Origin of the sequence: Burkholderia sp. A2, assembly GCF_001729305.1 — a bacterium.
In the GTDB taxonomy this organism is placed as follows: Bacteria; Pseudomonadota; Gammaproteobacteria; order Burkholderiales; family Burkholderiaceae; genus Burkholderia; species Burkholderia sola.
The window spans coordinates 10,174-124,898 of the sequence record NZ_LZXX01000086.1; the positions used below are offsets into that span (position 1 = coordinate 10,174).

The window sequence follows — 114,725 nt, forward strand, 5'->3', positions numbered from 1 at the left end:
CTTGTTCCGCTTGTTCCGCTGGCGCCGCTTGTTCCGCTGGCGCCGCTTGTTCCGCTGGTGCCGCTGGCGCCGCTAGTACTCGTCCCGATGGTGTTACCTGCCGGCGTCGGCGCCGTGACGTCCCCGCCGCCGCACGCCGCGAGCGCACACGCAGCCGCAATGGCGGCGAGCACAACGTTCGCCTCGATGAAGTGATCTTGCATGGTAGCCCCCGTTCGCTATTGAGCGCGATCACTCCACCAAGCATCTACCGTGCCATTTCCATCGGGCTCCTTCACAGTTTCACAATCGCCTTGCGATGGCGGTCCAGGCCGCGCTGCGGGGCTGCGCGCATCAGATGCGGATCGCGCCGCCCGGCTCGGCCCGTGCAGGCATTCCGATAATGCTGACGTAACGCCGACCCTGCGTTACGTAGCACAAGAAGCGAAAAAAACGACGGCGGCCACCCGTGCACACGCCGCATCCTCGTCACGGCCGCTTCACCAGCTTCACGATCGTCAGTGTGCCGTTGACGTTCTCCACCCGAACCCGGACCTTGTCGCCCACATGCAGCGACTGGATCATCGCCGCGTCGGCGGCCTTGAATGCCATCGTCATCGGCGGCATCCCGATGTTGTCGAGTGCGCCGTGCTTCAGCGTCACGCGCCCGCGCCCGGCGTCGATTTCCTTGACTTCGGCCTCGGTCAGCTTCGCATCCTGCGTCGACATGCTCGCATCGCTTGAACTCATGCCCGACATGTCGCCGGCCGCGAGCGCCGGCATTGCAACGACCGCCATCGCACACGACATGGCGACAGCGCGAAAGCGGATCTTCATCGAGCGTCTCCCGTCGCGCCCGGCGTGTTTCCGCCGCCAGCCGGTGCCGCGCATCACACGATCAACGTCACACCGGCCCACACAATCAGCACGACGCCGAGCGCGCGGCCGATACGATCGCCACCGGGCAGGACCTTTTCCACGAACACGAACAGCGACAACGCGACGATCCACACGACATTCATCACGCCGCCAACGAACAGCAGCGCCATCAGCAACCAGCAGCAGCCCACGCAAACCACGCCGTGTCGCGCACCCAGCAGAAAACTGCCGGCAACGCCCGGACGCCAGTGCGCGACCAGGAACGCCGCCGGCGCACGGCATTGCCGCAAACACGCGCGTTTCAGCGGCGAGAATTGATAGAGCCCGGCCAGCGCCAGCACGATGGCGGAAAGAAGCGCGCTCTTCGACCACAGCATCATCGCGGAGATCAGCCCGGCCGGCTGCAGCAGCGCCTGAAGCAACGCCGCGCCGATCGAGAACGCGAGCCACGTCGTCAGATAGCCGGCCAGCAGCGCCACCGACGTGAACGCCGATCCCGCCGCCCCGTTGCCGTGCTGCCGCAGCACGCGCCGGTACAGCATCACGAGCGGCGCGGCGCCGGGCGTCATCATCGCGATCATCATCACCCACCACATCGCGATCACGGTCGGCAGAGACGGATCCATGCTGCCCATGCCGTCGGCCAGCCGATGCGGAAACAGCGCGACGGTCGTCATCTCCCGTGCCGACATGCCGGTTCCCGCGCCGGTCCACAGATAGAACCAGCACAGGCCGACGAGCGCGGCCATGCCGAGCAGCGTGACGGCGCGCTCGCGCGCGAGCCAGACGTCGAACGGAGTCATGCCGCGGCGCGATGCCGGATCAGCCCGTGGTTGTTCAGATGCAGCCGTGCGAATTGCGCGTAGGTTCCGTCGAGATTCAGCACGATGTTGCCCTGCGAGCGCCCCGTTCCCGAACCGATCTCGGCCAGCTCGTATTCGAAACCGTGCGGCAGGTCGATCCGCACACGGTGCTCGTCTCCCGTCACCGGATTGCGGATGGGGTCGCCGGCGGCGTCGAACACACCGTCCACGTGAATCCGGCCGCGCCGCGCGTCGACATCGACGTCGAAATCGATCGTCGTGAAGATCGGATCGAACGCGTGCTCGAGCGTCGACGCATACACCGAGAACATCGTCGCAAATGGATCGGTATCCTGACCGGTCATGATTTTCAGCACGGCGTCGCGCTGCGCCGGACTCGCGCGCTCGTCGACGATCGGCTGGCACTTGCCCTTCCCTTCGTGAACCGCGCCCGGCCACTGAAACACCACCGCGATCCTGACACCGTCGAGCACCACGTCGCCGTAGTGGCCGCGGTCGATCGAAATCGCCCCCATCGCTTCGCAGTTGCCGTTGGTCGGCAATGCATTGAACTGGCAAGGGCAACCGTATGAGCAATTGCAACTGATCATTTCGGTACCCTGAATCTCCCACGGCGTCATGGCTCCACCTCGCGCTCTGAAACGGACGAACGCTTCGAATCTAGTGCACGCGATCGGGGAAAGCAAAGCGGTAATGACAGCGTGAAAACCGTGGGTTCCGGCCTCACGTAAGACCTTTCAGGATGGGCTCGCGCAGTTGCTCCGGCAACCGTCCACTCACCCCGCTCTCATACGAACAGCGACACGACGATCGCCCACCACACCGCGCCCGCGCCGCACAGAAACACGCGTCGCGCGACGAACATTCGCGATTCGTCGTCGGGCGTTTTCATCGGCGACGTCGCGAGAAACGGCACGCTGGCGAGGCACGCGAAACCGGCCAGCGCCGGCACGATCACGACGTAGTCGCCGAACCGCCAGGGCAATGCTTCGTGCAATCCCCAGTAGCCGAGAGACAGCATGCCGATCGAGAACATCGTCGCCGCGGCCGAGCTGAGCGCGACCACCGATCCTGTGGGAAATTGCACGGGAACCTCCCCTCGCGCAGCGCGCGATGCAACGCCTGTCGCCGGAGATCGGCATGATCTCGTCCGCCCGCAGCGAAATCAGGCGTTCGTTTCGGACTCGCATGCATCGAGCGCGCCGCCTCCACCCGTCAGCGAATGCGCGTTGTCACGGATTGACGGATTCGATCCGGTCGAGCGGTATTTCGTGCCCGTTCAATCGGCCAGCTGCTGCATTACGTTGCTAACCCGGTTTCTTCGTGCCCTGCGCAACGGAAATCCACCCGACCACCGCCGCGGCGACCCAGCAACAGGTGATCATCAGGTCCAGATCCATCCAGCCTTGGAAATTCGTGCTGTTTTCGAAGCTGCAGCGCTGATGGCCCCTGACCCACATGCAGCCGCTGATCAACTGCTGGATGTGCATGTAGATGCTGTACACGGCAACCGCCGACGCGATGACGGCGACCCGCAGGCTTATGCTCTTTTTCATTGACGCTGAAGGCGTGGGATGGTCGTGGGATGGTCTCCCGACGATCTTAAGCCAATGGCAATGCACGACGCAATCGATCCGGTATCGACCGACGGTGTACGCGGCATCGTGCATGCAGCCGGTCGCGCCGCACGGCGAAATTGTCGCAACGGTGTCGTCGCGCTCGATCGACCCGGTCACGCTCAAGAACGTCGAGAAAATCGCTGAAGAACGCCGGCATGCTCGACGGCAATCGCGCATCGGTATTCGTGGAAGTCGATGGGCTCGACGACTCCCTGCCAAAGTACGCGGATAACAATGTCAATGGACGTGTTCGTCGCGCCATGCAACCGGACAAGGTTCAGCACCGACGTCGACGTGCTCGCGATCCCGTACGCCGCCGCGGATCTCGTCGGACCGATCAAGGATAAGCCGATCCGTCTCGACCGCGATGCGCTGGCGCTCGACCCCATGCGGGCGCCTGCTCGTCGTTTCTGCGTTTGGTGACACGCGCGGAAGCGAAGTGCGGGATTCCGGCACGCGACATTCCCGTCGAACGAGGCCCGTCGGCGGCTCGCCGGCGGCCCGCCGGACATGATCGCGGACGCGCTACTCAAGCTGGTGCGGAAGGTGCCGGCCCGGGCGCACGCGTGCGTGAGGGCATCGAGGATTTTCTTGCGGGACGCGGCTGCCTGAGCGTCGAACACGCGCGGCGCCGGTAAAGGCGGAAGAAGTAGAAGAAGAAGCCGCGACGCGGCGGCGCCGCCGGCGACCGAACGAACGGCACAGTGCGCCGTTCATCCGGTTCGTCCGGCCATGGGGCCGGACAGGTGTCGATCGGTGCGCGTTGCTGCGCACCGGTCGTGGCCGCTTAGCGGCGCGGCTGCCCGCTTCGCGGCGGACGCGGGGAATTCGCGTCCTTGTGCCGGAAGTTGATGCGGCCCTTGGTGAGGTCGTACACCGACAGTTCCAGCGTCACGCGATCGCCCGCGAGAATGCGGATGTGGTTCTTGCGCATGCGGCCCGACGCGTACGCGCCGACCACGACGCCGTTTTCCAGCGTGACACGGTATTTGCTGTCCGGCAGCACTTCGTCGACGATTCCGTCCAGTTCCAGCAGTTCTTCTTTTGCCAAACCAATTCCTCCAGACAAGGTGATTGACCGCGGCCGCGGCAACTGCCCGGCACCGCTCCCACAAACGGAACGGCGGCCGGCAGGCAGCCGGGATCGGTTCGTTCAGACGGGCCTCGGGCCTGTCTTGCGATCGGAGCCCGGCGCGTTGCGACGTTCGGGCGGTCGGTGGCTGCGGCGCCAGCGGCGCCGCGCAAGTCGGGACCGCGCCAGCTACGGCATGGCGGCGGTCTGCTCGGGTTGATGCGTTGAAGCGGTGATGCGCTCGCGAAACGGCGTGCGCGTCGCGAGGGCGTTGCGTCGCATGCGGTTCGCGCATGCGATGAGGGAGGCGTCACGACCGATGCATCGCGAATGTCGCGATGCATCGGTCGTGCGCATCGGAACGCACAGGCCGCCGTCATGCGGCGCCCCGCGCGATACTCCATCCGGCATCGGCCGCCGCCTGGCGACCGCTGCCGATGCGGCTTACTGCGGCGTGATGTTCGACGCTTGCAGACCCTTCGGGCCGCGCTTCACTTCGAAGCTGACCTTCTGGCCTTCGGCCAGGGTCTTGAAGCCCGTGCCGCGAATTTCCGAGAAATGGGCGAACAGATCGTCGCCGCCGTTGTCCGGGGAAATGAAACCAAAGCCCTTGGTTTCGTTGAACCACTTGACGGTACCGGTATCCACAAATACTTCCTTAATACAAATAATTGAACATGCGCCCGCGACGGGCACAGAAAGAATCAAAGAGGGAGAGACCAACGACTGCCGCACGGTGTACGGCCAATGATGAGCAATCGAACTTCTTGATGACTTCGGTCTCGGACACTACGCGGTAGCGACCGTTTCGTCAAGTTATTTTGATGCAGCGCACAAGCACGAGCGCTTTGGACACGTTCCATGGCGGAGGTTTTGAGTCGACACAGTCGGTTTGGATGCATCCCCCATTCTTTGCCGACCGCCCGTTTTTACGCGGTTTCCATTCGTATCATCTCCACGAAGCCCGGTATGTCGGTCTACAGCGGCATGGTGACCGGCACGAACGGCTTCCCGAATGCGTTGCACGCGGCATCGACCGGCGATGTGCCGCGCGCCGGAGCAGGATTCGGTACCGGCCGCCAATCGTGGCGGTCGTGTCGAGGCGACCCGCGCCCGGTCAAGCGTCGCGCGAGCCTGTGTGCCGCCCGTCCGACTTCGCGGGACGGCAGCCGCCGCCCCCCCCCCCCGCACGCTAATCGAACGGATTCAGCAACCGAACGCCGGTGCGAGCAAAATCGTCGACGTTGCGCGTGACGACCGTCAGATCGTTGATCAGCGCGGTGGCCGCGATCAGCTTGTCGAGTTCGTGCGTCGGATCGGGCACGCGCAAATGCCCCCACATCTGGCTGGTCTCGATATCGACCGACAGGATGTTCGACGCATAGCCGGACAGGATCATCGCCATCCAGGCCTCGAGCGCCGACGCCTGGCTGTGATCGCCGCGATGACGGATCAGGTCGACACCGCGCCGCAACTCGGCCACCGTCACGACGGACAGATAAAGCGGGCTCGCTTCGGCTTCGGCCTGCGTGAAGAACGCCCGCACGCCGCGGTTGGTTCGCTTGCCCTTCCTGATTTCGCTGATGACGTTCGTATCAATCAAAAACACGCCTGACCTCGCCTGAATCCTGAACACGTTGGAAATCCGCGTCTTCGCCCACCTCCGGCATGCTCATCAGCACTTGCGCGAAGGTGCGCCGCTTCGGCCGGCCCAGCGCTTCGGCCAGAATGGCTCGATGTTCGGCCTCGGCGCTCCTGCCATTGGCCGCGGCCTGCTCGCGCAGGCTTTGAACGATAGTGTCATCCACGTTACGCACCAGAAGATTTGCCATGAGTACCTCCATCCAGTTTTGCTATCAATGATAGCGTCATGAGGGTAAATTGCAAGCATTGCTATCACCTTCATGACCGGACGGACCCCGGGGGTCGGCGTAGACCAGCGGCAGAGAACGGCAGGAATCCGCCCCTCTTCCGCTGCTGGCCCGACGCATCGAACTGCTGTCGCTTAAGGTAAGCCCCAGCGGGACGGTGCGGAAGCCGACCGAATGGCCAGTCGAATGCCATCGATCACGATGAATGTCCGGCCGGGCGAGGAACGGGATTTGCGAGGCGGGCACAGCAGGCGACAAGCATGACGAATACGGGCGCTGCATCGGTTCGCCCCTGAAACATCGTGTTGCACAACGGGCCGCCGCATCGCCCGCGACCGTCGCAATCGTTTGATACCATCGGATCACAAGACCGGCGATCGAAAGCCGTGCGAAGCGCGCAGAAGACCTTGCATCGACGCGGACCGTCCGACCATCCGTGCCTGAAATCCCGATCCAAGACACGAGACGCTCTTCAGTGGACTTTGTTGCGCCCTCGCTGGAAACCCTGTTCTCCCCGACACCCGACAAGCTCTACTTCCCGGCATGCGTTGCGGCCGTGGCGATCATCGCGTGGCTCGTCGCCCGGCACGTGCCGTTCTACCGGTCGGCCGTCGACAAGTCGCTGTCGATGCGCTATCGCAATCTCGACGGTTTCCGCGGCCTGCTGGCCATCTCCGTGGTCTTCCATCACTTCGCGTGCAACCAGGCGTTGCTGTCGACCGGCGTCTGGGGTGCCGGCACCGATTTCCTGCGCAATCTCGGGACGATTCCCGTCGCGATGTTCTTCATGGTCACCGGGCTGTTGTTCTGGGAACGCGCATGCCGAGGCGCGCTCGACGTACGGACCTTCTTCGTCGGACGCGTGCGACGCCTCGCGCCGCTCTATCTGTTTTACGCAGCCGTCATCGTCATCTGCACGCTTTACTGGTTTCCCCGCAACGCCGTCGGCGCACCGACGCAGCTGCTGGCCGACCTGCTCAAGACCGTGTCGCTCGGCTGGTTCGGCGCGTTCCCGATCAACGGAGCGGAGCGGACGCCGTATCTGAGCGGCGTCTGGTGGACTCTCGCCTACGAATGGCGGTTCTACGTCGCCGTTCCGTTTCTCGCATGGTTCGTCGCCACGCGCGCGTGGCGCAAGCTGTTCGCGCTCGCGATCGTCACGGCCTGCGCGGCGCTGTTCGGGCCGCCCGGCGGCATGGCGCTGCTGTTCGCACTCGGCGCGGTGGCCTACGAGGTGTCGCGGCACCCCGCGATCCGCGCGCGGCTCGCGACGAAACCGGCGGCGACCGTCGCGCTGCTGATCCTCGCGATGTCGCCGTCCCCGGCCGAACGCTATTCGATCGAAGGCGCGCTGCCGCTGCTTCCGGTGTTTCTCTGCATCGCCAGCGGGAACACGTTCTACGGCCTGCTCGATACCCGGCCGCTCGCGCTGCTCGGCACCGCCAGTTTCAGCATCTACATGATCCACATGGTGATCGTGTACCTGATCATTCACGCGTTCAACAAATTCGTTTTCCCGATCAATTCGGCCGGCGATTCCGGCATCTGGGCGCTCGCGCTCGCATGCGCGCTGGTCGCCGTCTTGTGTTCGCTGCTGACTTACCGCTACGTCGAGCATCCGTTCATCGCCAAGCGCCACGACGCCCGCCCGGCACGCCGCGCGGCCGAGCCGACGCGCGTGTCCCGCGTCGAGCAGCGTCCCGCCGACGACGAACATGCCCTCGATGCAGTCGGCGAGACCGCTTCCCGATGACCGGCGGAATCGGTACCATCGAGCGCTTGAGGCCCGGCGGGCGCCGCGCCATCGTACGCCGGCGCCTGTCTTTCGTACCACCGATTTCGCCATGTCCCGGGAACCCACACATTCCGCGCTGCTCTGGATCGTCGCCGCCGCATTCTTCATGCAGTCGCTCGATACGACGATCGTCAACACCGCACTGCCGTCGATCGCACAAAGCCTGCATGCGTCGCCGCTCGCGATGCAGCCCGTCGTGGTCGTCTACACGCTGACGATGGCGATGCTCACGCCAGCCTCCGGCTGGCTCGCCGACCGGTTCGGCACGCGCCGCGTATTCTCGGTCGCGATCCTCGTGTTCGTGCTCGCGTCGATCGGCTGCGCCGCGTCGCACACGCTCGGCCAGCTCGTCGTCGCGCGCGCCGTGCAGGGCATCGGCGGCTCGATGCTGCTGCCGATCGGGCGGCTCGCCGTGCTGCGCCGCGTGCCGGGCGAGCAGTACGTCGCGGCGATCGCGTTCGTGTCGATCGCCGGCCAGCTGGGCCCGATCGTCGGGCCGACGCTCGGCGGCTGGCTCACGCAGGCGATTTCGTGGCACTGGGTGTTCATCGTCAACGTGCCGGTCGGCGTGATCGGCTTCATCGCGGTGCAACACTACCTGCCGCACGACCAGGCGACGCAGCCGCCGCCGTTCGACTTCGTGGGCTGTGCGCTGCTGTCCGCCGCGATGATCGCGCTGTCGCTCGCGATCGACCCGCCGATGTCCGCGCATCGCGCCGCGTGGGCGACCGGGCTCGCCGGGCTCGGGCTGGCGAGCGCGCTCGCGTACCTGCCTCACGCGCGACGCCGCACGCAGCCGCTGTTCCGGCTCGGGCTGTTCCGCGAGCCGAACTTCGGCTCGGGGCTGCTCGGCAACCTGCTGTGCCGGATCGGCACGAGTTCGGTGCCGTTCATGCTGCCGCTGCTGATGCAGGTGCAGCTCGGCTATACGCCGCTGCAATCGGGGCTGATGATGCTGCCGGCCGCGATCGCGGGCGTCGTCGCGAAACGCTGGATCGCGCCGCTCGTGAAGCGCTTCGGCTATGCGGCGTTTCTGGTCGTGAATACCGGGATCGTCGGCTGCGCGATCGCGGGGTTCGCGCTGGTGTCGGCGCGGCCCGCGCCGGTGCTGGAAGGCGTGCTTCTGATCGTGTTCGGCGCGGCGAATTCGATGCAGTTCGCCGCGATGAACGGTGTGACGCTCAAGGGGCTGTCCCATGCCGATGCCGGCAGCGGCAACAGCCTGTTCACGATGATGCAGATGCTGGCGATGGGGCTGGGCGTGTCGATCGGCGGCGGGCTCGTCAATCTGTTCGCCGCCGATCGGGGCTCGATGGCGCACGGGTTCATGCTGTCGTTCGCGTGCATGGGCGCGGTGACGCTGCTGTCGTCGGTCGTGTTCCGGCGGATCGATGCGGCCGCGCCGCCGGCCGGTGCGGCGGCGCGGCCTTCCGCGTGATCGCGGCCGTCAGTTCACCTGGCGGCGCTCGACGACGCGCTTGAGCACCCAGCGGATCGACGAACCGTCGGCCGGCGGACGCGCGACGCGGTATTCGTCGACTTCGAGCGTGTACACGTAGCCGGGCTGGTACGCGAACCCTTCGATTCCCGCATACCACAGGCTCCACGGCTCGCTCGGGCTGCTGCGCACCTGCAGGCACTCCATCGGCGCGACGCCCGTGCAGCGCGCGGACTGCGGCGCGACATAGACTGTCTTCGTCACGGGCTTGCCGTCGGCCGGGCGCGCCGCGCTCGACGCGGTGGCAGCGGCGTCGGTCTGGCATCCGGCGACGAGCGTGCTGCCGGCAATGACGGCTGCGCCGAGCAGCGTTCGGATCGTGTGAATCATCTGGTATGCCTCTGCGAGCGTTGGAGGGGCAATTAGACGAACCGCCCGGTGAGAAGGTTCACAAACACCTGACTGAACGTGCTCGACTGCCGTCGTTTATCGGATGTCGCGTGCGAGCCGATACGTTACCGTGTTCCGGTTCCGCCTCGCGCTTCGTCACCGGCGCGACGATCGCCGTCGACGGCGGCTTCACCATATGGTGATCGTGTACCATCGGCGCTTCCCGCTACGCTTTCGTGCGCTGCCTGCGTCCGCCCGGCCACGCCCGCGCGATTCGCGCAGTGCGTTTCCTTCGCATGACCTCATCCGCTTCGCCCGACACTGCACTCCGCCCGCTGCCGATCGATACGCTGACCGTACCGGCCACGCTCGACGGACGCTCAGGCACCAATCGCTCGGGCAGCGCGCACCCGCAGATCGCCGCGACCAACGACCTCGACGCCGTGCGCGCGTGGCTCGCGCGCTTCGTCGATACGCCGACCACGTTCCAGAACTACCGCAAGGAAGCCGAGCGCCTGCTGCTGTGGGCCGTGATCGCATGCGGCAAGCCGCTGTCGTCGCTCACGCACGAGGATCTCGTCGTCTACCGGCAGTTCCTGCTCGCACCCGCGCCGGCCGAGCTATGGTGCGCGAACGGCGGCCGCAAGCATCCGCGCGACGATCCGCGCTGGCGGCCGTTCTACGGTCCGCTGTCGGCAGCCAGCCAGCGGCAGGCGCTGGTGATCCTGAACGTGATGTTCTCGTGGCTCGTGCAGGCCGGCTATCTGGCCGGCAACCCGCTCGCGTTGTCGCGACAGCGGCAGCGCCGGCCCGCGCCGCGCGTCACGCGCCATCTCGGACAGCCGCTGTGGCAATCGGTGAAGGATGCAATCGCCGCGATGCCGCGCGACGATGCCCGCGCATGCTTCCATGCGGACCGCGCGCGGTGGCTCTTCACGCTGCTGTATCTCGGCGGGCTGCGCATTACGGAAGCGGCCGATACGACGATGGGGCAATTCTTCTGCCGGCGCGACGCGAACGGGCACGAGCGCTGGTGGCTCGACGTGACGGGCAAAGGCGGCCGGCAGCGGCTCGTGCCGGCCACCGACGAGATGATGGCCGAACTGTCGCGCTACCGGCGTGCGCACGGCCTGCCCGCGCTGCCGCGCGACGGCGAGCCGACGCCGCTCGTGCTGCCGATCGGCCAGGCGCGCAAGCCCCTCACGCGCGCGGCGCTGCACCGGATCGTGAAGCAGGTGTTCCGGCACGCAGCCGACCGGCTGCGCGCGAATGGCGAAGCCGGCGAGCAGGCGTCGCGCGTGCTCGAACAGGCATCCGCGCACTGGTTGCGCCACAGCGCAGGCTCGCACATGGCCGATGGCCGCGTCGACCTGCGGCTCGTGCGCGACAACCTCGGCCATGTGTCGCTCACGACGACGAGCCAGTATCTTCACGCGGACGACGACTGGCGCCATCGCGAGACGGAGGAGAAGCACCGGATCGGGTGGGACTAGGCTGCGTTGCGCCGCTCAGCGTACGAGGTCGAGCCAGCCGAGGCCGTCGTTGCTGCGGCACTTCGCACGCTCGCTTGCCGCCGGCACGTTGATCTCGCCGCACCGCATGTCGACACGCTTGCGGTGTCAGTACACGGCCACCCAGTGCCCCGGCACCCACGCCCAGTGATTGCCGGCCCACCGGTAGTGCCCCTTCGCCCAGCGATAGCCGGGCGCGGGCGGCGGCGGCGCCACCTCGACGACCGGCGCGGGCTGCGGCGGCCGCACGGGCTCGACCACGCAGGCCGACATCAGTAAAGCACTCGCACTCACCAGCACGGCCAGCGAAACGGATTGGATCTTCATTGTCGATTCTCCCTGTTGTGTAATGGGTTGATCGGGCCGTACACGGCATGCCCCGCGTCACGCGCCCCCGCGAATCAGGCCGCTCATCGGCGGTGTCGGGCCGCTTTCCGCAAATAACGCGGACGCGGTGCGGCGCGGATCGAGCCGCAGGCTGTCGGCGGCCGCGCCCGCGATCAGCGCGTCGAGCGACGCGGTCGGCTTCAGGTCGCGCCCTTCGTACAGGTCGCCCGGCCGCAGTCCCGGCCAGTCGGCGATCACGCGACCACCGGCAACCGCGCCGCCCGCGAGCATCGCGACCGACGCCTGCCCGTGGTCGGTGCCGCCCGTGCCGTTCACCGCGGCCGTGCGGCCGAACTCGGTCGCGACCAGCACCGTGGTCTGCTGCCACGCGGGTCCAAGGCCGTCGCGCAGCGCGGCGAGCATCGTGTCGAGCGCCTTCAACTGATTGGCGAGCCGCGCGTTCTGCGCGCTATGGGTGTCCCAGCCGCCCGTCTCGATCATCGCGATCCGCGGGCCGTCGTCGCGTGCGAGAAACGTCGCGGCGAGCTTGCCGACGCCGGCCGGGTCCTGCCGTGCATGCGCGTCGCCGGCAAGGCCGCGTGCTTCCATCGCGGATTGCCACAACGGGCCGAGCTGCGCGTCGGCTTCGTAGAGCGCCGACACGCGCGTGAGCAGATCGTCCGGCGCGGCCGGCAAACCGGACGGCGCATACGACGCGGCCTGCACCGTGCCGCGCAGCGCGAGCGGCACGGTCGGCGCGAATGCGATTGCGTTGTCGCGCGTCGCCGGCAGCAGCGCGGCCAGCCGGTTCAGCCAGCCGTCCTTTACCTGGTACGGCGCCCGGCCGCCCGTTTCGAGCACGTTCTGGCCGTCGAAATGCGAGCGGTCTCGATACGGCGACGCAATCGCATGGACGAACAGTGCCTGACCGTCGCGGTACAGCTGCGCAGTCCGCACGAGCGACGGATGCAGCGCGAACGTGCCGTCGAGTCGCGTCGCGGCCGCCGTGTCGATCGCGAGCGGGCCGCGCAGCGACGCATACGCGGGCTCCGCATACGGGACGACGATGTTCAGGCCGTCGGCCGCACCGCGCTGGATCACGAACACGAATCGCCGGTCGGTCTCGACGTTCGCGAACGCGATCCGCGGCGCGACGAGGATCGCGCCCGCGCCGGCGGCGGCCACGCGGAGGAATTGTCGGCGGGACAGTGCCATGGTCATCTCCGTTGGAAATCGGGCGACACGAGCAGCAGCGCGAGCGACGTCGTCGCGCTTTCGGCACGCGCGAGCGCGGTCGCGGTCGGCGCGCTCATCGAACCGGCGAGCAGCGTGTTGCCGAGCGTGCGCGGATCGAGCCGGTCGCCCGTACGCGCGGCCAGGCGCTGCGCGATCTCGACGCGGCGTACGAGCGCGTCGGGCGCCGCCCAGCTCGCAGCGACGTCGTCGTAGCCGGCCGGCGAGCCCGGCCGCCACACCGGCTGGCCGAGTTGCGCGAGCAGCGGCGCGGCCTTGAGATCAGCGGTATCGCGCCAGCCGAGCCCGCGCAGCGACGACACGGCCCACTCCCACGGAGTCTTGAACTTGCGGTTGACCGGCGACCACGCGTCGGGCGCGTCGACCAGTGCGCGATAGACGGTCGGCAGGTCACCGCCGCTCGCATCGAATGCGCGCGCGAGCCGGTCGGTCAGCGCGGGCGGCGGCGTATCGGCGACGAAATGACGGGCGAGCTGGAACGCGATGTGCCGGCCCGTCGCCTCCGATCGCGCGAGGTCGTGCAGGACCGCGCGCGCCTGCGCTTCGCCCGGTTGATCGTAGGCGCGGCCCATCACCGTGCGCGTGCCCGGTTCGTGCAGATTCGGGCGAAACACGAATGCGCCGGGCGCCGCATCGCCCGGTTGCGGCCCGCGGCCACCGGCCACGCTCCAGCCGGTCAGTGCACGCGCGAATTCCGTCACGTCGGTTTGCGTATAACCGGTGCGCACGCCGAGCGTATGCAGTTCCATGATTTCGCGGGCAAGATTCTCGTTGAGCCCGCGCTTTGCCGACGGATTGCGTGCCTGCGCACGCAGCGCGGCCGGGCTGTCGGGGCCGACCGAGCGCGCCTGATCGAGGAACACCTGCATCGCGGGATGCTGCTCGACGGCGACGAGCATGTCCTCGAAACGGCCGAGCACGTGCGGGCGGATCGCGTCGCGCTCGAACGCGCCCGCGTACGCGGCCACCTGCCCCTTGTCGACCGATACCGCGAAATGGTTCGCCCAGAAATGCACGAGACGCTCGACGAACGGCGCGGACGTCGTCAGCGCGCTGTTCATGCGCGCGGCGACGGCGCTGCGATACGCGTCGTAGCCGTCGCGGCGGATCGATTGCGCGGTTGCGCGCTTCGCGGCCGGGTCGTCGCTCGTCATCGCGGTGCGGGTGTTCGCGAAGCGCGTGGCGAGCGTGATCGCGTCCGGCTCGCTCGCCCATGCGGCGGGCCGGGCATCGTAGCGGTCGAACTGGGCGAGCAAGCCGGCCTTCGGGTCGGCGGGCGGTGCTTCGTCGGGCCGCGCGCCGAGACCGAAGCGGTTCAGCGCGATCGCGGCCGGCGTGGCGTCGTTCGGGTGGTCCATGACGGGCTCTCTTGCGGTGCGTACTCACGTTCAACGCAAGCACACAGGAAAATCCGTCGCGGGAAGGGAAATATTTTTTGTGATGGGGGAAACGCCGGGCGGAAGTCCCGCAGCGCGGCGGCACGCATCGTCAATGGATAACGACCGCGCGATTCATCGGAACCGGCACGCGCATGACGCGCGGGCAACACGCAGATTGCGTGTCGCCCGCGCGCGGTTTATCCGGCTTACTCGCTCGCCGATGCGTCCGGCTTCTTCTGCAGCCTCGGCGGCAAACGCCAGTTCCCGCTGTGCTGCAACCCGTCGACGAACTTCACGCGCTCGTCGGGCGTCAGCGTCGCCGCGAAATCGACGACGCTGCGCTCGATCTGCGCCCGCATCGCGGTGTCGGCCGCGCGTGTGCGGTCGAGCGCCGCATCGATCGCCGCGCGATCGAGTTGCGGCGCGGCGAGCAGGTCGAGCACGGTGATCCGGCCGTCGCGCCCTTCCCGCGCGAAATCGCGGCCGCTCTTGCGCGCCGCCTTCAGCGCGGCGGCGAACTCGCGCTGCCGCCCGTCGGGCAACTCGTCCGCCGCGAAACGCAACGCGGTGCGCGATGGGGGCGCGCCGGCCGCATGCAGGTCGCGATGGGTCGAGAACCATTGGTATGCGCCGCCGCCGATCGCGCCGAGCATGAACACGTTCAGCACGACCGAGCCGACAAGCGTGAATTTCCAGCCGCGTTCGGTCATTCGTCGGCTCCGTCGATGCTCGGGCCGCCGAACGTCGTCGTCAGGTAGCCCGATTCGTGTTGCGCGATCGGCGCGCTGCCGAGCATCAGCATCGACACGGCCACCGCACCGGCGAGCGCGCCGGCCAGCCCGACGCCCGCGAACGCCGCGCCCGACCACCACACCCGGCCGCGACGTCGCGCGCGTTGCGGCGCCGGCGCCGCCGCCGGCGCGGTCGCGACGATACGCTCGACCAGCGCCGGCGCGGGCGGCGCCACCGTGTCCTGCATCAGCCACGCATCGAGCTCGGCGGCCTCGTCGAGCGCTTCCAGTGCGTCGCGTGGATGCGCGTGCGCCCACGCTTCGGCCGCCGCGCGTTCGGCCTGCGGCCAGCGCCGCGCGTCCGAGCCGTACGCGGCGACGATGGTACGAAATCGTTCGGGTGTCATCGCTTGTCCTCGCTAGGTGGGTCGCCGGCCAGTTGCGCGCGCAGGTTGCGCCGCGCACGGGCGAGCAGGCTTTCCAGCGCATCGACGGTGATGCCCATCAGGTTGGCCGCTTCCACATTCGACATTTCCTGATAGTACTGGAGCACCAGCGCTTCCCGCTGCCTCGACGGCAACGCGGCCAGCGCCTGCCGCACGCGCGCGTCGCGCGAACGCAGCTCCGCGTGCACGGCCGGCTCCGGCTGCGTGTCGGGCACGTCGGGCAGCGTATCGACGGGCTCCTCGCGCCGGCCGCGCAACCGGTCGTAGCACAGGTTCAGCACCACGCGATGCAGCCACGTGTCGAAGCGGGCTTCGCCTTCACGCCAGCGCGGCGCCTGGTTCCAGATTCGCAAGAACGTCTCCTGCGCGACGTCCTCGGCTTCGTTCCGGTCGCCGAGCATGCGCGTCGCCAAAGCGAGCAGCCGCGGCAGCTTGCGCGCGACGAGCACACGCACCGCCGATGCATCGCGCGCACCGACGCGCGCGACGAGTTCCGCGTCCGGATCGCGGTCGCCGCGATCGTTCAACGCCGCCTGCTCCGTCGCGCGGCGCGCGGGCGCCGCCCTGTCACGGCAGAGGGACCCGCCGCCCGGCTGAAGCTCATCGTCGTGCTCTCCTTGCATGCGTCGGACCATCGCCGGACGGCGCCGCGCCGACGGCTCCGCCGGTTCGTCAACGCCGCGCGCGTCGCGCCCGGCATCGCACACGGTATCGGCCGTGCCGGTTTCATCGACATCCGGTTCGCGCCGCATGTCGATCCTGTCTGCCGGCCGCGCGACCATCGGCCGGCGCGCTCAATATACGACGATCGGCGCGGGCCGGTAATACACCGGACGGGCCGGCACGACGACGCAGCCGGCCAGCACGATGGCCGCGGCCGCCAGTATGACGATGGTTCGGACAGGCATCGCTTCGGCTCATGATGTTGCATGAAGAATCCGCTGCGCGGTCATCCCTTCGACGCGCGGCGGCGTGCACGTCACGCCCAGTGGCCCGGCACCCAGCGCCAGGCCGGGCCGCGCGCCGCCCAATGCCCGGGCACCCAGTGGTAACCGACCCGCACCACCTGCCAGTGGCCCGGAATCCATACGTAACGGCCCTGCCGCCAGTGCCAGTGCCCCTGATCCCAGACGTAGCCCGCTCGGGGCGCCGGCATCACTTCGACGCGCGGCGGCGGCGGCGCAAAAGGCGCGACGATGACGGCTTGCGCGAATACGGCGGAGGTCGCGAGCGCCGCCATGCAGCCGGCGGCCCATCGCAATGGAACAGAAAGTTTCATGAAAAACTCCGAAATAACGGCATCGACCGGAAGCGGTCGTTCATGCGTTAAACGGAGCAGGCGGGAGAAATCCGTCGCGACATCGGCGAATAATTTTCGCGGAGGCTGCCCGGCGCCGATGCGGACTGGAGGCGCGCGGCGCGCGACCCTATGTATCGGCCAGCGCGCACGCACGGTTGCGGTACTGTCACAACGCGGCAAAACTGCCCTTCGACAATGCATGCGACCGGGATCCCGCTCGTTTCCGGCCCATGTCCCGGCCGTGCTCGCGCACGGCCGTGCGGCTCTCCTCTCGCGTCCCATCAACGAACACACCGACCATGTCGAACCAGGACACTCTCCCCGATCAGCCGAACGAGCCGGCCGCTTCCGTGTCGCGTCGCGGCTTCCTGAAACTCGCGGGCGTCTCCGGCCTCGCGACCGCCGCCGGCGGGCTCGCGGCCGCCCGCGCCGCTGCGTCGAACCCGGACGGCACGCCCGAACAGGTTCACCTGACGTGGGGCAACGACCCGACGTCCGAAGTCGTGATCTCGTGGGCGTCGCTCGCCCCGGCCATCAATCCGCGCGCGCGCATCGTCGCCGACGGCGAGCCGCCGCGCACCGTACACGGCGTCCAGCGCCTGTACACCGACGGCCTGAACGGCGAGACCGTGTTCGCGTATCACGCGCGCGTGCACGGGCTGAAGCCCGATACGCGCTATCGCTACGAGATCACGGCCGACAACGACAGCCGCGCCGCACAGCCGTTCTCCGCGACTTTCTCGACCGCGCCGCGCGGCCGGGCGCCGTTCCGTTTCACGAGCTACGGCGATCTCGCGACGCCGAACGGCGCGTGGGTGCTGTCGTCGCCGCAGAGCCGCTTCGCGGTGCAGGCCGTCGAGCAGTTCCAGCCGCTGTTTCACCTGCTGAACGGCGACCTCTGCTACGCGAACCTGAACCCCGCGCACCAGCCCGAGGTGTGGCGCGATTTCGGCAACAACAACCAGACGTCGGCCGCGAATCGCCCGTGGATGCCGTGCCCCGGCAATCACGAGATCGAATTCAACAACGGCCCGCAAGGGCTCGACTCGTACCTTGCACGCTATACGCTGCCGGAGAACGGCACGCACTTTCCGGGCCGCTGGTACAGCTTCCGCGTGAGCTCCGTGCTGTTCGTGTCGCTCGACGCCGACGACGTCGTGTATCAGGATGCCGCCGCTTTCGTCGGTGGCCCCGCTCCGCTCGTGCCGGCCGCGAGCACCGGCCGCCCGCCGATCGAGCCCGGCACGTCGTTCTATGTGCGCGGCTACAGCAACGGCGAGCAGACGCGCTGGCTCGAACGCACGCTGCGCCATGCCGCGCACGACGACGACATCGACTGGATCGTCGTGCAGATGCACCAGGACGCGCTCAGTTCGTCGAAGACGGGCAACGGGTCCGACAAGGGCATTCGCGAAGCGTGGCTGCCGCTGTTCGACCGTTACGGCGTCGATCTCGTGCTGTGCGGCCACGATCACGACTACGAGCGCAGCTACCCGGTGCGCGGCTGCAATCACCGCGCGGGCGTCGATGCGAAGACCGGCGAAGTGGTCGAGACGCTGCAGCCGCGCCCGGTCGGCTCGAACGACCCCGACCGCACGACGTTCGACACGAGCCACGGCACGATCCACCTGATCCTCGGCGGCGGCGGCACCAGCGCGCCGCTCGACGTGTACGGCGAAAATCCGTCGACCGGCTTTGCGCAGGCGAAGGTGTTCACGAAACCGAACCGGCCGGTGCCGGGCGGCGCGCCGAACACGTTCGTGCGCCAGCCGGCCGATGCGCTCGAGGATGCGATCTGGTCCGCGCGCCGCGATACGGGCACCGGCTACGGAATCGCGGTGTTCGATCACGATCCGGGCAAGCCGGGCGGCCACACGACGATCACGATGCGCTACTACCATGCGCCGGGCGCCGACCAGCATCCGACCGCGCAATACGCGCTGTTCGAGACGATCGAGCTGAGCAAGAAGCGGCGCGAGCGGTGATCGACGCATCGGGCGCCCGCTGCGACGAGCGCCCGATGCGTGGCCGTCGACGGACGGAACGCGCGGCGCGGGTTGGAGTGCCCGCATCGCACTCCGGCCATGCAGATGCGTTTCGAATACCGCATTCACACGCCCCCCACGGCCGACGCATTCGACGCCATCGCGAATACGCTGCCGCACACCACGCTCTGCCGACGCGGAAAGCGATGCTCGATTCGATCGGACACGCGCTGTCGGGAATCGGTGCACCGTGGCGTATCGGCTCGCGCGACCGAATCGATCGGACACGCCGGTCCGGCTGAATCGCCGCGACGGCTGCGCCCCCGTAAAATGCGCGCTTCCGGCGAAATCTTCTCTTTGTATCGCTGCTCACGATGACGGCACGCGCGAGCCGACCCGAATCATCCGAAATCGAATCAACATGTTGAAACAGGCAGCAAGCATCAAACGCAAGAACAACGCAACGCTCGCCGGGCTCGGCGCGGTGCTGTTATGGGCGTCGGTGGTCGCACTCGTTCGCGGGGTCAGCGAAAGCCTCGGCGCGACCGGCGGCGCGGCGATGATCTATACGGTGGCGTCCGTGCTTCTGCTGTTTTCGATCGGCTTCCCCGACCTGAGCCGGTTCCCGAAAAACTATCTGCTGTGGGGCGGGTTGCTGTTCGTGTCCTACGAGGTGTGCCTGTCGTTGTCGATCGGCTATGCGAGCAACGCCCGCCAAGCGATCGAAGTCGCGATGGTCAACTATCTGTGGCCGAGCCTCACGCTCGTCGCCGCCATCGTGTTCAACAAGCAGCGCGCGAACTTGCTGGTCGTGCCCGGCGTCCTGCTGTCGATGCTCGGCATCTGCCGGGTGCTCGGCGGCGACCAGGGGCTCGATCCGGCGGGCATGCTGCGCAACGTCGCGGACAATCCGCTGAGCTACGGGCTGGCGCTCTTCGGCGCGCTGATCTGGGCCGGCTATTGCACTGTGACCGCGCGCATCGCCGACGGCAAGAACGGCGTGACGCCGTTCTTCATGCTGGTCGCCGCGGTGCTCTGGATCAAGTTCGCGATCGAAGGCGGCGGCGGCATGACGTTCAGTTTGCGCGCGGTCGTGTATCTCGTGCTGGCGGCGTCGGCACTCGGCTTCGGCTATGCGGCCTGGAACACCGGCATCATGCACGGCAACGTGACGGTCATCGTCGGCGCATCGTACTTCACGCCGGTGCTCGCCGCCGCCCTCGCCGCCGCGCTGCTGCACGCGCCGCTGTCGGCCGAATTCTGGCAAGGCGCGTCGATGGTGTGCGGCGGCTCGATCCTGTGCTGGCTCGCGACGCGCGGACGGCGTCGTGACGAGACCGGGCCCGTGCCGGTCGCCAAGGAAGCCAAGGGCAATTGCCACGGGTGACGACGGCAGGTGCCGTCGACACAAAGCCGGATCGCTGCCGGCGATTCCCCGAACCGTCGACCGACGTGCGCTAGCTGCGCGATTCCAGCGCGATCCGCACAGCCAGGCCGGCCAGCACCGTGCCCATCAACCCGCGCTGAACCGCCGCCCAGCGCGGCCGTCCCGCGAGAAAACCCGCGATCGAACCGGCCGCGCACGCGATCAGCGCATTGACGCCGACGCTCACCGCGATCTGCACGCAGCCGAGCGCCAGCGATTGCGCGAGCACACTGCCGTGCCCCGGCACGATGAACTGCGGCAGCAACGACAGATACATCACCGCGATCTTCGGGTTCGCGAGGTTCGTGACGAAACCCATCGCGAACAGCCTCGCGCGGCTGTCGTGCGGCAACTGCCGGACCTGGAATGCGGAGCGCCCGCCCGGCTTCAGCGCCTGCCATGCCAGGTAGGCCAGATACAGCGCGCCGGCGAGGCGCAGCGCATCGTACGCATACGGCACGGTCATCAGCAGCGCGGTGATGCCCACTGCCGCACACACCATGTAGAAGACGAACCCCAGCGCGACACCGCCGAGCGAGACCAGCCCGGCGCGGCGGCCCTGGCAGATCGAGCGCGACACCAGATAGATCATGTTCGGTCCGGGCGTCAGCACCATGCCGAGCGACACGAGTCCGAACGCAAACAGGGTGGGCAAGGCCGGCATGGCACACTCCTTCAGGGCAATGACAACGAGGTCGGAACAATGTATTGCATCTCAACCATCGTCGGCATGAATAACTTGCAAGTGGCTAATGAAGACCATTCATCATGGCTACCGGTCGCTATTTGCCCTTTTTCGCGCGCGTCCGGATCGTCTTTTCCGCCTTCGCGCGTTGCGCATCGACAAGCCGCACGAATTCATCGGCAACCGCATTTCCTGCGATATTCCACGCCAGCCGCACGGAGCGATGCAGCCGTGGCGACAGCGCCAGCACGCGACCGCCGAACGGCGTGTATGTCAGCGTGATGCGCGGCACGATCGATACGCCCATGCCGGCCTCCGCCATCGACAGGATCGTGCGCATCTCGACGACGTTGAACGCGGCTCGAAGCGGCACGCCGCCGCGCGCGAAGTAATCCGCGATCACCGGCCCGCACCCCGCCTTCGAGAAAATGAACGGCGCAACGGCCAGTTGCCTGGCGGTGACGCTCTTGCGGCCCGCGAACAGGTCGTCCGCCGCGACCGCGACGAAATCCTCGTCGAGCAGCGGCAGGTTGTGCGCGAATGTCTTCGTGCCGGCCACCACGCCGACGTCGGCCGTCCCGTCGTCGATCCACCCTTCGACTTCGCTGTCCGTGCCTTCGAGCAGCACCGCCGATACGCCCGGGTGCATGTCCTTCAACGCCTCGAGCGCGGGAACGACGAACGCCAGCGACACGCTCGGCAGCGATGCGACCACCAGCTTCCCTTCGAGCTTGCCGCGCGACAGGCTGAACTGCTGGCGCAGCATCTGCGCTTCCCGCACCACGCTCCGGACATACGGCCACAGGCGTTCGCCTGCCGCGGTCAGGACGACCGGCTGCCGGTCGCGCCAGAGCAACTTGACCTGCGTGATGTCCTCCAGTTCCGTCAGCGCGTGGCTGATCGCGGATTGACTGCGGCTGAGCCGGTCTGCCGCGGCGGTCAGCGAGCCGAGTTCGACCACGGCGGCCAGGGCCTGCAACTGGGCAAGCGTCATCGGATTTCCTCGTTCGGAGATATGTACGCCGCGCATGAGGCGGCCAGTTCTGTTGAATTATATTGAACCGGTTCGACGGTCATGCATCGGGCGCGAGCAGGATCGCGCATGGGTTCTGAAAGCTGCGACGCGTAGTATTCGCAGACCCGGCGTATCGCGCCGACCGACAGCGCGGACGATACGCGACCGGCTTTGCCGCGCGTACGCCGATGTCGACGTCAGCGTCGCCATGTCTTCAGAGGCACGAAATGGAAACCTATGTGTTGCTGGGCTGCGGATTGGGCGTCGGCCTGTTGATCGCGATCTGGGGTATCTGGTCGCTCCGATGACGTGCACCGGCCCCGTCCGCGCGCAAGGACTCCGTATGGAGAAGGACGGGAAACCGTAGTGTCGGCGAACGGTTCCGGTTCGCTCGGTTCGCAGCCCGATCGAGTCCGCCATCGCCTGTCCCGCGGGCCGTCGGCCGCCTCTGCCGCCCAGCGCGTAATCGTCCGACGCCACGCCCTGCTCCATTCCCGAAGACGCGTTAGACTATTCGGATGGAACAATGCCGTTATTGCCAGAGAGTCCGCGATGAATGGGATTGCCACGGCGACGAATGCCGCCGCGCAATTGCCAAGGCGCTGCGCCGGCAGCGTGCGGGCCTGCCGATGGTGCCCGATCGCATTCGCAACGAGTTGCCGTCCGGCGCACCGACCCAGCAAGTGATCGCCGTCCTGTCGCGCCAGCGCCTGCGCGCGCGCCGCGGTAACGAGGAACGCCGCGAGCGCAAGGAAATCGACGACGACGGGGTCTGATCCAGCCGCGCTGTAGCCCTGCGGTTCCGCTGCAAGCTATTCGCCGTGGTTGGCCGGCGACGCGTGCCCCAACGCCGTACGCGATATCCTGCTCCATACTCTCCCGCGATTGCCCGCCATCCTCGCAATACAGCATGGGGACGGATCGCGTTTGCGCTGCATTATTACCCGTAACGCAACGATCTTTCCCTCAAAGTCACGTTTACCCTAGGTGAGCCGGCGCCTACGATGTAATCAACCGCTGACGACGTGGTGTCGAACGCGGAAAGCCAATAAACATCGGAGGTCATCATGAAATCGCTCGTTTCCGCAGTCGTTGCCGCCGTCGCCCTGTCCGCGTCGTTCGGCGCATTCGCACAAAGCACCGTGACCCGCGCCCAGGTGCGCAACGAACTGGTCCAGCTCGAAAACGCCGGCTACAAGCCCAGCCAGGCGAGCCCGCACTATCCGGCCGACATCCAGGCCGCGCAAGCCCGCGTGCACGGCATCGACAACAGCGGCTTCGGTTCGCAACCGGCCGCGACCGTCGAGGGCGGCGTACCGGCCGGCCGGACACACAGCCCGCGCGACTCGGTCTACTTCGGCCACTAAGCGTGCCGCCGCGCGCCTCGCGCGTGCAGCCCGCACCGGCGACGAGCCCGTCCCGCGACGGGCTCGTCGCGTTTTGCCCGGCCGTCAGCCGCCGCCGCCCGACGCGGCGCGGCCGGTCCCGTCGGGTGCGCCGCCGCGGACGAGGTCCTGATAGCGCACGCACACGCTCTGCGCGGACGCCTTCGCCGCATACATCGCCGCGTCGGCCTTGACGAGCAACTCTTCGGCCGATGCGCCGTCCGCAGGAAACTCGCTGACGCCGATGCTCGCGCCGACGGCCATGCGCCCTTCGTCGAACTCCAGCTCCTCGGCCATCACGATCTGGATGCGCGTTGCGACATCGCCGATCACCGCCGGCGACCGCACGTCCGAAATCAGCACGATGAATTCGTCGCCGCCGAGCCGTGCAGCCATGTCGTCGCCGCGCAGCACCCGGCTCAACCGCTTCGCGACCGCGACGAGCGTGCGATCGCCGGCCGAGTGTCCGTGCTGGTCGTTGATCTGCTTGAAGCGGTCGAGATCGACGAACATCACCGCCAGCCCCTCGCGCGCCGCGGCCGCATGCCGGATCGCCGCATCGAGATGCTCCATGAACAGCAGGCGGTTCGGCAGGCCGGTCAGTGGGTCGTGACCGGCGAGATGCGTGAGCTCCTGCTGCTTCGCGCGCAGCATCGCCATCTGCGTGCGTATCTCGACGCGCATGCTGTCGAAACAACGCGCGAGCACGCCGATCTCGTCGGCTCGCGCGACCGGCAGCCGTTCGGCGGCCGAATCGTCGAACACGTGCGTCGCCGCGCGCGCGAGCGCCTGCAACGGCCGCGTGATCGCACGCGCGAACAGGATCGCGAGAATCACCGCCAGCACGCTCGACACGAGCACCATCCTGACGATCCGCTCTCCCAGCATGCCGTCCGGCGCGAGGACGTCGGCCAGCGGGCGGGCCATCCCGAGCACGACGAAGCGGCTGCCCTCGTCGTGCCCGAACGGCGTGCGCACGAACGCGAACATCTGGCCCGGCGCCTGATCGGGCTGCGCGAGCCCATTGAACGTCACGTTCATGCGCCCGCTGTCGAACAGCGCGCGCGTGACGGCAAAACGGTCCTGCATCAGCACGCGCCGGCCGCGATCGAAACCGAACGTCTGTTCCGGATCGGGATGCACGAGAAAATCGCCCCACTCGTTCGCGAGATAGACCGCATAGTCGTCCGGCAGATCGCGTTCGATCCGGTCGAACACCCGGGAGAGTTCGACGTCGACGACGAGCGCGCCGACCGTCTGGCCCGACGCGTCGATCACCGGCGTCCCGACGCGCAGGATCGGCAGCCCTTGCGCCGCATGCGATCCCGTCTCGTGATTGATCACGATCGGCGACAGGTAGATATGGCCGGGCGCCGTCGCGAGCGTATCGAATACGTAGGAAAACTGCCCTTTCTCCTGAAACGCGCTTTCGGGCAGCACGACGATGCCGCGCGCATCGCGATCGACGTGAATGCGTTCGATCCCGAAATGCCCGCTTGCGATCAGGCGGATCTGCAGGTATTCCGCATGATTTCTCATGAAGCTGTAATACACCTGCTCGAGCCGCATGCGTCGCGCGTTGTCCGGATTTTCGCTACCCGCGACGGCCGCGGACGACGGCAACTGTGCGAGCACGAGCGCGTCGTCCGCAACGTCGGCGAGCGCGGTCGTGAAGCGCTGCCCGAGCAGTTGCGTCGACATCAGCAGACTGTGCTGCGCTTCCTGCACCAGCATCGCGCGGTTGGCGCGATACGCGTAGTAGCCGGTCGTGCCGGACGCGATCACGCCGATGCACGCGAACAGCACCGACAGCTTCGACGTGAGCCCGAGCCGGATCATTTTGCGAAGCGCTCCGGCCGATCGCCCGACACGATGCGGCTCCACAGCGACTCGCGGCGCGCGATGTCCTCCACGGGCTGAAGCCACACGAGATGCTGGTGCCCGGTATCCAGGCCGCGCGGCTCGAGCGTGTTCGCGAGCCCCTGACGCTCGGTCAGCAACGTGCCGATCGCCGGTTCGAGCATGTAGTTGATCCACGCGAATGCAAGCTCGGGCCGTCGCGTGCCGCGCGTGACGGCCCAGCAATCGAGCCACGCGAGCGCGCCTTCGTCCGGGATCACGTAGCCGACGTCCGCGCCGGCGCGACGCAACTGCTCGACCTGCTGCGTGCCGTAGTTGCCGAACATCAGCGCCGCGCGATGCTGGACGAACAGCGCGGTCGCTTCCTCGGGCAGCGTGTAGTACGTCAGCAGGTTGCGGCGCAGGTCGATCAGCTTGCGGGCCACGGCAAGCGTCTGCGCGGGCGACAGGCGGAACGGATCGGGATAGCCGAGCGCCAGCGCCGTGAACGAGAAATTGTGCTGCGCGCTGTTGAAGTCGAGCACCTTGCCGCGATAGCGCGGATTCCACAGCTCGCGCATCGAGCGCGGCGCGGCCGGCACCTGCTTGCGGTCGTAGATCAGCCCCATCGACGAATACGTGAACGGGATCGCGTAGGACGCGCCGCCCTGCACAAGGCCGCCGATCGTCGCGAGCTGCTGGAAATTCGGCAATTGCCGCCGCCGGTTCGGGATATGCGACAGGTCGATCGCCGCGAGCAGGTGTTCATGCGCATAGCGCTGGATCTCGGCCGTGTTCGCGGCCAGCACGTCGTACGGCGGCGGTGACGCGCTGTGCATCCGCGTCCACAGCGCCTCGTCGGAATCGACCAGCGTCACTTCGACGCGCACATGAAACTGCGTCTCGAATGCGCTGACGATATCGCTGTCCGCGTAACCGGGCCACGCCAGCACGCGCAGCACGTTGTCGTTGACGGCTTCGGGAGAGACGGCGAAGGCCGGCAGCGCGAGCGCGAGCCAGCCCAGCATCGATATGATGAACAGCGTGCGCACGGCGCCGCGGGCGCGCGCACATGCGCCGATTCCCCTGATCAATCGGACCCCGCGTGAATCGCCCGCCTGCATCCGACTGTCCTTTTTTGAGTCGATGCGATATCCCGCAACGAGACCATAAAACGCAGGGGCACGCAATCGGAACAAGCCGCACATCGCGGATATTCGCGGGCGTCGCGGCAAAACGCACCCCAATTACAGGGGCCTGCGTCGGGGGCACGCCGATACCCGCGCACGGCGCATCGCTCGGCGGGAACCGGAATTTCGCGGGCCATCTCGCGGGCATCTTCATCACGACCTTCACCGGCGTGATGCCGTCGATCACGACCGGCTCGTTCGTGGTACCGCTCGCCGTGGCCGGCGTGCCGTGCGTGCTCGTGGTCGGCAAGGCCGAGCCGTCGCGACCGCAGCAGCGCGGCGCCAGCGGCCAGATTGTCGAGCCGAACGCGCCCTGACGCATCGGGACGGGGCGGCTGACACTCCGCGGCTTTCCTTTTCGGGCCGCGCATCGGACAATGAGCGCCGCCCGTCGGCGCGGCGCCGCTTCGGCCCGCGTACGGCGACGACGCGCTCCGCCCACGCCGATGAAACGCTACGAAACCCTCGCCCACACGATCGCCGACGACATCCGCAACGGCAACCTCGCCGTCGGCACGCGCCTGCCGTCGCTGCGGCAAATCATCGCGCAACATGGCGTAAGCCAGTCGACGGTGTTTCGCGCGTATTACCTGCTCGAACAGTGGGGGCTGATCCGTGCGCGCGAACGCTCCGGCTACTACGTCGCGCCGGGCGCCCAGCCGGCCGCGAGCCCGGCGACGAAACGCCGTGCGAGCCGCGCCGGCGCCACGCGCAAGGTCGACATCAGCAGCCTCGTATTCTCCGTGCTCGATGCGGCCACGCAGCCCGGCATCGTGCCGCTCGGTTCCGCGTTCCCGGCGCCGCAGCTGTTTCCGCTGCCGCGCCTGGCGAAGTCGCTCGCACAGGCCACGCGGCTCGTGAGCCCGTGGAGCACGGTCGTCGACCTGCCGCCCGGCAACGAGGCGCTGCGCCAGCAGATCGCGCGGCGCTATCTCGCGACCGGCATTTCGCAGCCGATCGACGAAATCGTCGTCACGAACGGCGCGCTCGAAGCACTGAACCTGTGCCTGATGGCGGTGACGCGGCCCGGCGACGTCGTCGCCGTCGAAGCACCGGGATTCTATGCGGCGCTGCAGGCAATCGAGCGGCTCGACCTGCGCGCGGTCGAGATTCCCGTCGATCCGCGCACGGGCCTCGATCTCGATGCGCTCGCGAACGCACTCGACCGGCACGACATCCGCGCATGCTGGTTCATGACCAATTTCCAGAATCCGACCGGCGTTACGCTGACCGCCGAAAAAAAGCGTGCGCTCGTCGAATTGCTCGCGGCGCGCAACGTGCCGCTGATCGAGGACGACGTGTACGGCGAACTGCATTTCGGCCCGGACTATCCGCTGCCCGCGCGCGCGTTCGACCGTCACGGCCTCGTGATGCACTGCAGTTCGTTCTCGAAAACGCTCGCGCCCGGGTATCGGATCGGCTGGGCCGCCGCGGGCCGGTTCGCGGAGAAGGTGCAGCGGCTCAAGCTGATGACGACGCTGTCGGCCAGCATTCCCGCGCAGGCCGGCATCGCGAACTATCTAGAACACGGCGGCTACGACCGGCACCTGCGCAAGCTGCGCGGCGCGCTGCACACGCAGCTCGACCGGATGGACGACGCGCTGCGGCGCTGGCTGCCGGCCGGCGTCGAATGGGTGCGGCCCGACGGCGGGTATTTCCTGTGGCTCGCGTTCCCCGACGCGATCGACGCGATGGAGCTGCATCGCCAGGCGATCGCACGCGGCATCAGCTTCGCGCCGGGCCCGCTGTTTTCGGCCGCGCACGGCTTCGAGCGCTGCGTACGCGTGAACTTCGGCCATCCGTGGAGCCGCGACATCGAGCGCGCGATCCGCGTGCTCGGCGAACTGGTCGCGCAGCCGTCGGTCCGCAAGGCAGGCTGATCGCGCAACGCGCGCTGCGCCGGCCACGTCACGGCCATGCAGCCGATCCGTACGCGGGTTACATTGCAGGTCCCGCCGCCCTTCACGACGACTCATGAACCCACTGCCTTATCTCGATCACGACGCGCTGCTGAAACTGACCGCCGAAGCGGCGCACGTCACGCAGCCGTGCACGTGCACGAAGACCTCGCTCGCCGGCTGGACGACCCTGCCGCTGTCGCTGCCGGACGCCCAACTGATCGAAGTGGCCACGCTCATCCCGCCGGGCGAACCCGAGCCGACCTACGCGGAATATCATCCGGCCGGCACGCGCTACGCGTCGGACGACGCGCCGATCGCGCCGCGCCATTTCCCGTACAACCGCTGCACCGTCAGCCGCTGCCGCACGTGCGGCCGCCTGTTCCTGCGCTACCAGGAAGGCGGCGGCTACTTCATCGACCAGCGCATTCGCGCGCTCGATCCGGCGCTCGTCGTCGACGCATGACCTCGGCCACGGGCATGCGCGCATGCCCGGCCCGCGCCGGCGCCCCGCCGGCCATCTGCTGCGCCTTTTTCGTTTCGATCTGCTGCTTGTCCCGCCGCATCGCGTTCCCTACGCTGTCTTCCGTTGCCTGACATCCGTCGCAACGCCTTCCCGCGCCGCGCGCCGTTCGCCGTGGCGCCTCTCGCTATCACGTCATGTATCGATATACCGATTTCGACCGGGCGCTCGTGCACAGCCGCGCCGCCCAGTTCCGCGACCAGCTCGAACGCTGGCAGCAAGGCACGCTCGGCGAGGACGCGTTCAGGCCGCTGCGCCTGCAGAACGGCTGGTACGTGCAGCGCCACGCGCCGATGCTGCGCGTCGCGGTGCCGTACGGCGAGCTGTCGAGCGCGCAGCTTCGCATGCTCGCGCGGATCGCGCGCGACTACGACGTACCCGACGACGCCACCTACCGCGCCGCGTGCGACGCCCAGGCGTTGCTCGGCACGTTGCGCCTGCCGACCCGCAGCGCGCACTTCACGACGCGCACCAACGTGCAGTTCAACTGGATTCCGCTGGCGAAGGCGGCCGACGTGATGGACCTGCTCGCGACCGTCGACATGCACGGCATCCAGACGAGCGGCAATTGCATCCGCAACATTTCGTGCGACGAACGCGCGGGCGTCGCGCCGGACGAGATCGCCGATCCGCGCCCGTTCGCCGAAGTGATGCGCCAGTGGACGACGCTGCACCCCGAATTCGCGTTCCTGCCGCGCAAGTTCAAGATCGCGATCACGGGCGCGACCGAAGATCGCGCGGCGACCGACTGGCACGACGTCGGCCTGAAGCTCGTGCGCGACGACGCGGGCGCGCTCGGCTTTCGCGTGAGCGTGGGCGGCGGGATGGGCCGCACGCCGACGATCGCGACGCTGCTGCGCGCGTTCCTGCCGTGGCAGCACGTGATGAACTACATCGAGGCGATCGTCCGCGTGTACAACCGCTACGGGCGGCGCGACAACAAGTACAAGGCGCGGATCAAGTTCCTCGTGAAGACCGAAGGGCAACGCTACATCGACGACGTCGAGGAAGAGTTCCGCCAGATCGTCGTTCACGACGGCGGCCCGCACACGATCCCGCAGGCCGAATTCGATCGCGTCGCCGCGTCGTTCGTCCCGCCGCGGTTGAAGCCGCGCACGCTCGACCTCGCGGACGCGAACGCGCGCTTGTCCGCGCAGGCGAGCCGTCATCCGGCGTTCGCGCGCTGGCTCGCCCGCAATGTCGCCGATCATCGCGACCCGGCGCTGCGCATCGTCACGCTGTCGTTCAAGCGCCGCCTGCAGGCGCCCGGCGACGCGTCGCCGGACCAGCTCGACGCGCTCGCCGATCTCGCCGACCGCTTCTCGGCCGGCGAGGTGCGCGTCACGCACACGCAGAACGTCGTGCTGCCGTGGGTACACGTCGACGACCTGTTCCTGCTGTGGGAAAACGCTCGCGCAATCGGGCTCGCAAGCGCGAACGTCGGGCTGCTGACCGACATGATCGCGTGCCCGGGCGGCGATTTCTGCGCGCTCGCGAACGCCCGCTCGATTCCGGTTGCCGACGCGATCGCCGAGCGCTTCGACGATCTCGACCTGCTGCACGACATCGGCGACCTCGACCTGCACATCAGCGGCTGCATCAACTCGTGCGGCCATCATCACAGCGGCCATCTCGGCATTCTCGGCGTCGACAAGGATGGCGCGGAGTGGTACCAGGTCACGCTCGGCGGGTCGGACGGCTCGATCGCGAGCGGCCCCGCACGGCCGGGCAAGGTGATCGGCCCGTCGTTTTCGGCGGACGAGATCGTCGACGTCGTCGATGCGATCGTCAACGCGTATCTCGATGCGCGGATCGACGCGAACGGCCGCAGCGAACGATTCATCGACACGGTGCGCCGCGTCGGTACCGAACCGTTCAAGACCGCCGCGAACACCGCGCGTCATCAGGAAGAACCCGCATGAACCACGAAACCGCGAACGCAAGCGCGCGCATCCGCCTGTTGACGCCGGCCGAACATGCCGACGAAACCGAGCAGCACGGCGCGGCGACGCTGACGATCGGCAACGACGAGGAACTGCCGCCGCTCGCCGCGCGCATCGCGCACGCCGAGCGCATCGACCTGCAGTTTCCGTCGTTCACCGACGGCCGCGCATACAGCCAGGCCTACCTGCTGCGCAGGCGCTACGGCTTCGCCGGCGACCTGCGCGCGACCGGCGACGTCCTGGTCGACCAGTTGCTGCTGATGGAACGCACGGGATTTTCGAGCGCGGTGCTCGGCGACGACACCGATCTCGCGGCCGCACGGCGGCAGCTCGACCGGTTTCCGGGCTTCTATCAGCGCGATGCGAGAACGACCCTGCCGCCGCAGGACGCGGCAGCACAGCCCGGAAAATGAAACGGGCGGCTCGCTGGCCGCCCGTACGATGAACCCGGAAGCAAAATCGGCCCGCGCCCGCCGTCAAGCGGGCGCCGCCGGCATTCAGCGCGCCGCCGCCGGCTTGCCGAACCCGCCGAGGATCTTCTTCTCGAGCGCGATGTAATCGCGGCCGAAGTGGTGATCGCCCTGTGTCTTGATCACGTCGGCGCCCGTGTTCGCGAGCGCCGGGCACATCGTGTCCGTCTCTTCCGCGCCATAGAAGCACTGCACGAGCGCGGGCGGCACCTTCGCGATTTCCGGCGCGACCTTCAGCGCCTTGTCGCTCGCGGGCATGCCGAGCCAGCCCGTCACGCGAATCTGGAAATCGGCCGACGGCGCGAAGCCGAGCAGCGACATCACCGCGACCCTGTCGCGCAGGTCGGCCGGCAGCCGGTTGTACGCGAACGGCATCACGTCGGCGCCGAACGAGTAGCCGACCAGCGCCACGCGGTTCGCATGCCAGCGCGCCATGTAGGTGCGCATCACGCGGGCCAGATCGCGACTCACCTGCACGGGCGGCTTCTCGCTCCAGAAGTAACGCAGGGCGTCGATGCCGACCACCGACACGCCGTCGCGCTGCAGCGCCTCGGCGATCGTCTTGTCGAGATCGCGCCAGCCGCCGTCGCCCGAGATCACGATCGCGAGCCGGTCGCTGCCGCCCTTGGCCGGCAGCTCGACGAGCGGCAGATCCGACACGTCGAGCTCGTCGCTGCTGCTGGTGTCGCGCAGGTGCGACGTGACGAGCGACACGAGCTTCGCGGTATCGCCCGCGGCAGCCGTTTCGACGAAACCCGGCATCGCGCGGCGCACGATCGTCGAATCGGGCGGGCACGGCTTGAAGCGCGGATCGAGCTTCGCGGCCGGACCGACCGCGACAACGCCGGCGATCGTGTTCTCCGGCGCCATCGACAGGATCTGCTTCGCGATCGCGCCGCCCTGACCCACGCCCGCGACGATCGGCGTGAAATAGCGCGACGACTGCGCGAGCCGTTCGAGTTGATGGCTGACCGCCTCGGCGTCGCCGTCGAGGTGGTGGCAGGCCTCCTGCTTCGCGGCGAGATTCGCCGCGTAACGCCCAGAATCGACGCCGACCGTCATCGCGCCGGCTTTCGCGAGCGCGTCGGCCGCCTGCTGATCGGCGGCATGCCACCCGGCCTCGCGTGAGAACAGCACGACGAAACCGCGCAGCGGCCCGCTCGGCCTGGTCACGGTCACGGGCCCGTAGCGGCCGCCGGACACGGTTTCGGATTTCACTGCGGCCGGCTGCGCGGCGCACGCGGCGCCGGCCAGCATCATTCCCGCGCAGGCGGCTGCCGCCCGCGCGATTCCCTTCTTCAACATCATGAACGCCGACCTCCAGCCAGCAATGACAGATCCGCGAGCGTGACGAACACGCCGACCGAGCCCGAGGCCGCGAGATAACGCGGCTCCCAGTGCGGTTCGAACTTGCTCTTGAAAGCGCGCAAGCCGCGGAAGTTGTAGAAGCGGCCGCCGAAGCGCCAGACCATCAGCCCGAGCCGGTGGAACGGCGACGGCATCTTCGCCGCGCCCATCCCCGAGAACGGCGCGATGCCCAGGCTCAGCTTGCGGAACCCCGCTTCCTTCAGATGCAGCGCGAGCTGCGTAAACAAATACTCCATCGCGTACGGCGATGCGTCCGGCAGATGGCGCATCACGCCGACCGTCGCCTCGGTGTTGAGGTCGGTCGTCATGAACGTGACGAACGCGATCGGCTTGTCGGCCTGCCGGACCAGCATCACCGACTGCGTCGACAGATAGCCGTCGTGGAACGCGGCCACCGAGAAGCTCTTCTCGCGCGCATCGCGGCTGTCGAGCCAGCCGTCCGAGATGTCGCGCAGCGCCGGCAGCGCGGCCGGCACGTCGCCCGGCGCGATCACCTCGACCGTCAGCGCATCCTTGTCGCCGCGGCGCAGCGCGTAGCGCAGGTGCGACCGGTTCGAGCCCTTCAGGTCGAACTGGTCGAGCGCGATATGCGCTTCCTCGCCCAGCTTCATCAGCGTGAGCCCCGCGTCGAGATACAGCGGCAGCGCGTTCGCGCGCACCTGGTAGAACGCGGCGCGGCCGCTGTGCGCGTGCGCGAGCGCGATGAACTTGCTGATCAGCGCCGGCCACTCTTCACGCGGCCCGACCGGGTCGTGCAGCGCGGCCCACGTGCGGCCGTTCTTCGCGTACATCAGGAACGCGCGGCGCGATTCGGAAAACAGGAACGACTTGTCGCCCATCAGCGCGAGGCCCGCGTCGCTGCACTCCTGCGCGCGGATGATCTGCTCCGCGTCGATCAGGTCCTGCTCCGCGGGTTTCACGAAACGCCCGGGCGCCGGGCGCAGCAGTTGCCACAGCGCGAACAGCGCGACGAACACGCCGGACGCGAGCGTCGCGCGCAGCGCCCGCGGCGCGCGCGCATCGAACGAGAAATGCGACCACAGATCGCGCGTGTACGGCACGTCGCGGAACGCGAAGAACAGCACCCAAACGGCCAGCATCAGCACCATCGCCACCGACACGAACCAGCTGACGGTGAAGCGCTCGGCGAGCAGCGACGAATGACGGTTGAACCGGCGACGGCTGACGAGCAGCAGCACGAGCAGCGTGCCGAGCACGCCGGCCTCGACGAACGCGAGGCCCTTCGCCAGCGACAGCGCGAGGCTCGCGAGCGTCAACGCGAAGGTCATCCACCAGGCGCCGTCGAGCCGGCGCAGCAGCCCGCGCGCGACGAACAGCAGCGCGACGCCGAGCACGCTGCAGATCACCTGCGAGCCTTCGAGCACCCACAGCGGCACGATGTGGCGCAGGATCGCGATCCGGTGCCAGAACGCGGGCGTCGCGCTCGAGATCACCAGCATCCCGCCGACCGCGAACGTCACGAGGCTCAGGAACACCGGCGCGAGCTGCGACACGCGCACGGCCTGCCGCGTCACGAGCCGGCGCCGCAGCGCGCGGCCCTCGAAACCGGCCAGCAGGCCGGCCGACAGCACGAGCGGCACGCCGAAGTAGATCGCGCGATACGCGATCAGCGCGGCAACCATCGCGTGCGCGGGCACTTCGCGACCGAGCGTGAACACCATCGCCGCTTCGAACACGCCGATCCCGCCCGGCGTATGGCCGATCATCCCGAGCAGCAAGGCGGCCGCGTAAACGGTGAGGAAGGTCGGGAAACCGACGGGCGCCGCCGGCAGCAATACCCACAGCGTCAGGCCCGCGGCAGCGACGTCGAGCACCGCGTAGACGACCTGCGCGACGAGATCGCGCCGCGCCGGCACGTCGAACGACAGCCATTTGAAGCGCGTGACGACCGGGCGCGCCGTCTTGCCGCACAGCATGGCCAGCGCGGCAAGCGCGACGAGCAACGCGGCACCCGTCCACGTGAGCACGCCGGGCGCGACGTGCAGCATCGCGGCGAGCGCCTCCGGCACGCAGACCATGCCGACCGCCGTCATCAACACCATCGCGAGCGCCAGCGTGCCGCTCGTGAACACCGTCATCCGGCCGATCTGGGCGGGCGTGACACCCGACACGCCGTACACGCGGGCGCGCACGGCACCGCCCGTCAACGCACCGAAGCCCGTCGCGTTGCCGAGCGCGGAACCGGCGATCGCGCCAATCCACAGCGCGACGCGCGGCACCCTGGCCGCGACATAGCGCAGGCCGACCGCATCGCGGGCGACGAGCGCGAGATAGCTGAGGGCCGTCGCGGCGAGCGACGCGCCCCATTCGCCGGCGGACATGTGACGCAACTGGCGGATCACCGACCGGTAGTCGACGGATTCCGACAAATGCTGGAAAACCACGATCAGCAGCAGGCCGATGCCGAGCGCGAGCAGCGGCGACAGCACGCGTTCGTGGCGGATCAGCGCCCGGGCACGGGCGATCACCGCCTCGGCACGGCCGGGCGAACCAGGGTGGCGGAAAGACATAACGTGTTCAGTGGTGTTGCATAGCGTGTCGCGGCGCGGGTTGCCCGGGCGGCGACCTATCTGGTTGTTCTGCATGGGCGGCCGGCCGAAGACGGGCGGGTGGCGCCTGGATCAGAACTTACGAGTATACGGAACTTATATTACAAAATCTTTCACGTCGCCTTTGTGCCGATTTGTGGTTTCTCGCGCATCGAAACGCATAAAGAAACCGTGCACCCCACGAACGCGAGGTGCGCATCATACCGGCAACGGAGGTCGTTTTTTCATCGGATGAATGACTTGTGATGCATTTGGGTGGAATTTACCGCGCCGAGCCCGGCGGGCGAGGACGAAAACGCGAGGGCGCGGCGCGTTGCGGAATGGCGGCGGGCCGATTCGCTGCGCCCTCCGCGGCGCACCGCCGGTCCGGAAATACGCCGCTGCGCGTTACTTCGCCCGCTCATGCTCCCCCAACCCGATCGCCTTGTAGTCGTAAGTCGGATAGAACTCCGTCCGGTACGCGCCCCAGGCCGTATCCTCGAGCACGCGGTTGACCTCGCGCAGCCGCGACGCCGGCAGCCGCAGCACGACGATCTGCCCGATCCCCATCGCCACCGTCCAGCTCACCACCTCGACGCCCGGCGGCGGAAACGCCTTGTAGAACCCCTGCTTCGCGAGTTGCGCATTCAGCTCCGCAAGCGGGCGCGACTGGTCGTGCTTCAGGAACACGGTCAGCAGCACCGCGTTGTCGGGCGTCGCAGCGGCCGAACCTGCCGGCACCGTCGACGTCTGGCCGATGGCCGGCACGCTGGAAACCGCGGCGGCCGCCAACGCGGCGGCAATCACGAACGTTCGAATCGGAACATGCGGGAAAACGGTCATCACGCAACTCCATGGCTTCGTGGGAGGAGCCGCCATCATGCGCCGTCCGATCCATTGCTGCAGCGAGCGGCCGATGCGGTGACTCGGCGCCCGAGCGGCCGGCGTTCCCGCCCGGAGCGTTCGTGCGCGCCGAGCAGGCGCGCGCACGGGAGCGCCAGCAGTCAACGCGCCAACGAACCGGGCGGACAACCGTCCACCGCTCGCGCGATTCAATACACGTCGCGCATGTAGCGCCGTGCCTTCGAAAGCCGCGCGACGTAGTCGTTCGCGGCTTCGTTCGACATGCCGCCGTGCCGGGCGACGATCGCCTTCAGCGCCGTATCGACGTCCTTCGCCATCCGCGCGGCGTCGCCGCACACATAGAAGTGCGCGCCTTCCTCCAGCCATGCGAACAGCTCGGCGCCCTGCTCGCGCATCCGGTCCTGCACGTAGACCTTGTCGGCCTGGTCGCGCGAAAACGCGAGATCGAGCCGCGTCAGGAAGCCGCTGTCGCGCATCGCATTCAGTTCATCGCCGTAGTAGAAGTCGGTCTGCGCATGCTGCTCGCCGAAGAACAGCCAGTTGCGCCCGCGCGCGCCGCGCGCCTGCCGCTCGTGCAGGAAGCCGCGGAACGGCGCGACGCCGGTGCCCGGCCCGACCATCACGATCGGCACGTCGCCGTTCGCCGGCGGCCGGAAATGCGCGGACTTCTGCACGAACACGGGCACGCGGCCGTCGTCCGCGCGATCGGCGAGGAACGTCGACGCGACGCCTTTGCGCGCACGCCGGCCGTTGTGATAGCGCACGGCCGACACGGTCAGGTGAATCTCGCCCGCGTGCGCGCTCGGGCTCGACGCGATCGAATAGAGGCGCGGCTGCATGCGCTTGAGCATGCCGACCAGCTCCGCGCCCGACAGCTCGACCGGGTATTCGTGCAGCACGTCCGCCAGTTGTTGCCCCCACAACCATTGCTTGAGGTCGGCCTTGCGATCGTCGCCGAGCAGCGACTTCAGCGCGCCGTTCGCGCTGCGCGACGCGATGAAGGCCAGCGTGTCCGGATGCGGGCGCGTGATGTCGAAGTGGCGCGCGAGCGCGTCGCCGAGCCGGATCTCGCCGACGCCCGGCACCGACACGGGCGCATCGGCCTTCAGCGCGGTGACGGACAGCAGCTCGTCGACCAGTTCCGGGCAGTTGGTCGGCCACACGCCGAGCGCGTCGCCGGTTTCGTATTCGAGGTTCGCGCCGTGGGTCGACAGCGACACGTAGCGCGTGTCTTTCGCGGCGCCCGGCCGGTTCAGCCGCAGGTTGGCGACGAGCTTCGACGGCGCCGGATGCGCTTTCGTCGGCAGCAGCCCCGACGGGCTCATCCCGCCGGACGGCACCGCGTGCAGCGCGGCATCGGCCTCCTTGATCCGCGCGACCACGCGCTCGAGCCACTGATCGGCATCGTGCTGGAATTCGACGTCGCAATCGACGCGCGCACACAGGCGCGCCGCGCCGAGTTCCGCGAGCCGCGCGTCGAGCCGGCGGCCGTGGCCGCAGAACTGGTCGTAGTTGCGGTCGCCGAACGCGAGCACCGCGAAATGCACGCCGTCGAGGCGCGCGGCGCTGCCGGCCTGCAATGCGTCCCAGAACTCGCTGCCGTTGTCGGGCGCATCGCCGTCGCCGAACGTGCTCGTCATCAGCAGCACGTATTGCGCACCGGCCAGCGACGCGACCGGATAGTCGGACATGCACGCGGTGCGGATCTCGAAGCCCGCGTTCATCAGCTTGGTCGCGTAATCGTCGGTCAACGATTCGATGTTGCCGGTCTGCGACGCCCACAACAACGTGACCTTCGGGCGCGGGCGCACGATGCGTACGCCGCCGGCCGTGGCGGCGTCGGCCGGCAGCGCGGGCGCGGCACGCTCCGCGGCGTGCGCGGGCAGCGAGCGGCTGAACAGCCCCGCGAGCATGCCGTCGAGCCAGAACCGCACGGGCGGCGTCAACGGCGCGCCGGCCGGCAGCACGGGCACGCTGCCTTCGCGGCGGCCGGCGCTCGCCTTCAACCCGCTGACGAGGCCAGCCACGTACAGCCGCTCGGTGTCGGTCAGCGGCGGCGGCGCGAAATCGGCGACGCCGAGCGCGGCCGCGAAAGTGTCGATGTCTGCCATGTCGGATTCCTGTGAAGCTGCGGCCTGCACCTTCGCCGGCGCGGGGCGCGCGTCGTCGGCGCCTGCATCGGGTTGCTCGGTGTCGGCGGCGGCGTGCGTGAACGCATCGGCTTCGACGCGCGTCAGCGCGACCGCGCAGTATTTCAGTTCGGGTTGCTGCGATTCCGCGTCGATCGCGTCGTTCGTCACCGCGTTGATGCACAGGTCGTCGCCGTACACGTCGTTCCAGTGCATCGGCGCGAAGCAGTTGCCGCGCCGCACGCGGTCCGTCACGACGGCCGGCAGCACCGCGCGGCCGCGTGCCGAACGGATCTCGACGCTGTCCTTCGCGGCGATGCCGAGCGCGCCCGCATCGTCCGGGTGCAGTTCGACGAACGGGCGCGGGTTGAGCTTGTTCAGCATCGCGACCTTGCCCGTCTTCGTCATCGTGTGCCACTGATGCTGCAGCCGCCCGGTGTTCAGCACGATCGGAAACGTGTCGTCGGGCAGCTCGGCCGGATCGACGTGCGGCCGCGCGAAAAAGCGCGCCTTGCCCGACGGCGTCGGGAACGCGATGCGCGGCGCGTCGCTGCCGTCGGCTGCCGTGCGCAGCGGCTGGCTCACGCCGTCGTTCAGGTAGCGGATCGGGTGCCGCTCGCGCGCGGCGCCCGGCGCGACCGGCCACTGCACGGGCCCGTCGCGCAGCGCCGCGTGGCTCGCGCCGCGCAGGTCGTAGCCCGTCGCCGGATTCGAGAAGCGGACGATCTCGTCGAACACGTCGGCCGCCGACGCATAGTCGAACGCATCGCCGAAACCCATCGCGCGCGCGACTTCCGCGATGATGCGCCAGTCGGGCAGCGCGTCACCGGGCGGCGCGACCGCCGCGCGCATCAGCGTCATGTTGCGCTCGGAATTGATCATCACGCCGTCGCCCTCGGCCCACAGCGCGCCGGGCAGCAGGACGTCCGCGTAGCGGTTGGTCTCGGTGTCGAGGAACGCGTCCTGCGCGATCACGAGTTCCGCGGCTTGCAGCCCGGCGATCACGTTGCGCCGGTTCGGCACGGTCGCGACCGGGTTCGTGCAGACGATCCAGCACGCCTTGATGTCGCCCGCCGCCATCCGTTCGAACAGGTCGACCGTGCCGTTGCCGGTGTCCTTGCGCAGCGTGCCGGCCGGCACGCGCCACAGGTTCTCGACGAAGCGGCGGTCGTCGTCGGACGCCACCGAGCGCTGGCCCGGCAGCCCCGGCCCCATGTAGCCCATCTCGCGTCCGCCCATCGCGTTCGGCTGGCCGGTCAGCGAGAACGGCCCGCTGCCCGGGCGGCAGATCGCGCCGGTCGCGAGATGCAGGTTGCAGATCGCGTTGGTGTTCCACACGCCGTGCGTGCTCTGGTTGAGCCCCATCGTCCAGCAGCTCGTCCATTCCTGTGCGTCGCCGATCCACTGCGCGGCCGTGCGAATATCTACTTCGGCCAGCCCCGTGATTTCGGCGACGCGCTCCGGCGTGTAGTCGGCGAGGAACGCGGGCATCGCGTCCCAGCCTTCGGTGTACGTATCGATGAACGCGGTGTCGGTGCGCCCGTTCGCATGCAGCAGGTGCAAGAGCCCGTTCGTCAGCGCGAGATCGGTGCCCGGCCGGATCTGCAGGAACAGGTCGGCCTTGTCGGCGGTGCCGGTGCGGCGCGGATCGACGACGATCAGCTTCGCGCCGGCCTTCACGCGGTCCATCATCCGCAGGAACAGGATCGGGTGACAGTCGGCCATGTTCGCGCCGATCACGAAGAACAGGTTCGCGCGATCGAAATCCTGGTACGACCCGGGCGGGCCGTCCGCGCCGAGCGACTGCTTGTAGCCGGTGCTCGCGCTCGCCATGCACAGGCGCGAATTCGACTCGATGTTGTTGGTGCCGACGAAACCCTTCGCGAGCTTGTTGACGAGATATTGCGCCTCGATCGACATCTGCCCCGACACGTAGAACGACAGCGCATCGGGCCCGTGCGTATCGAGCACCGCGCGCAGCCGCCGCGCGGTCTTGGCGATCGCGTCGCGCGCCGGCAGCGGCACGAGGTCTTCCTCGCGGGCACGGCGCACGAACGCACGATCGAGCCGCCCCGAACGGCGCAGCGCGACGTGCGCGGACGAACCCTTCGTGCAGAGCCGCCCGAAGTTGGTCGGATGGTCGGCGTCGCCGGACACCTTGACGACTTCGCCATCCTCGACGTGCAGCACCATCCCGCAGCCGACGCCGCAGTACGGGCACACGCTCTTGACGGGGGTGGCGGTCATGCGTGCTCCGGGGCGCTCAGGCCGCGACCCACACGAAGCCGTCCTCGACCCGCGACGGATACGCGCTCACCGACTTCTCGGGCGCTTCCAGGCATTCGCCGGTGCGCAGGTCGAAGTGCTGCTTGTACAACGGCGATGCAACGACGACGCGCTCGCCGAGGCTGCCGATCAGCCCGCGCGACATCACGGCGGCCTGCGACACGGGATCGACGTTGTCGATCGCGAACACGCCGCCTTCTTCGGCGTGCGCGACGTGAAACACCGCGATCTGCTCGCCGTTGACGAGCGCACACACGCCGGTGTTCGGCACGATGTCGTCGAGCGGGCACACGCGGGTCCAGGACAGCGGAAGACGATCGTTCATGATGGGCTCCTTTAAAAGACGCGGGTATCGGTCCGGGTCAAACGGTTGCGGGTTCGGCGACGACCGGAATCGCCACGGGCTTGCCGCCCGTGCGCTCGGCGGGCGTCGCGGGCCGGATCTGGCCGCGCGTCTCGACGAACGCGATGGTCGTGTCCGGCGCGTCGCTGTTCACGAAATGCCGGAAGCGCTTGCGCGTTTCCGGATCGGTGACCGCCCGCTTCCATTCGCACTCGTAGGTGTCGACCACGTGCTGCATGTCGGCTTCGAGCTCGGCCCCAATCCCGAGCTTGTCGTGCACGACGACGTCGATCAGGTAGTCGAGGCCGCCTTCGAGGTTGTCGCGCCACACGCTGGTGCGTTGCAGCCGGTCGGCCGTGCGCACGTAGAACATCAGGAAGCGGTCGATGGTGCGGATCAGCGTGTCGCGATCAAGGTCGGACGCGAGCAGTTCCGCGTGGCGCGGCTTCATCCCGCCGTTGCCGCACACGTACAGGTTCCAGCCCTTCTCGGTCGCGATGACGCCGACGTCCTTGCCCTGCGCTTCCGCGCACTCGCGGGTGCAGCCGGACACGCCGAACTTGATCTTGTGCGGCGCGCGCAGCCCCTTGTAGCGATTTTCCAGGTCGATCGCGAGACCGACGGAATCGTCGACGCCGTAGCGACACCACGTCGACCCGACGCACGACTTCACGGTGCGCAGCGCCTTGCCGTATGCGTGCCCCGATTCGAAGCCGGCCGCGATCAGTTCCTCCCAGATCGACGGCAGTTGCTCGACGCGCGCGCCGAACAGGTCGACGCGCTGGCCGCCGGTGATCTTCGTGTACAGGCCGTATTTTTTCGCGACCTGGCCGACCGCGATCAGCCCTTCCGGCGTGACTTCGCCGCCCGGCATGCGCGGCACGACCGAATACGTGCCGTCGCGCTGGATGTTCGCGAGGTAGTAGTCGTTCGAATCCTGCAGGCCCGCGTGCTCCTTCTTCAGCACGAATTCGTTGAAGCACGACGCGAGGATGCCCGCGACGGCCGGCTTGCACACGTCGCAGCCGAGCCCGCGGCCGTGCTTGTGCAGCAGTGCGTCGAACGTCGTGATGCGCTCGACGCGGATCAGGTGGAACAGCTCCTGGCGCGAATGCGGGAAGTGCTCGCACAGATGGTTGTTGACCGCGAGGCCCTGCTTCTTCATCTCGGCCTTCATGATCTGCGTGACGAGCGGCACGCAGCCGCCGCACGACGTGCCGGCGCCCGTGCACGTCTTCAGCGCGCCCAGGCTCGTCGCGCCGTCGGCCACGGCCGCGCAGATCCGCGACTTCGACACGTTGTTGCACGAGCAGATCTGCGCGCCGTCCGGCAGCGCGTCGACGCCGATCGCCGGCTTCGCCGCGCCGTCCGACGACGGCAGGATCAGGAATTCCGGCGACTCGGGCAGCTCGATGCGGTTCAGCATCATCTGCAACAGCGTGCCGTATTCGGCCGCATCGCCGACCATCACCGCGCCGTGCAGGAACTTGCCGCAGTCGGACACCACCAGCTTCTTGTAGACCTGGCGGCGCTCGTCCGCGTACTGGTAGGTGCGGCTGCCGGCCGTCGTGCCGTGCGCGTCGCCGATGCTCGCGACGTCGACGCCCATCAGCTTCAGCTTGGTGCTCATGTCGGCGCCGGCGAACGCGGCGTCCGCCGCTTCGTCCGCGTCGCCCGCGAGCTGCTTCGCGACCACGCGCGCCATCTCGTAGCCGGGCGCGACGAGGCCGTACACCATGCCGTTCCAGGCCGCGCATTCGCCGATCGCGTAGATGTCGGCGTCGCTCGTGCGGCACGCGTCGTCGATCGCGACGCCGCCGCGCGGGCCGATCTCGAGCCCGCACGCGCGGGCCAGTTCGTCCCGGGGCCGGATGCCGGCCGAGAAGACGATCATGTCGGCGTCGAGATGCGAGCCGTCGGCGAACGCCATCCGGTGCGCGCCTTCGTCGCCGTCGACGATCTCGAGCGTGTTCTTGCCGGTATGCACGGTCACGCCGAGCGCCTCGATCTTCGCGCGCAGCATCCGGCCGCCGCCGTCGTCGACCTGCACGGCCATCAGGCGCGGCGCGAATTCGACCACGTGCGTGTCGAGCCCCATGTCGCGCAGCGCCTTCGCGCATTCGAGGCCGAGCAGCCCGCCGCCGATCACGACGCCGCGCTTCGCGTGCGCGCCGCACGCCTGCATCGCTTCGAGATCCTCGATCGTCCGGTACACGAAGCAGCCGGCGCGGTCGCGGCCCGGCACCGGCGGCACGAACGGGCGCGAGCCGGTCGCGAGCACCAGCTTGTCGTACGCGAGTATTTCGCCCGACGCGAGCGTGACCGTACGCGCGGCGCGGTCGATCGATGCGACCGGCGCGTTCAGTCGCAGGTCGAATCGCGGATGACGCTCGAAGAAGCCGGGTTCGACGAGCGACAGGTCGTCCGCCGACTTGCCGGCGAAGAATTCCGACAGATGCACGCGATCGTAGGCCGGGCGCGGCTCCTCGCCGAGCACCGTGACCTGCAGCGCGCCCGCCGCACCGGCTTGCGCCGCGACGCATTCGAGGAGCTTGTGGCCGACCATGCCGTGGCCGATGACGATGAGTTTCATGATGACGGTTCCTTCGGTCGATCAGTTCGCGGCGCCGGCGGCGGCCAGCGCGCGATCGCGCAGCTCGGCTTCGCGCGCCTTGTGTTCTTCGCTGAAGCGCACGGCCATCGCGCACAACGCGGTTGCGGTCACGGCAAGGCCGAGCAGGCTCAGCGTGTGCTGCACGTCGCCGACACCCTTCAGCAGGAAAGCCGCGGCGACCGCGCCGACGTTGCCGCCCGCGCCGACGATCCCCGCGACGCCGCCGAGCGCCTTCCGGTCGATGAACGGCACCAGCGCATACGTCGCGCCGCACGCCATGTGCGTGAAGAGGCCGAAGGTCAGCATCGCGACGAGGGCGATGCCGACGCCTTGCGCATGCGAGAACCAGATCAGCCCGAGCCCTTCGCCGATGATCAGCGCGCACAGCAGCGTCGCGCGCACGTCGAGGCTGCGCCGCGCGGCGATCTTGTCGGACAGCCAGCCGCCGAGCGCGCGGGCGAACAGCGCGAGCAGCCCGAACATCCCGACCGCGAAACCGGCGTCCTTCAGCGACAGCTTGAAGTGATCGACGTAGTACAGCGCGGCGATGTTGTGGATGAACACCTCGACGCCGAAGCACGCGCCGTACGTGACGAACAGCATCCACACGCGGTAGTTGCCGCAGGCCGCGAAGAAGCTCGCCCAGCCACCCTTCTTGCCACTGTCGACCGTCACGCCCTGCCTGCGCAGCACGACGAAATCGCCTTGCGGGCAGTCCTGCGTGAAGCGCCAGTACGCCCACGCCATCACGAGCATCGCCACGCCCGGCACGACCAGCGCGATGCGCCACGACGAATCCTCGCCGAAGCCGAGCATCAGGCCCGCGGCGACGAGCAGCGGCATCAGCGCCTGCGTCGCGCCCGCGCCGGCATTGCCCCAGCCGGCCGTCGTCGCGTTCGCGGTGCCGACCACGTTCGGCGCGAACATCACCGACGTGTGGTACTGCGTGATCACGAAGCCCGCGCCGATCGCGCCGATGCCGAGCCGGCAGATCAGGAACCACAGGTAATCGTGCGTGAACGACACGGCGAACACGGGGATCGCGCCGAGCAGCAGCAGCCCGGCATACACGCGGCGTGGGCCGAAGCGGTCGCACAGCGGGCCGACCAGCAGCCGCACGGCGATCGTCGCGGCCACCGCGGCGATGTTGATGTTCGCGACTTGCGCCGCCGTGAGATGGAATTCGCGCGCGATCAGCGGCATCAGCGGCGCGCACGCGAACCACGCGAAGAAGCATACGAAGAACGCCATCCACGTCAGATGGAACGCGCGCATCGGCGCGGTGCGGAGGCTGAAGAGATCGATACGGGTAGCTTTGTCGGTCATGTCGTCCGCCCAAACGAAAAACGGCGTCCTGCGCACCCGGTCTCGTCGAGACCCGATGCGTAGGACGCCGTTGCCCATGAAGCCCGTTGCCGGGCGCTTCGGTATTCGGTACTGCGGACGGATCGCCATTGACCCGTCCGAACGAGCTAACGCAAGCGACGTGCCATGTCGGCGTCAATCACGCCGCGAGCCCCACCGCACAAGGCGCATCGGGCATCGGGCGCGTCACCGCGATGCGCGGCGCGCTCTCCGTCGCGATGCATCGAGGCACAGATGTGGTGCGCTGCAGCACTGTCGCCGTGCGACATCGCGGTGCGCACGGGCGGCGCGCGATGCACGCCGACGCGGCATGGCGAGTGCTCGCGCATGGCGAGCACATGCACGCTCGCGGCCGTCGCACGGTGCGCCGCGCGACGGCCGCATCGTTGCGCCGCTTGGCCCGGATATTGCTGAACGTTTCATTACACCGGCAACGGCGCCGGTGGGCAGTCTCCGAACCTTGCCCGCCCTTCACGGCGGGCCCGACAGGACAACGGCGTCCCCCCGTGCGCGGCACGGCCGGATGCCCGTGCGTCTCGACCGCCCGCCGCCGCCGCGCAGCAACGCGACATCAGACCGCCGCAGCAATGCGATGCGGCACAGGAACACGACATGACGACAGGTAAAGTCACGCTGCTGGGCGCCGGCCCCGGCGACCCCGATCTCCTTACGCTGAAGGCGGTCAAGGCACTGGCCGCCGCCGACGTGCTGCTGCTCGACGATCTCGTCGCGCCCGGCATCGTCGAACTCGCGCCGCAGGCGCGCGTGATCCGCGTCGGCAAGCGCGGCGGCTGCCGCTCCACGCCGCAGGCGTTCATCGAGAAGCTGATGCGCCGCTACGCGCTGCGCGGCGCGCACGTGGTGCGCGTGAAAGGCGGCGACGCGCTGCTGTTCGGGCGCGCCGGCGAAGAACTCGCGACGCTGCGCGCGGCCGCGATTCCGGTCGAGATCGTCAACGGCATCTCGTCGGGATTCGCCGCCGCCGCGAGCCTCGGCATCTCGCTCACGCACCGCGAGCACTGCCAGGGCGTCACGTTCGTCACCGCGCACCGCCAGGACCATGGCGAACCCGACTGGGCACGGCTTGCGGCGACCGGCACCACGCTCGCGATCTACATGGGGATGAGCCGCGTCGAGCGCATCGCGGCGGGCCTGCTCGCCGCGCTCCCCGCGTCGACGCCGTCGGCGGCCGTGCAATGGGCCGGCACGCCCGACGAGCGCCGCTGGACCGGCACGCTCGGCACGCTCGCGCGCGGCATCGAAGCCGCGCGGCTCGGCAGTCCGGCCGTGATCCTCATCGGCGGCGCGATCGGCGAAGCGGCCGCGCAGGACGCGGACGCAACGACCGACGCGACGCTGGCGCGGGCCGCCTGACATGCGCGGCATCGCGCGGCTTCAGCCGCTCTCCGTCTCCGTCCGCCCCGGCCGCGCGCGCGGCCTGCATGCATCGTGCTCCGGTTGCACCGATACGTCCCTGCCCCGCTTGCCCGCCTCATGAGTTCGTCCGCCCCCGTCCGCCTGCGCGTGCTGCTCGTCACCGATACCGACAAGCCGATCGGCGAGCTCGGCGACGCGCTCGCGCGCCTCGGCTACGAGATGCTGAACGACGTCGCGACGCCCGCGCGCCTGCCGGCGGCCGTCGAGGAGCAACGCCCCGACGTCGTGATCATCGATACCGATTCGCCGTCGCGCGACACGCTCGAGCAGCTCGCGGTCATGCATGCGACCGCACCTCGCCCCGTGCTGATGTTCAGCCACGACGCCGACCAGGAACTGATCCGCGCGGCGGTCGGCGCGGGCGTCAGCGCGTATCTCGTCGAAGGGTTGTCGGCCGAGCGCCTCGCGCCGATTCTCGAAGTTGCGCTCGCGCGCTTCTCGCACGACGATGCGCTGCGTCGCCGGCTGGCCGACGTCGAGCGCGAACTCGAGGAACGCAAGCTGATCGATCGCGCCAAACGCGTGCTGATGGACCAGCGCAAGCTGTCCGAACACGACGCCTATGCGGCGCTGCGCAAGCGCGCGATGGATCAGGGCCTGCGCATCGTCGACATCGCGCGACAATTGCTCGACGCGTCACCCCAGTCATGAGTGCCATGAATACCTCTCTCCCCGCCGCGCCGGAACGCGCGCATCTTCGCCTCGGGTTCGTCGCGCTCAGCGACGCGGCCCCGCTGATCGTCGCGCAGCGCCTGAACCTCGGCGCGCGTCATGGCCTCACGCTGGAATTGAGCCGCCAGCCGTCGTGGGCGGCCGTGCGCGACAAGCTGCTCAGCGGCGAGCTCGACGCCGCGCATGCGCTGTACGGGCTCGTCTGCGGGCTGCAGCTCGGCATCGGCGGCCCGCAGGCCGACATGGCCGCGCTGATGGTGCTGAACCGCAACGGCCAGGCGATCACGTTCTCGCGCGGCCTCGCCGACGCTTACCGCGAAACCGGCAGCGTGCGCGCCGCGTTCGCGACGCTCGGCCGCAAGCCGCTGCTCGCCCAGACCTTCCCGACCGGCACGCACGCGATGTGGCTGAACGCGTGGCTCGCGTCGCACGGCATCGATCCGCTGCGCGACGTGCGCAGCGTCGTGATTCCACCGCCCGAGATGGTCGCGGCGCTCGCGGGCGGCGAGCTCGACGGCTTCTGCGCAGGCGAGCCGTGGCACGCGGTGGCCGAAGCGTGCGGCGCGGGCCGCACCGTCGCCGTCACGAGCGAGATCTGGCCCGATCACCCGGAGAAGGTGCTCGCGACCCGACGCGATTTCGTCTCGCTGTATCCGGCCACCGCTCGTGCGCTGGTCCGCACGCTCGTCGACGCGTGCGCGTGGCTCGACAGCGCCGCGCACCGCCGCGAGGCGGCCGACTGGCTCGCGTCGCCCGACGCGCTCGGCGTGCCGGCCCGCCTGATCGCGCCGCGCCTGCTCGGCGACTACGGCGCGGGGCCGTTCGCGACGCCGCCGCTGCCGATCCGCTTTCACGACGGCGGCGCGGTGAACCGGCCCGACCCGCGCGAGGGCCAGTGGTTCCTGTCGCAATACCGGCGCTGGGGCATGCTCGACGGTTCGCACGACGACGCGGGCATCGCCGCGGCGATCGCGCAGACCGCGTTGTATGATGCCGCGGTCGCCGAAGGCGGCGCAGCGGGTCTGTCGCGGGCATAACGCGTGGCCGTAGCGCGCGCCGCGCAATGCAGCCGGTGCCCGCCGGCGCCACGCAGGCGGCCCGGCCGCTGACCGCCGGCCGCCCGTGCCGCGCATGCGGCACCGCGCTGCGATCCCATCCCCGCTCAGGATCCATGCCGAAACAAACACGCACGCCGCTCGACGTGCTGCTCACCGAAATCCGCGCGTGCCGTGCATGCGAAGCCGACCTGCCGCTCGGCCCGCGCCCGGTCGTGCGCGCGCATCGCCATGCACGCATCCTGATCGTCGGCCAGGCGCCGGGCGCGCGCGTCCACGCGAGCGGCATCCCGTGGGACGACGCGAGCGGCACGCGGCTGCGCGGCTGGCTCGGCGTCGACGCCGAGACCTTCTACGACGACACGCGCTTCGCGATCGTGCCGATGGGTTTCTGCTACCCGGGCCGCGGCGCGAGCGGCGACAACCCGCCGCGCCCCGAATGCGCGCCGCTGTGGCTCGACCGGCTGCTGGCCGAACTGCCGTCGATCCGGCTCACGCTGCTGATCGGCCAGTACGCGCAGCGGCATTTCCTGCGCGACACGCGCAAGGCGACGCTGACCGACACCGTGCAGGCCTGGCGCGACTACGGTCCCGCGATCCTGCCGCTGCCGCATCCGTCGCCGCGCAACCAGGCATGGTTCAAGCACCATCCGTGGTTCGACGCCGAGGTCGTGCCCGAGCTGCGGCGCCGGGTCGCGCCGCTCGCGACAGGCTGACCGCGCAGGCGCGGGGCCGCGCCCGTCCCCGTCGCGCCCGGTTCGCTGTACCATCGCGGCTCAACCGCGTCACGAACAGCACAATCCTTCATGCCCTCCACCGCCCCGCCGCGCCTGTACGGGATGCCCGAACGCAGCGACCGGCTCGATTTCTACATCCGCGACCAGGCGTCGCGCCAGGCGATCACCGAGCCGCACCGGCACGCGTATTTCCAGATCCAGTTCAACCTCGGCGGCGACACCGAGCAGCGCATCGGCGGCGTCACGCGGCCGTTTCCGCGCGGCGCGCTCGCGTTCGTGCTGCCGCACCGCGAGCACCTGATTCCGCATCCGGAAGGCGCGCATTTCGTCGTGATCAACTTCAGCCAGGCGTTCCTGCGCGCCGATCTCGACGTCGATCCGCTCGATCTCGAGGACGTGCCCGCGCACCGCTTCCCCGAACTGACGCCGTTCCGCTTCCAGGAGCACCTCGATTTCATCCTGACCGGCGATACGTACGACGAAGCGCGCCGCCTCGCACTGTGCATGCTCGACGCCGATCGCGCGCGCACGTTCGGCTCGACCACGTTGCTGCGCGGCTACCTGCTCCAGCTGATCGGGCTCGTCTGCACCCAGTACGCGGGCGCGCTCGACAAGCTCGCGCAGCGCGGCGCCCAGCGCGCCGGCCGGCGCGACGCACTGGCCCGCGTGCTGCGCCACGTCCGCGCGAACCTGACCCGCGAGGACCTGACGCTCGCCGCGACCGCCGAAGCCGCGTTTCTCTCCCCGAACTACCTCGCGCACCTGGTGCGCAAGGAAACCGGCAGCACCTTCACCGATCTCGTCACCGAGCGCCGGATCGCGCTCGCGCAGTCGCTGCTCGCCCATACCAGCCGGCGCATCGCGGACATCGCACGCTCGGTCGGCTTCCGCGACGAAGGGTATTTCGCGCGGCGCTTCCGCGCGCGGGTCGGCGTGTCGCCGAAGGCGTACCGCGACGCAAACGCCGCGCTGCCCGCCGCCGACGACGCGCAACCCGCCGACGCGTAGTTTTGTCCCGGTAAAACGCAGTTGCGTCGCATCCGCGCGCGCGCGCGTCGGGTATCGTTGCACGCATGCCGGCCGGCGCGCCGGCCATCCGTCTTCCTACCGAACGAGGCCAATCCGATGTCCGCCTATGTCATCGACGCCGCCGAGCGTCCTTCCGTCGAAGTCGAACAGTCGTCCGCGCGCTTTCCGGTGCGCCGCGTCTTCTGCGTCGGCCGCAACTACGCCGACCACGCCCACGAAATGGGCGCCGACCCCGACCGCGAACCGCCGTTCTTCTTCACGAAGCCGGCCGACGCGATCGTCCCGGCCAGCGGCACCGTCGCCTATCCGCCGCTGACGAACGATCTCCATCATGAAATCGAGCTGGTGGTCGCGATCGGCAAGGACGGCCGGTCGATCGACCCGGCCGACGCGCTGTCGCACGTGTGGGGCTACGGCGTCGGCGTCGACCTCACACGCCGCGACCTGCAGGCCGAAGCGAAGAAGCTGAGCCGGCCGTGGGACTGGGCGAAAGGTTTCGACGCATCGGGCCCGGTGACCGCGCTGCGCGCGGCGACGGCCACCGGCCACCCGGCGACCGGCCGCATCTGGCTCGCGGTCAACGGCGACACGCGCCAGCAAGGCGACCTCGCCGACATGATCTGGGCCGTGCCCGACGTCATCGCGTACGTGTCGCGCTCGGTCGAGCTGAAGGCCGGCGACCTGATCTTCACCGGCACGCCCGCCGGCGTCGGCGCGCTGCAGCCTGGCGATCGCGTGACGGGCGGCGTCGACGGCATCGCGACGTTCGAATTCGTGGTCGGCGCGAAGCCGTAACGCAGTGTGCAGGGCGGCCGCCCGCCGGGCCGCGCGGCGGGCGGGATTCCGATGCCGGTCAGTCGTACCGGCGCAGGAACGCGTCGGCGACGGCCGGCGGATTCAGCGCTTTCGCCGACGCGTTTTCCAGCGCCTCGGCCGCGTCGTCGTCGCTGATCGACACGAACAGCGTGATGGCCGCCCTGTCGTCGCCCGTGCCGAACACGCCGTCGCGATCGAGTAGCCGCAATGCCGCGATCATGTCGGCGTGCAGTTGCCGGGAAAATTCCGCGAATCGCGACCGGACGAACTGCGGGCTCAGCACTTCGTCGGCCAGCCTGCCGCAGATCGCGTTGAACGGCGACGCCTCGGCCGCCGCATACGCCCACTCGGACACGCCCCACACGAACCACGGATCGTCGTCCGCCACCGCCTGTTGCGCGCGGATCCGGCGCAGCCCTTCGACCGAATTGGCGGCCGGCACCACCGTCATCGCGCCGCTGTCGGTGTACAACGCAAACGCATAGAAATGCTCGTCCGGGTGCAACGCCCGCAGCGCCCTGAAGGTCGCCCTCGCGGCGTCGGCAATGTCCCGCTGGAAATCAGAAAAGTCGCTCATCGCATCCTCGTCCAGTCGCCCTTCGCGCTCGCCGGGACGCGCGGCGCGCGGATCATGCGTTGTCTCCCGGCATGCGGCGGATTGTCCGTCATTCGGCCGCGCGCCGGTACCGGGGCGCACCCGCGCTCACCCGGCGTCCTGCGCGTCGAACGCCCGCACGCACACGGCGGCCGCCAGCGCGATCGCCGCCGACAGCAGCATCATCGCGAGCGGCAGGTAGCCTGCGTTGCGCGGGGTCAGCAGCGCGCCTGTCAGCGACGCCAGCGCGGCGCCGCCGCCGATCGTCATCGCGCCGGCCAGCCCCGATGCGCTGCCTGCCAGCTCCGGGCGCACCGACACCGCGCCCGCATGGGCGCCGGGAGTGCTCAGCCCGTTGCCGATGCCGACCAGCACGCACGGCCCGAACCACGCGAGCGCATGCGTCGCGCCGCCGAACGCGAGTGCGAGGCCGATCAGCGGACCCGCACACGCCACGACCCGCCCGCACAGGATCGTCGTGGCCAGCGCGTAGCGGTGCGCAGCCCGCGCGGCCAGCAAGCTGCCGCACACGAAGCCGGCCGTGATCGTCCCCATGTAGAAGCCGATCTCCGCCGGCGCGATGCCGAACAGCGTTTTCGCGGCGAGCGGCGCGCCGGCCAGGAACGCATAGAATGCGCCCGTCGAAAACGCCATGCACAGCGCATAGGCCCAGAAACGGCGCGCATGCAGCAGCGCCGGATACGCTCGAAGCTGCTGCGCGAAGCTCGACGGCCGGCGTATATGGGTTTCGACGAGATCGCGCGCGCACCAGGCGAACAGCGCGATGCCGACTGCGGCCAGCAACCAGAAGCTTGCGCGCCACCCGACTGTCTGCTCGAGCACGCCGCCGAGCGTCGGGCCGAGCATCGGCGCGAACGCGGCGGCCATCGCCGCATAGCCGATCCGGCTCGCCGCGCGCGCACCGCCGCCGGTATCGCGGATCGCCGCCATCGACACCGGATAGACCGACGTGATCGCCGCCTGCATCAGCCGGCAGCCGAGAAACACGCGAATATCGGTCGCCATCGCGCAGCCGAGCGAACCGAGCGCGAATATCGCGACGCTCGTCAGCACGATCGGCCGCCGCCCGAACCGGTCGGACAGCGGCCCCGTCACGCATTCGAGCGACGCGGCCACCGCCGCATAACCGCCGAGCGACAGCGCGACGAGCGCATAGTCGGTGCGCAGGTCGCGCACGATCGCCGGCAGCGACGGCAGGAACAGGCTCAGCGGCAGGACCGACAACGCGCACAGCACAATCAACGTTGCATGCCGCGGCGACGCCGGGTCGGAAGCGGTCGACAGGTTCGATGACAAGCGAATGCCCTCCCGCGCACGGGCCGCACGGCCGTGCGCAACACAAAAAAAAGCCCCCGACCGACTCGGGGGCGCATGGGTGCCGGCGCGGTGCCGCTACCGGACCCTGCGCCTATGAATGACTACGATGAAGCAAGCCGTTTTCATGCCGAATGGCTCCTGAATGCGTGGCGGACCGCCAGCGATATCGGACGATGTTAGGCGGACGCCAGCAGCCGCGTCAACGCCCTACCGCACGCGCACCGAGACGAACTTCCGCGCGTTGTTGCGCTGGATCAGCACGGCGATCACGCTGCCGCCGCTCGCTTCGAGCGTCTGCACGTCGTCCGGCGTCTCGAGCAGCGTGTCGTTGAGTTCCAGCACGACATCGCCGGGCAGGATGCCTGCGCGCGCGGCCGGGCCGTGCACCGCATCCACCATCATCCCGACCGCGAGCCCCGTCGACCGACGCTCGGCGTCGCTCAGCGCGTGCATCGTCAGGCCGAGGCGGTCACCGCGGTCACCGCTGCCACCGGTGTCGCCGGGCTCGCCGGGCTCGCCGGCGGCCCGCCCCAGCCCCGGCCGTCCAGCGGCCTTCGGCGCGGCCGAGCCGACCGTTGCGGCCGCGCTCCCGCCCGCGTCGTCGGCACCGACGATCGTCAGCTTCATCGGCGCACGGTTGCGGATCACGCGCAGCGGCGCCTTCGCGCCGGGCGGCAGCGCGGCGGCCAGATCGTCCAGTTCCGCCGAGCGACCGATGGTCTTGTCGCCCATCTTCACGATCACGTCGCCGGGCTTCAGGCCGGCCGCGGCGGCCGGCGAGCCGGGCGCGACGCCATTGACGAGCGCGCCTGCCGGGCGCGGCAGCCCGAACGCCGCGGCCAGCCCGACACCGACGTCCTGCACCTCCGCGCCGAACGCATTGCCCGACGGCGCGCCCGGCGCGAGCGCCTGAGTCTGCTGTTGCGTCTGCATCTGCGCCTGCTGTTGCGCGCGCAACTGGGCGCGCATCCTTGCCGCGAATGCGATCGGAATGGCGAATGTCGTGCTGGCGTAGCGATCGGTGCCCGTATAGACCTGCACCGCGATGCCGATCACGTCGCCTGCGCGATTGAACACGGGGCCGCCCGAGTTGTCGGGGTTCGGTGCGATGTCGGTCTCGAAGAACGGAAACGCGCTGCCGTCCGCCAAGCGGCGCGACGTCGCGCTGACGATGCCGGCCGTGACCGTGTTGCCCGATCCGTCCGGCGCGCCGATCGTCATCACCGGTTCGCCCGCGCGGACTTTCGACGAATCGCCGACGCGCACGAACGGCAGCTTCGTCGCGTCGACGCGCAGCACGGCGACATCGCTTTGCGGATCGACGGCCAGCACCGTCCCCTTGAATTCGCGGCGGTCGGTGAGCCGCACCGTCACGTCGGTCGCCTCGTCGACCACATGGGCGGACGTGAGGATCAGGCCGTCGGCGCTGACGATGAAACCCGAGCCGCTGCCGGACACCGCACGCGGCGGCGTATCGGGCGCCGGCGTCTGCGCCGCCTGTGCAGGCGCCGCCGCGCCGTGCCGGAAGAACGCGGCAAGCGGATCGTCGGGATCGAGGGCGGCAAAGGCCGGCCCGCCGGTTTGCGGATCGGGCGTGGCGGCCAGGATGGTCACGACCGCCGGGCCGTAGCGCTCGACGATCGCCGGGAAGTCGACCGGCATCGCGTAAGGCGCGGCAGGCGGCCGCGCCTTCATCGCCGGCGGGGCGGCGTGCGGCGCGAGGGTACCGGCAACGGCGGCGGGCGGCGGCAAACATCCGGCAAACACGCCCCCGATCAACGCGGTGCGAAGCACGGCGCGAGCAAGCGTCTGGCAAACCACGGCGCCACCTCCCCCGGCAGCCGCGACGCTCCCCTGCGCGCGACGCGCAGGCGCCCGACAAGCACCGGTACACCCAACCATTTATAGCGCACGCGCCGGTTGGAACATACGAATCGAAACCCGTATGCCGGGAGGCGCCGTGGCGGCAGAGCCGCGACGGCGTTCGTTTCGAACAAAGCGCGCGGTTCGTCAATCCGAATATCCACCACGCAGCGGTGCGCGTGCCGGCGTCATCGTGGCGGTCTGCGGCCAATCGTCAGTCTGTCGCGCATCATCGACAGACAGCACGCAAACCGCGGATGGCCGGTCAGCAGTCCGCATCCGGCGACACGCCGGCGCCCCCTCCGTTCAGTGGCACGACAACACCGCCACCCCGCCGACGCCTTGCGTGTTCGGCAATGCAGCCGTGTAACCGACGGCGACCAGCGACATGCATGCAATGGCAACGAACAAGAATGATGGGCGGAGCGTCATCACGATCGGGCAGCAGGCAGTTGAAATCGCGAAACCATACCATCACGCGTCACCTGCGCCCACCCGCTCCGCGATCGTCGACACCATCCGCAACATCGGCTCGAACGCGTCGGCCGACGTATTGCCGAAACCGAGCACGAGCCCGTTGCCGGCCCGCGCCGTATCGATCGCGAAACCCGACAGCGGAAACGGGCCGATGCCATGCGCGCGCGCCGCATCGACGATCGCGCGATCGCGATAACGCGCCGGCAGCCGCAGCGCGAGATGCAGCCCGCACGGGCCGCCCTCGACCTGATGCGGCACGCTCAGGCTGCTATCGAGCGCGGCGAGCAGCAAACGCCGCCGGTCGCGATACAGCCGGCGCATCCGCCCGAGATGCCGGCCGTACTCGCCCGTCTCGATGAAATCGGCCAGCGCGAGCTGCACATGGCGCGTCCCGCCGCGCAGCATCTCCGGCAGCGCCGGCCGTACCGCGGCCAGCAACGCGTCGGGCAGCACGAGAAACCCGATCCGCAGCGCCGGAAACATCGTCTTGCTGAACGAGCCGAGATAGACGACCGGCGAATCGGGCGCGAGCCCCTGCATCGCGCCGATCGGCTCGCCGGTGTGACGGAATTCGCTGTCGTAGTCGTCCTCGATGATCCACGCGCGATGGCGGCGCGCCGCATCGATCAGCGCGAGCCGGCGCGAGATCGACAGCACGGCGCCGGTCGGGAACTGGTTCGACGGCGTCGTGTAGACGAGGCGCGGCGGCCGCTCGCGCCAGTCGTCCGGTTCCGCGCGCAGTCCTTCCGCGTCGACCGGCATCGGCACGACGTCGAGGTCCGCCGCCTGCATCGCGGTGCGCGCGCCGCGATAGCCGGGCTCCTCGACCCACACCGTATCGCCCGGATTCGTCAGCAACTGCGCGCACAGCGCGATCGCGCCCTGTGCGCCTTCGGTGATCACGATCTGCTCCGGATCGCAGCGCACGCCGCGCGTGACGGCCAGATGGCGCGCGATCGATTCGCGCAACGCAGGCTCGCCGAGCGGATCGCCGTACGCCAGCAGATCGCGGCCGGCACGGCGCAGCGCGCGGTCGATCGCATGCCGCCACGCGTCCACCGGGAAATGCGCCAGCGCGGGCACGCCCGGCCGGAAACCCTCCGATTCGCCGGCGCCGACGAGGCTCGGGCGAATCCGGCCGAGCCGCTGCGCGACGGCCGGCGGCGCCGCACGCCGGCGCGGCGGCGCCGGCCGCGACAGCCCGACGACCCGCGTACCGCGACGATCCGACTGCAGGAAGCCTTCGGCGACGAGCTGCTCGTACACGGCGGCCGTCGTATTGCGCGACACGCCGAGCATTTCGGCGAGCGCACGCGTGCCGGGCAGCCGCGTGCCGGCCGGCATCGCGCCGCCGAGAATCGCGTCGCGCACGCGGCGCAGCAACTGGCGCTGCAGCGAAGGCGCACCCGGCGCGCGCGCCAGCGGCGCATCGAGCGGCAGCAGCGGCGCGTCGCCGGAAGGAAAGGCAGTCGTCATTGGAACATCGCAGCGTGAAAGGCGGGAACGGGACGGACGGCCAGTGGTGCACGGCAAGCGTGCACACGGCTGACGGCCACCCCGCGTGGCGCCATAAATTTGCCATTCCCTGGCGCTTCTCATGGTACCTCGCCGGGACTACGATCGTCTGCATGCCGGCATGTCGCCGGCCGCCAACCGAAGCGAGATCGACCTTGCCCACGCTCACCAACGCTTTCCAGCAGCCCATCGGCCACCCCGTTCCCGACTGGTCCGCGCGTCCGCGCCCCGAGCGCATCGCGCTCGAAGGCCGCTACTGCCGGCTCGAACCGCTCGACGCCGAACGCCATGCGGCCGACCTGTACGCCGCCTACGCGCAGGCGCCCGACGGCAGCGACTGGACCTATCTCGCGCACGGCCCGTACGCGGACGCGTCCAGCTACCGCGACTACGCGCGCGGCGCACAGGCGAGCACCGACCCGCTGCACTACACGGTGATCGACCGCGCCACCGGCCGCGCGGTCGGCACGCTCGCACTGATGCGCATCGATCCGGCCAACGGTGTGATCGAGGTCGGCTCCGTCACGTTCTCGCCGCTGCTCAAGCGCACGCCGGTATCGACGGAAGCGCAGTTCCTGCTGATGAAGTATGCGTTCGACACGCTCGGCTACCGGCGCTACGAATGGAAGTGCGACGACCTGAACGCGCCGTCGCGCAAGGCGGCTGCGCGCCTCGGCTTCCGCTACGAAGGCACGTTCCGGCAGGCGATCGTCTACCGCGGCCGCAATCGCGACACCGCGTGGTTCTCGATCATCGACGGCGAATGGCCGGCCGTCCGCGCCGCGTTCGACGCGTGGCTCGCGCCGGAGAACTTCGACGCCGAAGGCAACCAGCGCCAGTCGCTCACCGCGATCCGCCATGCGCAAGCCGCCGCGCGCGACGCCGCCGGCCGCGCGAACGACGCGACGCGCGTGACGGTGCGCCCGCTCGTCGCCGCCGACGAAGCCGCGTGGCGTCCGCTGTGGCAGGGTTACCAGACGTTCTATGACACCGCGTTGAGCGACGCGGTGTTCGCGACGACCTGGGCCCGCCTGATGGACCCGGACGAGCCGATGTTCGTGCTCGGCGCGTTCGACGCGTCGGGTGCACTGGTCGGGATCGTGCATGCGATCTACCACCGCTCGTGCTGGACCGAAGGGCCGTACTGCTACCTGCAGGACCTGTACACGGCGCCCGACGCGCGCGGGCAAGGCGCGGGCGGCGCGCTGATCGAGGCCGTGTACGAACGGGCCCGCGAAGCCGGCGCGAGCCGCGTGTACTGGCTCACGCACGAGACCAACACGACCGCGCGCGCGTTGTACGACAAGCTCGCCAACAACGCCGGGTTCATCCAGTACCGGCACGACCTGAAGAAATAACGTCGTCGCCGGACAGCCGATGGTCAGCCATGAACATCGGCCGGATGGCGTGCGTCGTCGTCCTCCGGCGCGCGATCGCACGCCGCACCGGCCATACCGGGCACCGATGCCGGGTGGATCATCTCGTCACCGTTGGCCGGCACGGGCCGCCGCACGGGCCGGAACACCGGCTCGCCCGGCTCGATCGTCTGCCCCGAGAGCGCGCAGCGACCAGGCTGCAACGCGACGCGCAGGCGCCAGCGCTGCTCGCCGTAATGACAGCGTCCGCTCTCGACCCATCGCACCAGCAGTGCATCGTCGCCAGCCTCCAGTACCGTGACGAACAGTTGCGGGCGCAACGGCGACGCCGCGGCCGTCGCATGCGCCGGAATCGGCGCACGGCCGATCGTCGCGAGCGGATGCGCGACCATGCCGTCGCGCGACGGCAGCGCGTCCTCTTCGTCGAGCGCGGATGCGGACACGTCGCACGACCGGTCTTCTTCGCAGATCAGGCTTTCCATGGTGTTGAGCATGCTTGACGGACTCCCGTGCAGGTGGACCGACGCAGGCGCCGCCCTCAGCGCCGGCCCATCGGTTCGCGCCGCAGGAGCGGACCGAGCGCCACGCCGGTAGCCGCGCGACGGCGGCATGGCCGCATCGGCCGCGCAGGCGCTTCGGTCATCTTCACCGCCATCGAAGCGGCAGCGTGCAACGGGATGTCTCACGCGCGCGCAATCGGACTGGCGCACATGATACAAATTGAAGTTAACTTCAAGTAAAGGGGTAGCGTGCGCAACGATCCGTTTCGGCGATGGCGGCAATGGCCGGCGCGACACGCGACGACATCCTGGTCTAAGCTGTCGCTTCCCCGACAACACTGCGCACCTACGCATGCCGACCGCCTCCCCCGCCCCGGCCACGCTGTTCCCCCTCGACGACGCCTGGTCCACCTTCCCGCGCCGCAAGGCGGCCGTACGCGCGTTCATCGCCGGATACTGCGCCGCGCGCGACCGGCGCGATGCGCCGCTGCACGACGGCCCGGACGGCCATGTCGTGCAGTTCGACGACGCGATGGGCCGGCCGTTCGAGCATTTCATGATCGAGGGTGCGCCCGTCGCCGGCGCCGGCCCGTTTGCCGTCGGCGCGTGGATCACGCGCTACGGCGCGGCCCCGCTGCCGCCCGCGCTGCACGGCAGGACGCGCCGGCTGACCGACGAGCACTTCATGGTCGCCGATATCGATGAGCTGTCCGGCGACGACGCGCTCGCGCAAACGCTCGCCTGCGACACGCCCGACGCGATCGCCGCCTTCAACGCCAGCGGCGCGTTTCCGCCGTTCCAGCCGAATCCGGCCGCGTTCCTGTTCGCGCACCGCGTCGACGGGCAGATCGCGGCCACCGCGCGCTACGGCTTCGCGTCGCCGCGCGATATCGTCGTCGACCGCGTCGGGACAGCGGACGCCTACCGGCGCCGCGGCCTGGCGACGCAGTTGCTCGCCGCGATCGTCGCGCACGCGCGGCGCCGCGGTGCGCAGCGCGTGTGGCTCATCTCGACCGAAGCCGGCCAGCCGCTGTACCGCGCCGCCGGATTCACGCCGCTCGCGACGGTTGCCGTGGACGAAGTGCTCGCCTGAACGCGGATCGAACCGCGTCCCCCGCCCCGTTCGTCTCGCGATTCGTCTCATTGCGCTGAGACGAACGTCCCGGCGTCTCACTCCACTCGCCGTTTCGCTATCGCAGCAAATTCGACACGCCATTTCTTCCGAATCTTTACGGGACGGCGGAAAGCGACATGGTGCAGCGCGCGTCCCACGCACCGTCCGACCGCCACGCACAGCCCTGATTCACGCTGGCCCCGTTCCTGCATACCGGTCGATCGCGCAATCGCGCGACGGGCGCACCGGCAGCGTTGCCGCGCGCCCGACGACAACCTGACGGAGACAGCAACGTGAGCACACCGGTATCGATCACCCCGCCCAGCATGAAAGCCGCCGTCTGGCATGGCCGCCACGACATCCGCGTCGAACAGGTTCCCGTTCCGGAGCGCCCGCCCGCCGGCTGGGTCACGATTCGCGTGCACTGGTGCGGCATCTGCGGCTCCGACCTGCACGAATACGTCGCCGGGCCGGTGTTCATCCCGGTCGACGCACCGCATCCGCTGACCGGCCTGAAGGGCCAGTGCATCCTCGGCCACGAGTTCAGCGGCGAGATCGCCGAACTCGGCGCGGGCGTGTCGGGCTTCGCGGTCGGCGACCGCGTGACGGCCGACGCGTGCCAGCATTGCGGCACCTGCTGGTACTGCCGGCACGGGCTGTACAACATCTGCGAGAACCTCGCGTTCACCGGGCTGATGAACAACGGTGCGTTCGCCGAATACGTGAACGTGCCGGCCGAACTGCTGTACAAGCTGCCCGACGATTTCCCGACCGAGGCCGGCGCGCTGATCGAACCGCTCGCGGTCGGGCTGCATGCGGTGAAGAAGGCCGGCAACATCGTCGGGCAGACCGTCGTCGTGGTCGGCGCTGGCACGATCGGCCTGTGCACGATCATGTGCGCGAAGGCCGCGGGCGCCGGGCGCGTGATCGCGCTGGAGATGTCGGCCGCGCGCAAGCAGAAGGCGCTGGAGGTCGGCGCGAGCGTCGTGATCGATCCGAAGACGTCCGACGCGATCGCGGAAGTCAGGGCACTGACGGGCGGCTACGGCGCCGACGTGTCGTTCGAGTGCATCGGCCACACGACCACCGCGAAGCTTGCGATCGACGTGATCCGCAAGGCCGGCAAGTCGGTGATGGTCGGCATCTTCGAGGAACCGGCGCCGTTCAACTTCTTCGACATCGTGTCGACCGAGAAGGAAGTGATCGGCTCGCTCGCGTACAACGGCGAATTCGCGGACGTGATCCGCTTCATCGCGGACGGCCGCATCGACGTGCAGCCGCTCATCACCGGCCGCATCGCGCTCGGCGACATCGTCACGCGCGGCTTCGAGGAACTGGTCAACCACAAGGACCGCAACGTGAAGATCATCGTCCAGCCGGCCGTCTCCTGACCGCACGCGCGGCCGCGGCATCGATTCACGCCGCGCCGCGCAGGCTCGCGTACCGCCAACGCATCCCGATCGACGACGTGCCGCGACACGATGCCACGCGACGGCGCGATCGCGCAGGGCGCCACGGCCCTGCCGCCGCATGCGCCGATCGATCCGCCGGCCCCTGCACTCGGGTACGGTGAATCGCTGTCGCGGCAGGCGACACCGCAACCCCGCACGATTCTTCGATATACTGGACCGAACCCTTTTCGGGGCAACCGGGACAACGGCGCCTTTCGCGCGTCCGCCCCGACCTGCGTGGACTAGCGCACCGTGAAACCGCGAGCCGGACTGATTCTCGAACTCTTCGTCAACCTCGTGCTGCCCTGGGTGGCCTATCGGGTCGCGCGTCCGTATTTCGGCGAAACGGGCGCGCTGTACGCGTCGGCGGTTCCGCCGATCATCTGGTCGATCGTCGAATTCATCCGCTCGCGCCGCGTCGACGCGGTAGCGGCCATCGTGCTGCTCGGCATCACGCTGTCGATCGTCGGGATGGCGTTCGGCGGCAGCCCGCGCACGCTGCTGATGCGCGAGTCGATCGGGTCGGGCACGATCGGCATCGTGTTCCTGCTGTCGCTGTTCCGCGAACGCCCGCTGATCTACTATCTGGCCCGCGCCACCGTGGCCCGCGAGATGGACGGCGGCGCCGCGCACTTCGAAGCCGTCTGGGACGCGCAGCCGGGCCTGCGGCAGATGCTGCGGCTGATGACGTTCGTGTGGGGCGCCATCATGACGACCGAGATGCTGCTGCGCTGGTGGATGGTCTTCCACTGGCCGGTCGAACGCGTGCTGGTCGTGTCGCCGGTCATGGGCTACACGGTATTCGGCTGCCTGCTGCTGTGGACGTTCTGGTACCGGCGGCGGATGCGCGTGCGCAACAGCGTCGACATCCCGGGCCGCAGCGGCGTCACCGAAACGGCCGGCCGCTGACACGCGGCTGGCCCGTTGCCCGGCGGCATGTCACGGCGCCTGCTGTATGATGCGCGGCGTCTCGTCCGCCGATCCGTTTCCCGTCATGACCCTTTCGCTCCTTCCGTGTGCCACGATCTGGCTCGCCCTGTTCGCGGCCGCCGCATTCGCGTGGCATCGCCCGCTGCACGGCCTGAGCATCGGCCTCGCCGCGCTCGGCTATGCGGGCGCGCTGGCGTTCGGCCAGCTTGCGCCGATCACGCTGGCACCGTTCGCGCTGCTGATCGCGGCCGGCTGGGGCGTGTTGCCCGGGCGCCCGCTCGCGGTGCGCATCGCCGCGCACCTCGTCTTTGCCGCGCTCGCGATCGCGCTGAGCCTGCACCTGATTCCCGGCTTCCACAATCCGCGCGTGATCGGGCCGATCCGCTTCACGCCGGACGCCGTGCCGTTCACGATGTACCTGAATTTCGACAAGCCGCTCGTCGGCCTGTGGCTCCTGTGGGTACTGCCGTGGGTCGCCCCCGACGTCGCGCTGTCGCGCGCGCTGCGCACCGGCGTCGTGGCGGCCGTCGCAACGGCTGCCGCGTGCCTGGTCGGCGCGCTCGCGTTCGGGATGGTCGGCTGGGCGCCCAAATGGCCGCCGTCCGGCTGGCTGTGGCTCGCGAACAACCTGTTGCTGGTGACGCTCGCCGAGGAAGCGCTGTTCCGCGGCTACGTGCAAGGCGGGCTGACCCGCGTGCTCCATGCCTACTCATGGGGCCCGTGGGTCGCGCTCGCAATCGGCGCGGTGCTGTTCGGCGCCGCGCACGCGGCCGGCGGCTGGCCATGGATCGTGCTCGGCACGGTGGCCGGCATCGGCTACGGGGTCGCGTGGCGGCGCGGCGGCCTGCTCGCCGCCGCGCTCGCGCATGCGGGGCTGAACGTCGTCCACTTCGGCCTGTTCACCTACCCGATGCTCGCCGCCGCGCGCTGATCGCGACGCCGGCACCGGCGCCGCCCGCGCGGCCGCTCAGTTGAAACCGGCCACCGCGTGCGGCACGTACGGGCGTTCGAGCGTGGCGATCTCGTCGTCGGTCAGCTTCAGCGCGAGCGCGCCGAGCGCATCGTCCAGTTGCTGCGGCTTCGAAATGCCGACGATCGGCGCGGTCACGCCGCGCTTTTGCGCGACCCACGCCAGCGCGACCTGCGCCCGCGGCACGTTGCGCGCGGCGGCGATCGCCGCGACGGCCTCGACGACCGCCTTGTCGGCGTCGGCCGTCGCGTCGTACAGCCGCTGGCCGACGTCGTCCTTCTGCTGCCGTTCCGATGATTCGTCCCAGTTGCGCGTCAGGCGCCCGCGTGCGAGCGGGCTCCACGGGATCACCGCGATGCGTTCGTCCTCGCACAGCGGCAGCATTTCGCGCTCCTCTTCGCGATACAGCAGGTTCAGGTGGTTCTGCATGCTGACGAAGCGGGTCCAGCCGTTCTGCTTCGACGTGTGCAGCGCCTTCGCGAACTGCCACGCGAACATCGACGACGCGCCGATATAGCGGGCCTTGCCGGCCTTCACGACGTCGTGCAGCGCCTCGAGCGTCTCCTCGATCGGCGTGCCGTAGTCCCAGCGGTGAATCTGGTAGAGATCGACGTAGTCGGTGCCGAGCCGCTTCAGGCTCTGGTCGATGTCGGTCATGATCGCCTTGCGCGACAGACCCGCGCCGTTCGGCCCGGGCCGCATCCGGTAGAACACCTTCGTCGCGATCACGACGTCGTCGCGCTTCGCGAAATCACGCAGCGCGCGACCGACGATCTCCTCGGACGTGCCGTCCGAATACATGTTCGCGGTATCGAAGAAGTTGACGCCGGCCTCGACCGCCCGCTGGATGATCGGGCGGCTTTCCGCTTCCGGCAGCGTCCACGGGTGCGTGCCGCGCAACGGCTCGCCGAACGTCATGCAGCCCAGCACCAGCTTCGACACGTCCAGCCCGGTCGACCCGAATTTCACGTATTCCATTGCACGCCTCGCCACTCAAGTTGGGGGTTGCGGCCGGATGCGCGCCGCGCATCCGCCAGACGTTGCATGGTATCCCGCACGCCGCGAACGCGTATGACCGCGCGCCGCGCGCAGGCTGCGTGAAAGGTTGAACCTCGAAGGACGAACCGGAAGGCTTCGCTTACTTGGCCTGGTCGGCGATCGGCTGCAGGAACGCGGAGAAGCCGGTCAGCATGATCTGCACGCCGATGCACAGCAGCAGGAACGCCGACACGCGCTTCGCGACCTTGGTCCCTTCGCTGCCGAGGTAGCGCGCAAGCAGCGCGGAGCGGCTGTAGACCTGCCAGATCACGAGCGCGACGAGCACGGACACGGCGATCGACACGATGCTCGACAGCATGAATTCCGACAGCTTGTGCGTGCGATTCGCATTCAGCGCGATCGCGGTCGCGATCGAGCCGGGGCCGACGGTCAGCGGCACCGTCAACGGGAAGAACGCGCGCGTCATGATCGCGTTCGCGTCGATCGGCTTGACCGGCGTGTCGCCGCCGCCCGGCCCGTCCGGTTCGTTCAGCATCTGCCAGCCGGCCACGGCAACCGCGAAGCCGCCGCCGATCCGCAGCGCTTCCATCGAGATCCCGAAGAAATGCAGCACCGGCGTGCCGGCGAAGAACGCGACAATCAGCACGACGAACGCATTGAACGCGACCTTCCGCGCGAGCAAATCCCGTTCGTGCGCGGTGAGCGCCTCGGTTCGTTCGAGAAACAGGAACGCGATGCCGATCGGATTGATGATGCCGATCAGGCCGGTAAAGCCGAACAGGATCTCGGAGACAAGGCGATTGACGATCATCGTGCGAAGCATCGGTCGGGACGGGGCCGGCAGCGCGCCGGGGGGTCACGCATTGTAGTGCAAGCGCTCGCGCCCGAGACGCAAAATGCGGCCGGCCCGGTTCCGCCGTCGATCGTCGTGGACGTTCGTCGCGCAGCCTTATTCGGCGCCCGGCTCCCACGCCGGCGGCCGCTTCGCGAAGAAGGCCGCGAAACCCTCCTTCGCTTCCGGCGTCGCCCGCACGCGGGAGATCGTCTGCGCGGTGAACGCCGCGCGTTCGTCCGACGGCGGGTACTCGCCGATTGCATCGAAAAAGCGCTTGATCTCCATCAGCGCGTGCGGGCCGTTGCGGCCCAGTTCCGCGAGCGTCCGCTCGAGCGCGTCGTCGAGCGCATCGAGCGGCACGGCCTGATGGATCAGGCCGATCGCGACGGCTTCGGCGGCCGCGAGCTGCGTCGCGGTCAACGCAAGCCGGCGCGCCTGGCGCTGGCCGACCGCCTCGACCAGATACGGGCCGATCACGGCCGGCAGAATCCCGAAGCGCGCTTCGCTCACCGAAAAGCGCGCGTGGTCGCTCGCGATCACGATGTCGCACGCCGCGCACAGGCCCACGCCGCCGCCGAACGCGTGGCCCTGCACGCGTGCGACCGTCGGTTTCGGGCATTGCCGGATCGCGCGCATCATCGCGGCGAACCGCTCGGCGTCACGCAGGTTCGCGGCCGCGTCGTTCGCGCTCGCGCGCTGCATCCACTGCAGGTCGGCGCCCGCGCAGAATGCGCGGCCATCCGAACGCAGCACGATCGCGCGTACGTCTTCGCGCCGGCCGAGCGTCGTGAATGCGTCGGTGAGTTCCGCGATCATCGTCTCGTCGAACGCGTTCAGCACGTCGCCGCGCTGCAGCGCGACGGTCGCGATGCCGCGCGCATCGACCGTGACGGCCAGGGTCTTCAATTCATCCATCGAACAGGTTTCCTCGGGTAGAACTGCATACATCGAAATCAGGCAGCCTGGCGGCGATCGATCACGCGTCGCGCCTTCCCGGTCGCGCTCGCGGGAATACCGCCGGCCGCCAGCACCGTCACGCCGGACGACACGCCGACCATCGTCTTGATCCGGTGCTGCAGCTCGCGCGCGAGTGCCGCGCGATCGCCGTCGGTGACGGACGCCGCCGCCTCGGAGCGCAGCTCGACCGCGAGGTCGAGCCGGTCCATGTGACCGTCGCGCGACAGCGTGATCTGGAACTGGCCCGACAACTGCGGCAGCGCGACGACGATCTCCTCGATCTGGCTCGGGAACACGTTCACGCCGCGCACGATCAGCATGTCGTCGGAGCGGCCGGTGATCTTCGCGAGCCGGCGCATCGCGCGCGCGGTCGGCGGCAGCAGCGCGGTGAGGTCGCGCGTGCGGTAGCGGATCACCGGCATCGCCTCCTTCGTCAGCGACGTGAACACGAGCTCGCCCTCACTGCCGTCGGGCAGCACTTCGCCGGTGACGGGATCGATGATCTCCGGATAGAAATGGTCCTCCCAGATCACCGGGCCGTCCTTCGTCTCGACGCATTCGCACGCGACGCCCGGGCCCATCACTTCCGACAGCCCGTAGATGTCGAGCGCGTCGATGCCCACGCGCGTCTCGACTTCGTTGCGCAGCGCCTGCGTCCACGGCTCGGCGCCGAAGATGCCGATCTTCAGCGACGATTCGGCCGGGTCCATCCCCTGCCGCACCATCTCGTCGATCAGGTTCAGCATGTACGACGGCGTGACGAGGATGATCTTCGGCTCGAAATCGCGAATCAGCTGCACCTGCTTCTCGGTCTGCCCGCCGGACATCGGCACGACCATGCAGCCGAGCCGCTCCGCGCCGTAGTGAATCCCGAGACCGCCGGTAAACAGGCCGTAGCCGAACGCGTTGTGCAGCGTATCGCCCGGGCGGCCGCCGGCCGCGCGGATCGAGCGCGCGGTCACGTTCGCCCACGTGTCGATGTCGCGCGCGGTGTAGCCGACCACGGTCGGCTTGCCGGTCGTGCCGCTCGACGCGTGCACGCGCACGACCTGCTCGCGCGGCACCGCGAAGAGGCCGAACGGATAGTTGTCGCGCAGGTCGCTCTTGGTCGAGAACGGGAATTTCGCGAGATCGGCGAGCGACTTCAGATCGTCCGGATGCACACCCGCCGCCTCGAACGTACGCCGATAGTGCGGGACGTTGTCGTACGCGTGGCGCAGCGACCACTTGAGGCGGTCGAGCTGCAGCGCCTGCAGTTCGTCGCGGCTGGCGGTCTCGATCGGCTCGAGGGCGGCGGCGGGATGCGTCGGGTGAGTCATCGGGGTGCTCCTCCAATGGAGTGATGTCGTTGTCGTGTTCGAAGTGACGAAGCGGTCATGACCGGAACGTGCGGCCGGCCGCATGCAGCGCGGCGAGGCGCGGCGACACGCGATAGCGGTCCTCGCCGTAGCTCGCCGCCAGGTTCGACAGCACGCGATGCACGCGGCCGATCCCGATCGCATCGGCCCACGCGAGCGGGCCGCACGGGTAGTTCACGCCCTTCTCCATCGCGAGATCGAGATCGGCCGGCGAGCACACGCCCTGGTTCACCGTGTCGGCCGCCTCGTTCGCGAGCATCGCGACGGTGCGCATCGCGACCATCCCGGGCACATCCGCGACGCCGACGACGCGAAAGCCCGCCTGCTGGAACAGGCCGACCGCGTCCGCGTAAGCGGCGTCGCTGCACTGGAGCGCGCGCGTCAGCGCGACGAGCCCGGCCTGCGCGTAATCGCGCGCGAGGTCGACGAGCACGAGATCCGCCACGCCCGTCTGGGCGGCGCGCGCGGTCGCCGTACGGCCGTCGGTCAGCGCGATCGACGCGCGGCCGGCCACGGCGAGCAGTTCGTCGGCATGCGCGTCGTGGCGCCGCGCGTTCGCGGTGCGTTCGACGAAGCGCGCATGCAGCGCGGCGGCCGGGCCGTCCTGCGCAAACAGCACGACGTCGGCCGGCGCGGTGTGCGCAGGTTCGAGATCGGGAGCGGGCGGCGGCGCGCCGTCCGCATACGAGTAGAACCCGCGCCCGGACTTGCGCCCGAGAAAGCCCGCGTTCACGAGCTCCTGCTGGATCAGCGACGGCGTGTAGCGCGGATCGTTGAAGTACGCGCGGAACACCGACTCGGTCACCGCGAAATTCACGTCGTGACCGATCAGGTCCATCAGCTCGAACGGCCCCATCCGGAACCCGCCGGCTTCGCGCATCACCGCGTCGATCGTGGCCGGCGTGCCGCCCTGCTCGTTCAGCACGCGCAGCGCCTCCGCGTAATACGGCCGCGCGACGCGGTTTACGATGAAGCCCGGCGTCGATTTCGCCATCACCGGTTGCTTGCCCCACGCGGCGGCGGTCGCATGCAGCATCTGCGCGACCTCGGGCGCGGTCGCGAGCCCGCTGACCACCTCGACGAGCGCCATCAGCGGCGCCGGGTTGAAGAAATGCAGGCCGGCGACGCGTTGCGGCACGCGCAGCCCGGCCGCGATCGACGTGATCGAGATCGACGACGTGTTGGTCGCCAGCACACATGCGTCGTCGACATGACGTTCGAGGGTCGCGAAGATCTCGCGCTTCACGTCGAGCCGTTCGGCCGCCGCCTCCACGATCAGCGCGGCGCCCGCGAACTCGGCCAGCGCGCGCACCGCGCGAATTCGGTTGCCGGCCGCGTCGGCCTGCGCCGGTTCGAGCCGGCCCTTCTCCGCGAGCCGCGCGAACTGCGCGCGGATACCGGCCAGCGCCTTGTCGCAGGCCGCTTCGTTCAGGTCGTACAGCAGCACCGGATGGCCGGCCGCGGCCGCGACCTGTGCAATGCCCGCCCCCATCGCGCCGGCGCCGATCACGCCGACGACGGCCGACGGCGCCAGCGCGCCCGAGTTCACCGAATGTGCAGAGAAAACAGCCATCGCTTGCGATCCGTCATGAAGTGGAAATGCGAGCGATTATAAACCGACCGGTCGGTATATTTATGTCAGGGCGAGCCCGAATGTGCGGTGCAAGACACCGTTACGGAAGCTGCAACGACAAAAAATCGGCAGGTCGGGGCACTTTTTGTAAACAGAAAGGTCAATGTAATGATTCGAATATGAGATAGCGACCCCCGATCGCCTGATAAAATTCGACAAATTGCCGGATTCCAGGGGAGACATGTGCCGCGCCATCACCGCCGTCCATCGCTCCCTTTTCGGGGGCGAATCGAGCCCGGCCGGCGCGTCGCCACGTGTTGCTCGTCTCGCTGTCAGCGGGCAACCGCATCGAATCGTTTCATCCCGCGACGGGCTTCGGCCCGCCCGCGCCGTCGCCGCCTCGCGGCAGCGAACCCAGGGCGGCACCGCCGCGTGCCGCCACCCATCGGTTTCATCGTCCTCGTTCGGCGGATAGTACGGCCGGGCTTCGTCAACCCGTGACGGCGCGTCGCGCGCCGCCACTCGCATAAGGAATCCCTCATGCCGCTCTCGTCCAACCAGCTCCCGCGCTGGACCCTCTGGGCCCCGCTTGCCGCGTGGCTGGTACTCGCGCTGTCGCGCGTCGTGCCGGCCGAAGGCCTCGCCATCGCGGTGTTCGCCGCCGCGCTCGCCGGCGCCGTGTTCGCCGCCGTCCACCATGCGGAAGTCGTCGCGCACCGCGTCGGCGAACCGTTCGGCACGCTGGTGCTCGCGGTCGCCGTGACCGTCATCGAGGTCGCGCTGATCGTGTCCGTGATGCTCGGCGCGGGCCCCGAGAAGTCGGGCCTCGCCCGCGACACCGTGTACGCCGCCGTGATGATCATCTGTAACGGCATCGTCGGCATCTGCCTGCTGGTCGGCGCATGGAAGCACGGCGAACAGGATTTCCAGGGGCGCGGCGCGAGCAAGGCGCTCGCGGTGCTTGCGTCGCTGTCGGTGCTGTCGCTCGTGATGCCGAACTACCTGAGCGCCGCACCGGGCCCGTTCTTCTCGAAATCGCAGCTCGCGTTCGCCGGTGTGGCGTCGCTCGTGCTGTACGGCGCGTTCGTGTTCGTGCAGACCGTGCGCCACCGCGACTACTTCCTCGCCGCGCACGACAGCGCGGACGAAGCGGTGCACGCGGCGGCGCCGAGCAACCGCACCGCGATCATCAGCATGGTGCTGCTGTTCGCGAGCCTCGTCGCCGTCGTGCTGCTCGCGAAGCTGCTGTCGCCGGCCGTCGAGCACGCAGTGCTGAAGCTCGGCGCGCCCGAAGCCGCGGTCGGTATCGTGATCGCCGCGCTCGTGCTGCTGCCGGAAGGGCTCGCCGCCGTCACCGCCGCGCGTGCGAACCGCCTGCAGACGAGCATGAACCTCGCGCTCGGTTCGGCGCTCGCGAGCATCGGGCTCACGATCCCGACCGTCGCCGCCGTATTCATCTGGGTCGGCCAGCCGCTCACGCTCGGGATCGGCGCGATGGAAACGGTCCTGCTGGCGCTCACGCTGCTGGTCAGCACGCTCACGCTGAGCCAGGGGCGCACGACGGTGCTGCATGGCGTCGTGCACGTCGCGCTGTTCGCCGCTTATCTGTTCCTGTCGTTCACGCATTGACGTCCCGATGCACGCGGCCGGGCGGATGCTCTCCGCCGGGCCGCGTGCATGCCTTCCAGTCCTTCCCCTCCTTCGCTTCGCGCCGCCGTCACCGGGCCGCAATCGCAAAATGCGTCCGGATCGACAGCGCGTCAAGTCGCGTCATCGCGCCGCGTATCGGTGTGGAATCCGTAGAGCGCAGCTGCGTTGTCGACCAGGATTGCGCGAGCCGTCGCATGGTCGGCCGCGCAATCGCGCAGCCAGCCGAGCAGGCGCGCATCGTCGGGCACCGGCGATGCATTCGGGTGCGGCCAGTTGCTGCCCCACACGCAGCGCGCCGAATGGCCGCGCGCGAGCACGGCGGCAAGACGCGCGACGTCGTCGTAGCCCGGCGCGCCGGATCGCGACGTCTCGTACGGCGCGGACAGCTTCACCCATGCGTGGCCGCGATCGAGCAGGCGTCGCAGTGCGAGGAAGGACGGCGCATCCGGTGCGACGGGCGTCAGGAATTTGCCCGTGTGATCGATCACCACGCGCGCCGGCAGCCGCGATAGCGCGGGTTCGATATCGCACAGCGTGCGACCGTCGAACTGCAGGTCGATATGCCAGTCGAGCGGCGCGATCCGCGCGGCCATCCGCTCCAGATCGCCCCATTGCGCGGTGCCGCCCGCCAGCATCATGAACCGCACGCCGCGCATGCCGGCGACATGCAGACGTTCCAGCTCGGCGTCCGGCACGTCGATCGGCAACGTCGCGACGCCACGCGCCTGCGGGCCGAACGCGGCCAATGCGTCGAGCGTGCAGCGGTTGTCGAAGCCATAGCCGGTCGGCTGCACGACGACCACACGCGTGAGGCCGAGCGCCCGCTGCATGCGCCGATATGCCTCCACCGGCGCATGGGGCGGCCGAAACGTCGCCGTCGGCGCGAGCGGATACGCATCGTCGTAGATATGGATATGGCAATCGCACGCATCCGGGAACCGCATGCTGCCCGCCCCGTCGCGCGTCATTGCAGGCCCTGGCCGACGGATGCGCTCGACCTGCGCCAGCGCGCGAGCCGCGTCGCCTGCGCGGCGTTGATCGCGCCGTTCGGCACACGTCCGTCGAGCAGCGCGGCAAGCTGGTCGACCGTCTCCAGCGCCTGATGTTCGATCGCCGGCAGCGTCAACCCGCCGATGTGCGGGGTCGCGATGACGCGCGGATGCGCGGCAAGCACGGGGGACGGCATCTGGTCCGCCGCGCGACCGACGTCGAGCGCGCAGCCGGCGAGCCGGCCGCCGTCGAGCGCGTCTGCAAGCGCCTGCTCGTCGACGAGTTCGCCGCGCGACGCATTGATGAAATACGCGCCCGGCTTCATCGCGGCGAATGCCGCCGCATCGATCAGGTTCGCGGTGGCCGGCGTGGCCGGCGCAAGACAGACGACGTAATCCGCGTCGCGCAGCAACGTTGCGGAATCGACCTGTTCAAGCGGCGGCGAGTCGACCCGCACGTAAGGATCGCTGACGAGCACGCGCATCCCGAGCGCCGTCGCGATCGGTGCGAGATGACGCGCGATCTGCCCGTAGCCGATCAGGCCGAGCGTGCTGCCGCGCAGCTCGCGTCCCATCCGGGGCACCGGCGGCGCGCCACGATGGTATGCATCCGCGTAACCGCCGATCCCGCGCGCGAGGTCGATCATCGCGCCGACGACCCACTCGGCGACGGCCGGCCCGAAGCCGGGGCTCGCCTGCGTGACCAGTACGCCGAACGCGCTCGCCGCGGCGACGTCGATCGTGCGGATGTCGACCGCGCAACGCAGGAACGCGGCGAGTGCGGGCAGCCCCGCGAACAGTTCGCGAGGCGCGGGGGTCTGCCGGTACGCGATGATCGCGTCGCATCCCCGCGCGGCGGCAATCAGTTCGTCCGTGCCGAGTTCGCGATCGTGCGGGTTGCAGGTGACGTCCGCGAGCGCGCCCAGCGCGCGCAACGCCCTGGCGCCGAAGTAGTGGTCGATCATCCCGGTCGGATGCGTGACGTAGACGCGCGTCATGCGCGACCTCCGCTCGTACCGGCCGCATCCGGCGGCGGCGCCACCGATGCGCGCTCGACGAGCGTCACGTCAGCGAACACGCATTGCCCGGGGGCGGACGGCACGTCGCCCTCCTGCCGCATCACGCGCCGCACCATCTCGCCGGCCATTTCAGTGACCGGCAGTTGCACCGTGGTCAGCGCCGGGCACGAGATCGCCGCCAGGAAATGACCGTCCATCCCGATGACGGACACATCGTCCGGCACCCGCAGCCCGCCGTCGCGCAGCCCGGCCATCAGGCCGAGCGCGAACAGGTCGTTGACCGCGACGATGCCGGTCGGCCGCGCCGGATCGGCCGCGAGCTCGACGCCGAGCGCACGCCCGACGTCGACGATCACCGAGTCGCCGTATTCGTTCGCGGGGCCGCCGTCGAGCACGCGGGCCTGCGTGGCGCCGCCCGCCTCGCTCGCCACGGCGAGAAACCCGCGGATCTTGTCGCTGCGGCTCACGGTGATGCCGGCCACGGTCGCGAACGCGAGCCGCGTATGGCCCGCATCGACGAGGCGGCGCGTCGCGAGCCGCGCGGCCGCCTCGTTGTCGGCCGTCACGTGATCGACCTTCGATTGCTCGCCGGGCGTCGCGCGACGGTCGTAGCTGACGACCGTCATCCCGCGTTCGGCCGCGCGCTCGAGGTGGCTTTCGTCGGCGAGCGACGAGATCACGATCACGCGCCGCACGCCATGCGCGTAGAGATCGTCGAAGAACGACGCCTCCTTTCGCGCATCGCGGTACGTGTTGCCGATCAGCACGCGATGACCATACCGTTCCTGCGCGCAGGCCTCGACCTCACGTGCGATGTAGCCGTACATCGGGTTCGCCATCGACGGCACCAGCAGCCCGACGAGCGGCGTCTGCCCCGTCTTGAGCTGGCGCGCGAGCGTGCTCGGCCGGTACTGCAGCGCATCCATCGCCGCCTTCACGCGTTCGAGCGTTTCCGGCTTCATCTGGTCGGTGCGTCCGTTGAGCACGTTCGAAACCGTGCTGACCGAAACGGCCGCATGACGGGCCACGTCCTGAATCGTACTCATGTCGTCTTGCATGGAACGGGCTACAGGCCGAAATGGGCCGGCAGCCACAACGAAAACGCCGGTGCGAAGATCAGCGCCACGAGGGCAGCGAACAGCACCAGCAGATATTTCACCATCGGCCGGGCCACGCGCCCGACCTCGGTGCCCGTGATCGCGCACGTCGTGAACAGCCCGAGCCCGACCGGCGGCGCGAACAGCCCGAACCCCATCGCCACCACCACGACCGTGCCGAAATGCAGCGGATGGATGCCGAGCTGCAGCGCGATCGGCGCGAGCAGCGGCCCGAAGATGATCAGCGCGGGCGCGCCTTCGAGCACGGCGCCGAACACGATCATCAGCAGCGCCGACAGCAGCAGGAACATCGTCGCGCCGTACTGATGGGCAAACGCCGTCATTGTGCCCGAGACGAGGGCTGGAATCTGCTCGATCGACAGCGCGAACGACACGCTCGACGCCGCGGCCACGATGAACAGGATGCCGCTCGCCATCGACGCGGCGCGCACGAATACGCGGCCGACCGAGCGCCACGTCAGTTCGCGGAACGCGAGCCAGCCCACGACGAGTGCATAGACCACCGCGAACGCGGACACTTCGGTCGACGTCGCGATCCCCGACGTCACGCCCTTGCCGATCATCGCGACCATGACCAGCGCGACGAGCGCGCCGCCCGCGAGCGGCAGCCACGCGCGACGCTCGCCGAATACCTCGGCCACGTCGATCTTGCGCCCGGTGACCACCGTCACGACCGCGAGCGACGCGGCGAGCACGGCCGCCGGCACGATCCCCGCGACGAACAGCCCGGCGATCGAGATGTTCGCGACGAAGCCCATGATGATCATGTTCACGCACGGCGGAATCGTCTCGGCCATCACCGCGCTGCACGCGAGCAGCGCGGCGGTTTCGTTCGGGTCCTGCCGCGCGCGGCGCACGGCCGGCATCACGACGCCGCCCACCGCCGCGATATCGGCCAGTTTCGAGCCCGACACGCCGGAAAAGCAGGCCGTCGCGAAGATCACGATCAGGCCGAGCCCGCCCCGCACGCGTCCGAACATCCGCAGCAGCAGTTCGACGAGCCGCGCCGACATCCCGTTGGACTCCATCAGCAGCCCCGCCAGCACGAAGAACGGTACCGCGAGCAGGACGAAGTGATCGGCCCCGGCCATCACCTGTTGCGAGTAGACGAGCAGCGGCAGCGTCGGATCCGCGAGGAAATACAGCAGCGCCGAAAACGCCAGCACGAACCCGATCGGCACGCCGAGCACCAGCCCGCCGACGAAGCCCGCGACGAGCAGCGTGCCGGGCGCGACCGCATGCGCGGGCCACAGCGCGTTCCAGCCGTATATGGCGGCCGCGAGCGCCGCACAGCACGCGAACGTGCGGATCACCCGGCGGCGCGGCGCGTTCAGCGCATTGGCGAGCGCGAATACCGTCATGAACAGTGCGCCGAACATCATCGGATACCCGTTGATCCAGCCCGGCAAGCCGCCCGTCGTCATCTGGTCGTACGAATCCGCGAGCAACTGGCATGACGACACCAGCAGGTTCAGCGCAACGGCCGCCACGATCCAGTGGCCGACCTGGATCAACGCGCCCTGCCAGCGTGCCGGCAGCAGGCCGCGAAACACGTCGATGCCGACATGCTGGCTGCGCCCGAGCACCGTCGCCGCGCCGAAGAACACCAGCACGATCATCAGCGCGCTCGCCACTTCCTCGGCCCAGTCGACCGGGTCGTGCAGGAAATAGCGGAACACGACCGACACGAACACGACGAGCACGTCGACGGCGAGCACCGCGGCCGACAGGATCTCGATCCCGCGCAGCACCGCATCCAGCACGCGGGCGGCGCGATGCGCCGGCCGGCCTGCGGCGGGCGCCGGCGCGGCGCCCGAGACGGAATGCATGTCCATCGCTCAACCCCGCGCGGCGGCGATCGCCGGAAAGAGCGGCGCGGTGGCCGGATACTGCTTCGCGAACGCCACATACAGGCGGTCGTGCATCGTCTGCCGCAGCGCCGCGCGCTCGCCATCGGCCAGCGGGTGAAACGACATGCCGCGCTGCTTCAGCGCCTGCTCCGCCTGCGCGGCCTTCTGCGCGGCAATCGCGCGCTGCTGCACGGTTGCGTCGGCCACCGCGCGGTCGAAAGCCGGCCGCAGATTGGCCGGAATCCGGTCGAGCGCACGCCGCCCCATCACGACGGTCATCGCCGCGAACACGTGTTGCGATTGCCAGCACGACTTCACGATCTCGTCGAAGCGACTCGCGAGCACCGTGGCGGGATCGTGTTCGAGACCGTCGACGACGCCCGTCTGCACGGCCATGTACAGCTCGCCGAACGGGATCGGCGTCGGCACCGCGCCCATCGCCTTGAAGGTATCCATGAACGCGGGCGTCGGCAGCACGCGCAGCTTCGTCCCCTTCAGCCCGGGCAGCGCCGTCACCGGCTGCTTCGTAAACACGGAGCGCCCGCCGAAATGCGAGCCCCAGGTCAGCACCGAGCATCCCGCGCGCTTTTGCAGCAGCGCGTTCAGGCTCGTGCCGACCGGGCCGTCGAGCGCCTTCGCGACATGCGCGTAGCTGTCGAACAGGTAGCCGAGATCGAGCATCCCGAGCTCCGGTGCGATCGTGGCCCAGATCGACGAACCCGCGATCATCATGTCGATCGCGCCGATCTTGACCTGCTGCACGACATCGCTTTCCTTGCCGAGCTGGCTGTTCGGAAAGTAGTCGACCCGAATCGCATCGCCCACGCTCGCCTTCAGGTTCGCCGCGAGACGCTGGTACCACACGTAGTGCGCGGCGTTCTGGTCGGCCGGCATCGACGACGAGCAGCGCAGCGTGACGACCGGCTGCTGCGCGCGCACGGCTTCCGGCAAGCCGCCAGCGGTCGCGAGCGTAGCGGCGGACAGCGTCTGCAGAAAGCGCCGCCGGGTATAGGTACTCATGAGCCGTCTCCTTTGCGAGTGCGTCTCGCGACGCAACTGTATCGATTTAGTGTATCGATACAGTAATACGACGACCGATGAGAGAAAAATGAGGGTTTCCCCTGTCCAGGATGAAATGACGAGGAGTACGTGGATTTGTTTCTCGCCAGATCCGGATGAAAAATCACTGTTTCTCACGTGTTTCAGCCGTCGGCGAGACGACCGACACCGACGGGCCGAATCATCAGACGACAGACTTTTCGGCGCGCAAGGACGCTCCGCTCATGCAGGCAAGCGCCGCTAAACGCCCGCGTCGTCCGGGCTGCCGGTCAGAAACCGCTCGACCATCGCGTTGAACACCGGCAGCGCCGGATTGTCGTTGTCCGCGCGCCATGCGAGATACAACTCGGCCGCCACGTTCGCGCCCGCCAGCGGCCGGAACACCACGCCGTCCACATGAAGCTCGCGCGCCGACGCGGGCACCAGCGCCGCGCCGAGCCCCGCGCGCACGAGGCCGAGGATCGTATGCGTCTGGCCGACGTAGTGCAGGTAGTTCGGCAGCCGCCCGGCGCCTGCGAACATCCCGGAGATCATGTCGTGGAAATACTTGCCCTCGTTCGGCGAATACGCGATGAACGGCTGCCGGTCGAGCTCGTCGGGGCCGATCTGCGCGTAGGCCGCGAGCGGCGCGCCTTCCGCGACCGCGACGAGCATCGGTTCGCGCTGCACGAGCCGGTATTCGAGCGGCTGGCGCGCGGCGCGCTGGCGGACGAAACCCGCGTCGAGCATCCGCGACGCGAGCGCGTCGATCTGCACGGTCGACACCATTTCGCGCAGTTCGACGTCGACGTCCGGCAACGCATGCGCGGCATGCGCGAGCAGCACCGGGATCATCCGGTACGCACTGACGGCCGTGAAACCGAGCGTGATGCGCCCGGCCCCGCCGTGCGCGACGCGCTGCGCGGCCTGCTCGGCGCGCGCGGAGAATTCGAGGATGTGCCGCGCGTCGCGCAGGAACCGTTCGCCGGCCGCGGTCAGGCTGACCTGCCGGCTGCTGCGCTCGAGCAGCGCGATGCCGAGCGCATGCTCGAGCAACTGGATTTGCCGGCTGAGCGGCGGCTGGGTCATGAAGAGCCGCCTGGCCGCTCGGCCGAAATGCAGTTCCTCGGCAACCGCGACGAAGCAGCGAAGCTGGTGCAGTTCAATCATTCAAATCTTGAATCAATTGATAGTATTTTGATGTTAGACCGATATCGATGCGATTTCTATACTCGGTTCCACCGGATGCGCGGCCCACGTCGCGCACGACGACCGAGACCTTCATGACCATCGATATCCTGCTGACGCAGCCGCTCCCCGACACCATCGACGCCGAACTGTCCGCCCGTTACACCGTGCATCGACTGTATGCGGCCGAGGAGCCGGACGCGCTGCTCGATCGCGTGGCGCCGCGCATTCGCGGCGTCGTGACCGGCGGCGCGAACGGCCTGTCCGCCGCGCTGATGGACCGGCTCGCCGCGCTCGAGATCATCGCGATCAGCGGCATCGGCACCGACGCGGTCGATCTCGACCGCGCGCGGGCGCGCGGCATCCACGTGACGACCACCCCCGACGTGCTGACCGACGACGTCGCCGACATGGCGCTGGGGCTGATCCTGATGACGCTGCGCGACCTCGGCGCCGGCGAGCGGATCGTGCGCGCCGGCCGCTGGGGCAAGACGGCCCAGCCGCTCGCGACGCAGGTCACGGGCAAGCGGCTCGGCATCGTCGGACTCGGCCGCGTCGGGCGCGCGATCGCGCGGCGCGCGCAGGCGTTCCGGATGCCCGTCAGTTACTTCGGCCCGCGCGAGCATCGCGACAGCGGCTATCGCTTCGTGCCCGACCTCGCCGCGCTCGCGCGCGACAGCGACGTGCTCGTGATCGCGGCCTCGGCCGATCACGGCAATGTGCTGGTGACGGCCGACGTGCTCGCCGCGCTCGGCCCGAAAGGATTCCTGATCAATGTCGCGCGCGGCAAGCTGATCGACGAAGCCGCGCTCGTGCGCGCGCTGTCCGACGGCACGATCGCCGGCGCCGGGCTCGACGTGTTCGCGAACGAACCGCACGTGCCGGCCGCGCTGCTCGAACTCGATCGCGTCGTCGTGCAGCCGCACCGCGCGAGCGCCACGCATGAGACGCGGGAGCAAATGGGGCGCATCGTGCTCGCGAACCTCGCCGCGTGCTTCGCGGGCCAGCGCCCGCCGACCAGCGTCACGCGCTGAGCGTGGCGCCAGTCTTCCGTTACAACACCGGATGCCTCCGCACGACGGGGGCCAGGAGACACGCATGTCCAATCGATCCAGCGGCGCTGCGCTCGCCGCATCGCCCGCCGCGTCGCGCACGATCGGCCGCGTCCGTTATGCGGTCCTCGCGCTGATTTTCGCGGTCACCGTCATCAATTATGCGGACCGCGCGACGATGTCGATCGCCGGCACCGGCGTCGCGCACGACCTCGGACTCACGCCCGTCCAACTCGGCATCGTCTTTTCGGCGTTCGCGTGGGCCTATGCGATCGGCCAGGTTCCGGGCGGCTGGCTGCTCGATCGCTTCGGCGCGCGGCGCGTGTACGGTCTGAGCCTGCTGCTGTGGTCGATATTCACGATGTTGCAAGGCACGGTCGGCGGGTTCGCCGTGCACGGCGCGGCCGCGACGCTCGCGCTGTTCGTGATGCGCTTCATGCTCGGTCTCGTCGAGTCGCCGGCGTTTCCGGCCAATTCGCGGATCGTCGCCTGCTGGTTCCCGACGGCCGAACGCGGCACCGCATCCGCGCTGTTCAATTCCGCGCAATACATGGCCGTCGTGCTGTTCACGCCGGCGATGGCGTGGCTCACGCATGCGCTCGGCTGGGAACACGTATTCCTGTGGATGGGGCTGCTCGGCATCGCGCTCGCCGCGCTGTGGTTCGCGTGGTATCGCGAGCCGCATGGCCACCCGCGCATGACCGACGCGGAGCGCGACTACCTGCGCGCCCACGGCGCACTCGTCGATCTTGAAGCGAACCGCATGCGCGAACGGCCGCGCGCGTCGTGGCGCGACGTGTCGCAACTGTTCCGCCACCGGAACCTGTGGGCGATCTACATCGGCCAGTACTGCATCACGGCCCTCACCTACTTCTTCATCACGTGGTTCCCGATCTATCTGATCAAGGGGCGCGGGATGACCATCATGGAAGCCGGCTGGGTCGCCGCGCTGCCGGCGATCTGCGGCTTCACGGGCGGCGTGCTCGGCGGCCTGCTGTCGGACTGGCTGATCCGGCGCGGCATGCATCCGTCACGGGCGCGCAAGACGCCGTTCGTCGCGGGGATGGCGATGGCGACGCTGCTCGTGCTCGCGAACGGCGCATCGTCGAACGCGGTCGTGATCGCGCTGATGACGATCGCGTTCTTCGGCAAGGGACTCGCGGCGGTCGGCTGGGCCGTGCTCGCCGACACGGCGCCGGAAGGCATGGTCGGGCTGAGCGGCGGCGTCTTCAACGGTCTCGGCAATATCGCCGGGATCGTCACGCCGCTCGTGATCGGCTACTTCGTCGCCAGCACGGGTTCGTTCGCCGGCGCGTTATGGTTCGTCGCCGCGCACGGGCTCATCGGCATTGCCGCGTACACGTGGCTCGCGGGCCGCTTCGAGCGGATCCGCATCGCGCCGGCCGCATGAACGCCGCGGCCGTGCGCCGGCGCACCGTTACGCGCGCTGGCGGCCGGCTGGCGCGTGCTCGGTCGTCAGCCGGTCGAGTTCGCGCAGATCGTTCTCCAGCGCGGGCGTGAGCGTCGTGCGCAGGTGATCGAGGAAGGTGCGGATCTTCGCATCGAGATAACGGCGCGTCGCGTAGACGGCATAGACGCTCACCGTCTGCAGCCGGTATTCGGGCAGCACGCGGATCAGCCGCCCTTCGCGGATATCGTCGAGCACCGTATACAGCGCCACGCACGCGATCCCGCGTCCGGCACGCACCGCGACGCACAGCGCATCCGGCACGTTGACCTGGAACGGCGCCGGCTGCAGCGCGTAGACGGTCTCCTCGCCGTCGCTGCGTTCGAGCCGCCATTCGCCGGCCGGCGACGCGGGCGTGTCGAGGCGCAGACACACGTGGTTCGGCAGCTCGTCCGGCGTCTGCGGCGTGCCATGTCGCGCCAGGTATTCGCGCGACGCGACCAGCACGCTGCAACTCGTGCCGCAGGTCTGCGCGACATACCCGGAATCGGGCAACTGCGACGCGGTCACGATCGACACGTCATAGCCCTCTTCGACCAGATTCGGCATCCGCTGCGCGAGCGTCAGCTCGACCGACACGTCGGGGTTGTCCGCCTGGTAGCGCACGATCGACGACACGACATGACTCTGCCCGAGCCCCGTCATCGCATGGATGCGCATCTTGCCGCTCGGCCGCAGCAGCGCGTTGCGCGCCTCCGCGTTCGCGTAGTCGAGTTCCGCGAGGATCGATTTCGCGCGCTCGAAATAGCGCTCGCCGCTTTCGGTCAGGCCGAGGTGGCGGGTCGTGCGATGCAGCAGGCGCGTCTGTACGTGGGCTTCGAGGTTCGAGACCGCGCGCGATACCTGCGCGGTGGTCGCGTCGATTTCCTTCGCGACCGCAGTAAAACTGCCGGCTTCGACAACGCGCACGAACAGGCGCATGTTTTCGAGCATGTCCATTGAATTGGCTTGGGAAGAGTCAGTGGGGAGGCGTCGGCGGTGCTCGCGTCAGAGGGGCAACGGAACGCGGCCGCGAACCACGTCGAATCGATCACCGTGCCGGGGAGGAGGCGGGAGAGCGGGCATCGAGGTCGGGGGTTCTGGCATGACGGGGGAATTGACTGCGCCGAATTGTACGCCGCTGCAGACAAATTTGCGCGGCTATGCGTGCGCAAGCTCTCATTCGATGAAAGGATTTTGCAAGTCGCGTGCGTCGTGCGCGTGCACCGGCGTGATGCGGCGCGGCAATTTGTATCACAACACGATATAATTCGACGCTTGTCGCCGCACCCAGGCGCCGTCCTTTTGACCGCTCATCACCCATGTCGCCAGGCTCCTCCCCGTCGCGCCGCACGCTGCGGCAATGGCTGCACAGCTTCATTCCCCATCCGATGACACTCGGCTGGCGCGAGCGCCTGCGCGCGTGCACCGGCGCGCTCGTGGGGATTGCGACGGTCGGCGTCGCGATGCGGCTGCTGCCCGGCGTGCCGGGCCTCGTGCCGCTGCTCGTCGCGCCGATGGGTGCGTCGGCCGTGCTGCTGTTCGCGGTGCCGGCGAGCCCGCTCGCGCAGCCCTGGTCGATCGTCGGCGGCAACCTCGTCGCGGCGACTGTCGGCGTCGCGTGCGCGCAATGGATCGCCGATCCGATCACGGCCGCCGCGGTCGCGATCGCCTGTGCGATCGGCGGCATGTTCGCGCTGCGCTGCGTGCACCCGCCGTCGGGCGCCGTCGCGCTCACCGCCGTGGTCGGCGGCCCGGCGATTCATTCGCTCGGCTTCGGTTTCGTGCTGCAGCCGATCGCGCTGCAATCGGCGATCCTGCTGTCGGCCGCGCTCCTCTACCACGCGCTGACCGGGCACCGCTACCCGCACGGCGGCGTGCGTCCCGAAGCGAAACCGCAGGCGGGTGCCGCACTCGCGCGCGGCGGCTTCACGCGCGGCGACCTCGATGCGGTACTGAAGCGCCGCAGCGAATGGCTCGATGTCGATCCGGACGATCTCGAAACGCTGCTGCGCGAAACCGAAATGCAGGCTTATACGCGCACGTTCGGCCAGTTGAAGTGCGCCGACCTGATGACGAAGCATGCGATCGAGGTCGCGCCGTCCACGTCGGTCACGGCCGCGCTCACGCTGCTCGACCGCCACCGCGTGAAGGCGCTGCCCGTGGTGGACGGCGAAGGCCGCCTGGCCGGCATCGTCACACGCGCCGACCTCACGCGCCAGTCGCGCCATCCGGCCCCGCTGTGGCAGCGCCTGTGCGCGCGGCTGCCGCAATCGTTCGGCGGCCAGCCCGCGAGCGTCGCGTCCGTGATGACGCGCGACGTCGCGTCGGTGCAGGAAACGATGCCGATCACGGCGCTCGTGCCGCTGTTCACGCATTCGGGCCACCACCATATTCCGGTCGTCGATGCATCACGCCGGCTCGTCGGCATCATTACGCAGACGGATCTCGTCACGAGCCTTTATCAGCGGACCCAAATGCTCGAAGCCGCGTAGCGCGCATCACGCCATGTAGCCGCCGGCTGAACGCAGAATGCAGTCATTCCGCCATATTCCCGCCATTTATATCATGTTGTGATAGATTAACCGCCACCGTAACCGATTACCAGAATGACTTCGATGACCGATACCCGACGCGCACTGACGAAAAGCGATTTCCAGCAACTGTCCGAGTTCCGCTACCAGATGCGCCGCTTCGAGCGCTTTTCCGAACGCGCCGCGCAAAGCGAAGGCGTGACGCCGCTGCAATACCTGCTGCTGCTGCACATCAAGGGCTATCCGCATCGCGAATGGGCGACCATCGGCGAACTCGCGGAGCGCCTGCAGGCGCAGCACCACGGCGTCGTGGCGCTGGTGACGCGCTGCGAAGCGCTCGGGCTCGTGAAGCGCAAGCCGAGCGAAGCCGACCGCCGCCAGGTCGAAGTCCATCTCGAGCCGGCCGGCGAAACGCTGCTTGCCCGTCTCGCGGCCATGCATCGTGCCGAACTGAAGTCGCTCAAGGGCACGTTCCAGGTTCCCCAGATCGATTACTGACCCTCGCCACTCCGATGAACGCACCACACAAACGCGATTTCTCGACCAACGAACGCCTGCCCAGGATCGCATTGCTTGCCGCCGTGATCGGCCTGCTCGGCACGCTCGCCGCGTGCGTGCTGCTGAGCCTGATCCGCCTGTTCACGAACCTGTTCTTCTTCCAGCAACTGTCGTTCGCCGACCATTCGCCCGCGAACAACACGCTCGGCGCATGGGTGATCGCGGTCCCGGTGATCGGCGGGCTGATCGTCGGGTTGATGGCGCGTTTCGGTTCGGAGAAGATCCGCGGCCACGGCATTCCGGAAGCGATCGAGGCGATCCTGTTCGGCAAGAGCCGGATGTCGCCGAAGGTCGCGATCCTCAAGCCGTTGTCGTCCGGCGTCGTGATCGGCAGCGGCGGCCCGTTCGGCGCCGAAGGCCCGATCATCATGACGGGCGGCGCGCTCGGCTCACTGATCGCGCAATGCGTGCACGTGACCGCCGCCGAGCGCAAGACGCTGCTCGTCGCCGGTGCAGCCGCCGGCATGACGGCCGTGTTCGGCACGCCGGTGGCCGCCGTGCTGCTCGCGGTCGAACTGCTGCTGTTCGAATGGCGTCCGCGCAGTTTCCTGCCGGTCGCGCTCGCATGCGCGGTGGCGGGCTTCGCACGCGCGGTGTTCTTCGGCGTCGATCCGCTGTTTCCGCTGACGACGGCCGCGCCGACCTCCGCCGCGCTGCTGTCGTGCCTCGTCGCGGGCCTGCTGTCGGGCATGCTCGCGTGCGGCCTGTCGGCGGCGCTCTACCGCGTCGAAGACGCATTCGCGAAGCTGCCTGTGCACTGGATGTGGTGGCCGGCGCTCGGCGCGATCGTGATCGGCGTCGGCGGCTGGCTCGAACCGCGCGCGCTCGGCGTCGGCTACGATGTGATCGGCGACCTGCTGCACCAGCACATCGCGCTGAAGATCGCGCTCGCGCTGCTGATCGTGAAGGCCGTGATGTGGGTGATCGCGCTCGGCTCGGGCACCTCGGGCGGTGTGCTCGCCCCGCTGCTGATGCTCGGCGCCGGCCTCGGCACCGTGCTGTCGCCGGTGTTGCCGGGCGGCGATCCGGCGCTGTGGCCGCTCGTGTGCATGGCCGCGACGCTCGGCGCGACGCTCGGCGCCCCGCTCGCCGCGATCGTGTTCGCGTTCGGCCTCACGCACGACGCCAATGCGCTGCTGCCGCTGCTTGCGGCGACGCTCGTCGCGCACGGGTTCGCGACCATCGTGATGAAGCGCTCGATCATGACGGAAAAGATCGCCCGCCGCGGTTACCACATCTATCGCGAATACGGCGTCGATCCGCTCGAACGGCATGACGTCGGCGAAGTGATGACGTCGGCCGATCGGCTCGTCGCGATCGACGGCGCAGCGACGCTCGATACCGTCGAAGCGCAATACTTCGGCGCGAAGCAGACGCACCGCGCGTATCCGGTCGTGCAGCACGGCCGCCTGCTCGGCCTCGTCGATCGCACGACGCTCGACGCGCAGCGGGCACAGGCCGGTGCCGACACGCCGATTTCGGATGTGTTCACCAACCGCGCACCGGCCGTCGCGCTGGCGCACGAGACGTGCCGCGTCGTCGCGTCGCGCCTCGCGATGCTCGGCCTCGAACGCCTGCCGGTGGTCGCCGACGAGCAATCGCTGCGCATCACGGGCATCGTGTCTCGCAGCGACCTGATCAAGCCGGCGCTCCAGCACGTCGACGACGAACAGAAGCGCGAGCGCTTCCGTCCGGTCGTCCCGGTCAACCTGCGCGACGTCGGCTCGCGCAAGGCCGGCTGACACAGCCCGCATGCGCGGCGTTCGCCCCGCCCGCGCATCGCGTCCCCGCTGCCTTCCTCGGTTTAAAGTTGGTTAACAGTTCGCTGGACGAAAGTTTGTCATCATGGTGCTCATGCGACGGGGCCATCCATCAGCCATTCCACTTCGTCATCAGATAAAGAGTCGCGGCGCGGGATGCACGGACATCCCGCCCGCCGCGGCCGTCACCTCACCACACCACGATCGGACAGCGCGCGGACCGCGCCATGCATGACGTCGAGCACGACGCATGCCGCGCCGCAGCAACATGCGCAGCATCCGGGCCGCCATTTGGCAAGCGCGTTAACAACTTGTTTCGGAATGGTCGGAACCGTGCTTGCAGGATGGAATCTCACTTGCACGCAGCATTGCTGCGCATCCCACTCAATCAATCACGACTCGAGGGAGATAACGTGAACGTGAAATACTTACCGCTCATCGCATTGACCGTGGCAATTTCTGCTCATGCTGCCGAACCTGCCGTGCAGAACGTGGGACAAAGCCAGAAAGACGCGCCGGACGTGTCGGCGTGCATCGCCAAGACCTGGGCCGACAAGTCGCAACAACAGGTGATCTCGCAGAACGTGCTGGCCAACGGCCTCGCGACCGACGTGTACGCACCGGGCCAGCAGCCGCCGAACGGCGCCGCCGCGATGGTTCGTCCGTCGTGGAAGCCGGGTGCGAAAACGTGGGTCGGCGTGCGCGGCGACGCAGCGTCCGCCGGCGACATCAACGCCTGCCTGTAACGCAGTAACGAGAACAGGCGCTTCGGATGGCCTCGCGCCATCCGCTTGCGACCAGCCCCGCTTCGGCGGGGCTTTTTCTTTGCTGCGGCAAGCGCGTTACAGATAGCTGCAGACGTAATCGAGCGTCTCGAGCACTTCGATGTCGAAGCGGCTCTTGCCCGGCACCGAGAACGATTCGCCGGCGCCATAGGCCTGCCATTCGCTGCTGCCGTCGAGCTTCACGCGGCACTTGCCGGCCTGCACTTCCATCAATTCGGGCGCATCCGTGCCGAAGTTGAGCGCGCACGGCAGGATCACGCCGAGCGTCTTGCGCGTGCCGTCCGGGAAGAGCACGGTATGCGACACGCACTTGCCGTCGAAATAAACGTTCGCGCGCTTGACGACCGATACGTTGTCGAATTGGGTTGCACTGGTCATGGGATGCCTCTGATTGCTGGATGCCGGATGGCGGTGTGGTTGGAGGCCGGCCGGAGCGGCGGGCCGGCCGCTATGATACCGGCTCGCGCAAGATGCGCTCGAATGGCGCGCGGCCGGCGCATGCCTGCCCCATGATCGTCAGGATCACTACGTGATCCTTGCGGGGCGCGCGCTCACCTTAATCCCTTGCGCCGCGCGGAATCGCGCAGGCAATCGAGCAGCATCGCCGCGGCCGGCGTCAGCGGGCTGTCGCGGCGCGTGACGACCTGCACCGATACGCCCGGCAAGCGCTCGCGGATCGGCAGCACCGCCAGCTGGTCGCGCGCCCACTCGCCTTGCAGCAATTGCTCGGGCATCGACGCGATCAGGTCGCAACCGGTCATCAGGCTGTGCGCGAGACCGAAGCTCGGGCACTCGACGACACGCGCCGGCACCGGCAGCCCGTACGCGACGAACGAGTTGAACAACACCTGCGTGGAGCTTTCCGGCGACGGATTCATCAACCAGTCGGCCTCGACGAGATCGGCAAGCGACGTGGCCGACGCGAGCGGATGCCCTTTGCGCGCGACGATCAGCGAGCGGCTCGCATAGAGTTCCGCGTGATCGAACTCGGCCGCCAGCAGTTCCGGCACGACCACGGCCACCGCGAAATCGAGCGAACCATCGTGCAGGCGCGGCAGCGCAACGCCCGGAAACCCTTCGACCAGATTGACGCGCGCCACCGGAAAGCGGCGCCGGAACGCACGGAACGCGTCGGGCAGGATCGTCACCGCCGCCGCCGGCGTGATCGCCGCCGCGACGGAACCCGTCATCGCGCCCTGTGCCTGCTCGATGTCGTCGCGGGCGCGCTGCATTTCGGCGACGATCAGCCGCGCACGCACCTGCAGTTGCTGGCCGAACGCGGTGAGCTGCACGCCGCGCGCGGTGCGCACGACGAGCGATACGCCGAGCGCGATCTCCAGCTCCTTGACCGCCTTCGTCAGCGCGGCCGGCGATACGTTCAGCCGCCGCGCGGCCGCGCGAATGCTCCCTTCCTCCGCGGCGGTGACGAACGCTTTCAGCTGATGGTATTTCATGGCGGCAATGCGTAATCCGTGGAAACCCCGTGCGCCGTGCCGCGCAATGGTTCAGGGTATTCCCGAGCGGCAACCGACGGTGTGCACCAAAGCAATTTAGCAGCTTCTGGTACGCAAAAGAAATTTATATGCTTGGTCGTCATATGCGCGTCAAACGACCCACCCGCCCCACTGGAGAGACCATGCTGCACGCCGTGAACCCCGTCATCCCCGGCATCGCCGCGATCGCCCCCGAACTCGTCGAGGTGCGCCGCCGCATCCACGCCCATCCCGAACTCGCATTCGAAGAAACGCGCACGAGCGATCTCGTCGCCGAACTGCTCACCGGCTGGGGCTACGACGTGCATCGCGGCATCGGCAAGACGGGCGTAGTCGGCGTGCTGCGCGAAGGGCAAGGCGCGCGCACGGTCGGGCTGCGCGCCGACATGGACGCGCTGCCGCTCACGGAAACCACGGGCCTGCCGTACGCAAGCCGCCATGCGAACAAGATGCATGCATGCGGCCATGACGGCCACACCGCGATGCTGCTGTGCGCGGCGCGCCACCTCGCGGCCACGCGCCGGTTCTCCGGCACGCTGAACCTGATCTTCCAGCCCGCCGAGGAAAACTTCGGCGGCGCGAAGGCGATGATGGACGACGGCCTGTTCGACCGTTTCCCGTGCGACGCGATCTTCGCGATCCACAACATGCCGGGCCGCGCGGCCGGCGACATGGCGTTCCGCACCGGCGCCGCGATGGCGTCGGCCGACCGCGTGACGATCACGCTGCGCGGCGTCGGCGGTCACGGCGCGATGCCGCATTTCGCGCGCGATCCGATGTCGGCCGCGGGCAGCATCATGGTCGCGCTGCAGACGATCGTCGCACGCGAGGTCGATGCGCAGCATGCGGCGGTGATCACCGTCGGCAGCGTGCAGGCCGGCGAGACCTTCAACATCATTCCCGAAACCGTCGTGATGAAACTGTCGGTTCGCGCGCTGAACGCCGACGTGCGCGCGCTGCTCGCGCGCCGCATCGAAGCACTCGCGAAGGGCCAGGCGGAGAGCTTCGGCGTCACCGTGGAAGTCGACTACGACTACGGCTATCCGGTGCTCGTCAATCACGCGGAGCCGACCGCGTTCGCGGCCGACGTCGCGCGCCAGATGCTCGGCGCGGAACGCGTCGAAACCGAAGCCGCGCCGCTGATGGGCAGCGAGGATTTCGCGTTCATGCTCGAGGCGCGCCCCGGTTGCTACGCATTCATCGGCAACGGAATCGGGAGCAAGGGCGGCTGCATGGTGCACAACCCCGGCTACGACTTCAACGACGACATCCTCGCGATCGGCGCGAGCTACTGGGTCCGCGTCGCCGAAGCCTGGCTCGCGGCCTGACTGCCCTTCACCACGCAGTTTCGTGCTTACCCGGGGGAACCCCATGGAAACGTCCGCCCTTCCGTTCGCCGGCACGCCGGCCGATGCCCGCGCCGCCGCGAAGAAACGCCGTCTGATCGCGGCCGCCGCCGTCGGCAATGCGCTCGAGTTCTACGACTTCACGGTCTACAGCTTCTTCGCGATCCTGATCGGCAAGCTGTTCTTTCCCGTCCATTCGTCGTTCGGACAACTGATGCTCGCGGTCGCGAGCTTCGGTGTCGGCTTCGTCACGCGTCCGCTCGGCGGGCTCGTGATCGGCATGTATGCGGATCGCGCCGGCCGCAAGAAGGCGATGATCCTCACGCTCCTGCTGATGGCGCTCGGCACCGCGATGATCGCGGTCGCACCGACCTTCGCGCAGATCGGCATCGCCGCGCCGCTGCTGCTCGTGCTCGCACGGCTGCTGCAGGGGTTCGCGTCGGGCGGCGAAGTCGGCGCATCGACGACATTGCTGCTCGAACAGGCGCCGCAGCATCGCCGCGGTTTCTATGCGTCGTTCCAGTTCTCGAGCCAGGGGCTCGCCGCGCTCGCGGGCGCGCTCACCGGCGTTGCGCTGACGTCGACGCTGACCGCCGCGCAACTCGAAAGCTGGGGCTGGCGTGTGCCGTTCATCATCGGCACGCTGTTCGTTCCGCTCGGTTACTGGCTGCGCCGTACCGTCGAGGAAGTCCCGGCGGCGGCGCCCTCGCCCGCCACCGCGCACGACGAGCCCGTTGTTGCGTCGCTGCCGCTCGCCGACGTGCTGCGCCATCACGGCAAGGCCGTGTTCGCGGGGCTCGGCGTAACGATCGGCGGCACGTCGATCCACTACATCATCGTGTTCTACATGGCGATCTACGGCGTGCAGGTGCTGCACCTGCCGACGTGGCTGTCGATGACGGCCGGTTGCGTCGCCGGCGCGATCCTGATGCTCGTGACGCCGATCGGCGGCCACCTGTCCGACGTGTACGGGCGCAACCGGATCGTCTGGTGGACGCGCATCGTGCTGATGGCCGCGATCTACCCGGCGTTCATCGCGCTGAACCGGTGGCCGGGCGCCGCGTCGCTGCTGTCGATCATCGCCGCGCTGTCGATCGTGCATGCGATCAACATCGGTGCGACCGGCGCGATGCTCGGCGAGTTGTTTCCGCGGGCGGTGCGGGCGACGGGCGGTGCGCTCGTGTATAGCGTCGGCGTCGCGATCTTCGGCGGCTTCGCGCAGTTCTTCGTCACGTGGCTGATCGCGGCAACCGGGAATCCGAATGCGCCCGCGTGGTATGCGATCGGTTGCGGCGTGCTGACGTTGCTTGCGATTCGTTGCATGGACGAGAAGGCAGGAAAGGCGCTGGACTGAGCGGTGGCGCGATGTGCGGCACGTGAAGCGCCATTGACGTCGCACCCGCGCATCGGGCATCATTGATCAATGCACAACGCCACGATCATCCTTTCGACGACCACGCGCACGACCGCCTTCGGCGGGCCCGTGCGGCGAGTGCGCGCAAGATCGTAGCGTCACCGATTCCCACAGGCCCCGCCGGTTCCGGACGGGGTCTTTTCGTTTCTCCGTCTGCATCGGCCACTCAGGAGAAACGCAATGTCCGAAGCCTCTTCCCCGAAACGAGCGCTGCTCGTGATCGACATGCAGATCGGGTTGTTTCATGGCGACGATCGTCCGCATGACGGCGAACGCGTGCTGGCCAATATCAACCGGTTGATCGATCGCGCGCATGAAGCGGGTGCCCCCGTGTTCGCCGCGCGTCACACCGGCCCAGCCGGCTCGCCGATTGCGCCCGACGCGCCGCTGGCCGCGCTGCTGCCGGAGCTTGCGATCGATACCGCCCGCGACATCGTGTTCGACAAGACGCGGCCGAACTGCTTCGCGGGCACGCGGCTCGCCGAGTGGCTGCATGCGGCTGGTATCGGCGAGATCGTGATTGCGGGGATGAAGACGCAGTCCTGCGTCGATACGACGTGTCGTGCGGCCGGCGATCTCGGCTTTCGCGCGGTGCTCGTTGCGGATGCGCACACTTGTATGGATACGCTCGCGCTGCCCGCCGAGCGGATCGTCGCGCATCACAATGCGACGCTTGCCGGGCCGTTTGCGACGCTGACGACGACCAAGGCGTGCGTGCTCTGATGCACGGCGCCGATCGGACTGCCATGTGCCAGAGCGCGCGTTGCAATGGCGTCAGCAGAGACCTGCCATACGTATTGCTTCAATGCTCGATGATGTGTCGCGGACTGAAACGACCTTCGCCGAAAGCACTGCGTCCGCGGACAGAAAATCGCTGAGCCGCTTGTCGAAGCGCAATGAAAACCTGATCAGCTCGACGGTGTTCCGGAAAGTTTCCTTGGGCAACTTGCCCGTTACCGTCGAGCTAACGAAGCGCTTGATCAGGCGTATCGCTCTCACACCAAACGGGACCTCTACCCTCAAGATCAGCAAACAGTCTGCGAGCAGCGGATACATCCGCTTGTCGTACGCACCTTCGACAAGCCAGCGTCCTTGTTCGATGATCTTTTCGATGGCCTCGCCCATCGACTGCTCCGAGTTCTTCACATACTCTGTACCGCTCGTGTCCCAATACACGTCGTCGAATTCGTACGTGGCGATATCGAACTTGCGCGCTAGTTCCGCTGCGATCGTTGTTTTCCCAGCGCCCGACGGGCCTACGATACAAATCTTCATATTTCAGTCTCTGCTCAATCACGCACCCGACAGCTCGCGCATGAAGTGTTTCAGGACGGGCAAGAAGAAATCGTGCCCACCAATCAGCGCGAATTCTGCTCCGAAAAGAGGAAACCACTGGAAGCTGAATTCAATGGGTTCACCACCGGATCCTGGAACGCTTTCGAAATGCGTCCATTGCGCCTTCATTGCAACGGCATCGCTCACCGTGACATGCACGACATGCCGGTGCTGAATCTCACTTCTTCCGAATTTCTGCATCGAATAGAAGTAGTTGCCGAGAATACGCACAACCTGGGCATTGTCGATCCCGCTTTCCTCGCGAAGCTCGCGTAGCGCGGCGGCCACCGGCATTTCGTCCTGCGCGATCGTGCCGGCAATCACCTGCACCCCGGCTTCCGGAAACTTGGGTTGCGTGAAAACGAGTAGTCTATCCCGCCATGTAAGATAAACGAGTACCTTGTTTTTGATTTGCACGGTCACTGTTCCGACAAGAATCGCCCCAATCCCGACAACGCTTCAACTGACAGTCAATTGCAACTCGCGGACCACCTTGTACAGCGTCAGGATCGCCGTTGATCGAAATGCATTCGAGTTGTCGAGCGGTGCGTTCTTATCCGTCCAGGCGATGGCCGCCAAGCATTGCACGCCGACATAGTAGAGAAATTCCGCTCGTGGGACCGGCTCACCGTACGTCGCCTCCCAGCTCGCAAGAAAGGTGTGGCGCAGCACTTCGTCGGAGAAGTCCATATCCACCCAGACGATCTTCGCCAGGTCGTAGGCCGCGTCCCCAATGCGCGCGGCCTCGAAATCCAGGATTCCGGACACGTGATCGTCCGAGTCGACCAGGATATTTCTTCCGACGTAGTCGCAATGCAGCAACCGGAGGTCGGACGGCACACGCAGATCAGCGCCGAAATGACGAAGTCTATCCAACTGAACGCGGTATTCCGGGTAACCAGGAGCCATCCGGTTCAGGCTCGACAGCCACTTCGAAACCATCCCGTCGAGATGAACACGCCATCCGGCAGGAAGCTCCAGCCTCTCGTCACGCTGCTGCCAGAACGTCATACCCATCAGGCGCGATGGCGTGATTGTGCGATGAAGTTGCGCTAAAGCAGAGCCTGCAGCCGCGGCGAGCCGCAGCTTCGTGTCCCGCTCCGCATTTTTCAAAACGTGATCGAGTCGCTTGCCTGAAATAGCGCTCAAAACGACTACCGCATATTCCCCCCAAGCGGTCTTCTCCAATATTCCGGGTGCGAAAGAACTCGCCTCGAGTGCTTCGAGGATTTCACAGTGCCGATCGAAAGCCGTTCTGTTCGTCGTGGCCTTGACGAATACCTTTCCGTGCAAGGTAAATGCGTGGACCCAATCCGGGAAAGGGGAGCTGACGCGGCCCTGATTAGCCTTGTGCCATTGGGGTGTTTGCTTTGGAATGTGCGGTCCGATAAAAACTTGAGCGAATGCAAATTTAAACAGGACTGGCCTCGACGCAGCAGAAGAGCCCTCCTGGAGACCATATCGCGTCACGCAATGGGAATCGACGATACGACGCGCGCCGTAAACGCAAAAAGGCACGGACCATCACCGCCCGTGCCTTTTTCACCAACACAAGCCGCCCTTCTCAGAACGTATGCATCATCCCCACATACGCGCCCGTCTGCGACTCGCCCGTTATCGGGCTCGTCCCCGACGTCGCATCCCGCGGCGTCGCGAGCAGCGAGAAGTTCGAATTTCCGCCGTTGCGTGCATACGCGACCGTCCCATACAGGAACGTGCGCTTTGACAGGTTGTACGTGGTACCGAGCACGTACATGATCGCGTGCCCCGACGGATCGTGCGACGCATCGCCGCCACCATCACCCACCTTCACGTAATACCCACCACCCGTCACGGCCCACTGCGGCGTAGCCGAATAGGTCGCGCCGAGCCAGTAGTGATCCGCACGATCGGCGACACCAGCCGGGCTGTCCGGCGCCTGGTAGTGCGTATACGCGCCCTGGATCTTGAACTTCGACACCTTCACGTTCGCACCGACGAAGTACTCGCGCGACGCCGTGAAGATATTGCTGAACTTGCCGTTGTTATCGCGCAGTTCGTCGTAGATGCCGCGCACGTCGAGCACCGGCGAGTGGTACGAGATCATGATCCCGTCCGAGCGGCCGAAATCGTCGGCCGCGCCGTAGTTGAAACCGCGCGACTGATTGCCGAACGCGTATTGCGCCTGCACGTCGAAGCCGCCAATCACCGGGCTGTGATATTCGATGTTGTTGCTGCTCTGCTGCCAGTTGCGGCCGCGCACGAGCGACGCCGACGAAAACGCCTGCTGGACGAACGGATCGAATTCCCACACGCCGTCGCTGTCGATGAACAGGTTGCGGCCCGCCTGCAATTGGCCCCACGTGTCGCTCTTCAACCCGACGTACGCGCGCCGCGACCACATGCGCCCGCCGCCCGTCTGGCCGTTCATCACCTGGAACGCGGTTTCCAGGTTGAACACCGTCGACATCCCGCCGCCGAGATCCTCGACGCCTTTCAGCCCGAACATGCTGGTGCCCCAGTCGCCGCTTTCCGCGCTCCAGCGCGTCCCGCTGCCGCCGTTCGGCTTCGCGATATGGTTCAGGTATTCGATGCCGCCGTCGATCCGGCCGTACAGCGTGACGCTCGTCTGTGCAAACGCAGCCGCCGGCGTGGCGGCCGCAATCAGCCATGCGAAGTATTTGAGTCGCAAAATGATGCCCCCTCGAAGTCTCGACCGTCCGTCGCGCGCCCCATGCACGCGCCTCGGGTCGCTTATCCGCGATCGATCGAAAAACGTCCGGGGCCGGCCGCGCAGAGCGCAAGCAAGCCGCCCGAGATCGCGATGTTCTTGTAGAAATGAATCATGTTGTTGATCTGCTCTCCGCCCGTCATCGTCCAGTAGTGGTGGCCGATGATGCCGGTGCCGATCGTATATAGCGCAAGCAGCAGCGCGAGCGGCCGCGTCTGGAAACCGACGAGGATCGCGATCCCGGCGAACAATTCCATTACGACGGAGATCGCCGCCGAGATGATCGGGGCCGGCGCGCCCTCGCTGCCCATGAACGCGATCGTACCGGAGAAGTCGACAATCTTCTTCCAGCCGAACATCACGAACAGGATCACGAGCAGGATTCGGGACAGCAGCAGCAGCACATCGCGCTGGGACGCGAGAAACGGTTGATTCGGTGTCATGGTGTGATCAACGAAAACGATGCGCGCGCAACCGCACGCACCGGATTGCCTGTGAACCGGGGCGGGGCGGCCAATTGCGCCGCCCCGCCCCGCTCTGCAACAACCGGCATCGGGCCCGCCCGATGTGCTGTGCTCCTCCTCTTTTGTGTTGTCGCCCTGCTTCGTCGCGTGCCGCGTCAGCGCAGCTTCGCGACGTCCTGCTCGGTCACCTTCGCGGCCGGATTGCCGAACTGCCCGGTCACGTAGTTCGTCAGCGCGGCGATCTGCGCGTCCGACAGCTCGTGGCGGAATGCCGGCATCCCGACGTCCTCGCTGCCGGCCTTGCGCTGCACGCCGTTCAGGATCACCTGCACGAGATTGGTCGGATTCGGTGCGCCCACCGTCGAGTTGTGGAACAGCGGCGGGTAGTAACCATCCGGCGTGCCCTTGCCTTGCATCTGGTGGCAGGTCGCGCAGTTGCCGAGATACAGCCGCGCAGGATCGATGCCCGACGATGCGAGCGCGACGCCGCGCAGCTTCAGGCCGTCCTCGGCCGGCTTGCCCCACGACGAACGCGACTGCTTCGCGTCGCCGTTGGCGACCGCCGGCACCGTCCGGATGTACGTCGAGATCGCGCCGATGTCGGCTTCGGTCATCTTCGAGAAGCTGTGCTCGATCGCCTCGGCCATCGGGCCGGCCGCCTGCGCAAGGCCCGGCACGCTGCCGGTGCGCAGGTACTGGACGAGCTGCTGCTGCGTCCAGCCGCCGATCCCCGCGTTCGGGTCGGACGTGATGTTGTAGCCGTCCCAGCCCGCGAGCACCGAGCCCGACAGGAAGCTGCCGCCCGTTTCGTCGAGCGACTTCTCCTGCATCGCGATGCCGCGCGGCGTGTGGCACGTGCTGCAGTGCGCGAGGCCCTGCACGAGATACGCGCCGCGGTTCCACTCGGCGCTCTGCGCCGGCTTCGGCTGGTAGACGCCGTCCTTCAGAAACAGCCAGTTCCAGATCTTCAGCGGCCAGCGCATGCTCAGCAGCGCAGGGATCTCGTTCTTCGGCGGCGCCTGCTTGACCGGTTCGACGCCGTGCATGAAGTACGCGTACAGCGCCTGCACGTCGTCGTCGGTGATCTTCGCGTACGACACGTACGGCATCGCCGGGTACAGGTTGGCGCCGTTCTTCGACACGCCGTGCCGCACCGCGCGCTCGAAATCGTCGAACGTCCAGTTGCCGATGCCGGTATCGGGATCGGGCGTGATGTTGCTCGTATAGATCTTGCCGAGCATCGGCACCGGCATGCCGAGGCCGCCCGCGAACGGCTTGCCGCCCTTCGCGGTGTGGCACGCCATGCAGTCGCCCGCGACCGCGAGGTATTCGCCGCGCTTGACCGGCGCCGGATCGGCCGAATCGGCCGCGCGTGCGAGGCCCGACAGCGCGAGGCAGCCGGCGAGGAGGAAGGTGAGAGTAGATTTCCGCACGGTCAGACTTCCTTCTTCAGCGTGTCCGACATCCGCAGCGCGAGCGCCGCGATCGTCAGCGTCACGTTCACCGTACCGACGGTCGGCATCGTCGAGCTGCTCGAGATGAACAGGTTCGGATGGTCGAACGTGCGGCAGTCCTTGTCGACGACCGAGTCGCGCGCATCCGCGCCCATGATCGTCGCACCGGTGATGTGGTTGTTCGGCGCGAACTCGTCGTTGAAGACGACGTCGGTGCCGCCGAGCACCTTCGCGGCCGTCGCGTAGACCTCGCGCGTGTGCACCGCGCCGCGCTTCACGTAATCGTCGATCGCATACGTGATCTCGGGGCGCGGGATGCCGATCGCGTCGGTGGCCGTCTTGCTCGGCACGATGCGGTTCTCGGGCTGCGGCAGGATTTCGTGGAAGCAGTCGAACTGCACGTAGCGCGCGGAACGGTCGCGGATCTGCGCGTCGAGCTCCTCGTGCTTCATCAGCTTGCCGGCCTTGAAGATCTTCTGCGTCTCCTGGTTGATGCGCGACATGTTCGACAGGTGGATCTTCTTCGCGGCTTCGGTTGCCCGGAACGGGCCGTCGCGGAAACCGATCAGCGACGTCATCTCCTGCGGGCCGCGGCCCGGCCACAGCTTCTCGTTCGCGTAGAACGACACGCCGGTGCCCGGATGGTCCATCAGGTTGCGGCCGACCATGTCGGAGCTGTTCGCGACGCCGTTCGGGAAATCGCGGTTCGCGGACATCAGCAGGATCTTCGGCGTCTCGATGCCGTTCGCGGCGAGCACGAAGTACTTGCCCTCGACGCGATGGTCGGCGCCGGTCTTGTCCTTGTAGATCGCGGCGACGATGCGCTTGTCCGGCCCGGTCTCGAGCTTGTAGACGACCGCGCTGTCGATCAGCTTCGCGCCGGCCTGCTCGGCCTTCTCGACGTGGACGATGCCGTTGTACATCGCACCGATCGGGCAGATCGGCATGCAGTTGTTGTTCCCGCAACAGGTCGGCCGGCCGTCGTACGGGCGGCTGTTGCGCGCGACGGGCTCGGTCACCACGTGGAACTTCGGGTCATAGCCGTTCAGCGCGCTCTTGATGGTCTGCTCGTTGAACGACAACGGCAGCGGCGGCATCGGGTATGCCTGCTTGCGCGGCGAGTACAGATCTTCCTCGGGGCCCGGGCCCCACACGCCGAGCTCTTCCTCGGCGCGCTGATAGTAATGCTCGAGGTCGTCGTACTGGATCGGCCAGTCGCGGCCGACGCCGTACACGGTCTTCATCTTGAAGTCGTTCGGGATGAAGCGCCACGCCGACGCGGCCCAGTGCCACGTCGTGCCGCCCACCGCGCGGATGTACTGCGAGTTGAACTTGTGCTCGCCCTTCAGGATCAGGTAGTCGTTCGGCGGGCCGTATTCCGGATGCGGCGCCCACGGGCTCGACGGGTACGGCGCCATGAAATCGGTCTTGTCGGGCTGGTTGCGAAAACGCTCGACGATTTCCCAGCGCGGCATGCGCGGGCCGGCTTCCAGCAGGATCACGGACTTGCCCGCCATCGCGAGCTGGTGTGCAACGATCGCGCCGGCGACGCCCGATCCGACGACGACGATGTCGGCTTTTTGCGTATCGGTATCGGCCATCAGGCTTGCCTCTCGGTGGGTTTTTCGGCCCAGAAGCCGGGTTTGTTGGGGCAATACGAAGGAATCACGAGCGTATCGGACACCACGCTGAACATTAATGCTTCTTCGTAGGTAATCACGACGTTGTCGACGATGCCGAGATACCACGCGCCGAGAATCGTCAATGCGAGCGATTCCTGGTCGGGAGTCAGCGAGCCGGATGCGAGCGCACCGGCGAGTTGCGACAGGCTGTCGGCCGTCTTGAACGAGCCCTTCTGCAGTGCCTGCAGATAGCGCTCGCCGGTGACGCGGCTCAGCCCTTTCTTGCCGGTCAATGCTTCGGAAAGCGTCATGAACGTATCGAGCGGCGCGGTGGCCGGATCGTCGGCCAGGGCCCGCAACGCCAGCGAGCCGGTGAGGCCCGCCGCCGTCAGCGCCAGTGCGCCCTGCAGCCATTGACGCCGCGTGATGCCGGTTGCGGCTGCGTCGTTGTCACGACGCGATTGGGGGGTGTTGTCGTTGTGCATGTTTCCTTCTCTCGAACACCGGATTCGGGAAAACCACGCTTGATATTTCTCAAACATTGGCGCGGACCTGAAATGTACGCGCACAAATCGAATCGAACAATCTTTTTATAGTTCATTAAATGTTCCGCAATCCGGGACAATCGACATTTCGCTGCAATTTTGTGTCGTCGGCGCGACAGATCCGTTGCACGCATACCCGTGTCGCGTGCCGACCACACACTGCACCTGCATGCCGCGCTGCGCGCGCACGGCGGTCGGTTAGAATCCCGTGCAATCAAACAGAAAGCTTCCCTCCGAGGGCAATCGAGCGATGAAGCAGCGCGACAAGCACAACAAAGAAACCAACCAAACCAACCACACGACCCGGCTGCTCTGGCGCATCGGCGCCGTCGCGGCGCTCGGCGGCGCGGCGGCGCTGTCGCTGCATGCGGGCGCGGCGCGCACGGTGAGCGTGTCGCCGCAAGGCACCGTCACCGAAGTCCGGCAAAGCGTCGTCAAGTTCGACGAACCGATGGTCGCCTTCGGCTCGGCCTCCGCGCCGAGTCCGGCGCGCGTGACCTGCAACGATTCGACCGCCGCGCGCGGTTCGGGCCACTGGCTCGACGACAAGACCTGGGTTTACGATTTCGAAAGCGACCTGCCGCCCGGCGTACGCTGCTCGGTCGCGCTCAACGACACGCTGCGCTCGGTCGCCGGCAATGCGGCCAGCGGCCCGCGCCGCTTCACGTTCCAGACGGGTGGCCCGTTCCCGGTGTCGGTGCGCCCCGGCTCCCGCGAGATCGAGGAGCGGCAGGTCTTCGTGATGAAGCTGAACGGCCCGGCCGAGCCGCGTTCGGCGCTCGCGAACATCTGGTGCGAAGCGGCCGGCATCGGCAACCGCATTCCCGTCACGGCGGCCGACGACGATACGCGCAACGCGCTGCTCGACCATTTCGGGCTGAAGAAGGAGGCCGCGCGGGTGCTGACACTGTCGTGCTCGCAGGCGCTGCCGGCGAGCGCGAAGATGCAGCTCGTATACGGCAAGGGCGTCGCGAGCCCGAGCGGCATCGCGAACGAAACCGAACGGCGCTTCGATTTCACCGTGCGCGCACCGTTCGCCGCGAGCTTCTCGTGCGAACGCGAGAACGCGAAGGCGCCGTGCACGCCGCTGCGCCCGCTCACGCTGTCGTTCAACGCGCCGATCTCGCGCAAGCAGGCCGAAGCGATCAAGCTGCGCGGTCCCGACGGTTCGCTGTCGCCGACCTTCGCGGCCGACGATCACAGCGAGGAAGTGACGACCGTCACGTTCAACCCGCCGCTGCCGGCGCAGGCCGGCCTGACAGTCGAGCTGCCGTCGGGCCTGCGCGACGTGACCGACCGGCCGCTGTCCAACGCCGATTTGTTCCCGCTCGCGACGCGCACCGCGCCGATGCCGCCGCTCGCGAAATTCTCGTCGGGCACCTTCGGGATCGTCGAGCGCTTCGCCGAACCCGATACGCCCGCGCTCGTGCCCGTCACGCTGCGCAACGTCGAGGCCGACCTGCATATCGCCGGCCTCAATGCGGGCGGCGCGCAATTCGCGAACCTGAAGGTCGAGAACGACACCGCGATCCGTCAATGGATGCGCACCGTCGATCGCTTCGACAACTGGTCGATGACGGCCGGCTCGATCGACAGCCAGATTCCCGGCCTGCTGGAACGCAAGGGGCAACACCCGGTCTACGTGCCGCTCGAGGCGGGTGAAAAGCAGCCCGCGCCGAAAAACCGCCGCATCGACGTGCGTTCGCTGTCGCTGCTCAAGGGCGAGCCCGGCGCGCAGGTGCTGACGCTGCCGAAGGCCGATCCGAAAGCGCTGCGCCCGTTCGAAGTGGTCGGCGTGCCGATCGACAAGCCCGGCTTCTACGTGCTCGAACTCGCATCGCCCGCGCTCGGCCGCTCGCTGCTCGCGAAGCCGTCGAGCATGTACGTGCGCACCACCGTGCTCGTCACGAACCTCGGCGTGCATCTGAAACAGGCCCGCGAGAACAACCTCGTGTGGGTCACGACGCTCGACAAGGGCAAGCCGGTGCCGAATGCGCAGATCCGCGTGTCGGACTGCAACGGCGACGAAATCGCGGCCGGCAAGACCGACGCGCAGGGCCTGCTGAAGATCGACGGGCCGTTCGAGCCGAAGCGCGCATGCAGTTCGTCGGAACAGCGCTTTGACGACTACTTCGTGTCGGCGCGCGTCGACGATCCGAAGACGGGCCCCGACATGGCGTTCGTCAGCTCGGGCTGGAACCGCGGGATCGAATCCTGGCGCTTCAACGTGCCGACCGACACCGACAGCGCACCGACCGTGCGCGCGCATACGGTGTTCGACCGCACGCTGCTGCGCGCCGGCGAAACCGTGTCGATGAAGCATTTCATCCGCACCGAAACGCTGCAGAGCCTCGCGTTCCCGTCGCAATACCCGACGCGCGTGACGATCCGCCACCTCGGCACGGGCCAGACCTACAAGCTGCCCCTCACGTGGGCGGCCGACCACAGCGCGGATTCGCAGTTCACGCTGCCGGCCGCCGCGAAGCTCGGCGAATACAGCGTCGAGCTCGCAGGCGGCCCGGACGATGCGCCGACCGCCACCTACTACAGCGGCAGCTTCCGCGTCGAGGCGTTCCGCCTGCCGGTGCTGAAAGGCTCGATCGGCGCGCGCGACGCGCAGAAGAGCCCGCTCGTCGCCGTCAAGGAAGCGCCGCTCGCGGTGCAGATCGACTACGTGTCGGGCGGCGGCGCATCGAACCTGCCCGTGCAGGTGTCGGCGCTGATGAAATGGGCGTCGCCGCCGTTCGCGGATCGTTTCGAGGATTTCAGCTTCACGCCGTATCGCCCCGACACGAGCGACGGCAATGCCGACGACGATGCGCAGGACGGCGACAGCGCGTCGTCGGCGGCGTCGAGCAACGATCCCGACGCGACGAAGCTGATCGCCGACAAGCTGCCGCTGACGCTCGACCGCAACGGCGCGGGCTCGGTCACGCTCAAGGGCCTGCCGGACGTCGACGCACCGAAGCGCATCGCGCTGGAGGCGACGTTCGCGGACCCGAACGGCGAAGTGCAGACGATCCGCGGCGACACGATCCTGTGGCCGGCCGCGGTGGTGGCCGGCATCAAGGCCGGCCGCTGGGTGTCGGTCGGCCAGCGCGTGCCGGTGCAGGCGCTGGCGGTCGACCTGCAGGGCAAGCCGCGCGCGTCGGTGCCGATCGAGATCAAGGGCGTCGCGCGCATCACGACGTCGTCGCGCAAGCGGATGGTCGGCGGCTTCTATGCGTACGACAACAAGAGCGATACACGCGACCTCGGCGTGCTGTGCTCGGGCAAGACCGACGACAAGGGCCGCATGGCCTGCGACGCGACGCTCGAGCAGGCCGGCAACGTGCAGCTGATCGCGGTCGCGAAGGACGGCGACGGCCGCACGTCGAATGCGTCGACGTCGGTATGGGTCACGCGCGAGGACGAACTCTGGTTCGGCGGCGACAATACCGACCGGATCGACGTGATCCCCGAGAAAACATCGTACGAACCGGGCGAAACGGCCCGCTTCCAGGTGCGCATGCCGTTCCGCTACGCGACCGCGCTCGTCGCGGTCGAGCGCGGCGGCGTGATGGAAACGCACATCGTCGAGCTGAACGGCAAGAACCCGACCGTCGACCTGAAGGTCGGCGAATCGTGGGGGCCCAACGTCTACGTGTCGGTACTCGCGCTGCGCGGGCGGATTCGCGAGGTGCCGTGGTATTCGTTCTTCACGTGGGGCTGGAAGGCGCCGGTCGAATGGGCGCGCGCGTTCTGGCGCGAAGGCCGCCACTACGAGGCGCCGACCGCGTTCGTCGACCTGTCGAAGCCCGCGTTCCGCTATGGCCTCGGCGAGATCAAGGTCGGCACGGGCGTTCATCGCCTCGGCGTGACCGTGACGACCGACGCGACCCGCTACACCGTACGCAGCAAGGCGCAGGCGCACGTGAAGGTCACGCTGCCGAACGGCCAGCCGGCACCGGCGGGCACGCAGATCGCCGTCGCGGCCGTCGATGAAGCGCTGCTCGAACTGATGCCGAACAACAGCTGGGACCTGCTCGACGCAATGCTGCGCCGGCGCGCGTACGGCGTCGAGACGGCCACCGCGCAGATGGAAATCGTCGGCCGCCGTCACTTCGGCCGCAAGGCCGTGCCGGCCGGCGGCGGCGGCGGCAGCGCGCCGACCCGCGAGCTGTTCGACACGCTGCTGCTGTGGAACCCGCGCGTGACGCTCGACGCGAACGGCAGCGCAACCGTCGACGTGCCGCTGAACGACGCGCTCACGCGCTTCCGGATCGTCGCGATCGCGGCGGTCGGCCCCGACCGTTTCGGCACGGGCAGCACGTCGATCCGCAGCACGCAGGATCTGCAACTGATCTCCGGCCTGCCGCCACTCGTACGCGAAGGCGACGCGTTCCGTGCGCAGGTCACGCTGCGCAACACGACTGACCGCGCGATGCAGGTCGTCGTGACGCCGCGCGTGACGGGCCTCGACGTCGCACCGCAAACCGTGTCGCTGGCCGCGAATGCGGCGACCGAGGTCGCGTGGACGATCACCGTGCCCGAGCAGGCGCTCGACGCGGCCGGTGCGCTGAACTGGCGCATCGAGGCGGCCGAGCAAGGCGGCAAGCGCGCGTCCGACGCGCTGGCCGTCGCGCAGAAGGTCGTGCCCGCGCTGCCGGTGACCGTGCAGCAGGCGACGCTCGCGCAGGTCGACGGCACGCTGACGGTGCCCGTCGCGGCCCCGGCCGGCGCGGTGAGCAACGCACAAGGGGTACCGCGCGGCGGCATCGCCGTGTCGCTGCAGTCGAAGCTCGCCGACGGCCTGCCCGGCGTGCGGCGCTGGTTCGAGCGCTATCCGTATCGCTGCCTCGAACAGCAGACGTCTCGTGCGATCGGGCTGCGCGACCCCGCGCAATGGCAGGCGCTGATCGCGCGCATGCCCGTCTATCTCGACAGCGACGGGCTGGCGAGCTACTTCCCGCCGTCGTCCGACGATTCGCACCACGGCAGCCCGACGCTGTCGTCGTACCTGCTCGTGGTGTCCGACGAAGCCAGCCGCCTCGATCCGCGCTTCGCGCTGCCGGAAGACCTGCGCACGCAGCTCGAGGCCGGGCTCGCGCGCTTCGTCGACGGCCGCCTCGAGCGCAACGCGTGGGCGCCGCGCCAGGATCGCGACCTGCGCAAGCTCGCCGCGATCGAGGCGCTGTCGCGCTACGGCGCCGCGCAGGGCCGCATGCTCGGTTCGATCGAGATCGCGCCGAACCAGTGGCCGACGTCGGCGGTGATCGACTATCACGCGATCCTGACGCGCGTGAAGGACATCCCGCAACGCGACGAGAAACGCGCTCAGGTCGACCAGATCCTGCGGGCGCGCCTGACGTACCAGGGCACGCAGCTCGTGTTCTCGACCGCGCGCGACGACGACCTGTGGTGGTTGATGACGAGCAACGAGACCAACGCCGCGCGTCTCGCGCTGGAGTTCGCGGGCGACCCGGCATGGAAGGACGAAATGCCGCGCGTGACCGCCGGCCTGCTCGCGCTGCAACGTCAGGGCGCGTGGCAGACGACCACGTCGAACGCGCTCGGCCTCCTCGCGGTCGAGCGCTTCTCGCGGACCTACGAGAGCACGCCGGTCACCGGCGCGACGAAGGTTGCGCTGGGCGGCGACGAGCGCTCGATCTCGTGGTCGCAGGCGGCGTCGGCCGCGCCCGCCGATGCGCCGGCTTCAGCCACACCGGCGACCCGCGCGGCTGCCGCGCGCAGCGTACTGATGCCGTGGCCGCGTGCGTCGCAGGGACCGGCCACGCTGTCGGTCGCGCAAGACGGTACGGGCCGCCCGTGGGCCACGGTCGAAAGCCTCGCGGCCGTACCGCTGCGCGCGCCGTTCGCGGCCGGCTACCGGATCACGAAGACCGTCACGCCCGTGTCGCCGGCCGTCAAGGGCGTGCTGACGCGAGGCGACGTCGTGCGCGTGCATCTCGACATCGACGCGCAGAGCGACATGACGTGGGTCGCCGTCAACGATCCGATCCCGTCCGGCGCGACGATCCTCGGATCGGGCCTCGGCCGCGATTCCGAAGCCGCGACGCAGGGCGAGAAAACGCCCGACGGCGCATGGCCGACGTTCATCGAGCGCGACTTCGACGGCTACCGCGCGTACTTCGACTATTTGCCGAAGGGTAAATTCTCGGTCGAGTACACGGTGCGGCTGAACAACGTCGGCACGTTCGGGCTGCCGCCGACGCGCGTCGAGGCGCTGTATGCGCCGTCCGTGTACGGCCTGTGGCCGAACCCGCCGATGACCGTGAAGCCGGCCGACGCGGGCAAGTGACGAGACCGCGATGATCGATCTGGCCTTGCCGCGGCCGGCGCGTTTCGCCGGCCGCGTATTCGTCGCCGTCGTGCTGGCCGCGCCGCTCGTCGCGCACGCGCTGCCCGGCTACGACGACGTGCGACGCAACTGGCGCAGCTCCGACTGGGTGCTGCTCGCGCGCGACGGCACGCCGCTGCAGCGCACGCGCATCGACCTCGCCGAACGGCGCGGCGACTGGGTATCGCTCGCCGACGTATCGCCCGCGTTCCGCGAGGCGATCGTCGTGTCCGAGGACAAGCGCTTCTACGAACACAGCGGCGTCGATTGGCGCGGGATTGCCGGCGCCGCGTGGGGCAACCTGTGGAACGAGCGCACGCGCGGCGCGTCGACCGTCACGATGCAGCTCGCGGGCCTGCTCAGCGATTCGCCGCGCCGTTCGGGCCAGCGCTCGCTGCCGCAGAAGGCCACGCAGGCTGTGAGCGCGCTGTGGCTCGAACGCAGCTGGCGCAAGGACCAGATCCTCGAGGCGTACCTGAACCTGGTGCCGTTCCGCGGCGAAACGATCGGGCTCGGCGCGCTGTCGCAGGTGCTGTTCGGCAAGGCGCCGTCGGGCCTCGACGCACGCGAGGCCGCGATCGCCGCCGCACTCGTGCGCGCGCCCAACGCGGCCCCGGCAAAGATCGCCGAACGCGCGTGCCGGATTCTGCGCGACATGCAGGCCGCGCAGGCATGCGCGTCACTCGACGGCTACGTGCAGCTCGTCACCGCGCGCCCGGCCAACGCGGTACGCGACGACGGCGCCGCCCTCGCCCCGCACTTCGCGCGGCGCATCGCGGCCGAGGTCAAGCCGGTGGCCGGCGCGCAGGTCCGCACGACGCTCGATGCGCCACTACAGCGCTTCGCGCAGGACACGCTGATGCGCGCGCTGACCGAACTCAATGCGCCCGCGCACCGGCGCAACGTGCAGGACGGCGCGGTCGTCGTGATCGACAACGCGACCGGCGAGATCCGCGCATGGGTCGGCTCGTCGGGGGCGCTGTCGAGCGCGCGCGACGTCGATGCCGTGCTCGCGCCGCGCCAGGCCGGTTCGACGCTCAAGCCGTTCCTCTATGCGCAGGCGATCGACGAGAAACGGCTGACGGCCGCATCGCTGCTCGACGACGCGCCGATCAACCTCGCGGCCGGCGGCGGCCTCTATATTCCGCAGAATTACGACAAGGATTTCAAGGGCTGGGTGAGCGTGCGCAGCGCGCTCGGCGGCTCGCTGAACGTGCCGGCCGTGCGCACGCTCGTGCTCGTCACGCCGCACCGCTTCGCGCGCACGCTGACCGCGCTCGGCCTGCCGCTCGCGCAGGAAGGCGATTACTACGGCTTCAGCCTCGCGCTCGGGAGTGCGGACGTCACGCTGCTGTCGCTGACCAATGCATACCGCGCGCTCGCGAACGGCGGCGTCGCGCGCAAGGTGGTCGACCTGCCGGCCACGGCGCCGACGCCGGCATCCGGCGCATCGGCGCCCGCGGGGGCGGACACCGGCACGCGCGTGTTCAGCGAGGCGGCCAGCTTCGTCGTCACCGACATCCTGTCCGACAACAACGCGCGCGTGCGCACGTTCGGCTTCGACAACCCGCTCGCGACGCGCTTCTTCTCGGCGGTCAAGACCGGCACGAGCAAGGACATGCGCGACAACTGGACGATCGGTTTCACGTCGCGCTATACGGTCGGCGTGTGGGTCGGCAATGCGGACGGCTCGCCGATGTGGGACGTGTCGGGCGTCACGGGCGCGTCGCCCGTGTGGTCGGCCGTCGTCGGCTACCTGCACCGCGACCTGCCGAGCCGTGCGCCGCGCGCGCCGGCCGGCGTCGAGACGCGCCGGATCGTGTTCGAGCGCGACATCGAGCCGGCACGCAACGAATGGTTCATCGCGGGCACGGCGGTCGACACGATCCGGCTCGCGGCGCCCGTCACGCCGGGCAAGGGCGGCGCACGGGCGCCGCTGACGATCGGCGCGCCGACCGACGGCACGATCTTCGCGATCGACCCCGACATTCCGCCGAAGAACCAGCGGATCTGGTTCGAGCGATCGGCCGGGCACGCGGCGAAGTTCGCGTGGCGGCTCGACGACAAGGTGATCGGCCATGCCGATCGCGTCGCGTGGCTGCCGTGGCCGGGCCGGCACCGGCTCGAACTCGTCGATGCGCGCGGCAACGTCGCCGATGCGATCGGCTTCGAGGTGCGCGGCGCATTTGCGAAGCCGGCCGCACGCAAGCCGTGAGCCGGCGAACCGGCTTGCTGGCCAGCCGTATTCGCTTTCCCCGGATCACGACATAGAATGACAACAGCGCCGCATTCCCCCACGCGCACCGGTTGCCTCATTCTTTCGGATTGCCCGCGACCATGAACATTCGCATTACGCGGTTCACCCGCCCCGCGCTGGGCGCCTTGTGCGTTGCAACGCTCGCCGCCCTCCAGGCCTGCAACGGCGAGGCCTGCTTCGGCGTCGACGCGTGCTTCAACGACAACACGCAAACCGTCTCGCTGTCGGGCACGGCCGCGACGGGCGATGCGCTGGCGAGCGCGCAAGTCACGGTCAATTGCGCGGCGGGCTCGGCGACGACGCTGACGGACGGCGGCGGCAACTACCATGTGACGCTCAACGCGGCGCCGCCGTGCGTGATCACCGTGGCGTCGGGCGGCGCAAGCCTGCATTCGCTCGCGTACGCGGGCGGCACCTTCAACACGACGCCCGAGACCGAACTGCTGCTCGTCTATCTCGCGGCGCAACTGGGGACGAACACGGCCGGGCTGATCGGCAATTTCCAGGGCACCCTGCGCTACCAGCGCGCGATGAACAGCCCGGACACCGTGCAGGCCGCGCAATCGGCCGTGGTGACGAACCTGCAGCAGCGCTATGCGGTCACGCTCGCGGCGCCGGCGTTCCTGACCACGTCGTTCGTGGTCGGACAACCGGGTGTCGACAGCGATCTCGTTGCGCTGGGCAAGGCCGGGGCGATCGATTCGAACGGACTGCCGGACCCGGTGGCCGTGTCGCTGTTGCAGCAGGCCGGGGCCGCGCATCCGCTGTAAGCGACGCGAGACGGAACGGGAATCGACCGTCAGGCGCCGGCTTCACGCACGTCGTCGGCCAGTAACGCCCAACGCTCGTGGTCGCGCCATTCGCCGCCGATGCGCAGATAGCGCGGCGAAAATCCCTCCTGCCTGAACCCGAGCCGTCGAACCAGCGCGATCGACGCATGGTTGCCCGGCTGGATGTTCGCTTCGAGCCGGTGCAGCCCGAGTTCGCCGAACGCGACGTCGATCGCCGCGCGCAACGCGTCCGTCATCAGCCCCTTGCGGCTGAAATCCGCCATTCCGTAGTACGCAAGATAAGCGCTCTGAAACACGCCGCCGACGATCTCGTTGAGATTCACCACGCCGACCACCGCGCCCGACGCCCGCTCGCGCGCGACCAATCCGAGGTTCGGCCCCGTCAGGCAGCGGGCGAACCATTGATCGAACCCGGCCTGGTCGATGAACGAATCGACCCACGGCAAATGGTGACTCCGACTCGCGCGGTTGGCGACGATCAGGTCGGCGGCGTCGGACCGGGCGACGCGGTTCAGCAGGATACGGTTCATGAGTCGATCGCGAGCCGGCGCTTACGCCGCCTCCCCGCTCCCGCACACCACCGGCGCCGCCTGCTGCTGCGACAGATACCGCAGCAGCTTCGTCACCATCCACACGACGATGAACGACAACGCGACGAAGAACACCGCGAGCGGCGTCAGCACGTGAATCGACACGAAACCGGCCAGGCCCATCATCGCGGACGACACGAGCAGCAGCGCACAGCCGAGAATCGCGCTCGTCAGGCCGGCGATATGCGGAAACAGCGAATTGCCCTTCGCCATCAGCGTCGGATACATCGCGCCCGCGCAGAAGCCCATCACGAGCACCGGCGTCGCAAGCGTCCACACGCGCAGGCCGATGGTCAGCGCCAGCACCAGCATCGCGATCGATGCGCCCGCCATCACGCGCGCGCCGATACGCAGCCGTTGCTCGGCGCTCGGCAGCCCGCGGCCGTGAATCCGGTTCGACAGGCCGCCGAGGAAATACATGAGGCCGATGCCGAGCGCCAGATACCCGAAGAAGGTCGGCGGCTTGTGCAGCGTGGTCTGCACCATGAACGGCCCGACGATGTTGAACACCAGCAGGATGCTGTAGCACAGCCCCTGTGCGAGGAAGCAGCTCTGGAACACCGGGCTCGCCAGCACCTTGCCCGTGTTCGCCATCAGCGTGCGCGGCACGAGATGCACGGGCTTCGGCAAGGTTTCGCGGTAGCGCCACAGCAGCGCCCACATCGCCAGCGAGTAGACCAGCAGGAACACGAGGCACGCGCGCCAGCCGAACCATTCCTGCAGGTGCGCGCCGATCACCGGCGCGATGATCGGCGCCAGCCCCCACGCGATCGACATGTACGTGAACGCGTGCATCAACGCCTGGCCGGAGAACGAATCGGTGATGATCGCCTTCGCGAGCAGGTTGGTGGTCGCGATCCCGAAGCCCTGCAGGCAGCGCGCGAGTACGAACGTCTCCAGGTTCGGCGCGCCGAGCGACAGCAGACAGCCGATCGTGTAGATCACGAGCCCGAACGCAAGCACGCGCTTGCGTCCGTAGGCGTCGGCGATCGGCCCGAAGATCAGCTGGCCGAGCGCATAAGCCGCCATGTAGCCGGACACGCTCGACTGGATCGCCTGCGGCGTGGTCGCGAACGAACGGGCCATGTCGGGCAGCGCGGGCACGTAGATGTCGATCGCGAGCTGGCCGGCGGACGCGAACAGGCAGATCAGGAACAGCAGGAAGCGCGGCGAATTCGACTCGCGCGCGGGAGTGGGCGTGGCGTTCATGACGACTGGGAAGGAGGTCGGGCAGCAGGCCGCACCGTCAATGTTCGAATGCCGAACATGCGTGCGGTGGTGACGAATTCCGTATTGTGCCTGTTGTTGCACCCGACGACAGGATTCCCCCTGGCGCGGGCGAGGTTGAATGCCGACTGCGGCACGTCCTGAAATGCGCGGATCGGGCCGGCGGGCGGCGATTTTAATGTTGATTTAAGCCGACGGCCGCATTGTCCTGGATGGCTCACTCCGTGAGCCGTACGTCATTGTTGATTCGATCAGTCTCGTTTGATGGAGATACGAAGATGCGATTCCGTTCGTATATGGCGGCGGGCACGCTGGCGCTGGCGCCCGTGCTCGCGCTGGCCGGACAGGCCGGCGCGGCGGCGGCCGCCCAACCGATGTTCGTCAATGTCGACGGGCAGGCCGTGCCCGTGAAAGCCGAAACGCGCGTCGTCCAGACGGACGTCGGCCCGATGAAGGTCAGCACGTGGAGCTGGCGTAGCCCGCAAGGCGGCGCGAGCTTCGAGATGCAGACGTCGTCGGGCGGCATGCCGCCAGCGGCGGCGTTGCGGCAAATACAGGCCGCGCAGTACCGGATGCAGGCGGCGCAGGCGCAGATGGTCGCGATGCAGCAGCAGATGATGGCGCTGCAGCACATCGCGCTCGCCAACGCGTTCGCGATGCCGATGCCGCAGCCGGTCGGGTTCGCGATACCGGCGTGGGCCGCTCCCCAACCGGTGCTCGTCATCGTCCCGGCACAGCCGCCGATGCCGTCGGCGGCGCCGGCAACGCCGGCCGCACCCGCCGCCCCCGTGGCGCGCGGCCCGGAAATCAAGGCCTGACGCGCTTCGCGCCGCTCGGCGCTCTGCGCTCGAACCGCCGGCACGTGCCGGCGGTTTTTCATTGCAACGGCCGAATCAGTACTGCGCCTGATCCGTCGGATTCTTGAACAGCTGCTTCATCTCCGCCGACAGCGGATAGTTGAGGCTCACGCCCTTCGGCGGAATCGGCTGCATGAACCACTGGTCGTACAGCTTCTCGGCCGCGCCCGAGGTTTGCATCTTCGCGATCACGCCGTCGACGACACGCTTGAACGCCGGATCGTCCCTGCGCATCATGCACGCGTAGTTTTCGTGAACGAGCGGCGTGCCCGCGACCGTATACGCACCCGGATTGCGGTCCTTCGCGATTTCGCCGTACAGCAGCGGCTCGTCCATCACGAACGCGACCGCGCGCCCGGTCGTGACGTTCATGAACGCTTCGGCATGATCCTTCGCGCTGATGATCGTCATGTTCATCGCCTTCTCTTCGTTGAGCTTGCGCAGCAGGCGCTCGTCCGACGTGCCGGCCGTCGTCGCGACCGTCTTGCCGGCCAGGTCTGCGAAGTCCTTCACGCCCGAATCCTTGCGCGTGCTGAAGCGGATACCGTAGAGGAAGATGCTGTTCGAGAACGCGGCCTGCTTTTGCCGTTCTAGCGTATTCGTCGTGGAGCCGCATTCGAAGTCGATCGTCCCGTTCTGCAGCAGCGGAATCCGGTTCTGCGACGTGATCGGAATCTCCTTCACCGCGAGGTTCGGCACGTTCAGATCCGTCTTCAACTGGTCGATGATGCGCGACGCGATGTCCCGCGAATAGCCGATGTTCTTCTGCTGGTTGTCCGAATACGAGAACGGCACCGACGACTCGCGGATGCCCAGCGACACGACGCCCGTGTCCTTGATCTTCTTCAGCGTACCGGTGAGGGCCTGCGCGTGGGCGGTGCCCGCCAGCGCGCAGGACAACGCGACAGCCAGCCAACGGAAGCGGTAATCCATGCTTTTCTCCTGACGAAACCTCGATCGAATCGCGATCGTACGCCCAACAAAATTCGCACCGCATCGGGGAAAGCGTCAAGCGCCCTCTGTCTCGGGCCTCACCGAGAGAAATCGTTTCCGCGCCGCGCAAAAGCGCCTGCGCCGCACGTTTGGCTTGGGCCGTCTGCCCGCAGTCTTGCACCCGATGCACAGATCATCCGTTCCAAACGGGTGTTCATGCTGCAGGACAGCATCGCAATCGTTTGCGTCCCGCACCTTTTTCACACAAAACATATTCAAGAAGCCGCCTCATCAGCCGTTACCCAATGCATGGCGCGTCGCAGCAGCCCTGGGTGCGCCGAACAAAAACAAGGTCCGGTTTACGCCGGACCAGGCACCACCGCCGGCACGACGGTTATCTTCGAGGATCGACTTTCAATATGAAAGCCAAACGCTTCAATTTCGCGCTGGCCCGTCCGGCCCATGCGCGCATGCTCGCCGGTATGCTGTCCGCCGCCGCTCTCCTGCCCCTCGCCGGTTGCGGCGGAGGCGGCGGCGACGGCAGCAACCCGTCTTCGTCCAACGCGGCACCCGCACCGACGCCCACGCCGGCGCCCGCTCCGACGCCTGCTCCCGCACCCGCGCCCGCCCCGCCGGCGTCGACCGGCGGCAATACGTGCACGTCGCAGCAGGCCGCCACACAGATGGCCGCGCAAACGGCGCCGGTCGAGCCGCCGGTCGATCACCTCATCGTCAAGCTCAAAACGCTGACGGCCACCCGCGCGATGGCGACCATCGACAACGGCTCGCGACTCGATGCGGTGATCCAGCGCGCGATGACGCGCTGGACGGCGCCCGTGACCGGCAACGCACGCGCGTACGCGAGCACGGTTGCGCCAACGCCGGTGAACGTACAGGTCGAACGAACGATCTCGAGCGGCGCGACCGTGCTGTCGCTCGGCCAGCGCATGGCCGCCGCCGATGCCGCCGCGCTCGCACAGGCGTTCGCGGCCGACAGCGATGTCGACTACGCGGAACCGGATCACCCGATGCAGATCCGCGACACGCCGAGCGATCCGCTCTACAACCAGCAGTGGTACCTGTCCGACCCGGCCGCCGGCATCAACCTGCCACCGGCGTGGAACGTGACCAAGGGTTCGCCGACCGTCGTCACCGCCGTGCTCGATACCGGCTATCGGCCGCACGGCGATCTCGTCGGCAACCTGCTGTCCGGCTACAGCTTCATCAGCAACGTCAACACCAGCAACAACGGCTTGACGCGCGGCCCGGACGCAACGGATCCGGGCGACTGGGTCACGCAGCAGGAGCTCGACAACGTCAACGGCCCGTACTATCACTGCGCAAGCCAGCCGAGCAACAGCAGCTGGCACGGCACGCGCGTGATGGGCGTGATCGGCGCGACCGCCAACAACGGCACCGGCGTCGCCGGCGTATCGTGGCTCGGCCAGATCCTGCCCGTGCGCGTACTCGGCAAGTGCGGCGGCGTGACGAGCGACATCGCGGACGGCATGCGCTGGGCAGCCGGCATCACCGTGGCCGGCGTACCGACGAACCCGCGGCCGGCGAAGATCATCAACCTGAGCCTCGGCGGGGTCGGCGCATGCAGCACGACGTTCCAGCAGGCGATCGACGACGTGACCGCGAAGGGCGTGACCGTGGTCGTCGCGGCCGGCAACGACGGCCTGTCGACCGGGCTCGACCAGCCCGCGAACTGCCGCGGCGTGATCACCGTCGCCGCGACCGACGCGACGGGCCGACGCGCCTCGTTCAGCAACTTCGGCGCCGACGTCGCGCTGAGCGCGCCCGGCGTCAACATCGTGTCGACGTCGAACACCGGCACGACGACGCCGGGCTCGGACACCTATGGCCCCGCGAACGGCACCAGCCTCGCGGCGCCGCAGGTGACGGGGGTCGCCGCGCTGATGCTGTCGGTCAACGGCAACCTCACGCCCGCGCAGATCCTGCAGAAGCTGCAAGGCGGCACGCGCGCGGCGAAACTCGCGGCCGGCACGTCGTGCACCGCGCTGCCGGCGGGCTCGGGCATCCTCGATGCAGGGGCCGCCGTCGCGACCGCGAACCAGTAACCGGCACCTCGTTCGACACGGCCGCGCGCATGCCGACATGGCATGCGCGCGGCTGTTTCATGACGGGCTGCCGCACACGCCCGCGAACGCGTACCGGCACGATCAAGTATCTCGAAATAACGCCTGACAAAAGGGTTGACGCTTCGCATAGCGAGCCATTACCATCGCCCCGGTCTCATTACATGGAGTGTTCTGTGAACACCGATGCGAGTTGTAGTTGGTGCGTCACCAACTTGACTGCTGCCTGAGGAAAACGCGCAGAGCCTCGTCTTCTGCCGCATCCCGGGAAGCAGGATGCGGCGTCCTTCCGGCCTGACTACCGGCCAGATCTCCCGCCGAATTTTCGATGTTGTCGAATGCACGCGACGCGCCGTCGCGCGTGTGCGTTCGCGTTACACGCGGCGCCAGCCGCGTGCGCCCTCCGTTCGCGTGCCGTCCGGCCGCGCGCGTCATTGCGCGCGCCGCTGCCGATCGCCCGCGCCGACAATCCGCAACCGACAGGAGTGCAGATGAACTCAGACGACAGTAGTCGATTACCGCTCGCCGGTGCGACGCTGCGCATCGACACGCCGTCCGCATCCCGCGCGCCGGCGAGCGTTCCCGCCTTTACCGACCCACAGCCGATCGCGCCTGACGCGACGCGGCGGGGAGCGTGCGTGCGTCGATAACGTCACGGCCGCTCCCCGCCCGCCGCCTCGTGCGCAAGGAGCGACTCATGACGACACGACACAACACCTCGCACAAGAAACAGCGCGGCTTCATCAAGGCCGGCGCCGGCCGGCAGAACGAACCGCGCATCATGCGCGCCGCGCAGGAAGCAGCCCGCCCGCTTGAAGACACGCTGAAGTCGCTGCGCACCAGCACGCGCGGCCTTACCTACGACCAGGCCGCCGACCGCCTGCAGCACGACGGCCCGAACGAAATCGCGCACGACAAGCCGCCGCACTGGACCCGCCAGTTGCTGCTGTCGTTCCACAATCCGTTCGTCTACGTGCTGCTGGTGCTGGCCGCCATCAGCTTCTGCACCGACGTCTATTTCGCGGCGCCCGACGATCGCGACTACGTCGGCATGACGATCCTGCTGACGATGGTCACGATCAGCGCGCTGCTGCGCTTCGTGCAGGAATTCCGTTCGCTGCGCGCGGCCGAGAAGCTCAAGGCGATGGTCCGCACGACGGCCACCGTGCAGCGCGCCCTGACGGACACGTCGGAGCCCGCGCGCCGCGAGGTGCCGATGCGCGAAGTCGTGACCGGCGACATCGTGCATCTTTCCGCCGGCGACATGATCCCCGCCGACGTGCGCCTGCTCGCATCGCGCGACCTGTTCATCAGCCAGGCCGTGCTGACCGGCGAGGCGCTGCCCGTCGAGAAGTACGACACGCTCGGCGCGGTGGCCGGCAAATCCGCGGGCACGCATGCGACCGGCGCGGCGAACGACGCACCGGCGTCTCTGCTCGATCTCGAAAACGTCTGCTTCATGGGCACCAACGTCGTCAGCGGCACGGCGACGGCCGTCGTCGTCGCGACCGGCGAGGACACGTACTTCGGCTCGCTCGCGCGCAACGTCGTGAGCCACAAGCGCATCGAGACGAGCTTCGACCGTGGTGTCGCGAGCGTGAGCTGGTTGCTGATCAAGTTCATGTTCGTGATGGTGCCGATCGTGTTCATGATCAACGGCCTGACCAAGGGCGACTGGCTGAGCGCCCTCACGTTCGCGCTCGCGGTGGCCGTCGGCCTCACGCCCGAGATGCTGCCGATGATCGTCAGCGCGAACCTCGCGCGCGGCGCGGTCGCGATGGCGCGCCGCAAGGTCGTCGTCAAGCGGCTGAACTCGGTGCAGAACTTCGGCGCGATGGACGTGCTGTGCACCGACAAGACCGGCACGCTCACGCAGGACAAGATCATCCTCGAACACCACCTCGACCTGTCCGGTCACAAGAATGAGGAAATCCTGCGGCTCGGCTGGCTGAACAGCTTCCACCAGAG

At 68.3% G+C, this 114,725-nt stretch carries 99 protein-coding genes and 1 pseudogene (1 of these 100 running past the window's edge); 42 read left to right on the forward strand and 58 right to left on the reverse strand.

What is annotated here, in order from left to right; all coding sequences use genetic code 11:
- Positions 1–195, forward strand: a 195-nt coding sequence (locus tag A9Z05_RS38395) for a hypothetical protein (RefSeq protein ID WP_218077805.1), incomplete at its 5' end; no start/stop codon positions are given.
- 273 nt (positions 196–468) lie between these two features.
- Here A9Z05_RS38395 and A9Z05_RS09665 read toward each other — a convergent pair.
- The 5 genes from A9Z05_RS09665 to A9Z05_RS09685 form a co-directional block, all read right to left on the reverse strand.
- The gene (locus tag A9Z05_RS09665) at positions 469–816 is read right to left on the reverse strand and encodes a copper-binding protein (protein WP_069618040.1); all 348 of its coding nucleotides are present in this window, start codon (positions 814–816) and stop codon (positions 469–471) included.
- A 53-nt stretch (positions 817–869) separates the two neighbouring features.
- The gene (locus A9Z05_RS09670; protein ID WP_069617886.1) at positions 870–1,661 is read right to left on the reverse strand and encodes a DUF2182 domain-containing protein; all 792 of its coding nucleotides are present in this window, start codon (positions 1,659–1,661) and stop codon (positions 870–872) included.
- On the reverse strand, positions 1,658–2,302 hold the full coding sequence (locus tag A9Z05_RS09675; protein ID WP_069617887.1) for a DUF1326 domain-containing protein: 645 nt from the start codon (positions 2,300–2,302) through the stop codon (positions 1,658–1,660). Before A9Z05_RS09675 ends, A9Z05_RS09670 begins: the two co-directional genes overlap by 4 nt.
- A gap of 167 nt (positions 2,303–2,469) precedes the next feature.
- Positions 2,470–2,769, reverse strand: a complete 300-nt coding sequence (locus A9Z05_RS09680; RefSeq protein ID WP_069617888.1) for a hypothetical protein — start codon at positions 2,767–2,769, stop codon at positions 2,470–2,472.
- A gap of 220 nt (positions 2,770–2,989) precedes the next feature.
- Entirely contained in the window at positions 2,990–3,187 is a 198-nt protein-coding gene (locus tag A9Z05_RS09685; RefSeq protein ID WP_371090823.1) for a hypothetical protein, read from the reverse strand.
- Between the two features lie 139 nt (positions 3,188–3,326).
- On the opposite strand from A9Z05_RS09685, the pseudogene A9Z05_RS37700 reads away from it, so the two are divergent.
- Positions 3,327–3,534 (forward strand): annotated as a pseudogene (locus A9Z05_RS37700) (hypothetical protein); the annotation flags it as partial.
- 7 nt (positions 3,535–3,541) lie between these two features.
- A complete protein-coding gene (locus tag A9Z05_RS38400) occupies positions 3,542–3,724 on the forward strand; it encodes a hypothetical protein (protein ID WP_069617890.1) in 183 nt (60 codons plus the stop codon).
- Positions 3,725–4,088: 364 nt separating this feature from the next.
- Here the strand turns inward: A9Z05_RS38400 and infA are convergent, their stop codons facing one another.
- From infA to A9Z05_RS09715, 4 genes are all read right to left on the reverse strand, one after another.
- On the reverse strand, positions 4,089–4,352 hold the full coding sequence (gene infA / locus A9Z05_RS09695) for a translation initiation factor IF-1 (RefSeq protein ID WP_006483034.1): 264 nt from the start codon (positions 4,350–4,352) through the stop codon (positions 4,089–4,091).
- Positions 4,353–4,817: 465 nt separating this feature from the next.
- Positions 4,818–5,021 carry a cold-shock protein gene (locus A9Z05_RS09705; protein ID WP_006483056.1) on the reverse strand — a complete coding sequence of 68 codons (204 nt, stop codon included), beginning with the start codon at positions 5,019–5,021 and terminating at the stop codon, positions 4,818–4,820.
- 544 nt (positions 5,022–5,565) lie between these two features.
- On the reverse strand, positions 5,566–5,982 hold the full coding sequence (locus tag A9Z05_RS09710) for a type II toxin-antitoxin system VapC family toxin (protein WP_176730186.1): 417 nt from the start codon (positions 5,980–5,982) through the stop codon (positions 5,566–5,568).
- Positions 5,969–6,205 carry a DNA-binding protein gene (locus tag A9Z05_RS09715; RefSeq protein ID WP_069618041.1) on the reverse strand — a complete coding sequence of 79 codons (237 nt, stop codon included), beginning with the start codon at positions 6,203–6,205 and terminating at the stop codon, positions 5,969–5,971. The genes A9Z05_RS09710 and A9Z05_RS09715 overlap by 14 nt, the downstream gene beginning before the upstream one ends.
- A gap of 514 nt (positions 6,206–6,719) precedes the next feature.
- Here A9Z05_RS09715 and A9Z05_RS09720 point away from each other — a divergent pair.
- Together A9Z05_RS09720 and A9Z05_RS09725 are read left to right on the forward strand one after the other, a co-directional pair.
- Positions 6,720–7,997 carry an acyltransferase gene (locus A9Z05_RS09720; RefSeq protein WP_256121937.1) on the forward strand — a complete coding sequence of 426 codons (1,278 nt, stop codon included), beginning with the start codon at positions 6,720–6,722 and terminating at the stop codon, positions 7,995–7,997.
- A gap of 91 nt (positions 7,998–8,088) precedes the next feature.
- Positions 8,089–9,477 carry a DHA2 family efflux MFS transporter permease subunit gene (locus tag A9Z05_RS09725; RefSeq protein ID WP_069617893.1) on the forward strand — a complete coding sequence of 463 codons (1,389 nt, stop codon included), beginning with the start codon at positions 8,089–8,091 and terminating at the stop codon, positions 9,475–9,477.
- A gap of 9 nt (positions 9,478–9,486) precedes the next feature.
- Here the strand turns inward: A9Z05_RS09725 and A9Z05_RS09730 are convergent, their stop codons facing one another.
- A complete protein-coding gene (locus A9Z05_RS09730; RefSeq protein ID WP_069617894.1) occupies positions 9,487–9,867 on the reverse strand; it encodes a DUF4377 domain-containing protein in 381 nt (126 codons plus the stop codon).
- Between the two features lie 296 nt (positions 9,868–10,163).
- Here A9Z05_RS09730 and A9Z05_RS09735 point away from each other — a divergent pair, with 296 nt between their 5' ends.
- Positions 10,164–11,360 (forward strand): tyrosine-type recombinase/integrase, encoded by a 1,197-nt coding sequence (locus A9Z05_RS09735; protein WP_069617895.1) that lies wholly within the window; start codon positions 10,164–10,166, stop codon positions 11,358–11,360.
- Between the two features lie 126 nt (positions 11,361–11,486).
- Here A9Z05_RS09735 and A9Z05_RS09740 read toward each other — a convergent pair whose 3' ends face one another.
- The 7 genes from A9Z05_RS09740 to A9Z05_RS09770 form a co-directional block, all read right to left on the reverse strand.
- Positions 11,487–11,705: a YXWGXW repeat-containing protein gene (locus tag A9Z05_RS09740; RefSeq protein ID WP_069617896.1), complete on the reverse strand. Its 219-nt coding sequence runs from the start codon at positions 11,703–11,705 to the stop codon at positions 11,487–11,489.
- A gap of 57 nt (positions 11,706–11,762) precedes the next feature.
- Complete coding sequence (locus tag A9Z05_RS09745; RefSeq protein WP_069617897.1) at positions 11,763–12,920, reverse strand: DUF1501 domain-containing protein; 1,158 nt, start codon at positions 12,918–12,920, stop codon at positions 11,763–11,765.
- 2 nt (positions 12,921–12,922) lie between these two features.
- Entirely contained in the window at positions 12,923–14,317 is a 1,395-nt protein-coding gene (locus A9Z05_RS09750) for a DUF1800 family protein (protein WP_069617898.1), read from the reverse strand.
- 227 nt (positions 14,318–14,544) lie between these two features.
- Entirely contained in the window at positions 14,545–15,048 is a 504-nt protein-coding gene (locus A9Z05_RS09755) for a periplasmic heavy metal sensor (RefSeq protein WP_069617899.1), read from the reverse strand.
- The gene (locus A9Z05_RS09760; protein WP_069617900.1) at positions 15,045–15,476 is read right to left on the reverse strand and encodes a hypothetical protein; all 432 of its coding nucleotides are present in this window, start codon (positions 15,474–15,476) and stop codon (positions 15,045–15,047) included. Before A9Z05_RS09760 ends, A9Z05_RS09755 begins: the two co-directional genes overlap by 4 nt.
- Complete coding sequence (locus A9Z05_RS09765; RefSeq protein ID WP_084044188.1) at positions 15,473–16,267, reverse strand: RNA polymerase sigma factor; 795 nt, start codon at positions 16,265–16,267, stop codon at positions 15,473–15,475. Before A9Z05_RS09765 ends, A9Z05_RS09760 begins: the two co-directional genes overlap by 4 nt.
- 227 nt (positions 16,268–16,494) lie before the next feature.
- A complete protein-coding gene (locus tag A9Z05_RS09770; protein ID WP_069617901.1) occupies positions 16,495–16,794 on the reverse strand; it encodes a YXWGXW repeat-containing protein in 300 nt (99 codons plus the stop codon).
- Positions 16,795–17,114: 320 nt separating this feature from the next.
- On the opposite strand from A9Z05_RS09770, the gene A9Z05_RS09775 reads away from it, so the two are divergent.
- The gene (locus A9Z05_RS09775; protein WP_069617902.1) at positions 17,115–18,800 is read left to right on the forward strand and encodes a metallophosphoesterase family protein; all 1,686 of its coding nucleotides are present in this window, start codon (positions 17,115–17,117) and stop codon (positions 18,798–18,800) included.
- A gap of 442 nt (positions 18,801–19,242) precedes the next feature.
- A complete protein-coding gene (yddG, locus tag A9Z05_RS09780) occupies positions 19,243–20,187 on the forward strand; it encodes an aromatic amino acid DMT transporter YddG (protein ID WP_141723401.1) in 945 nt (314 codons plus the stop codon).
- Positions 20,188–20,257: 70 nt separating this feature from the next.
- Here yddG and A9Z05_RS09785 read toward each other — a convergent pair whose 3' ends face one another.
- Both A9Z05_RS09785 and A9Z05_RS09790 read right to left on the reverse strand, forming a co-directional pair.
- The gene (locus A9Z05_RS09785; protein WP_069617904.1) at positions 20,258–20,890 is read right to left on the reverse strand and encodes a LysE family translocator; all 633 of its coding nucleotides are present in this window, start codon (positions 20,888–20,890) and stop codon (positions 20,258–20,260) included.
- 118 nt (positions 20,891–21,008) lie between these two features.
- Positions 21,009–21,905 (reverse strand): LysR family transcriptional regulator, encoded by an 897-nt coding sequence (locus tag A9Z05_RS09790; protein WP_069617905.1) that lies wholly within the window; start codon positions 21,903–21,905, stop codon positions 21,009–21,011.
- 539 nt (positions 21,906–22,444) lie between these two features.
- Here A9Z05_RS09790 and A9Z05_RS09795 point away from each other — a divergent pair.
- On the forward strand, positions 22,445–22,702 hold the full coding sequence (locus A9Z05_RS09795; protein WP_069617906.1) for a hypothetical protein: 258 nt from the start codon (positions 22,445–22,447) through the stop codon (positions 22,700–22,702).
- Between the two features lie 291 nt (positions 22,703–22,993).
- Positions 22,994–23,293: a DUF4148 domain-containing protein gene (locus tag A9Z05_RS09800; protein WP_069617907.1), complete on the forward strand. Its 300-nt coding sequence runs from the start codon at positions 22,994–22,996 to the stop codon at positions 23,291–23,293.
- A gap of 84 nt (positions 23,294–23,377) precedes the next feature.
- On the opposite strand, the gene A9Z05_RS09805 is transcribed toward A9Z05_RS09800, so the two are convergent.
- Both A9Z05_RS09805 and A9Z05_RS09810 read right to left on the reverse strand, forming a co-directional pair.
- Positions 23,378–25,150: a GGDEF domain-containing protein gene (locus tag A9Z05_RS09805; RefSeq protein WP_069617908.1), complete on the reverse strand. Its 1,773-nt coding sequence runs from the start codon at positions 25,148–25,150 to the stop codon at positions 23,378–23,380.
- Positions 25,147–26,274, reverse strand: coding sequence for a PotD/PotF family extracellular solute-binding protein (locus tag A9Z05_RS09810; RefSeq protein WP_069617909.1), 1,128 nt, complete (start codon positions 26,272–26,274; stop codon positions 25,147–25,149). Before A9Z05_RS09810 ends, A9Z05_RS09805 begins: the two co-directional genes overlap by 4 nt.
- On the opposite strand from A9Z05_RS09810, the gene A9Z05_RS38405 reads away from it, so the two are divergent.
- From A9Z05_RS38405 to A9Z05_RS09830, 5 genes are all read left to right on the forward strand, one after another.
- Entirely contained in the window at positions 26,256–26,657 is a 402-nt protein-coding gene (locus tag A9Z05_RS38405; protein WP_371090831.1) for a hypothetical protein, read from the forward strand. The genes A9Z05_RS09810 and A9Z05_RS38405 overlap by 19 nt on opposite strands.
- Positions 26,658–26,786: 129 nt before the next feature.
- Positions 26,787–28,220 carry a PLP-dependent aminotransferase family protein gene (locus tag A9Z05_RS09815; RefSeq protein WP_069617910.1) on the forward strand — a complete coding sequence of 478 codons (1,434 nt, stop codon included), beginning with the start codon at positions 26,787–26,789 and terminating at the stop codon, positions 28,218–28,220.
- A 94-nt stretch (positions 28,221–28,314) separates the two neighbouring features.
- Complete coding sequence (locus A9Z05_RS09820; RefSeq protein WP_069617911.1) at positions 28,315–28,704, forward strand: hypothetical protein; 390 nt, start codon at positions 28,315–28,317, stop codon at positions 28,702–28,704.
- Positions 28,705–28,898: 194 nt separating this feature from the next.
- On the forward strand, positions 28,899–30,683 hold the full coding sequence (locus tag A9Z05_RS09825; protein ID WP_069617912.1) for a nitrite/sulfite reductase: 1,785 nt from the start codon (positions 28,899–28,901) through the stop codon (positions 30,681–30,683).
- Positions 30,680–31,117: a DUF934 domain-containing protein gene (locus A9Z05_RS09830; protein ID WP_069617913.1), complete on the forward strand. Its 438-nt coding sequence runs from the start codon at positions 30,680–30,682 to the stop codon at positions 31,115–31,117. Before A9Z05_RS09825 ends, A9Z05_RS09830 begins: the two co-directional genes overlap by 4 nt.
- A gap of 84 nt (positions 31,118–31,201) precedes the next feature.
- Here the strand turns inward: A9Z05_RS09830 and A9Z05_RS09835 are convergent, their stop codons facing one another.
- The 7 genes from A9Z05_RS09835 to A9Z05_RS09865 all read right to left on the reverse strand — a co-directional run bounded on the left by A9Z05_RS09835 (position 31,202) and on the right by A9Z05_RS09865 (position 44,653).
- The gene (locus A9Z05_RS09835) at positions 31,202–32,482 is read right to left on the reverse strand and encodes a virulence factor family protein (protein WP_069617914.1); all 1,281 of its coding nucleotides are present in this window, start codon (positions 32,480–32,482) and stop codon (positions 31,202–31,204) included.
- Positions 32,479–35,073, reverse strand: a complete 2,595-nt coding sequence (gene mprF, locus A9Z05_RS09840; RefSeq protein ID WP_069617915.1) for a bifunctional lysylphosphatidylglycerol flippase/synthetase MprF — start codon at positions 35,071–35,073, stop codon at positions 32,479–32,481. Before mprF ends, A9Z05_RS09835 begins: the two co-directional genes overlap by 4 nt.
- Before the next feature lie 426 nt (positions 35,074–35,499).
- The gene (locus A9Z05_RS09845) at positions 35,500–35,934 is read right to left on the reverse strand and encodes a hypothetical protein (protein WP_069617916.1); all 435 of its coding nucleotides are present in this window, start codon (positions 35,932–35,934) and stop codon (positions 35,500–35,502) included.
- 209 nt (positions 35,935–36,143) lie between these two features.
- Positions 36,144–40,331, reverse strand: coding sequence for a bifunctional nitrate reductase/sulfite reductase flavoprotein subunit alpha (locus A9Z05_RS09850; RefSeq protein ID WP_069617917.1), 4,188 nt, complete (start codon positions 40,329–40,331; stop codon positions 36,144–36,146).
- A gap of 16 nt (positions 40,332–40,347) precedes the next feature.
- Positions 40,348–40,695 (reverse strand): nitrite reductase small subunit NirD, encoded by a 348-nt coding sequence (nirD, locus tag A9Z05_RS09855; RefSeq protein WP_069617918.1) that lies wholly within the window; start codon positions 40,693–40,695, stop codon positions 40,348–40,350.
- A 37-nt stretch (positions 40,696–40,732) separates the two neighbouring features.
- On the reverse strand, positions 40,733–43,306 hold the full coding sequence (gene nirB, locus A9Z05_RS09860; RefSeq protein ID WP_069617919.1) for a nitrite reductase large subunit NirB: 2,574 nt from the start codon (positions 43,304–43,306) through the stop codon (positions 40,733–40,735).
- 21 nt (positions 43,307–43,327) lie between these two features.
- Positions 43,328–44,653, reverse strand: a complete 1,326-nt coding sequence (locus A9Z05_RS09865; protein WP_069617920.1) for an MFS transporter — start codon at positions 44,651–44,653, stop codon at positions 43,328–43,330.
- A 651-nt stretch (positions 44,654–45,304) separates the two neighbouring features.
- Here A9Z05_RS09865 and cobA point away from each other — a divergent pair.
- The 6 genes from cobA (at position 45,305) to A9Z05_RS09895 (ending at position 50,417) form a co-directional block, all read left to right on the forward strand.
- Complete coding sequence (gene cobA, locus A9Z05_RS09870) at positions 45,305–46,066, forward strand: uroporphyrinogen-III C-methyltransferase (protein WP_069617921.1); 762 nt, start codon at positions 45,305–45,307, stop codon at positions 46,064–46,066.
- Positions 46,067–46,186: 120 nt separating this feature from the next.
- Positions 46,187–46,780 (forward strand): ANTAR domain-containing response regulator, encoded by a 594-nt coding sequence (locus A9Z05_RS09875; RefSeq protein WP_069617922.1) that lies wholly within the window; start codon positions 46,187–46,189, stop codon positions 46,778–46,780.
- A 5-nt stretch (positions 46,781–46,785) separates the two neighbouring features.
- On the forward strand, positions 46,786–47,838 hold the full coding sequence (locus tag A9Z05_RS09880) for a CmpA/NrtA family ABC transporter substrate-binding protein (protein ID WP_069617923.1): 1,053 nt from the start codon (positions 46,786–46,788) through the stop codon (positions 47,836–47,838).
- A 134-nt stretch (positions 47,839–47,972) separates the two neighbouring features.
- Positions 47,973–48,572 (forward strand): uracil-DNA glycosylase family protein, encoded by a 600-nt coding sequence (locus A9Z05_RS09885; protein ID WP_069617924.1) that lies wholly within the window; start codon positions 47,973–47,975, stop codon positions 48,570–48,572.
- A gap of 90 nt (positions 48,573–48,662) precedes the next feature.
- Entirely contained in the window at positions 48,663–49,601 is a 939-nt protein-coding gene (locus A9Z05_RS09890) for an AraC family transcriptional regulator (RefSeq protein WP_069617925.1), read from the forward strand.
- A gap of 117 nt (positions 49,602–49,718) precedes the next feature.
- Positions 49,719–50,417 (forward strand): fumarylacetoacetate hydrolase family protein, encoded by a 699-nt coding sequence (locus A9Z05_RS09895; protein ID WP_069617926.1) that lies wholly within the window; start codon positions 49,719–49,721, stop codon positions 50,415–50,417.
- A gap of 58 nt (positions 50,418–50,475) precedes the next feature.
- Here the strand turns inward: A9Z05_RS09895 and A9Z05_RS09900 are convergent, their stop codons facing one another.
- The 4 genes from A9Z05_RS09900 to A9Z05_RS09915 all read right to left on the reverse strand — a co-directional run bounded on the left by A9Z05_RS09900 (position 50,476) and on the right by A9Z05_RS09915 (position 56,187).
- Entirely contained in the window at positions 50,476–51,015 is a 540-nt protein-coding gene (locus tag A9Z05_RS09900; protein WP_069617927.1) for a DUF4303 domain-containing protein, read from the reverse strand.
- Positions 51,016–51,141: 126 nt separating this feature from the next.
- Complete coding sequence (locus tag A9Z05_RS09905) at positions 51,142–52,350, reverse strand: MFS transporter (protein WP_069617928.1); 1,209 nt, start codon at positions 52,348–52,350, stop codon at positions 51,142–51,144.
- Between the two features lie 228 nt (positions 52,351–52,578).
- Positions 52,579–54,192 (reverse strand): trypsin-like peptidase domain-containing protein, encoded by a 1,614-nt coding sequence (locus tag A9Z05_RS38310; RefSeq protein ID WP_176730188.1) that lies wholly within the window; start codon positions 54,190–54,192, stop codon positions 52,579–52,581.
- A 516-nt stretch (positions 54,193–54,708) separates the two neighbouring features.
- Positions 54,709–56,187 carry a PLP-dependent aminotransferase family protein gene (locus tag A9Z05_RS09915; RefSeq protein WP_069617930.1) on the reverse strand — a complete coding sequence of 493 codons (1,479 nt, stop codon included), beginning with the start codon at positions 56,185–56,187 and terminating at the stop codon, positions 54,709–54,711.
- Positions 56,188–56,381: 194 nt separating this feature from the next.
- Here A9Z05_RS09915 and A9Z05_RS09920 point away from each other — a divergent pair, with 194 nt between their 5' ends.
- A complete protein-coding gene (locus A9Z05_RS09920) occupies positions 56,382–57,584 on the forward strand; it encodes a GNAT family N-acetyltransferase (protein WP_069617931.1) in 1,203 nt (400 codons plus the stop codon).
- 23 nt (positions 57,585–57,607) lie between these two features.
- Here the strand turns inward: A9Z05_RS09920 and A9Z05_RS09925 are convergent, their stop codons facing one another.
- A complete protein-coding gene (locus A9Z05_RS09925) occupies positions 57,608–58,096 on the reverse strand; it encodes a DUF3331 domain-containing protein (RefSeq protein WP_069617932.1) in 489 nt (162 codons plus the stop codon).
- 358 nt (positions 58,097–58,454) lie between these two features.
- Here A9Z05_RS09925 and A9Z05_RS09930 point away from each other — a divergent pair, with 358 nt between their 5' ends.
- The 4 genes from A9Z05_RS09930 to A9Z05_RS09945 all read left to right on the forward strand — a co-directional run bounded on the left by A9Z05_RS09930 (position 58,455) and on the right by A9Z05_RS09945 (position 62,528).
- A complete protein-coding gene (locus tag A9Z05_RS09930; RefSeq protein ID WP_069617933.1) occupies positions 58,455–59,195 on the forward strand; it encodes a GNAT family N-acetyltransferase in 741 nt (246 codons plus the stop codon).
- Between the two features lie 347 nt (positions 59,196–59,542).
- Complete coding sequence (locus A9Z05_RS09935) at positions 59,543–60,607, forward strand: 2,3-butanediol dehydrogenase (protein ID WP_069617934.1); 1,065 nt, start codon at positions 59,543–59,545, stop codon at positions 60,605–60,607.
- Positions 60,608–60,919: 312 nt separating this feature from the next.
- Positions 60,920–61,576 carry a VC0807 family protein gene (locus A9Z05_RS09940; RefSeq protein WP_069617935.1) on the forward strand — a complete coding sequence of 219 codons (657 nt, stop codon included), beginning with the start codon at positions 60,920–60,922 and terminating at the stop codon, positions 61,574–61,576.
- An 85-nt stretch (positions 61,577–61,661) separates the two neighbouring features.
- Complete coding sequence (locus A9Z05_RS09945; RefSeq protein WP_069618043.1) at positions 61,662–62,528, forward strand: CPBP family intramembrane glutamic endopeptidase; 867 nt, start codon at positions 61,662–61,664, stop codon at positions 62,526–62,528.
- A gap of 36 nt (positions 62,529–62,564) precedes the next feature.
- Here the strand turns inward: A9Z05_RS09945 and A9Z05_RS09950 are convergent, their stop codons facing one another.
- The 5 genes from A9Z05_RS09950 to A9Z05_RS09970 all read right to left on the reverse strand — a co-directional run bounded on the left by A9Z05_RS09950 (position 62,565) and on the right by A9Z05_RS09970 (position 68,289).
- Positions 62,565–63,545, reverse strand: a complete 981-nt coding sequence (locus A9Z05_RS09950; RefSeq protein WP_069617936.1) for an aldo/keto reductase — start codon at positions 63,543–63,545, stop codon at positions 62,565–62,567.
- Positions 63,546–63,705: 160 nt separating this feature from the next.
- Positions 63,706–64,377, reverse strand: coding sequence for a MarC family protein (locus tag A9Z05_RS09955; protein WP_069617937.1), 672 nt, complete (start codon positions 64,375–64,377; stop codon positions 63,706–63,708).
- A 138-nt stretch (positions 64,378–64,515) separates the two neighbouring features.
- Positions 64,516–65,316: an enoyl-CoA hydratase-related protein gene (locus tag A9Z05_RS09960; protein WP_069617938.1), complete on the reverse strand. Its 801-nt coding sequence runs from the start codon at positions 65,314–65,316 to the stop codon at positions 64,516–64,518.
- A 38-nt stretch (positions 65,317–65,354) separates the two neighbouring features.
- The gene (paaK, locus tag A9Z05_RS09965) at positions 65,355–66,677 is read right to left on the reverse strand and encodes a phenylacetate--CoA ligase PaaK (protein WP_069617939.1); all 1,323 of its coding nucleotides are present in this window, start codon (positions 66,675–66,677) and stop codon (positions 65,355–65,357) included.
- A gap of 55 nt (positions 66,678–66,732) precedes the next feature.
- On the reverse strand, positions 66,733–68,289 hold the full coding sequence (locus tag A9Z05_RS09970; RefSeq protein WP_069617940.1) for a 3-hydroxyacyl-CoA dehydrogenase: 1,557 nt from the start codon (positions 68,287–68,289) through the stop codon (positions 66,733–66,735).
- A 540-nt stretch (positions 68,290–68,829) separates the two neighbouring features.
- On the opposite strand from A9Z05_RS09970, the gene A9Z05_RS09975 reads away from it, so the two are divergent.
- Positions 68,830–69,918, forward strand: a complete 1,089-nt coding sequence (locus A9Z05_RS09975; RefSeq protein ID WP_069617941.1) for a calcium:proton antiporter — start codon at positions 68,830–68,832, stop codon at positions 69,916–69,918.
- A 131-nt stretch (positions 69,919–70,049) separates the two neighbouring features.
- On the opposite strand, the gene A9Z05_RS09980 is transcribed toward A9Z05_RS09975, so the two are convergent.
- From A9Z05_RS09980 to A9Z05_RS10005, 6 genes are all read right to left on the reverse strand, one after another.
- Positions 70,050–70,907: an amidohydrolase gene (locus A9Z05_RS09980; protein ID WP_069617942.1), complete on the reverse strand. Its 858-nt coding sequence runs from the start codon at positions 70,905–70,907 to the stop codon at positions 70,050–70,052.
- Positions 70,904–71,926, reverse strand: coding sequence for a hydroxyacid dehydrogenase (locus A9Z05_RS09985; RefSeq protein ID WP_069617943.1), 1,023 nt, complete (start codon positions 71,924–71,926; stop codon positions 70,904–70,906). The genes A9Z05_RS09980 and A9Z05_RS09985 overlap by 4 nt, the downstream gene beginning before the upstream one ends.
- Positions 71,923–73,005 (reverse strand): LacI family DNA-binding transcriptional regulator, encoded by a 1,083-nt coding sequence (locus A9Z05_RS09990; protein WP_069617944.1) that lies wholly within the window; start codon positions 73,003–73,005, stop codon positions 71,923–71,925. Before A9Z05_RS09990 ends, A9Z05_RS09985 begins: the two co-directional genes overlap by 4 nt.
- A gap of 8 nt (positions 73,006–73,013) precedes the next feature.
- On the reverse strand, positions 73,014–74,900 hold the full coding sequence (locus tag A9Z05_RS09995) for a TRAP transporter large permease subunit (RefSeq protein ID WP_084044180.1): 1,887 nt from the start codon (positions 74,898–74,900) through the stop codon (positions 73,014–73,016).
- 3 nt (positions 74,901–74,903) lie between these two features.
- Positions 74,904–75,935, reverse strand: coding sequence for a TRAP transporter substrate-binding protein (locus A9Z05_RS10000; RefSeq protein WP_069617945.1), 1,032 nt, complete (start codon positions 75,933–75,935; stop codon positions 74,904–74,906).
- A gap of 279 nt (positions 75,936–76,214) precedes the next feature.
- Positions 76,215–77,123, reverse strand: coding sequence for a LysR substrate-binding domain-containing protein (locus tag A9Z05_RS10005; RefSeq protein WP_069617946.1), 909 nt, complete (start codon positions 77,121–77,123; stop codon positions 76,215–76,217).
- A gap of 113 nt (positions 77,124–77,236) precedes the next feature.
- Here A9Z05_RS10005 and A9Z05_RS10010 point away from each other — a divergent pair, with 113 nt between their 5' ends.
- Positions 77,237–78,175 (forward strand): 2-hydroxyacid dehydrogenase, encoded by a 939-nt coding sequence (locus A9Z05_RS10010; RefSeq protein ID WP_069617947.1) that lies wholly within the window; start codon positions 77,237–77,239, stop codon positions 78,173–78,175.
- A 64-nt stretch (positions 78,176–78,239) separates the two neighbouring features.
- Positions 78,240–79,604 (forward strand): MFS transporter, encoded by a 1,365-nt coding sequence (locus tag A9Z05_RS10015; protein WP_069617948.1) that lies wholly within the window; start codon positions 78,240–78,242, stop codon positions 79,602–79,604.
- Positions 79,605–79,631: 27 nt separating this feature from the next.
- On the opposite strand, the gene A9Z05_RS10020 is transcribed toward A9Z05_RS10015, so the two are convergent.
- Positions 79,632–80,600: a LysR family transcriptional regulator gene (locus A9Z05_RS10020; protein ID WP_050012775.1), complete on the reverse strand. Its 969-nt coding sequence runs from the start codon at positions 80,598–80,600 to the stop codon at positions 79,632–79,634.
- Positions 80,601–80,962: 362 nt separating this feature from the next.
- Between A9Z05_RS10020 and A9Z05_RS10025 the strand changes: the two genes are divergently transcribed.
- The 4 genes from A9Z05_RS10025 (at position 80,963) to A9Z05_RS10040 (ending at position 85,238) form a co-directional block, all read left to right on the forward strand.
- A complete protein-coding gene (locus A9Z05_RS10025; RefSeq protein ID WP_069617949.1) occupies positions 80,963–82,135 on the forward strand; it encodes an HPP family protein in 1,173 nt (390 codons plus the stop codon).
- A 123-nt stretch (positions 82,136–82,258) separates the two neighbouring features.
- A complete protein-coding gene (locus tag A9Z05_RS10030) occupies positions 82,259–82,672 on the forward strand; it encodes a MarR family winged helix-turn-helix transcriptional regulator (RefSeq protein ID WP_069618045.1) in 414 nt (137 codons plus the stop codon).
- A 14-nt stretch (positions 82,673–82,686) separates the two neighbouring features.
- Positions 82,687–84,474 (forward strand): chloride channel protein, encoded by a 1,788-nt coding sequence (locus A9Z05_RS10035; protein WP_069617950.1) that lies wholly within the window; start codon positions 82,687–82,689, stop codon positions 84,472–84,474.
- Between the two features lie 431 nt (positions 84,475–84,905).
- Positions 84,906–85,238: a hypothetical protein gene (locus A9Z05_RS10040; RefSeq protein WP_006482964.1), complete on the forward strand. Its 333-nt coding sequence runs from the start codon at positions 84,906–84,908 to the stop codon at positions 85,236–85,238.
- A gap of 96 nt (positions 85,239–85,334) precedes the next feature.
- Here A9Z05_RS10040 and A9Z05_RS10045 read toward each other — a convergent pair whose 3' ends face one another.
- Positions 85,335–85,655: a pyrimidine/purine nucleoside phosphorylase gene (locus A9Z05_RS10045; RefSeq protein WP_069617951.1), complete on the reverse strand. Its 321-nt coding sequence runs from the start codon at positions 85,653–85,655 to the stop codon at positions 85,335–85,337.
- 173 nt (positions 85,656–85,828) lie between these two features.
- Complete coding sequence (locus A9Z05_RS10050) at positions 85,829–86,731, reverse strand: LysR substrate-binding domain-containing protein (RefSeq protein ID WP_050012778.1); 903 nt, start codon at positions 86,729–86,731, stop codon at positions 85,829–85,831.
- 182 nt (positions 86,732–86,913) lie between these two features.
- Between A9Z05_RS10050 and A9Z05_RS10055 the strand changes: the two genes are divergently transcribed.
- From A9Z05_RS10055 to A9Z05_RS10065, 3 genes are all read left to right on the forward strand, one after another.
- Positions 86,914–88,098: a M20 aminoacylase family protein gene (locus A9Z05_RS10055; protein ID WP_069617952.1), complete on the forward strand. Its 1,185-nt coding sequence runs from the start codon at positions 86,914–86,916 to the stop codon at positions 88,096–88,098.
- A 43-nt stretch (positions 88,099–88,141) separates the two neighbouring features.
- Positions 88,142–89,470 carry an MFS transporter gene (locus A9Z05_RS10060; protein WP_069617953.1) on the forward strand — a complete coding sequence of 443 codons (1,329 nt, stop codon included), beginning with the start codon at positions 88,142–88,144 and terminating at the stop codon, positions 89,468–89,470.
- Positions 89,471–89,710: 240 nt separating this feature from the next.
- A complete protein-coding gene (locus tag A9Z05_RS10065; RefSeq protein WP_069617954.1) occupies positions 89,711–90,253 on the forward strand; it encodes a cysteine hydrolase family protein in 543 nt (180 codons plus the stop codon).
- A gap of 51 nt (positions 90,254–90,304) precedes the next feature.
- Here the strand turns inward: A9Z05_RS10065 and A9Z05_RS10070 are convergent, their stop codons facing one another.
- From A9Z05_RS10070 to A9Z05_RS10105, 8 genes are all read right to left on the reverse strand, one after another.
- Complete coding sequence (locus A9Z05_RS10070) at positions 90,305–90,805, reverse strand: AAA family ATPase (RefSeq protein ID WP_069617955.1); 501 nt, start codon at positions 90,803–90,805, stop codon at positions 90,305–90,307.
- 18 nt (positions 90,806–90,823) lie between these two features.
- A complete protein-coding gene (locus tag A9Z05_RS10075; RefSeq protein WP_069617956.1) occupies positions 90,824–91,282 on the reverse strand; it encodes an NUDIX domain-containing protein in 459 nt (152 codons plus the stop codon).
- A gap of 42 nt (positions 91,283–91,324) precedes the next feature.
- Positions 91,325–92,158: an aminoglycoside phosphotransferase family protein gene (locus tag A9Z05_RS36865; protein WP_218077806.1), complete on the reverse strand. Its 834-nt coding sequence runs from the start codon at positions 92,156–92,158 to the stop codon at positions 91,325–91,327.
- Positions 92,159–92,429: 271 nt separating this feature from the next.
- A complete protein-coding gene (locus tag A9Z05_RS10085) occupies positions 92,430–93,536 on the reverse strand; it encodes a porin (RefSeq protein WP_069617957.1) in 1,107 nt (368 codons plus the stop codon).
- Between the two features lie 62 nt (positions 93,537–93,598).
- Complete coding sequence (locus A9Z05_RS10090; RefSeq protein WP_069617958.1) at positions 93,599–94,018, reverse strand: DoxX family protein; 420 nt, start codon at positions 94,016–94,018, stop codon at positions 93,599–93,601.
- A gap of 176 nt (positions 94,019–94,194) precedes the next feature.
- Positions 94,195–95,472, reverse strand: a complete 1,278-nt coding sequence (locus A9Z05_RS10095) for a cytochrome c (RefSeq protein WP_069617959.1) — start codon at positions 95,470–95,472, stop codon at positions 94,195–94,197.
- A 2-nt stretch (positions 95,473–95,474) separates the two neighbouring features.
- Positions 95,475–97,094: a GMC family oxidoreductase gene (locus A9Z05_RS10100; protein ID WP_069617960.1), complete on the reverse strand. Its 1,620-nt coding sequence runs from the start codon at positions 97,092–97,094 to the stop codon at positions 95,475–95,477.
- Positions 97,094–97,600 carry a sugar dehydrogenase complex small subunit gene (locus tag A9Z05_RS10105; protein ID WP_069617961.1) on the reverse strand — a complete coding sequence of 169 codons (507 nt, stop codon included), beginning with the start codon at positions 97,598–97,600 and terminating at the stop codon, positions 97,094–97,096. Before A9Z05_RS10105 ends, A9Z05_RS10100 begins: the two co-directional genes overlap by 1 nt.
- A gap of 310 nt (positions 97,601–97,910) precedes the next feature.
- Between A9Z05_RS10105 and A9Z05_RS10110 the strand changes: the two genes are divergently transcribed.
- From A9Z05_RS10110 to A9Z05_RS10120, 3 genes are all read left to right on the forward strand, one after another.
- Positions 97,911–103,961, forward strand: a complete 6,051-nt coding sequence (locus A9Z05_RS10110; protein WP_069617962.1) for an MG2 domain-containing protein — start codon at positions 97,911–97,913, stop codon at positions 103,959–103,961.
- Between the two features lie 10 nt (positions 103,962–103,971).
- Complete coding sequence (gene pbpC / locus A9Z05_RS10115) at positions 103,972–106,215, forward strand: penicillin-binding protein 1C (protein WP_069617963.1); 2,244 nt, start codon at positions 103,972–103,974, stop codon at positions 106,213–106,215.
- A gap of 122 nt (positions 106,216–106,337) precedes the next feature.
- Positions 106,338–107,027 carry a hypothetical protein gene (locus A9Z05_RS10120; protein ID WP_069617964.1) on the forward strand — a complete coding sequence of 230 codons (690 nt, stop codon included), beginning with the start codon at positions 106,338–106,340 and terminating at the stop codon, positions 107,025–107,027.
- Positions 107,028–107,056: 29 nt separating this feature from the next.
- Here the strand turns inward: A9Z05_RS10120 and A9Z05_RS10125 are convergent, their stop codons facing one another.
- Complete coding sequence (locus A9Z05_RS10125; protein WP_069617965.1) at positions 107,057–107,578, reverse strand: GNAT family N-acetyltransferase; 522 nt, start codon at positions 107,576–107,578, stop codon at positions 107,057–107,059.
- 21 nt (positions 107,579–107,599) lie between these two features.
- On the reverse strand, positions 107,600–108,847 hold the full coding sequence (locus A9Z05_RS10130) for a multidrug effflux MFS transporter (RefSeq protein ID WP_069617966.1): 1,248 nt from the start codon (positions 108,845–108,847) through the stop codon (positions 107,600–107,602).
- Between the two features lie 296 nt (positions 108,848–109,143).
- Here A9Z05_RS10130 and A9Z05_RS10135 point away from each other — a divergent pair, with 296 nt between their 5' ends.
- Entirely contained in the window at positions 109,144–109,683 is a 540-nt protein-coding gene (locus A9Z05_RS10135; protein ID WP_069617967.1) for a hypothetical protein, read from the forward strand.
- A gap of 75 nt (positions 109,684–109,758) precedes the next feature.
- On the opposite strand, the gene A9Z05_RS10140 is transcribed toward A9Z05_RS10135, so the two are convergent.
- Positions 109,759–110,655: a glutamate/aspartate ABC transporter substrate-binding protein gene (locus A9Z05_RS10140; RefSeq protein ID WP_069617968.1), complete on the reverse strand. Its 897-nt coding sequence runs from the start codon at positions 110,653–110,655 to the stop codon at positions 109,759–109,761.
- Positions 110,656–111,074: 419 nt separating this feature from the next.
- Between A9Z05_RS10140 and A9Z05_RS10145 the strand changes: the two genes are divergently transcribed.
- On the forward strand, positions 111,075–112,739 hold the full coding sequence (locus A9Z05_RS10145) for a S8 family peptidase (protein WP_069617969.1): 1,665 nt from the start codon (positions 111,075–111,077) through the stop codon (positions 112,737–112,739).
- A gap of 715 nt (positions 112,740–113,454) precedes the next feature.
- Positions 113,455–114,725, forward strand: the 5' portion of a protein-coding gene (gene mgtA / locus A9Z05_RS10150) for a magnesium-translocating P-type ATPase (RefSeq protein ID WP_084044185.1). Its footprint extends 1,495 nt past the window's final position; 1,271 of the gene's 2,766 nt are visible here — the first part of the coding sequence; the start codon lies at positions 113,455–113,457; the stop codon falls past the right edge of the window.

What these genes read in the sequence shown, in the direction of transcription:
- A9Z05_RS09665 (WP_069618040.1), bottom strand. Translation starts at nt 816, where the DNA reads ATGAAGATCCGCTTTCGCGCTGTCGCCATGTCGTGTGCGATGGCGGTC.
- A9Z05_RS09670 (WP_069617886.1), bottom strand. Translation starts at nt 1,661, where the DNA reads ATGACTCCGTTCGACGTCTGGCTCGCGCGCGAGCGCGCCGTCACGCTG.
- A9Z05_RS09675 (WP_069617887.1), bottom strand. Translation starts at nt 2,302, where the DNA reads ATGACGCCGTGGGAGATTCAGGGTACCGAAATGATCAGTTGCAATTGC.
- A9Z05_RS38400 (WP_069617890.1), top strand. Translation starts at nt 3,542, where the DNA reads ATGGACGTGTTCGTCGCGCCATGCAACCGGACAAGGTTCAGCACCGAC.
- A9Z05_RS09715 (WP_069618041.1), bottom strand. Translation starts at nt 6,205, where the DNA reads ATGGCAAATCTTCTGGTGCGTAACGTGGATGACACTATCGTTCAAAGC.
- A9Z05_RS09725 (WP_069617893.1), top strand. Translation starts at nt 8,089, where the DNA reads ATGTCCCGGGAACCCACACATTCCGCGCTGCTCTGGATCGTCGCCGCC.
- A9Z05_RS09730 (WP_069617894.1), bottom strand. Translation starts at nt 9,867, where the DNA reads ATGATTCACACGATCCGAACGCTGCTCGGCGCAGCCGTCATTGCCGGC.
- A9Z05_RS09735 (WP_069617895.1), top strand. Translation starts at nt 10,164, where the DNA reads ATGACCTCATCCGCTTCGCCCGACACTGCACTCCGCCCGCTGCCGATC.
- A9Z05_RS09740 (WP_069617896.1), bottom strand. Translation starts at nt 11,705, where the DNA reads ATGAAGATCCAATCCGTTTCGCTGGCCGTGCTGGTGAGTGCGAGTGCT.
- A9Z05_RS09745 (WP_069617897.1), bottom strand. Translation starts at nt 12,920, where the DNA reads ATGGCACTGTCCCGCCGACAATTCCTCCGCGTGGCCGCCGCCGGCGCG.
- A9Z05_RS09750 (WP_069617898.1), bottom strand. Translation starts at nt 14,317, where the DNA reads ATGGACCACCCGAACGACGCCACGCCGGCCGCGATCGCGCTGAACCGC.
- A9Z05_RS09755 (WP_069617899.1), bottom strand. Translation starts at nt 15,048, where the DNA reads ATGACCGAACGCGGCTGGAAATTCACGCTTGTCGGCTCGGTCGTGCTG.
- A9Z05_RS09760 (WP_069617900.1), bottom strand. Translation starts at nt 15,476, where the DNA reads ATGACACCCGAACGATTTCGTACCATCGTCGCCGCGTACGGCTCGGAC.
- A9Z05_RS09765 (WP_084044188.1), bottom strand. Translation starts at nt 16,267, where the DNA reads ATGCGGCGCGAACCGGATGTCGATGAAACCGGCACGGCCGATACCGTG.
- A9Z05_RS09770 (WP_069617901.1), bottom strand. Translation starts at nt 16,794, where the DNA reads ATGAAACTTTCTGTTCCATTGCGATGGGCCGCCGGCTGCATGGCGGCG.
- A9Z05_RS09775 (WP_069617902.1), top strand. Translation starts at nt 17,115, where the DNA reads ATGTCGAACCAGGACACTCTCCCCGATCAGCCGAACGAGCCGGCCGCT.
- A9Z05_RS09785 (WP_069617904.1), bottom strand. Translation starts at nt 20,890, where the DNA reads ATGCCGGCCTTGCCCACCCTGTTTGCGTTCGGACTCGTGTCGCTCGGC.
- A9Z05_RS09790 (WP_069617905.1), bottom strand. Translation starts at nt 21,905, where the DNA reads ATGACGCTTGCCCAGTTGCAGGCCCTGGCCGCCGTGGTCGAACTCGGC.
- A9Z05_RS09795 (WP_069617906.1), top strand. Translation starts at nt 22,445, where the DNA reads ATGGAACAATGCCGTTATTGCCAGAGAGTCCGCGATGAATGGGATTGC.
- A9Z05_RS09800 (WP_069617907.1), top strand. Translation starts at nt 22,994, where the DNA reads ATGAAATCGCTCGTTTCCGCAGTCGTTGCCGCCGTCGCCCTGTCCGCG.
- A9Z05_RS09805 (WP_069617908.1), bottom strand. Translation starts at nt 25,150, where the DNA reads ATGATCCGGCTCGGGCTCACGTCGAAGCTGTCGGTGCTGTTCGCGTGC.
- A9Z05_RS09810 (WP_069617909.1), bottom strand. Translation starts at nt 26,274, where the DNA reads ATGCAGGCGGGCGATTCACGCGGGGTCCGATTGATCAGGGGAATCGGC.
- A9Z05_RS09815 (WP_069617910.1), top strand. Translation starts at nt 26,787, where the DNA reads ATGAAACGCTACGAAACCCTCGCCCACACGATCGCCGACGACATCCGC.
- A9Z05_RS09820 (WP_069617911.1), top strand. Translation starts at nt 28,315, where the DNA reads ATGAACCCACTGCCTTATCTCGATCACGACGCGCTGCTGAAACTGACC.
- A9Z05_RS09825 (WP_069617912.1), top strand. Translation starts at nt 28,899, where the DNA reads ATGTATCGATATACCGATTTCGACCGGGCGCTCGTGCACAGCCGCGCC.
- A9Z05_RS09830 (WP_069617913.1), top strand. Translation starts at nt 30,680, where the DNA reads ATGAACCACGAAACCGCGAACGCAAGCGCGCGCATCCGCCTGTTGACG.
- A9Z05_RS09835 (WP_069617914.1), bottom strand. Translation starts at nt 32,482, where the DNA reads ATGATGTTGAAGAAGGGAATCGCGCGGGCGGCAGCCGCCTGCGCGGGA.
- mprF (WP_069617915.1), bottom strand. Translation starts at nt 35,073, where the DNA reads ATGTCTTTCCGCCACCCTGGTTCGCCCGGCCGTGCCGAGGCGGTGATC.
- A9Z05_RS09845 (WP_069617916.1), bottom strand. Translation starts at nt 35,934, where the DNA reads ATGACCGTTTTCCCGCATGTTCCGATTCGAACGTTCGTGATTGCCGCC.
- A9Z05_RS09850 (WP_069617917.1), bottom strand. Translation starts at nt 40,331, where the DNA reads ATGACCGCCACCCCCGTCAAGAGCGTGTGCCCGTACTGCGGCGTCGGC.
- nirD (WP_069617918.1), bottom strand. Translation starts at nt 40,695, where the DNA reads ATGAACGATCGTCTTCCGCTGTCCTGGACCCGCGTGTGCCCGCTCGAC.
- nirB (WP_069617919.1), bottom strand. Translation starts at nt 43,306, where the DNA reads ATGAAACTCATCGTCATCGGCCACGGCATGGTCGGCCACAAGCTCCTC.
- A9Z05_RS09865 (WP_069617920.1), bottom strand. Translation starts at nt 44,653, where the DNA reads ATGACCGACAAAGCTACCCGTATCGATCTCTTCAGCCTCCGCACCGCG.
- cobA (WP_069617921.1), top strand. Translation starts at nt 45,305, where the DNA reads ATGACGACAGGTAAAGTCACGCTGCTGGGCGCCGGCCCCGGCGACCCC.
- A9Z05_RS09875 (WP_069617922.1), top strand. Translation starts at nt 46,187, where the DNA reads ATGAGTTCGTCCGCCCCCGTCCGCCTGCGCGTGCTGCTCGTCACCGAT.
- A9Z05_RS09880 (WP_069617923.1), top strand. Translation starts at nt 46,786, where the DNA reads ATGAATACCTCTCTCCCCGCCGCGCCGGAACGCGCGCATCTTCGCCTC.
- A9Z05_RS09885 (WP_069617924.1), top strand. Translation starts at nt 47,973, where the DNA reads ATGCCGAAACAAACACGCACGCCGCTCGACGTGCTGCTCACCGAAATC.
- A9Z05_RS09890 (WP_069617925.1), top strand. Translation starts at nt 48,663, where the DNA reads ATGCCCTCCACCGCCCCGCCGCGCCTGTACGGGATGCCCGAACGCAGC.
- A9Z05_RS09895 (WP_069617926.1), top strand. Translation starts at nt 49,719, where the DNA reads ATGTCCGCCTATGTCATCGACGCCGCCGAGCGTCCTTCCGTCGAAGTC.
- A9Z05_RS09900 (WP_069617927.1), bottom strand. Translation starts at nt 51,015, where the DNA reads ATGAGCGACTTTTCTGATTTCCAGCGGGACATTGCCGACGCCGCGAGG.
- A9Z05_RS09915 (WP_069617930.1), bottom strand. Translation starts at nt 56,187, where the DNA reads ATGACGACTGCCTTTCCTTCCGGCGACGCGCCGCTGCTGCCGCTCGAT.
- A9Z05_RS09925 (WP_069617932.1), bottom strand. Translation starts at nt 58,096, where the DNA reads ATGCTCAACACCATGGAAAGCCTGATCTGCGAAGAAGACCGGTCGTGC.
- A9Z05_RS09930 (WP_069617933.1), top strand. Translation starts at nt 58,455, where the DNA reads ATGCCGACCGCCTCCCCCGCCCCGGCCACGCTGTTCCCCCTCGACGAC.
- A9Z05_RS09935 (WP_069617934.1), top strand. Translation starts at nt 59,543, where the DNA reads ATGAAAGCCGCCGTCTGGCATGGCCGCCACGACATCCGCGTCGAACAG.
- A9Z05_RS09945 (WP_069618043.1), top strand. Translation starts at nt 61,662, where the DNA reads ATGACCCTTTCGCTCCTTCCGTGTGCCACGATCTGGCTCGCCCTGTTC.
- A9Z05_RS09950 (WP_069617936.1), bottom strand. Translation starts at nt 63,545, where the DNA reads ATGGAATACGTGAAATTCGGGTCGACCGGGCTGGACGTGTCGAAGCTG.
- A9Z05_RS09955 (WP_069617937.1), bottom strand. Translation starts at nt 64,377, where the DNA reads ATGATCGTCAATCGCCTTGTCTCCGAGATCCTGTTCGGCTTTACCGGC.
- A9Z05_RS09960 (WP_069617938.1), bottom strand. Translation starts at nt 65,316, where the DNA reads ATGGATGAATTGAAGACCCTGGCCGTCACGGTCGATGCGCGCGGCATC.
- paaK (WP_069617939.1), bottom strand. Translation starts at nt 66,677, where the DNA reads ATGACTCACCCGACGCATCCCGCCGCCGCCCTCGAGCCGATCGAGACC.
- A9Z05_RS09970 (WP_069617940.1), bottom strand. Translation starts at nt 68,289, where the DNA reads ATGGCTGTTTTCTCTGCACATTCGGTGAACTCGGGCGCGCTGGCGCCG.
- A9Z05_RS09975 (WP_069617941.1), top strand. Translation starts at nt 68,830, where the DNA reads ATGCCGCTCTCGTCCAACCAGCTCCCGCGCTGGACCCTCTGGGCCCCG.
- A9Z05_RS09980 (WP_069617942.1), bottom strand. Translation starts at nt 70,907, where the DNA reads ATGACGCGCGACGGGGCGGGCAGCATGCGGTTCCCGGATGCGTGCGAT.
- A9Z05_RS09985 (WP_069617943.1), bottom strand. Translation starts at nt 71,926, where the DNA reads ATGACGCGCGTCTACGTCACGCATCCGACCGGGATGATCGACCACTAC.
- A9Z05_RS09990 (WP_069617944.1), bottom strand. Translation starts at nt 73,005, where the DNA reads ATGCAAGACGACATGAGTACGATTCAGGACGTGGCCCGTCATGCGGCC.
- A9Z05_RS09995 (WP_084044180.1), bottom strand. Translation starts at nt 74,900, where the DNA reads ATGGACATGCATTCCGTCTCGGGCGCCGCGCCGGCGCCCGCCGCAGGC.
- A9Z05_RS10000 (WP_069617945.1), bottom strand. Translation starts at nt 75,935, where the DNA reads ATGAGTACCTATACCCGGCGGCGCTTTCTGCAGACGCTGTCCGCCGCT.
- A9Z05_RS10005 (WP_069617946.1), bottom strand. Translation starts at nt 77,123, where the DNA reads ATGATTGAACTGCACCAGCTTCGCTGCTTCGTCGCGGTTGCCGAGGAA.
- A9Z05_RS10010 (WP_069617947.1), top strand. Translation starts at nt 77,237, where the DNA reads ATGACCATCGATATCCTGCTGACGCAGCCGCTCCCCGACACCATCGAC.
- A9Z05_RS10015 (WP_069617948.1), top strand. Translation starts at nt 78,240, where the DNA reads ATGTCCAATCGATCCAGCGGCGCTGCGCTCGCCGCATCGCCCGCCGCG.
- A9Z05_RS10020 (WP_050012775.1), bottom strand. Translation starts at nt 80,600, where the DNA reads ATGGACATGCTCGAAAACATGCGCCTGTTCGTGCGCGTTGTCGAAGCC.
- A9Z05_RS10025 (WP_069617949.1), top strand. Translation starts at nt 80,963, where the DNA reads ATGTCGCCAGGCTCCTCCCCGTCGCGCCGCACGCTGCGGCAATGGCTG.
- A9Z05_RS10030 (WP_069618045.1), top strand. Translation starts at nt 82,259, where the DNA reads ATGACCGATACCCGACGCGCACTGACGAAAAGCGATTTCCAGCAACTG.
- A9Z05_RS10035 (WP_069617950.1), top strand. Translation starts at nt 82,687, where the DNA reads ATGAACGCACCACACAAACGCGATTTCTCGACCAACGAACGCCTGCCC.
- A9Z05_RS10045 (WP_069617951.1), bottom strand. Translation starts at nt 85,655, where the DNA reads ATGACCAGTGCAACCCAATTCGACAACGTATCGGTCGTCAAGCGCGCG.
- A9Z05_RS10050 (WP_050012778.1), bottom strand. Translation starts at nt 86,731, where the DNA reads ATGAAATACCATCAGCTGAAAGCGTTCGTCACCGCCGCGGAGGAAGGG.
- A9Z05_RS10055 (WP_069617952.1), top strand. Translation starts at nt 86,914, where the DNA reads ATGCTGCACGCCGTGAACCCCGTCATCCCCGGCATCGCCGCGATCGCC.
- A9Z05_RS10060 (WP_069617953.1), top strand. Translation starts at nt 88,142, where the DNA reads ATGGAAACGTCCGCCCTTCCGTTCGCCGGCACGCCGGCCGATGCCCGC.
- A9Z05_RS10065 (WP_069617954.1), top strand. Translation starts at nt 89,711, where the DNA reads ATGTCCGAAGCCTCTTCCCCGAAACGAGCGCTGCTCGTGATCGACATG.
- A9Z05_RS10070 (WP_069617955.1), bottom strand. Translation starts at nt 90,805, where the DNA reads ATGAAGATTTGTATCGTAGGCCCGTCGGGCGCTGGGAAAACAACGATC.
- A9Z05_RS10090 (WP_069617958.1), bottom strand. Translation starts at nt 94,018, where the DNA reads ATGACACCGAATCAACCGTTTCTCGCGTCCCAGCGCGATGTGCTGCTG.
- A9Z05_RS10100 (WP_069617960.1), bottom strand. Translation starts at nt 97,094, where the DNA reads ATGGCCGATACCGATACGCAAAAAGCCGACATCGTCGTCGTCGGATCG.
- A9Z05_RS10105 (WP_069617961.1), bottom strand. Translation starts at nt 97,600, where the DNA reads ATGCACAACGACAACACCCCCCAATCGCGTCGTGACAACGACGCAGCC.
- A9Z05_RS10110 (WP_069617962.1), top strand. Translation starts at nt 97,911, where the DNA reads ATGAAGCAGCGCGACAAGCACAACAAAGAAACCAACCAAACCAACCAC.
- pbpC (WP_069617963.1), top strand. Translation starts at nt 103,972, where the DNA reads ATGATCGATCTGGCCTTGCCGCGGCCGGCGCGTTTCGCCGGCCGCGTA.
- A9Z05_RS10120 (WP_069617964.1), top strand. Translation starts at nt 106,338, where the DNA reads ATGAACATTCGCATTACGCGGTTCACCCGCCCCGCGCTGGGCGCCTTG.
- A9Z05_RS10125 (WP_069617965.1), bottom strand. Translation starts at nt 107,578, where the DNA reads ATGAACCGTATCCTGCTGAACCGCGTCGCCCGGTCCGACGCCGCCGAC.
- A9Z05_RS10130 (WP_069617966.1), bottom strand. Translation starts at nt 108,847, where the DNA reads ATGAACGCCACGCCCACTCCCGCGCGCGAGTCGAATTCGCCGCGCTTC.
- A9Z05_RS10135 (WP_069617967.1), top strand. Translation starts at nt 109,144, where the DNA reads ATGCGATTCCGTTCGTATATGGCGGCGGGCACGCTGGCGCTGGCGCCC.
- A9Z05_RS10140 (WP_069617968.1), bottom strand. Translation starts at nt 110,655, where the DNA reads ATGGATTACCGCTTCCGTTGGCTGGCTGTCGCGTTGTCCTGCGCGCTG.
- A9Z05_RS10145 (WP_069617969.1), top strand. Translation starts at nt 111,075, where the DNA reads ATGAAAGCCAAACGCTTCAATTTCGCGCTGGCCCGTCCGGCCCATGCG.